Source organism: uncultured Desulfovibrio sp. (assembly GCF_910584445.1).
Taxonomy (GTDB): Bacteria; Desulfobacterota; Desulfovibrionia; order Desulfovibrionales; family Desulfovibrionaceae; genus Desulfovibrio.
In genome coordinates this window covers 1-89,736 of record NZ_CAJUBO010000012.1, presented here as the reverse complement: position 1 = coordinate 89,736, position 89,736 = coordinate 1, and the positions used below count along the sequence as shown (strand labels likewise).

80 protein-coding genes, 1 tRNA gene and 2 pseudogenes are annotated in these 89,736 nt (G+C 61.6%); 42 read left to right on the top strand and 41 right to left on the bottom strand.

Annotated elements, in window-relative coordinates; genetic code table 11:
• The 28 genes and pseudogenes from QZ294_RS07335 to QZ294_RS07205 form a co-directional block, all read left to right on the top strand.
• Positions 1-240: ATP-binding protein (locus QZ294_RS07335; protein WP_297048462.1), on the top strand; the 240-nt coding region annotated here is incomplete at its 5' end.
• Positions 237-674 carry a RusA family crossover junction endodeoxyribonuclease gene (locus QZ294_RS07330; RefSeq protein ID WP_297048460.1) on the top strand — a complete coding sequence of 146 codons (438 nt, stop codon included), beginning with the start codon at positions 237-239 and terminating at the stop codon, positions 672-674. The genes QZ294_RS07335 and QZ294_RS07330, both read left to right, overlap by 4 nt.
• Positions 671-910, top strand: a complete 240-nt coding sequence (locus QZ294_RS07325) for a hypothetical protein (protein WP_297048458.1) — start codon at positions 671-673, stop codon at positions 908-910. Before QZ294_RS07330 ends, QZ294_RS07325 begins: the two co-directional genes overlap by 4 nt.
• A gap of 435 nt (positions 911-1,345) precedes the next feature.
• Complete coding sequence (locus QZ294_RS07320) at positions 1,346-1,774, top strand: DUF5675 family protein (RefSeq protein ID WP_297048457.1); 429 nt, start codon at positions 1,346-1,348, stop codon at positions 1,772-1,774.
• The gene (locus tag QZ294_RS07315; RefSeq protein WP_297048466.1) at positions 1,774-2,133 is read left to right on the top strand and encodes a hypothetical protein; all 360 of its coding nucleotides are present in this window, start codon (positions 1,774-1,776) and stop codon (positions 2,131-2,133) included. Before QZ294_RS07320 ends, QZ294_RS07315 begins: the two co-directional genes overlap by 1 nt.
• On the top strand, positions 2,060-2,320 hold the full coding sequence (gene lysC / locus QZ294_RS07310; RefSeq protein ID WP_297048456.1) for an Rz1-like lysis system protein LysC: 261 nt from the start codon (positions 2,060-2,062) through the stop codon (positions 2,318-2,320). Before QZ294_RS07315 ends, lysC begins: the two co-directional genes overlap by 74 nt.
• Before the next feature lie 11 nt (positions 2,321-2,331).
• Positions 2,332-2,793: a phage holin family protein gene (locus tag QZ294_RS07305; RefSeq protein WP_297048454.1), complete on the top strand. Its 462-nt coding sequence runs from the start codon at positions 2,332-2,334 to the stop codon at positions 2,791-2,793.
• Positions 2,793-3,110: a hypothetical protein gene (locus QZ294_RS07300; protein WP_297048452.1), complete on the top strand. Its 318-nt coding sequence runs from the start codon at positions 2,793-2,795 to the stop codon at positions 3,108-3,110. The genes QZ294_RS07305 and QZ294_RS07300 overlap by 1 nt, the downstream gene beginning before the upstream one ends.
• A gap of 62 nt (positions 3,111-3,172) precedes the next feature.
• Complete coding sequence (locus QZ294_RS07295) at positions 3,173-4,603, top strand: hypothetical protein (RefSeq protein WP_297048464.1); 1,431 nt, start codon at positions 3,173-3,175, stop codon at positions 4,601-4,603.
• A gap of 10 nt (positions 4,604-4,613) precedes the next feature.
• The gene (locus QZ294_RS07290) at positions 4,614-4,853 is read left to right on the top strand and encodes a hypothetical protein (RefSeq protein ID WP_297048450.1); all 240 of its coding nucleotides are present in this window, start codon (positions 4,614-4,616) and stop codon (positions 4,851-4,853) included.
• 42 nt (positions 4,854-4,895) lie between these two features.
• The gene (locus tag QZ294_RS07285; RefSeq protein ID WP_297048448.1) at positions 4,896-6,623 is read left to right on the top strand and encodes a portal protein; all 1,728 of its coding nucleotides are present in this window, start codon (positions 4,896-4,898) and stop codon (positions 6,621-6,623) included.
• Positions 6,620-6,931 carry a hypothetical protein gene (locus QZ294_RS07280; protein WP_297048446.1) on the top strand — a complete coding sequence of 104 codons (312 nt, stop codon included), beginning with the start codon at positions 6,620-6,622 and terminating at the stop codon, positions 6,929-6,931. Before QZ294_RS07285 ends, QZ294_RS07280 begins: the two co-directional genes overlap by 4 nt.
• A 2-nt stretch (positions 6,932-6,933) precedes the next feature.
• Positions 6,934-7,638: a hypothetical protein gene (locus tag QZ294_RS07275; RefSeq protein WP_297048444.1), complete on the top strand. Its 705-nt coding sequence runs from the start codon at positions 6,934-6,936 to the stop codon at positions 7,636-7,638.
• Between the two features lie 35 nt (positions 7,639-7,673).
• The gene (locus tag QZ294_RS07270) at positions 7,674-8,666 is read left to right on the top strand and encodes a major capsid protein (protein ID WP_297048442.1); all 993 of its coding nucleotides are present in this window, start codon (positions 7,674-7,676) and stop codon (positions 8,664-8,666) included.
• Between the two features lie 71 nt (positions 8,667-8,737).
• A complete protein-coding gene (locus QZ294_RS07265; protein ID WP_297048440.1) occupies positions 8,738-9,160 on the top strand; it encodes a Bbp16 family capsid cement protein in 423 nt (140 codons plus the stop codon).
• A gap of 47 nt (positions 9,161-9,207) precedes the next feature.
• A complete protein-coding gene (locus QZ294_RS07260) occupies positions 9,208-9,819 on the top strand; it encodes a hypothetical protein (RefSeq protein WP_297048437.1) in 612 nt (203 codons plus the stop codon).
• 2 nt (positions 9,820-9,821) lie between these two features.
• Positions 9,822-11,894, top strand: a complete 2,073-nt coding sequence (locus tag QZ294_RS07255) for a hypothetical protein (RefSeq protein ID WP_297048435.1) — start codon at positions 9,822-9,824, stop codon at positions 11,892-11,894.
• Complete coding sequence (locus tag QZ294_RS07250; protein WP_297048433.1) at positions 11,891-12,358, top strand: hypothetical protein; 468 nt, start codon at positions 11,891-11,893, stop codon at positions 12,356-12,358. Before QZ294_RS07255 ends, QZ294_RS07250 begins: the two co-directional genes overlap by 4 nt.
• On the top strand, positions 12,351-12,971 hold the full coding sequence (locus QZ294_RS07245) for a hypothetical protein (protein WP_297048432.1): 621 nt from the start codon (positions 12,351-12,353) through the stop codon (positions 12,969-12,971). Before QZ294_RS07250 ends, QZ294_RS07245 begins: the two co-directional genes overlap by 8 nt.
• Before the next feature lies 1 nt (position 12,972).
• Positions 12,973-15,417: a hypothetical protein gene (locus QZ294_RS07240; protein WP_297048430.1), complete on the top strand. Its 2,445-nt coding sequence runs from the start codon at positions 12,973-12,975 to the stop codon at positions 15,415-15,417.
• A pseudogene (locus QZ294_RS11015) lies at positions 15,414-15,854 on the top strand (hypothetical protein); the annotation flags it as partial. The gene QZ294_RS07240 and the pseudogene QZ294_RS11015, both read left to right, overlap by 4 nt.
• Before the next feature lie 108 nt (positions 15,855-15,962).
• The gene (locus QZ294_RS07235) at positions 15,963-24,293 is read left to right on the top strand and encodes a hypothetical protein (RefSeq protein ID WP_297048428.1); all 8,331 of its coding nucleotides are present in this window, start codon (positions 15,963-15,965) and stop codon (positions 24,291-24,293) included.
• Between the two features lie 13 nt (positions 24,294-24,306).
• Positions 24,307-25,263 (top strand): hypothetical protein, encoded by a 957-nt coding sequence (locus QZ294_RS07230; RefSeq protein WP_297048426.1) that lies wholly within the window; start codon positions 24,307-24,309, stop codon positions 25,261-25,263.
• An 18-nt stretch (positions 25,264-25,281) separates the two neighbouring features.
• On the top strand, positions 25,282-25,605 hold the full coding sequence (locus QZ294_RS07225; RefSeq protein ID WP_297048425.1) for a hypothetical protein: 324 nt from the start codon (positions 25,282-25,284) through the stop codon (positions 25,603-25,605).
• Between the two features lie 2 nt (positions 25,606-25,607).
• Entirely contained in the window at positions 25,608-26,699 is a 1,092-nt protein-coding gene (locus tag QZ294_RS07220; RefSeq protein ID WP_297048423.1) for a hypothetical protein, read from the top strand.
• A gap of 480 nt (positions 26,700-27,179) precedes the next feature.
• Entirely contained in the window at positions 27,180-27,974 is a 795-nt protein-coding gene (locus tag QZ294_RS07215) for an RNA-directed DNA polymerase (protein ID WP_297048421.1), read from the top strand.
• A complete protein-coding gene (locus QZ294_RS07210; protein WP_297048418.1) occupies positions 27,925-28,260 on the top strand; it encodes a hypothetical protein in 336 nt (111 codons plus the stop codon). Before QZ294_RS07215 ends, QZ294_RS07210 begins: the two co-directional genes overlap by 50 nt.
• 402 nt (positions 28,261-28,662) lie before the next feature.
• Complete coding sequence (locus tag QZ294_RS07205) at positions 28,663-29,322, top strand: hypothetical protein (protein ID WP_297048416.1); 660 nt, start codon at positions 28,663-28,665, stop codon at positions 29,320-29,322.
• A gap of 80 nt (positions 29,323-29,402) precedes the next feature.
• Here the strand turns inward: QZ294_RS07205 and QZ294_RS07200 are convergent, their stop codons facing one another.
• The 8 genes from QZ294_RS07200 to QZ294_RS07165 form a co-directional block, all read right to left on the bottom strand.
• Positions 29,403-31,493: a 3'-5' exonuclease gene (locus QZ294_RS07200; protein ID WP_297048414.1), complete on the bottom strand. Its 2,091-nt coding sequence runs from the start codon at positions 31,491-31,493 to the stop codon at positions 29,403-29,405.
• A gap of 19 nt (positions 31,494-31,512) precedes the next feature.
• Positions 31,513-32,181: a hypothetical protein gene (locus QZ294_RS07195; RefSeq protein WP_297048412.1), complete on the bottom strand. Its 669-nt coding sequence runs from the start codon at positions 32,179-32,181 to the stop codon at positions 31,513-31,515.
• A gap of 19 nt (positions 32,182-32,200) precedes the next feature.
• Positions 32,201-35,014 carry a site-specific DNA-methyltransferase gene (locus QZ294_RS07190; protein WP_297048410.1) on the bottom strand — a complete coding sequence of 938 codons (2,814 nt, stop codon included), beginning with the start codon at positions 35,012-35,014 and terminating at the stop codon, positions 32,201-32,203.
• A gap of 150 nt (positions 35,015-35,164) precedes the next feature.
• A complete protein-coding gene (locus QZ294_RS07185) occupies positions 35,165-38,272 on the bottom strand; it encodes a BPTD_3080 family restriction endonuclease (protein WP_297048408.1) in 3,108 nt (1,035 codons plus the stop codon).
• A gap of 157 nt (positions 38,273-38,429) precedes the next feature.
• Positions 38,430-39,695, bottom strand: coding sequence for a hypothetical protein (locus tag QZ294_RS07180; RefSeq protein ID WP_297048406.1), 1,266 nt, complete (start codon positions 39,693-39,695; stop codon positions 38,430-38,432).
• Positions 39,692-40,264: a hypothetical protein gene (locus QZ294_RS07175; protein ID WP_297048404.1), complete on the bottom strand. Its 573-nt coding sequence runs from the start codon at positions 40,262-40,264 to the stop codon at positions 39,692-39,694. Before QZ294_RS07175 ends, QZ294_RS07180 begins: the two co-directional genes overlap by 4 nt.
• Positions 40,265-40,730: 466 nt before the next feature.
• Positions 40,731-40,979 carry a hypothetical protein gene (locus tag QZ294_RS07170; protein WP_297048403.1) on the bottom strand — a complete coding sequence of 83 codons (249 nt, stop codon included), beginning with the start codon at positions 40,977-40,979 and terminating at the stop codon, positions 40,731-40,733.
• Between the two features lie 108 nt (positions 40,980-41,087).
• Positions 41,088-41,630, bottom strand: a complete 543-nt coding sequence (locus tag QZ294_RS07165) for a hypothetical protein (protein WP_297048401.1) — start codon at positions 41,628-41,630, stop codon at positions 41,088-41,090.
• A gap of 8 nt (positions 41,631-41,638) precedes the next feature.
• On the opposite strand from QZ294_RS07165, the gene QZ294_RS07160 reads away from it, so the two are divergent.
• Positions 41,639-42,550: a hypothetical protein gene (locus tag QZ294_RS07160; RefSeq protein ID WP_297048399.1), complete on the top strand. Its 912-nt coding sequence runs from the start codon at positions 41,639-41,641 to the stop codon at positions 42,548-42,550.
• Positions 42,551-42,611: 61 nt separating this feature from the next.
• Here the strand turns inward: QZ294_RS07160 and QZ294_RS11010 are convergent, their stop codons facing one another.
• The 7 genes and pseudogenes from QZ294_RS11010 to tnpA form a co-directional block, all read right to left on the bottom strand.
• Positions 42,612-42,782: a Fic family protein gene (locus QZ294_RS11010; protein WP_366140549.1), complete on the bottom strand. Its 171-nt coding sequence runs from the start codon at positions 42,780-42,782 to the stop codon at positions 42,612-42,614.
• Entirely contained in the window at positions 42,766-43,365 is a 600-nt protein-coding gene (locus QZ294_RS07155) for a hypothetical protein (protein WP_297048397.1), read from the bottom strand. Before QZ294_RS07155 ends, QZ294_RS11010 begins: the two co-directional genes overlap by 17 nt.
• Positions 43,316-43,657: a hypothetical protein gene (locus QZ294_RS07150; protein WP_297048395.1), complete on the bottom strand. Its 342-nt coding sequence runs from the start codon at positions 43,655-43,657 to the stop codon at positions 43,316-43,318. Before QZ294_RS07150 ends, QZ294_RS07155 begins: the two co-directional genes overlap by 50 nt.
• The gene (locus QZ294_RS07145; RefSeq protein ID WP_297048394.1) at positions 43,635-44,102 is read right to left on the bottom strand and encodes an RNA-binding domain-containing protein; all 468 of its coding nucleotides are present in this window, start codon (positions 44,100-44,102) and stop codon (positions 43,635-43,637) included. The genes QZ294_RS07150 and QZ294_RS07145 overlap by 23 nt, the downstream gene beginning before the upstream one ends.
• 148 nt (positions 44,103-44,250) lie before the next feature.
• Positions 44,251-45,276: a virulence RhuM family protein gene (locus QZ294_RS07140; protein ID WP_297048392.1), complete on the bottom strand. Its 1,026-nt coding sequence runs from the start codon at positions 45,274-45,276 to the stop codon at positions 44,251-44,253.
• Positions 45,277-45,343: 67 nt separating this feature from the next.
• Positions 45,344-46,537 carry a site-specific integrase gene (locus tag QZ294_RS07135; protein ID WP_297048390.1) on the bottom strand — a complete coding sequence of 398 codons (1,194 nt, stop codon included), beginning with the start codon at positions 46,535-46,537 and terminating at the stop codon, positions 45,344-45,346.
• A gap of 326 nt (positions 46,538-46,863) precedes the next feature.
• Positions 46,864-47,321: pseudogene (tnpA, locus tag QZ294_RS07130) on the bottom strand (IS200/IS605 family transposase).
• A 371-nt stretch (positions 47,322-47,692) separates the two neighbouring features.
• Here tnpA and QZ294_RS07125 point away from each other — a divergent pair.
• Positions 47,693-48,544, top strand: a complete 852-nt coding sequence (locus QZ294_RS07125) for a DUF2971 domain-containing protein (RefSeq protein WP_297048388.1) — start codon at positions 47,693-47,695, stop codon at positions 48,542-48,544.
• A gap of 91 nt (positions 48,545-48,635) precedes the next feature.
• A complete protein-coding gene (locus tag QZ294_RS07120) occupies positions 48,636-48,932 on the top strand; it encodes a hypothetical protein (protein ID WP_297048386.1) in 297 nt (98 codons plus the stop codon).
• 48 nt (positions 48,933-48,980) lie between these two features.
• Here the strand turns inward: QZ294_RS07120 and QZ294_RS07115 are convergent, their stop codons facing one another.
• From QZ294_RS07115 to QZ294_RS07080, 8 genes are all read right to left on the bottom strand, one after another.
• Positions 48,981-50,195 (bottom strand): type II toxin-antitoxin system HipA family toxin, encoded by a 1,215-nt coding sequence (locus QZ294_RS07115; RefSeq protein WP_297048384.1) that lies wholly within the window; start codon positions 50,193-50,195, stop codon positions 48,981-48,983.
• Position 50,196: 1 nt separating this feature from the next.
• Entirely contained in the window at positions 50,197-50,502 is a 306-nt protein-coding gene (locus QZ294_RS07110; protein WP_297048382.1) for a helix-turn-helix domain-containing protein, read from the bottom strand.
• Between the two features lie 343 nt (positions 50,503-50,845).
• Positions 50,846-51,775, bottom strand: a complete 930-nt coding sequence (locus QZ294_RS07105) for a restriction endonuclease (RefSeq protein ID WP_297048380.1) — start codon at positions 51,773-51,775, stop codon at positions 50,846-50,848.
• 344 nt (positions 51,776-52,119) lie between these two features.
• Positions 52,120-52,485 carry a hypothetical protein gene (locus QZ294_RS07100; RefSeq protein ID WP_297048378.1) on the bottom strand — a complete coding sequence of 122 codons (366 nt, stop codon included), beginning with the start codon at positions 52,483-52,485 and terminating at the stop codon, positions 52,120-52,122.
• A gap of 339 nt (positions 52,486-52,824) precedes the next feature.
• On the bottom strand, positions 52,825-53,199 hold the full coding sequence (locus QZ294_RS07095; RefSeq protein WP_297048375.1) for a NifB/NifX family molybdenum-iron cluster-binding protein: 375 nt from the start codon (positions 53,197-53,199) through the stop codon (positions 52,825-52,827).
• An 18-nt stretch (positions 53,200-53,217) separates the two neighbouring features.
• The gene (locus QZ294_RS07090) at positions 53,218-54,138 is read right to left on the bottom strand and encodes an ATP-binding protein (protein ID WP_297048373.1); all 921 of its coding nucleotides are present in this window, start codon (positions 54,136-54,138) and stop codon (positions 53,218-53,220) included.
• Positions 54,131-55,027, bottom strand: a complete 897-nt coding sequence (locus QZ294_RS07085; RefSeq protein WP_297048371.1) for an ATP-binding protein — start codon at positions 55,025-55,027, stop codon at positions 54,131-54,133. The genes QZ294_RS07090 and QZ294_RS07085 overlap by 8 nt, the downstream gene beginning before the upstream one ends.
• A gap of 16 nt (positions 55,028-55,043) precedes the next feature.
• On the bottom strand, positions 55,044-55,739 hold the full coding sequence (locus QZ294_RS07080; protein ID WP_297048369.1) for a DUF134 domain-containing protein: 696 nt from the start codon (positions 55,737-55,739) through the stop codon (positions 55,044-55,046).
• 284 nt (positions 55,740-56,023) lie between these two features.
• On the opposite strand from QZ294_RS07080, the gene ggt reads away from it, so the two are divergent.
• Both ggt and QZ294_RS07070 read left to right on the top strand, forming a co-directional pair.
• The gene (ggt, locus tag QZ294_RS07075; protein ID WP_297048367.1) at positions 56,024-57,679 is read left to right on the top strand and encodes a gamma-glutamyltransferase; all 1,656 of its coding nucleotides are present in this window, start codon (positions 56,024-56,026) and stop codon (positions 57,677-57,679) included.
• A 26-nt stretch (positions 57,680-57,705) separates the two neighbouring features.
• Complete coding sequence (locus tag QZ294_RS07070) at positions 57,706-57,981, top strand: hypothetical protein (RefSeq protein ID WP_297048365.1); 276 nt, start codon at positions 57,706-57,708, stop codon at positions 57,979-57,981.
• Positions 57,982-58,046: 65 nt separating this feature from the next.
• On the opposite strand, the gene QZ294_RS07065 is transcribed toward QZ294_RS07070, so the two are convergent.
• The 14 genes from QZ294_RS07065 to QZ294_RS07000 all read right to left on the bottom strand — a co-directional run bounded on the left by QZ294_RS07065 (position 58,047) and on the right by QZ294_RS07000 (position 75,611).
• The gene (locus QZ294_RS07065; protein WP_297048363.1) at positions 58,047-59,192 is read right to left on the bottom strand and encodes a 4Fe-4S dicluster domain-containing protein; all 1,146 of its coding nucleotides are present in this window, start codon (positions 59,190-59,192) and stop codon (positions 58,047-58,049) included.
• Positions 59,193-59,212: 20 nt separating this feature from the next.
• Positions 59,213-60,868, bottom strand: a complete 1,656-nt coding sequence (locus QZ294_RS07060) for a glutamate synthase-related protein (RefSeq protein WP_297048362.1) — start codon at positions 60,866-60,868, stop codon at positions 59,213-59,215.
• Positions 60,856-61,962 carry a glutamate synthase gene (locus tag QZ294_RS07055; RefSeq protein WP_297048360.1) on the bottom strand — a complete coding sequence of 369 codons (1,107 nt, stop codon included), beginning with the start codon at positions 61,960-61,962 and terminating at the stop codon, positions 60,856-60,858. The genes QZ294_RS07060 and QZ294_RS07055 overlap by 13 nt, the downstream gene beginning before the upstream one ends.
• A 17-nt stretch (positions 61,963-61,979) precedes the next feature.
• Positions 61,980-64,187, bottom strand: a complete 2,208-nt coding sequence (locus tag QZ294_RS07050) for a glutamine synthetase III (protein WP_297048358.1) — start codon at positions 64,185-64,187, stop codon at positions 61,980-61,982.
• A 41-nt stretch (positions 64,188-64,228) separates the two neighbouring features.
• Positions 64,229-64,567 carry a P-II family nitrogen regulator gene (locus QZ294_RS07045; RefSeq protein WP_297048357.1) on the bottom strand — a complete coding sequence of 113 codons (339 nt, stop codon included), beginning with the start codon at positions 64,565-64,567 and terminating at the stop codon, positions 64,229-64,231.
• A gap of 85 nt (positions 64,568-64,652) precedes the next feature.
• Positions 64,653-65,861: an ammonium transporter gene (locus QZ294_RS07040; RefSeq protein ID WP_297048356.1), complete on the bottom strand. Its 1,209-nt coding sequence runs from the start codon at positions 65,859-65,861 to the stop codon at positions 64,653-64,655.
• Positions 65,862-66,305: 444 nt separating this feature from the next.
• Positions 66,306-67,901, bottom strand: a complete 1,596-nt coding sequence (locus QZ294_RS07035) for a sigma 54-interacting transcriptional regulator (protein ID WP_297048355.1) — start codon at positions 67,899-67,901, stop codon at positions 66,306-66,308.
• 279 nt (positions 67,902-68,180) lie between these two features.
• Positions 68,181-68,510, bottom strand: a complete 330-nt coding sequence (locus tag QZ294_RS07030) for a hypothetical protein (RefSeq protein WP_297048354.1) — start codon at positions 68,508-68,510, stop codon at positions 68,181-68,183.
• A gap of 27 nt (positions 68,511-68,537) precedes the next feature.
• Complete coding sequence (locus QZ294_RS11005) at positions 68,538-68,732, bottom strand: hypothetical protein (protein WP_366140547.1); 195 nt, start codon at positions 68,730-68,732, stop codon at positions 68,538-68,540.
• A 224-nt stretch (positions 68,733-68,956) separates the two neighbouring features.
• Positions 68,957-69,032, bottom strand: a tRNA-Lys gene (locus tag QZ294_RS07020).
• Complete coding sequence (phnX, locus tag QZ294_RS07015; RefSeq protein ID WP_297048352.1) at positions 69,023-69,910, bottom strand: phosphonoacetaldehyde hydrolase; 888 nt, start codon at positions 69,908-69,910, stop codon at positions 69,023-69,025. Before phnX ends, QZ294_RS07020 begins: the two co-directional genes overlap by 10 nt.
• A gap of 113 nt (positions 69,911-70,023) precedes the next feature.
• On the bottom strand, positions 70,024-71,775 hold the full coding sequence (xsc, locus tag QZ294_RS07010) for a sulfoacetaldehyde acetyltransferase (protein WP_297048350.1): 1,752 nt from the start codon (positions 71,773-71,775) through the stop codon (positions 70,024-70,026).
• A gap of 456 nt (positions 71,776-72,231) precedes the next feature.
• Entirely contained in the window at positions 72,232-73,626 is a 1,395-nt protein-coding gene (locus QZ294_RS07005) for a sodium:alanine symporter family protein (RefSeq protein WP_297048348.1), read from the bottom strand.
• A 506-nt stretch (positions 73,627-74,132) separates the two neighbouring features.
• The gene (locus QZ294_RS07000; protein WP_297048346.1) at positions 74,133-75,611 is read right to left on the bottom strand and encodes a sigma-54 dependent transcriptional regulator; all 1,479 of its coding nucleotides are present in this window, start codon (positions 75,609-75,611) and stop codon (positions 74,133-74,135) included.
• 217 nt (positions 75,612-75,828) lie between these two features.
• On the opposite strand from QZ294_RS07000, the gene QZ294_RS06995 reads away from it, so the two are divergent.
• The 9 genes from QZ294_RS06995 to QZ294_RS06955 all read left to right on the top strand — a co-directional run bounded on the left by QZ294_RS06995 (position 75,829) and on the right by QZ294_RS06955 (position 85,969).
• Positions 75,829-76,092, top strand: coding sequence for a PxxKW family cysteine-rich protein (locus QZ294_RS06995; protein ID WP_297048344.1), 264 nt, complete (start codon positions 75,829-75,831; stop codon positions 76,090-76,092).
• 145 nt (positions 76,093-76,237) lie between these two features.
• Positions 76,238-77,497, top strand: a complete 1,260-nt coding sequence (locus QZ294_RS06990) for a M20 family metallo-hydrolase (protein ID WP_297048342.1) — start codon at positions 76,238-76,240, stop codon at positions 77,495-77,497.
• Positions 77,490-79,451: a tRNA uridine-5-carboxymethylaminomethyl(34) synthesis enzyme MnmG gene (gene mnmG / locus QZ294_RS06985; RefSeq protein ID WP_297048340.1), complete on the top strand. Its 1,962-nt coding sequence runs from the start codon at positions 77,490-77,492 to the stop codon at positions 79,449-79,451. Before QZ294_RS06990 ends, mnmG begins: the two co-directional genes overlap by 8 nt.
• Positions 79,452-79,519: 68 nt before the next feature.
• Positions 79,520-80,449, top strand: a complete 930-nt coding sequence (locus QZ294_RS06980) for a PilZ domain-containing protein (RefSeq protein ID WP_297048338.1) — start codon at positions 79,520-79,522, stop codon at positions 80,447-80,449.
• A 77-nt stretch (positions 80,450-80,526) separates the two neighbouring features.
• A complete protein-coding gene (locus QZ294_RS06975) occupies positions 80,527-81,375 on the top strand; it encodes a hemolysin family protein (RefSeq protein WP_297048336.1) in 849 nt (282 codons plus the stop codon).
• A 43-nt stretch (positions 81,376-81,418) separates the two neighbouring features.
• The gene (gene lnt / locus QZ294_RS06970; protein WP_297048333.1) at positions 81,419-83,074 is read left to right on the top strand and encodes an apolipoprotein N-acyltransferase; all 1,656 of its coding nucleotides are present in this window, start codon (positions 81,419-81,421) and stop codon (positions 83,072-83,074) included.
• Positions 83,075-83,151: 77 nt separating this feature from the next.
• A protein-coding gene (gene prfB / locus QZ294_RS06965) for a peptide chain release factor 2 (RefSeq protein WP_297048331.1) occupies positions 83,152-84,286 on the top strand; the annotation gives its coding sequence in 2 pieces (ribosomal slippage) (positions 83,152-83,226 and positions 83,228-84,286; 1,134 coding nt in all).
• A complete protein-coding gene (locus QZ294_RS06960; RefSeq protein WP_297048329.1) occupies positions 84,267-85,172 on the top strand; it encodes a GGDEF domain-containing protein in 906 nt (301 codons plus the stop codon). Before prfB ends, QZ294_RS06960 begins: the two co-directional genes overlap by 20 nt.
• Positions 85,169-85,969, top strand: a complete 801-nt coding sequence (locus tag QZ294_RS06955; RefSeq protein ID WP_297048327.1) for a MinD/ParA family protein — start codon at positions 85,169-85,171, stop codon at positions 85,967-85,969. The genes QZ294_RS06960 and QZ294_RS06955 overlap by 4 nt, the downstream gene beginning before the upstream one ends.
• Here QZ294_RS06955 and truA read toward each other — a convergent pair.
• From truA to thiD, 4 genes are all read right to left on the bottom strand, one after another.
• On the bottom strand, positions 85,954-86,742 hold the full coding sequence (truA, locus tag QZ294_RS06950; RefSeq protein ID WP_297048325.1) for a tRNA pseudouridine(38-40) synthase TruA: 789 nt from the start codon (positions 86,740-86,742) through the stop codon (positions 85,954-85,956). The two genes, QZ294_RS06955 and truA, sit on opposite strands and share 16 nt — an antisense overlap.
• Complete coding sequence (locus QZ294_RS06945; RefSeq protein WP_297048323.1) at positions 86,742-88,097, bottom strand: hypothetical protein; 1,356 nt, start codon at positions 88,095-88,097, stop codon at positions 86,742-86,744. Before QZ294_RS06945 ends, truA begins: the two co-directional genes overlap by 1 nt.
• Positions 88,054-88,488 (bottom strand): flagellar export protein FliJ, encoded by a 435-nt coding sequence (gene fliJ, locus QZ294_RS06940; RefSeq protein ID WP_297048321.1) that lies wholly within the window; start codon positions 88,486-88,488, stop codon positions 88,054-88,056. The genes QZ294_RS06945 and fliJ overlap by 44 nt, the downstream gene beginning before the upstream one ends.
• A gap of 212 nt (positions 88,489-88,700) precedes the next feature.
• Entirely contained in the window at positions 88,701-89,507 is an 807-nt protein-coding gene (gene thiD, locus QZ294_RS06935; protein WP_297048319.1) for a bifunctional hydroxymethylpyrimidine kinase/phosphomethylpyrimidine kinase, read from the bottom strand.
• Positions 89,508-89,736: the final 229 nt, after the last annotated feature.

Sequence of the window (89,736 nt, the reverse complement as noted above, 5' to 3'; positions counted from 1 at the left end):
GAACCGGCCCTGCTGGTTGTGGATGAAGTCGGCGTCCAGTACGGCACGGACACGGAAAAACTGCTGCTTTTTGAAGTGCTGAACGGCCGCTATGAAAACATGAAGCCCACGATTGTCATATCCAATCTGGAACCGGCAGGCATAGGCGACTATCTGGGCGACAGGGTTATGGACAGGCTGATGGACAACGGCGGCGCGGTACTGGTGTTTGACTGGCAGAGCCACAGGGGGCGGAAATGATCCGGCCCACAGATTTGACGTTTGCCGTGTCGTTTCCTCCGTCGGTCAACCATTACTGGCGTCATGTGGCGTTGCCGCTGAAAAGGACAACGGCCAGGGGCAAACAGGCGTTCAGGGTGCAGGCGCTCATTTCGGCGGACGGTCGGAAGTACAAGCAGACCGTGTGCCGCGAAGTCATGGCCCAGAACGCGCAGTACCGGCTTTCCGCCCGTGTGAGAATGTTCGTTGCCCTTTATCCGCCGGACAGGCGGCGGCGCGACGTGGACAACTACGCCAAGGCTCTCCTAGACAGTCTGGTGGAAGCCGGAGTTCTGGCCGACGATTCGCAGGTGGATGATCTGCGGCTGGTATGGTGCGCGGCAACGCCGGGCGGCAGGGCGGTTGTGACCATCCGGCCCATACCGGCCGCGCCGGAACAGGGGGTGCTGGTGTGAGTGGTGATATTGTCCTGCCTATTCATCTGGGCCATTCGCCGGACAAGACCGAGTATCAGGGCGCCGAGGCCATAGCCAGGGCTATTGGCGTTTCCCGGCGAACCATTATGCGCTGGAAGCGGGCGGGAGCGCCCATTTGCCTTGTGGGCGGAAAGTATCAATGCCGCTATGACGAGCTTTGGGAGTGGATTGCCGCCCATGAACAGCGGCTTTACCCGCAGACGGAAAAGGATTAGAGCTTGAGGCGGGCAATCCTCCGAGTTCCAGGACAAGGAGGTGCCGCCTATGGAGCACTTCTTGCTTGACGTTGCCGCCGCTGTTGTGGCGGGCGTTATCGTGGCATGGATCGTGAAACGGTTTATTAACCGTTAATGTTTCAGGCCCCGGCAGGAGTGAGATTCCATACCGGGGCCTGAAACTTGTGTTACCAACACAGGGGGATTGCCCCACCGGGTCAGGGTGTCAGCAGCATCCTGACCCACCTTTTTTATAGGCACTCCGAAGCCGTCAGGCAAGCCCCCCAAGGGGGCTTTTTTCATTTTCGGGCGGTTTCGCCAAAACCTGTCAAGTATGCCCTGCTGTATCCCGGCTGTGTCCCTGCTGTATCCCAGATGTGACATCCCCCCAAACCCCCGTGTTAGCCTCGCGCGCAAATACATGGGGGTTTTTTGATGCGGTTTGTGCTTGTACGCAGGTCAACTTCGGACGCCGGGACGTTCGGGGTATTCACCGGGGAAGGTCTGGAGCTTCACACCGCCGAACTGCCCTGGCGGGACAACGCTGTCCGCGTCTCGTGCATCCCTGCCGGGCGCTACGTCTGCCGCCCGTATTCTTCGCGGAAGTTCCCCGATGTGTACGAGGTGAAGGACGTTCCGGGCCGAACGGCCATTCTGATTCATTCCGGCAACTTTGCCGGGGACACGACAAAGGGACTGCGCTCCGACGTGCAGGGCTGCATCCTGCTCGGTCTGGGCCGGGGTGAGATTGCGGGACAGCCCGCCGTCACGTCGAGCCGCGCGGCGCTGGACAAGCTGCGGGCCGTGGTTGGCAGGCAGTCTTTTGATCTGGTGATCACGGATGAAACAGGAGCGGCAGGCTGATGACGCTGTTCTCGTTTGCTGGCGGCAAGGCCGGATGGATAGCCGCGGGCATGGCGTCCGCCCTGCTTGGCTTCGGGTGCTGGTGGTTCCACGGCCAGGCCGTCACGGCAAGGGAGAGCGCGGCGGAATGGCAAAGAGCGGTACGGGAAGCTCAACTGGCCTTGAATGAGGCCATGACGGCCCGTGAGGCGCTGGAAAAGGCGTTGGCCGAACACCGGGCGCGGGTTCGGGAAGTGGAGAGCCGGAGCGCGAAATTACGGGCCAAAATTCAGGAGGCGGCAAGTCATGACCAGACTGTGCGCGATTGGAGCGACAAGCCTTTGCCTGACGCTGTGCGCGGGTTGCTCCAAAGTCGTTGAAGTGCCTGTGCCGCAGATCGTCCGGGTTATGCCCCCGGCCCATCTGCTGACCGCCACGCCGGAACCGGTTTTCACGGGTTCGGATAACGCGGCCCTGCTGGATTGGGCGCTGGATAACCGCGACGCGCTGCGGATGTGCAACGCGGACAAAGAGGCCGCGCTTCGGGCCGTGAGGGATGAACAATGAAGGAAACAGCCATGAACATCGTCAACGAGCTTGGAACCATGTACGGCCTGAAAAGCGCGTTGGCGGCTGTATGGGCGTTTATCGCCGGGGCCGTGGGACACCCGGATTCCGCGGCAAAGTGGCTGGTCATGCTGATGCTTGCGGATTTCGCTCTTGGCTTTTTCCGCGCCTGGAAGTGCCGCGACATCCGCGCCGGCAAGCTCAAGTCCGGGGCCTTCAAGTTCTTCTGGTACTGGCTGACCGTGGCTGTTTTCATGTGGGTTGATGAAGCGGTTCGCATTGCCGTTCCGCTTGTGCCTGTCAATCTGCGTGATGTGTTCATTGCCTACCTTGCGGTCAACGAGGCGTTTTCCTGCCTCGATCACCTGGCCTTTTTCCGTATGCCCGTGCCCAAGCCGTTTATCAGGCGGCTGCGCCGATACAGGCACGAGATTTTGACCTCGCCGTGGGACGGTGTGGAAAGGAAATCCTGATGGCCGCGCCGAAGAAATCCCGCAAGAAAAGGCTGGCGGCTTTGCCCCTGCACAAATTGCCGTCCCACGCGAGCATCGTGGAGCAGGCAAAGAGTTATGCGCCCGCCTGCATTCGCGCCCTGGCCGACGAAGTGGCGAACGCCGCGGGCGCGTCCCGCGTGAATGCCGCGCGTGAACTGCTGGATCGCGGATACGGCAAGGTGGGCCAGCCCATCGAAGTCACCGGACCGGACGGCGGGCCGGTATCGGTGGAAGTGGGCGTATCCCCGGCCATTGCCGCGGCCCTCAAGACATTGCAGGGAATGGCGGAAGAATGAACGGCATCATGTCCAGAAAAGAAGCCCTGGCTCTGTATCAGGAAGTAAAGACGCCGGAAGATATGCGCGCCATGCTGGCCGGCGATCTGTTCTTTCTGATGCTGGTCGGCCTTGGCCGTACAGACATGAACAACGATTTTCTTTTCTCGCGTTGCCGCGAGGTGCAGGCCAGCCCGGACGGGCATTTGGATCTGTGGGCGCGCGAACACTACAAGTCCACGATCATTACCGTGGGCAAGACCATTCAGGACGTGCTGCGCGATCCGGAAATCACGGTGGGGATTTTCAGCCATTCCCGGCCCATTGCCAAGGCGTTCCTGCGGCAGATCAAGCGCGAGTTCGAGGGCAATGCGCTGTTGCAGGAGCTTTTTCCGCATATCCGGCCCCCGGCCAAGGGTGAGAAACGCACCTGGAGCGAAGACGAAGGGATCATCGTCAAACGCCGAACCAACCCCAAGGAAGCCACCATAGAGGCATGGGGACTGGTGGACGGCCAGCCTATCGGCAAGCACTTTGCGCTGCTGATTTATGACGACGTGGTGACGCCCGAATCCGTGACCACGCCGGAGATGATCGGCAAAACCACGGATGCCTGGCGCGTGAGCCTCAACCTTGGCGCGCACGGTGGCCGCCGCCGCATGATCGGAACTCGCTACCACGCGGCGGACACCTACAGCGTGATCCTTGAACAGGGAAGCGTTCAGCCGCGCATTTACCCGGCCACAGCGGATGGAACCTATGACGGTGAGCCGGTGTTCCTTTCCCGCTCTGTACTGGCGGAAAAGCGGCGGGACATGGGGCCGTTCGTTTTTGCCTGCCAGATGTTGCAGAACCCGCTTGCCGACAAGGCGCAAGGCTTTGACAGCGATTGGTTCCGCAAGTTGCCCGGAGCCGCGCCCGATGCCGCGCGCATGAACCGCTATATCGTGGTTGACCCGGCCTCCGCCAAGAAAAAGGACAGCGACTACACGTCCATGTGGGTTGTGGGCCTGAACACGGACGGCAATTACTACGTTCTGGACGGTGTGCATGACCGCCTGAACCTGGCCGAGCGCGCCCGCTTTCTGTTTGACTTTCACCGCCGGTACAGCCCGCGCGCGGTTGGGTATGAGCGTTACGGGATGCAGGCGGATATTGAACACATGGCGCACCGCATGGAGCAGGAGAACTACCGCTTTTCCATTGTGGAGCTTGGCGGCCAGATGCCCAAACCTGACCGTATCCGACGGCTGGTTCCCGTGTTCGAGCAGGGCCGCGTTTTCTTCCCGGCGCGTCTGATGAAAATGCGCCTGGATTCCACAGCCTATGACCTGACTGACGAATTTTTCAGGCTGGAATACCAGACGTTTCCGGTTTCCAGCCATGACGATATGCTGGATTGTTTGAGCCGCATTCTTGACCCGGCTCTGGGCGCGGCTTTTCCCAAACAGCCCGGCAGTGTTTCTGCCGGCCTGCCGCGCCGGGCGGTGCAGGCGTCAAACCTTTATGCGTAGGAGTTTTGCCATGTGCGGCGGAGGAATTTTTGGCGGTGGAGGCGGCGGCAAAGCGCCGGAGGTGAAGGCCGCTCCGGTGGCTCCGGCCATTGTGGCGCCTATTGAAGCGGATTCCAGTTCGCAAGGCGCGTCGGATGCGGAAAGGAAACGCAGACAGGCGGCTTCCGGCCGTTCGGACACCATTCTGACGCGCGGCATGGGCGTAACGGATCAGGCCCAGACCGGCGGCAAGAAGCTGCTGGGCGAGTAAGGACGCGCCGCGTGCGCATGGTGACGAGCGAGAAGCGAAAGTATGACACAGGAAGAAATCCATCACTTCATCCGCAATCTGAAGCGACTGGAAAATGAACGCAAACGGGGCTGGGAAACACACTGGCGCGATCTGGCGCGGCATTTCCTGCCCCGGCGCGCTCGTTTTCTGGATGCCGGAGACGAAACCAACAACGGCGAAGCGAGAAATTTTCTGGAGGACAGCATAGGCATCATGGCCCTGCGCCTTTTGGCGAACGGAATGCAGTCCGGCCTGACTTCCCCTTCCCGTCCGTGGTTTTCCCTGACGCTGGAAGATGCGGCTCTGGCCGAACACGCCGATGCGAAACTATGGCTGCATGACACCTATGAAAAAATGGTGAGCCTGTTCGCCAGAAGCAATTTTTATGACCAGGTGCATATCCTCTACAGCGAACTGGCCTGTTTCGGCACAGGCGTTGTGATTATTGAGGAAGATCCGCGGATCACCATGCGATGCCGAACGCTGACCGTGGGGGAATATGTGCTGGATACCGGAGAGGATGGCCGTGTGGATACCCTGTACCGGCGTATCCGCATGACCCCGCGGCAAATTGTTCAGGCATGGCCGGAAACCTGCCCGGAGGCCATCCGAGCTTTGGCGGAACAGGACGCCGGCCGGTGGATCACCATTCTTCACGCGATTGAGCCGTTTCAATCCACGTCCGCGTATCGGACGACAGATAAAGGGTATCAAAGAACCGGGCGAGGCCTCAAGGGCAATGATCGCCCCTGGCGAAGCGTGTATCTGGTGCTTGATGGAAGCAACCGGGAAGTGCTGGAAGATTCCGGCTATTACGAGTTTCCGGCCTTGTGCCCGCGCTGGATTGTCACGGCCAGCGACGTGTACGGGGCAAGCCCGGCTATGGACGCCCTGCCCGACTGCCGCCAGTTGCAGAAGATGACAGAGGACGGCCGGCTTTCGCTGGAAGTGGAAGTAGGCCCGCCCATGATTGTTGCGGAAGGGACGGTCAACGGGCCGCTTGATCTTTCTCCGCGCGCCATAAACTACACCAGCACTCTGACACAGGGACAGGAAATCGCGCGTCCGTTGGTACAGAGACAGAGCCGGGCCAATCTGCAAGCTCTGGCTGTGGAGAAGGCCAACATCAAGGAGCAGATTCAGCGCCATTTTCACAATGACCTTTTCCTGATGATTTCCGAAGCGGGAAAGAACATGACGGCTACGGAAGTTGCCGAACGGAACGGGGAAAAACTGCTCATGCTTGGCCCGGTGCTGGATCGTTTGCGGGCCGAGCTTTTTCAACCGCTCATTGAACGGGTGTACGGCATCATGGATCGGGCCGGGATGATTGCCTTTCCGCCGCCCGCTCTGGCCGGGCAGCGGGTGAAGGTGGAGTTCATCAGCATTCTGGCCCAGGCCCAGAAGCAGGCGGGCCTTTCCGCCGTGGATCAGCTTGTGGCCCGTACCGGCCAGCTTGCGCAGGTGACCGGCGCGCCCGACGCCCTGGACAAGCTGAACGTGGACGGACTGGTTGACCTGTACGCCGAACTGCTGGGGACGCCCCCGAACCTTGTGCTTGCGCAGGATGAACTGACGGCCAAGAGGGAGGCCAGAGCCAGACAGATGCAGCAGATGCAGATGCTTTCCGCCCTGCAACAGGGAGCACAGGCGGCGGAAACAGGAACGCAGGCCATCAAAAACATCATGCCGCAGGGAGCAAGTCAGGCGGGTGAAACTGCCGCGCCGATGCAGGGGGTGACGCCGTGACGCAGCAAAGTAAGGCCGGATTCTTTTTTGTGCCGCCGTCGCCTGACATGGAAAGGGAAGACTTCAGGGCGGCGCTCCGCCACCCGCAGACGCGCCGCATTTTTCGGCGTCTTCTGGCGTCAAGCAACGTCATGGGGCCGTCTCTGGCTGTGGATGGGCAGAATACCGCGTACAACGAGGGCTTGCGGGCTGTCGGCCTTTGGCTGGCGCTCAAGATTGAAACATCAGCGCCGGGGGAAGTGGCCGCCCTGATGCGGGAAAGCGGCGATGACCTCATGGCGCACAACCTTTCACACAGGGAGAAATGAGCATGGCAGGCGAAGAAAGCCGGAACGTGGCCGACACCGGCAATGCCGAGGGCGAAGGCGGCCAGAATACGCCCGGCGCGGGCACGGCAGACAACGACAGTCTGATGGGCCGCCTGGCTGCGGGCGACGGCAAGGGAGGCGAAGGCGGCGAAAACGCCGGGGCAGACGGGGGAAAGAACAGCCCGGAAAACGAGCCTGACAAAGGCGATGGCAAGGGCGGAAAGCAGGACGATCCCGCCGCCCAGGTGCCGGACAAGGCGGAAGGCTATGACCTCAAATTCTCGGCAGAAACAAAGGTGGATGCCGAACTTCTGGGGAGTTTTCGCCAGACGGCGCTGGAATTGGGGTTGACGCGAGGACAGGCGCAAAAGCTGGGCAGTCTGTATGAAGGCCACATGGCGAAGGCCGCCGAACGGATGCAGGCCGAACAGACCAGGGCGCTGCTGGAAGCCCGCAAGGTCTGGGAAAACGAGATCACCGGATCGCCGACCTTTCAGGAAGATCAGGTTCGTATCCAGTCGGCCCTGCGCCAGTTTGGAGACGATGAACTGTATGAATTGCTGAACCAGACCAATCTGGGCAGTCACCCCAAAATGTGGGCTTTCATGGCGAAGGTGGGCAAGGCCCTGGCGGAGCCGGGCTTTCATGGAAGCGGGGCCGGGCAGACCAAAAGCGCGGCTGAAGTCCTGTACCCGAACATGAACTGACAACCCGGCCTGACCGGAGAAAAGGAGAAGCTGTCATGGCTGTTATTGGTAACAATGTGGCGACGCTGGGCGATGTCGCCAAGCGTCTGGACAAGGACGGGAAGATCGACAAGATCGTGGAAATGCTCAAGGATACCAATGAAATCCTTGACGATATGCTGTTCGTGGAAGGCAATCTTCCCACCGGGCACAAGACCACCATCCGCACCGGCCTGCCGGAAGCCGCCTGGCGGATGCTGAACTACGGCGTTCCGCAGAGCAAAAGCCAGACCCAGCAGATCATAGATTCCTGCGGGATGCTGGAAGCGTATGCCGAAGTGGACAAGGCTCTGGCCGATCTGAACAACAACACCGCAGCGTTCCGCCTCTCCGAAGATCAGGCGTTCTTGCAGGCCATGAACAAGGAAATGGCGCACACCCTGTTCTATGGGGACACCAGCGTCAACCCGGAACGCTTCCTCGGCATCGCTCCGCGTTTTGCCAGCCTTGACGCCGGCAAGGCGGCCACGGCGGAGAATATCGTCAACGCGGGCGGAAGCACGAATCTGACCAGCATTTACCTCATGGCCTGGGGGGCCAATACCGTCTTCGGCATTTACCCCAAGGGCAGCAAGGCGGGCTTTCAGCACACCGATCTTGGCGAAGTCACGCTTTCCATGACCCTGCCGGACGGGCGCACCGGGCAGTATCAGGGCTACCGCACCCACTACAAATGGGACATTGGCCTGGTTGTCCGGGACTGGCGCTACATCGTGCGCATTGCCAACATCGATCTGGCTTCCATCACGGACGCCAAGCTGATCGACTGCATGATCGAAGCGTCCGAAATGCTGCCGGATGAACGCCTTGGCCGTCCGGTCTGGTACATGAACCGTTCTGCGCGCACCAAACTGCGTCTGGCCCGCCTGAACAAGACCAACGTGCAGCTTACCTTTGACACCGTGGAAGGCAAAAAGGTGATGGCCTTTGACGGTATCCCTGTCAAACGCTGTGACGCCATTTCCAAAGCCGAAGCCAAGGTGGCGTAAAACTGCGGCCCGCGCTCTTATCCTGCCGACAGGGCCGGACAGGGCGCGGCCATGCAAAAGGAGCCGTAACCATGCTTTTTGATGCTGAAAACCTTTTTTCCAGGGATCAGGCCGTCACGGCCACGGCAAAATCCGCCAATACCCTTGATCTCGGTTCCGGCGATCACGGGCCGAGCGAGCGCCTTTCCCTTGTCGTTTGCGCTGTCGGCTTCACCGCCGGAAGCCTGACCGTGGAGGTGCATACCGCCGACGCCTGCTCTGACGCCGGCGTCCTCACGTCGCCGGTGACTGTCGCCAGTTACCCTGTGTCCGCCGACGCCCTCACGGCGGGCGGGAATGTCGTGGTCTCGCGTCTGCCGCATGGCCTCAAACGGTATGTCTGCCTGAACTATGCGGCGGCCACGGGTGAAGGCACTGTTGCTCCGGCCGGCGGCACGATCACCGCCGGGCTTGTCCTGGATGTGCCGGCCGAAAAGACGATGCCCAAAGCGTAGCGACAGGGGCCGGGCGTCTTGCGGCGTCCGGCCCTTCAGGAGAAGCCATGCAATCTACGGTTCATCTTTACAATGTCGCCCTGGCCCGTCTGGGAGGGGAACAACTGCCCCGGAATATTTCCTCACAGGAAAGTGATGCCGTGGGTGCGCTGTGCGACAACCTCTTTCCGCAGGTGCTTGATCTTACTCTGACCGCTCATGCCTGGTCTTTTGCCCTGAAGCGCGTATTCCTCGCCGCTGTGCCGGAAAACGGCCCCGGAAATGCCCTGTATCGTCTGGCCTATGCCGTGCCCTCCGATTGTGTGAAAGCCGTCCGTCTGGCGGGCGGCGGGGTGAACCGCTCCCCCGCCTACGTCATGGAAGGGGAAACCCTGCGTACCAACGAACGGCAGGCCGTGCTGGTGTATGTGGCGCGCGTGACCGACCCCCAAAAATGGCCGCCCGCTTTTGCCGACGCTCTGGCCTGGGCGATGGCCGCCGAACTGGCCTCGGCCAAGCTCAATGACAGCCGCAAACAGAACTGGTGCTATCAGAATTACAAGGTAGCCCTGGGCGATGCCATTGCCAGAGATCGGGCGACACAGAATCCTTATGCCCCCGTGTCCCCCTGGCAGGCCGCGCGGTTCGGTACGGCCATGCCGCAGCCGGAGAGGTTCTAGCCATGCCCGGTTCTGTTCTTCAAGGCGCGTTCATAGCCGGCGAGCTTGCGCCCAGCCTCACGGCCAGGGTTGACCTTGAGAAATACAACAAGGGCTGTCGGACGCTGAAAAATTTTCTGGTGCAGGCGCACGGCGGCGCGGTGAAGCGGCCGGGGTTCATGCTGCTGGACGCCCTGCCCGGCGAGGCCGCGCTTGTGCCGTTCGTGTTCAGCCAGTCGCAGACCTACTGTCTTGTCTTCGGTGAAAAATGGCTGCGCGTCGCCACGCGGGACGGCTTCGTTCTGGATGATGACGGCGAGGTGTACGAAATCACCAGCCCCTATACCCTGGCGCAAGCCAGGAACCTTTCCCACGCCCAGAGCGCGGATGTGCTGTTTCTGGCCGTGCATGGCGTTCGCCCCATGCGCCTCATGCGGTACGGCCATGCGAACTGGAAATTTGAAGCCATGACGTTCACCTCGCCCCTGCCCGCGCCCGCAGGCTTGAGCATCGCCTTCACCAATGGGGCGAAGAAAAGCGACGGATCGGCATCAGCGGCACAACTGACCACGCCTTACACCTATTTTGTGACGGCCGTGAACAGGGACGGCAAGGAAAGCGGGCTTTCGGCAGGCTGCCATTTCACCGGCCCGGCGGAAAACAACTGGCAGGCCGGCGATTATCTGACGCTTTCCTGGCAGCCCGTGGCCGGAGCCGTGGAATACCGCATCTACAAGGCCGCGCACAGCGGCAGGCCGGGATTCGTCAAGGAAGTTACCGGCACAAGCTGGGGCGACTACAACACCTCGCCTTCCGTGACCGAAGGCGCGCCGGAGTATTCAGACCCGTTCCCGGAGGGGGACTACCCCGGCGCGGTCTGCCTGTTCGAGCAGCGCCTTGTGTTCGCGTCCTCGCCCAACCGGCCGCAGACCATCTGGATGAGCAAGAGCGGCGACTACGGAAACTTTGCCGCCTACAAGCCGCAGTCCGACGATTCGCCCATTGAACTGACCATTGCCAGTCAGGAAGTTTCCGCCGTCAACTGGATGGTTCCGCTCCGTTCCCTGATCATGGGCATGGACGGCATGGAATGGGAAATCGCGGGCCGCAGCGAAAATGCCTTTTCCGCCAAGAACGCCAAGGCCACCCCGCAAAGCTATTGGGGCAGTTCCCTCAAGCGGGCCATGATTATCGGCAATGTGATTCTGCATGTATCCAGTTCCGGCCGCCAGGTGAGGACGCTGCAATACGAGTTCGCGGCGGATTCCTATGGTGGGATGGATCTGTCCATCATGGCCGCGCATTTGCTCGAACAGCACAGGATCATCGACTGGACGTACCAGAAAAGCCCGGATTCCGTGATCTGGGCCGTGCGCGAGGACGGCGTTCTTCTGGGCCTGACCTTCCAGGCGGAACATCAGGTTTCCGCATGGCACAGGCACGACACGCAGGGGAAGTTCAAGGCCGTCTGCGCCCTTCCGGGGCCGGGAGATCATGCGCTGTTCGCCGTGGTGGAGCGCGGCGGCAAGCTCTGGCTGGAACGAGCGGCGGATCGCTACCTGGACGGCGATCCGGCACGGGCCGTCTTTGTGGATGCGGCCCTGACCTATGAGGGGGAGCCGGTGCAAAGCCTGACCGGGCTTGACCACCTGGAAGGCATGGAGGTGCAGATTCTTGCCGATGGGGCCGTGCATCCTGCCCGCACCGTGGCCGGCGGCCGCGTGAACCTGGAGCGCAAGGCCGGCATTGTCACCGTAGGGCTTGGCTATGTGGCCGACCTGGAGACCATGCCCGTTGAGGTCATGGGCCAGAACGGCAGCAGCGTTGCCATGAAAAAGCAGATCAACGCCGTGGACGTGCTGTTCCGGAACAGCCTCGGCGTCAAGGTGGGCCTGTCCTTCGACGATGCCCGGATGCAGTCCGTAAAATGGCGCACCAACGAACCCTACGGCAAGCCGCCCGCGCCCTACTCCGGCATGAAAAGCGTTGTCATGCCGGCACTGGCGGACAACAGCGTCACCGTCTGCATCCGCTCCGACCTGCCCACGCCGGTTTCCGTGCTGGCCCTGGTCAGCCGCATACAGGTGAACCAATGAGCGTGTGGCGCATTATTCCAGCCGATGCCGCGCATATCGCGCCCATCGCCGCCGACATGCGCGAGGCCGACCGGCGCGAAGTGTGGGCCAGCCACAGGCACAACCCCGAAGAAGCCCTTGAACATGCCCTGCAAGGTTCGGAACTGGCCTGGACGTGTTTTGTGCATGGGCAACCCGCCTTCATGTGGGGAGTTGCCCGGCAAGGCAGTCTGATTTCGCGCACGGGCGCGCCGTGGCTGCTGGGCACGGAAGGACTGTACGCCGTGCGGCGCGAATTTTTGAAGCAGTCCCGCTTCTACGTCGGCATGATGCAATCCCGTTTTTCACGATTGGAAAATTATGTTCACGCGAAGAACGCCCTTTCCATGCGTTGGCTGAAATGGTGTGGCTTTACCGTGGAGAATGGCGCGACATTGATCAATGGAGAGCCTTTTTATCTGTTCTGGAGGAACGCCCATGTGTGAAGCCACAACCCTGACCGTGGCCGGCATGGCCCTGTCCGCCGTTACCACCGGCATCAGCATGGCCGCGCAGAGCCAGCAGGCGCAGCAGCAGGCCAATGCCCAGAAGCGGGCGGCGGAATACAACGCGCAGGTTGCGGCCAATGAGGCCGCCACGCAACAGCAGCTTGCCCGCAACGAAATCTCCAAGGGCATTGCCGACCGGGAACGCCAGCAGCGACAGGCGGCCCGCGCTATGGGCGAAATGCGCGCCAACATGGGCGCAAGCGGCTTTGAGATGGATTCCGGGAGCAACGAAAGCCTGCTGGCCGAATCCGCGCAGGAGCATCAGTACGATTCGCAGGTCATCATGTCCAACGCCAATCAGGCGGCGTGGCAGCATCTTGTGGCCGCCAATTCGGCCGGCAATCAACAAGGTTTCGCGCAATGGCAGGGCAGTCAGGCCGATTCGGGGCGGGGCGCAAACGGTCTGGCAATGGCCGGGACGCTGCTTGGCGGCATCGGTACGGGAATCGGGCAATACAACAGTTACCTTCAGAACAAATCCAGCGGCAGCAAGAACGGTTACTACGATCCCGCGCTGCAAAAGATGGTGTCACAGCCGGTGAGGCATTGATATGGCGATCATCACTCCCCACGAGAGTCAGGCCGGGATCGCAACGGGCAACGCCGGACAGGCGGCGCCCTACCGTTCCGCTTCGGCCTTCATGACGCCGGGGCAGGCGGCTTTGCCCAACGGCATCAACCAACTGGCGCACGGCATGGACAGGCTGGGCGACGCCGTGTTCCGCATGGGCATCGACCGCATGAAAATGCGGAACGCCACGGACTTGCTTGCCGACAAGGTGGCCTACGAGGATGCGCTGCGCCAGTTCGATTCCGACTACCGTCAGACGCATCGGGGAGTATCCGCCCGCGACGCGGAGGAAGCCTACGCGGCCTTTCATCAGGAGCAATACGACAAGCTGCAAAAGAAATGGGGCGGCAATCCCTACCTCATGGAAGGCGTGAATCGTATGGCTGAAGGCATCCGCCTGCCATCCATGCAACGCGCCGTCAATTATCGCGATGGCGAGGAGGAGGCATACAAAAAGTCTGTGCTGCAATCTTCACAGGCGCAGACATTCGCGGTGTTCAGCGATCCATCCGTGTCCTGGGAGGAAAAGCAACGCGCTCTGGAGCAGGAGGAAAACAACCTGCGCCTGTTCGCCGGGCAGCAACCCGTCATGGTGGACGGCAGGACGCAATGGCAGGGCGGTAGGGAAGTCACCGCCGAAGCTATGGCTCTGCGGCAAAAACTGCTGACGGAGTATTTCAACGCCATGCTCCAGTCGGGCAATCTGGATGGCGCGCAAGCCTTTCTTGATTTCCAGAGTGGTACGGCCAGCGCGCCCGGAAGCCTTTCTCAACGTAATCTGGCAGCGAACAACTTTGGCAATGTCAGGAATACCAAGGGCAATTTTGTTGCCTATGCCACGCCGATCGATGGCCTTATGGGCATTGGCGAGCGGATAGTGCGTTACACCAATGCCCCGGAAAGAGGCTGGCATGCTGAATCGCTGCTGGACATGGCGAAGATTTACGCGCCCAAAGGCGACGGCGCAAATGACCCAGAAAAGTATGCCGCGTTCCTCGGCAAGAAACTCGGTATTGATCCCACCGCAAAAACAAATCTCCGCGATCCGAAAATCCTTGCGGGCCTCATAAAATGGATGCCCGTTATGGAACATGGCGCACAGCGCGTGAGCATATCGGATGATGAGGCCATGCAGGCGACACAGGCCGTATTGGCCGGAAAAAAGCCGAAGGTCGTGGGGGAAGCGGGCACAACGAAACGTGGCCCTTTGTATGTTGCTGGGACAAAACCTGAAGGAATGGTGACACCGGGCAATATAGACATCGCCAACCGTCCACAGGTCAAAATGGACGATGGCGGCACGGCAACCGTGCGCAGCATGTCCGTCAACATGGATGGCAAGGAAGTCCTGATCCCCACTATTTCGCCTGATGGACGCCTGCTCTCCGATGATGAAGCCATCGCTGAATACCGAAAAACAGGCAAGCACTTGGGCATGTTCGATACGCCGGAGCATGCCACGGCATACGCTGAAAAACTGCATGAGCAACAGGAGCGGATGTATCTCTCGCACAATGCCGGTGCAGCTTCCCTTTTGCCCGCGTCCGCCCGCTTTCATTTTCAGGCGAGCCTTGATGCGGCCAGAAAACGGCAGGAAGCCGAGATGAGGCAGCACCAGGAAGAAGCGGACTTGGGCATGGCGCAGCGACTGATCCAGGAGACTAGGGACATCAGCGCCGCTGACAGGCAGCGCGTTCTTATGGATCGGCTTGCCGGGATTCCCGACCAGGGGCGGCGCGACAAGGTGGCGGCCTGGTGCAAGCGTGAATTGGCCTTTGAGGAAGAGCGGCGCAAGGCGCAGGATATGGATATTGCCATGACCCTCTATGAAATGGGCCGGAAAAGCCAGGAATCACCCACGCAATTTCTCCTGCGCGTCACTGCCAGCAATGCCCCGGAACAGGCAAAAAAGCAGGCCATAGCCATGTTCAATGGAAAAATCGAAGAGAATGAGTTGAATATGCGCGCGCTGGATGAGTTGCGCCTGAAAATCGACGAGGCCGAACGTAACAGCCAGCCCATGAGCAAGGATGCTGTGTACAGGTTCGCCTATGACCGCCGGATGACACCCGCGCAACTGAAGGCCGCGCTTTCCTACCTTGAGGACGGCGGCAATCTTGGCAGGCTCAAACAGTCGGATGTCAATTCGATATACAAGGAACTCCATGCCTCCGAAGATGTGAAAGACAAGGATATTCCGACATGGCTCTATGATGCGGTGCAAAGGGAGCTTGCTGCCGGGAAGGAACTCACACGCGGGGAACTCAAGAAGATAGTCGCCCATGTGTGCATTGCCGGAACCGTGCCTGGCAAATTCTACGGCCGCAATGCAATCACTCGCGGCGAAGCGATTGTGCAGGGCAAAGAGAATGTTTTTGAGGCAGGCCCGGATACCGAAGCCCTTGAAAATGAGGATGCACAATGAGCCTTTTGCTTGATTCCTCCGAAAATATTCAGAACCAGCCCGAAGCGCGCTCCTATGCCCGGCCGCTCCCTGAAGGCGGGAATCCGTTCACTACTCCCGCGCCTGCGGCGGAATCGCGGAATGTGCCCACGCCAGCGCCGGCTCCGGCGGATGAAACCGCCCAGTTTGCGCCGAGCGTGCGGGCCGCCCTTGAAGTGGCGCGATCCGACAACCTTGACGCCGCCCGTGTGGCGCGTGGTCTCAATATCGCCCGCAATCTCGGACTTCCGCAAAGCGTGGTCATGGCAGACCTTGACTATGCGCGCCAGGAAGAAGTGGCCCGCAAGATAGAGGCCAACCCTCTGCTTGCCGGCTGGGCGGCAAAAAACGAGTTTAACGCCGCTGTGGTCTCCGGCGACGTTGATCGGATGAAGGAGCTTTGCACGGCGCTCCAGAAGCAGCATGAGACGTGGGAAGCCACGCGGCCGGACATGGGCATCGGAGAGCGCGTCCTGACCCTGCTGGGTGAAGGGACGCGCAATGTTGGCCTTGACCTGGATTCCTTTTTGAGCGCTTCGGCCCGCTGGTTCTCGCACGGAACCCTCCGGGACGCGGACGGCAACGAACTGGGAGACTATGAGCATGCCGGCATGCGGGAGTGGGCCGACAGGAGGGATCAGGAAATCGCCCGCATCAAACAGGCTGCGGGGCCGGAACTTCAGGCGCAAACCACGCTTGGCGGATACTTGCAGGATGTGGTGCGGCAGATTCCGCAGCTTGCGGCACAGATCGGCGCGACACTGGCAGGTGGCCCGGCGGCGGGCATGGCGCTCATGGGCGGCCAGATTGCAGGAGATCAGTACAGCAAGCTGATGGAACATGGAGTTGATCCCGACCGCGCCCTTGCCGCAGGCGTTGCCAATGCGGTCATGCAGGCGCCTCTTGAACAGCTTGGCCTTGGCAGGCTTGCCGGAATTTTCAAGACAAGCGGCCTGAAGAATATTGCCAAGCGCACTGCGGAAGGGGTGCTTACCGAAGGCGGCACGGAATTTTTGCAGGCGTTCCCCGAATCCGCCACCGAACTCTGGGCAAAACTCGCACAGGATGAAGGCGCATCCGACTGGTATGCCCGTTTTGTGGAGGCATTGCCCGAAACGGCGCGGCAAGGTCTGTACGAGGCGGCGGTGGCCGCGCCCTTCGGCGTTCTGGGCGGCATGGGCAAGGCTGCCTATGACCGGGCGCAACAGAAGCGGGCCGAGGCGTTCAGCGCCGCGCAAATCGCCCTGCATGAAAAGGTGGAAGCCACCCAGGCCAAGAAACTTGAGCCGGAGATCATTGAAAGCGTCCTCGCCGCCGGCGGGATGGATCAGGTTGTGGGCGTGGATGCTGAAGCTCTGCGCACTCTGCATCAGGAAGGCAGGGACTTCCTGACGCCTCTTGGCCTCGACCTGGAGGACGTGGAAACAGCGGCGGCAGCGGGGCAGGATGTCCACCTGCCGCTTGTCCGGCTCCACAGTCGTCTCAATCAGGAGGAAATCACGGCAATCATGCCGCATGTCCGCCAGACGCCGGAGGCCATGAACGGGGCCGAGGCCGCGCGCGTCAATGAAAAAATCGCGGCTGACGCGCTGAAGGTGGCGGAGTTGTTTCAGGGTGACACCCGGCTTTTTGAGGAGATGAAGGAGGAGCGGCAACGGCTGCATGCGGAAGCGGTGGAGGCGATTCGCCGCCAGCCGGGCCTTCTGGCGCAGGCGGAGGCAAGCTCCGGCAGCGTGGATGCCTATGTCAACGACTGGCTCAACATGGTGCAGGGTTTTGCCTACCGTATGGGCGCGAGTGGGCAGAATCCCGTGGAACTCATGCGCAGGATAACCCTGGACAGCCTGCGCGCCAAACGCCGCGCGCACATGAGCCAGGAAGAAGTCATTGGCGAGGACTTGGCGGAGCTTGCCGCAAAAGAGACGGCAGAGGCAGGGAGCGCCCCGGCTCCGGCGGGCGGATTGCGGCATCTGAACGCCGTGACGATGGATGACGTGTACGCTCTGGCGGAACAGACGCAGGATCAGTTTTACGCCGACGTGGAATCATGGGCCGGGGAACTTGGGGGCGCGGCGCTGTTCCGAACTGACAGGGAAACCGGACAAAGAACGCTCAAAAACAGGGCGCGGGCCGAAAGGAAACTGCCGGAATACGACGGCGACGCCGCGCGCGTGGTGGACATTCTGGGCGGAACCATTCTGTTTGACACGCGCGATCAGGTGGAAGCCGCGGCCGAGCAGATACGCCGGCGCATTCAAGCGTCCGGCGGAACCGTGGTGCGGGACAAAAATCGCTTTGCCAATCCTGCGGGAGGCTACAAGGATTACCAGTTCAACTACCGCTACCCCAACGGCTTTGCCGTGGAATTGCAGTTGAACACCAAGGCCATGAGCGAAGCCAAGGAGAAAATCGGGCACAAGCTGTACGAACTGCAAGATTTGGTAAAGAATATTATTGATGATCCAAGCTGCACTGAAGAAGAAAAAGCCGTTGCGACTATTCTAAGGGCTAAAGCCAGTAAAGCCAGCAAAACACTATATGGTTCAACGGGCGATCAAAGTAACGAGACTGCTTCTTTTTCATCAATAATTGAACCATACGTCAGTATGGAAGCCTGGACATCGGAACTTGCTGGCACAAGTGTATATGGCAAGTTGTCTGAATTATTTGATTTCATGCGGAACAGCTTGAAATCATTGGTACGCACATACGGCAACCCATCCCAGTCGATAAACTCACTGACGAATACGGGCGAGCCGTCCGGGAGAGACAGCACACGGATAACAGGCTCAGAGGATGTTAATTTATCCAATTCCTTGCGAACGTCCATGACCGAACCTCCTCTTGGTGAAGGAAGTATAGCGCAGAATGGGGGTCAAAACAACCGGCCCGGCAAAATCATCGGTTCTGAAACAACCATTCTGGGCAAGGGCACGTCCGAACAGGCCCGCTATGAAGTTTGGGAACTGGACGATGTGATCCCTTCCCATGACCCGGAAAACGGCTTTGCGCGGCGTGAAGACTATCCCGCCGCGGCCCAGGAACGGCCCTATCATTCCGACGCCGGAGAGCAGGAAAAGGTGCGCGGCAACGCCCTGTCCTACCAGCCCGCCTTTGTTGTCAATTCTGACCCCACAGCCGGGAACGGGCCGCCGATTGTCACGCGGGAAGGCATTGTGCTGGGCGGGAACAGCCGCACCATGACCTTGCAGCTTGTCTATGCCGACAGGCCGGACAGCGCGGCGGCCTATCGGCAGACCCTGACAGACCAGGCCGCCGGATTCGGCCTTGACCCTGCCGCACTTGAAGGGATGCGCCGCCCCATACTGGTGCGGGTGGTTGACGAACGCATGACGCCGGAAGAAATGGCGGTGAAGTCGCGTCTCTACAACCAGACCACCACGCAGAAATTGCAGGCCAAGGCCGAAGGCGTATCCAGGGCGCGCATGATCAGCCCGGCCACGCTGGCCGCCCTTTCCGCTGACATGGCCGATTTCGACACGCTACGGCAGTTTTTGGATTCCCCCCGGTCAAAGGGCTTTGTGGGACTTCTGCTGCAAGACGGCGTGATCGAGCAGACGGAGATTTCCAGCCTGACCGAAAAGGGCGGCCGCCTGAACGACAGCGGCAAAAAGCTGGTGGAAGACGCCCTGCGGGGTATGGTTGTGGCGGATTATGATGTTCTGGAAGCGTTGCCTGCCTCTGTTCTGAACAAACTGGACAGGACGATTCCCGCCCTGGCCCGGCTGAAAGCCCGCGGCGAGGGATGGGATATGGGGCATGTCCTGACCGCGGCTTTGCGGATTGTGGGCAAGGCCGCGGCGGAAGGGCGAAAGGTGGAAGGCTGGCTGGGGCAGGTTGACCTTCTGGATACCGATCCGGACAAGAAGCGCCCGGCCGTGCAAGCTTTGGCCCTGACTTTCGCCAATGCCACGCAGAAGGAAGCGGCCGCCCGCTTTGAGGTTATGGCCGGAGAGGCGGAGCGGCAGACCAAAGGACAGGGAGCCTTGATTGCCCGGCCGGAGAACAGGCCCGGCCCCGCGTTTGTGAAAGCCTTTTTGCAGCCCCTTGCCTCTGTGGACGGCCGGACGATCACCGGTTTTGATCCGCGCGGCGACGAACGCCATGCGGCCCTGCAATGGGCCTATGAACATGGCGGCAAAGGCAAAACCGTATCCGCCGCGCTGGATCGTCTGCAAAAAATCATAGGCGCAAAGAAATCCACACCGGAACAGAAGGCAGAGGCGCGGGAAATGATCCGCCTGCTTTCCGAATTTTCCGGCGCGATCAGCATGTACCCGCCGAAGCTGGGGCCGTATTTCCGCTACCAGGAAGGGCAGGAGCTTTTTCAGGCAGCTTTTCATGGCACACCACACCGTTTTGATCGTTTCAGCCTGGACGCTATCGGCACGGGTGAAGGGAATCAATCACACGGCTGGGGACTGTATTTCGCGAAAGACAAAAACGTGAGCGAGGACTATCGAAAGGCTCTTGCAAACTCAAAAGAAAAATATGTTCTTGGAGGAAAAGCGTACACAGTTGATGAATCAAACCTGTATGATATTTGGCGCGACGACAGCGGCAATGAAATAAGCGGATACGAACCTGTTTCGTATGCCTTGAGGACGTATTCCGACAACAATAAAGATATTGCTGCGGCGATAGAGGAAATAAAGGAAGCCATTGAAATTTTGAAAAAAGATGCTTCCGCTTCCACTTCCACAGAAGTTGAAGAAAAAGCTCTCAAACTCCTTGAAGGGGGTATCCAGAAGAAGGAACCGGGGCAGCTTTTTGAGGTGGATATCCCGGAAAACGACATGTTGCTGGATGAGCAGAAAACGCTTGGCGAACAGCCTGAAAAAGTGCAATCCGCCCTGCGCGCTCTTGCACAGGAACACGGTTTGACCTTGGAAAGTCAATATCCATCTATTGAGGCGACAGAGAGCGGCAAGACTTTCTGGATAAAGCACCCCGGCGGATGGGAACCTGCGGGCGCTCCCCGGTTCAGAAGCAGAGCGAAGGCGGAACAGTGGTTGAAAGATAATCCTGATGAGTTCGTTATTATCCAGGACGGCAAACGAATTTACAACGAACTGGCGGACAGGCTTGGCTCTCCCCGTGCGGCTTCGCTGGCGTTGAACGATTTGGGCGTCAAGGGCGTCACCTACGACGGGGCACAGGACGGCCGCTGCTTTGTGGTGTTCGACGACAAGGCGATCAACATTCTGCAAACCTACTACCAGGAGCGGGACGATCCCCGCGGCTCTGTGCAGATTTACCCGGAAGGGTATCTGATCAACCTGTTCCAGGGGGCCGATCTTTCCACCCTGCTGCATGAAACCGGCCATATTTTCTTTGAGGAAATGGAGCGCATGGTACGGGCAGGCGCGGCGGATGAAACCATGCGCCGGGATTATGAAACCATGCGGGTCTGGCTTGGAGCGGAGCCGGGCCAGACCTTGACCGAAGAAATGCGGGAGAAGGCGGCGCGCGGCTTTGAAGCCTATCTGATGGAAGGCAAAGCGCCGAGTGTGGAACTGGAAAGCGCCTTTGCCCGGTTCAGGAAATGGCTGCTTGCCATTTACCGATCCGCGACGCGCCTGAATGCTCCGTTGACGGATGAAGTGCGTGGCGTTTTTGACCGACTGCTTTCCAGTGAGCGGGAAATCGCGGCCACGGCGGCGCGCAATGAACTGCTTGATCTGACGGCCCGCGAACTGGACGCCCTGGGCCTGACCGGCACGGCCAGAACCACGGCGGCCGGACTGATGGGCAAGGGGCGGGAAGCCGCGGCGCAAAGCCTGCAAAAATCCCGTGACGCCAATCGCAAGGCGCGGATGGAAAAGTACACGCGGGAAGCGCGGGACGAAGTGCGGGCAATGCCGGTGTACCGGGCCAGAGGCGATTTGCGCAGAACGCCGCTTGATCTGGAAGCGGTGCGGGAAGGTTTTGGCGAGGACACGGCGCGCTCGCTGCTCAAAAGCCTGCCCGGTTCCGCCAGAAAAGACGGCGGCGTTGACCCGGAAATATTCGCCGCCGAACACGGCTATGAGAACGCGGCAGCCATGTTTGCGGACGTGCTGAACGCCAAGCGTCAGGGCGACGCCATTGCCGAGGTGGCGCGGCAGAAGGAAGCCCGGCACGATGCCGAGTATGACGCCTTTGAACACCTGATGGAAACCAGAGAAGTCTCTATCCAGATGGAACTGGTAGGCCGGAAGCTGGCCGAACTGTTGGGAGCGGCCGACATAGAGCGCGAGGCATACATGCGGGCAGCGGAGCGTGAACTTGCCGCCATGCCCCTTGGCCGCGCCGTGCAGACCGGGAACTTTCTGGCCGCCATGCGCCGGGCGCTGCGGCAGTCCCGCACGGCTCTGGCCGCCGGAGACAGGAAAACGGCCCTGGACGCGCACCGGAAAGCCATGCTGAATATGGAATTTGTGCGCCTTTCGCGTGATCTTGCCCGGCGCCGGGACAGCGCCGAAGGGCAGATCAAGCGGTTCATCGGCATGAAGAAGGGCGATCCCGATGCGCGGTACATGGTCATGGACATCGGGATGCGCCACGGCCTGGTCAAGTTTTCCGCGCCGCTTGCGGAAGGCCGGGACGTGCGCACGGTGCAGGCATGGATGCAGGGAGTGAAAGAGGACGGCTACGAAATCTTTTCCGATGACCGCATCCTTTATGGCCCCGGCCAGCCCTGGCGGGAAATGAGCGTGGCGGACTTTGAAAGCCTGGTGGAAACCGTTGCCCAGATTGTGACTGTGGAGCGGAACCGGCGCAGGCTGCTGACGGCCAAGAACAAGGCTGATCTGGATGAGGCGGCGGAAGAAATCGCCAAAAGTATTCTTACTCACCGCAAGGGCAAGGCCATAAAGACGGTGGAAAAACAGCCCGCGGCAATCAAAGCCCTGTCCGGCCTTCATGCCATTCACACCAAGATCGAGGCGTTGTGTCTTGCTCTGGACGGCGACGCGATGGGCGCGGCATGGGAGTACATTTACCGGCCCATTACCGAGGCTGACGACAGGCAGAGTGAACGATTCCGGGAAGTGCGGGATGCCCTGAAAGGGGCGGCGCTGTTCGGCGCGTACACGCGCAAGGAACTGGCCCTGATGGGTTCGCGCAAGGAACTTGTGCCGGAGACAGGCGAACGGCTGACCTGGGAGAATCGGATCGCCGTGGCCCTGAATATGGGCAACGAAACCAACATGGGCCGTCTGCGGGACGGGCATCACTGGACGGACGCGCAGATTGCCGCCGTTGTGCGGCCCCTGACGGCGCGTGATTGGCAGTTTGTGCAGTCCGTGTGGGATTACATTGCCGGCTTCAAGGACGAGGCTTTTGCGCTGCAAGAGGAAGTCACCGGCCTGCGGCCCGCGGCGGTTGAAGCAAAGCCCCTCACCGTGCAGACGGCGGACGGCCGGACTTTGGAACTCGCGGGCGGTTACTATCCTATCAAATACAACGCGGACAAGGGCTTTATGGCTTTCGCGCACGAACAGCGGGAAATGGACAGGGAACTGTTCGGCGGGCGCAACTACGGGGCGGCCATGACCAGAAACGGCCACCTGAAAGAGCGCGCGGCCGGGGGCATGGGCAGCCCGCTCCTGCTGGAACTTTCCGTGATAACCGACCACCTGTTCAATGTGGTGCATGACCTCACCTACCGCAAGGCCGTGTTGGATGTGGCGAAGATTATCCGCCACAGCACCGTGCGCGAAGCCATTGAAAGCACTGTGGGGGCAGAGATGTACCGGCAGTTGCAACCCTGGTTGCAGGATGTTGCCAACGAGCGGCAGGAACCCATGCACGCCGTACACCGCTGGGCGCGGTGGGCGCGGGCCTCAACCAGCATCATGCAGATGGGGTATAAGGCGACAACCATACTGGCGCAACCGCTGGGCATCACGCAGACAGCGGAACTGCTGGGGTACAAGTGGACAGGCGTTGGCCTGAAGCATGTTTACCGCAACCCCATGCGTCTGCCGGAACTTCTGGAAGAAACCTTTTCCCGCTCCCCCATGATGGCGAACCGGATCAGGAGTTTTGACCGGGAAGTGCGGGACATTGCCAAGCAACTGACGCCCGGCATGGATCGCTTCGCCTGGGTGCAGACGGTGAGAGACAAAGCCTTTGTGCCTATGGGGATGGTGCAGATGGGCGTTGACCTGCCGACATGGTGGGGAGCCTATGCCAAGGGCTTGCAGGATTTTGCCGGAGATGAAGGCCGGGCCGCGCGCTATGCGGACAGCATCGTGCGCATGAGCCAGGGCAGCGGTTCCACAAAGGACCTGGCGCGGGTGCAGCGCGGCGGCGATTTATTGCGCCTGACCACCATGTTCTACAGCTACTTCAACACGCTCTACAACCTTGGGGCGCGCCGGATCGCCGCGCTCAAGCAGCACCATGCCCCTGCCGACATTTTTAAGGCGGCCAACACCGCGCTGCTGCTGTGGTTTGTGCCCGCCGTTTTCGGGGAACTGCTGGCGGCGAGGGGGCCTGACGACGATGAAGAGCCGGGAGAATGGGCGGCCATGCACATCCTGCAATACCCCTTCCAGGCAGTGGTGGGGATACGGGACATAGCCAACTATGTGTTCGGAGAATACGGCTACCAGATCACTCCGGCCCAGGCCGCGCCGAAGGCTCTGGGGCAATGGTTCAAGAGCGTGAACAGGGCGCTGGAAAAAGGGGATGCCGGGGAAGTGGCGAAGCCTACCGCCGAAGCTCTGGGCTACCTTTTCGGCCTGCCCATGAAACAGCCCATTATCACCTGCGGCAACCTCTGGGACTTTGTGACCGGGGAAGATCCGGACTTTGCCGTGAGAGATTTGTTTTTTGTGAAGCCCAAATGAGCGAGAGGGGATCATGAGCGTTGAAAATACCACAACCAAAGTGATTTACAACGGAAACGGCATGACGACGGAATGGCCTGTTCCGTTTTCGTACAGCAAGCCGGACCACATTTTTCTGCTGCTGACCGATGCCAAGGGGGTGAGCCACGATGTTCCGAGCAATTATCGGGTGAACGTCACGGAAGCGGGCGACACGTCCGTAACCTACCCTGTTACGGGCGAACCGTTGCCCGGCGGAGCAAAACTCACCATCTACAGGCAAACGCCGCAGACGCAGATTCTTGACCTGATTTACGGCGGGGCGTTTGCCCCCGAAGTCCTGGAACGGGACGGCTTTGATCGTCTGGTAATGATGATTCAGGAAATGAACGAGGAGATCGAGCGGGCAATCAAAATCGCCATTGATGCCGGGAGCGTGGCTCCGTCCATAGAAGAAGTTTACGCGGTGATTGGCGAACAGCTTGCCCGTGTGGAAGCGGCCGCCGCGGCAACCGAGGCGGCGCTTCTTCAGGCCAAAACCCTGTTGAGCCTGATTCCTGTTCCCCAAGACCGTGACGTGGGGAGCACTCTGTACGTCATGCGGATTGAAGGAAAAGCGCAATATGTGCTGATGCGGGGCGGAAGCGGCGGCGGTTCCGGCGCGGGCTTTGCGGAATACTCCATTCCCGCGCGGGAGGCGTCCGGGCTTGTTTCTGTCGTGCTGGCCGACATCGGGCATCCCGCCATGCTGGGGCCGTTCAATCCCGTTATCAATATCATTTCGCTGAAGCCGTACACCTTTGTCATTCGTTCGCGGAGCGCCGAAGGCTTCACGGTGCAGCTTTACAAGGCGGACGGGACGCCGGGCGTGGAATTTGCCGAGTTCATAGAGTTTGGAAGGGCGGAGTTCGGGGACGGAACGGAATTTGGGGCCGCCGGCTCCGGCTCTGATGTGGAACTTGCGGTGAGCATCCCCCTGCCGCCGCAATAACCGGAGAGGAGAACTTTCATGCGTGGTGCAGCAAAACATTTCAATACCCTGGCTGATGTGGAAAACAGCATGGCTGTGGACAAGGAAGGCACAAAACCCCTGTTGCGCAGGCTGAAAGAAGGCCGCTTCATCTGGGTTGACCTTGGGCCGCTGGCGGCGGGAGCGTCCGGTCTGACGGACGACACGCACAAGGTCATGGATGTGGGCGGCATGGATGCAGGCGGGGCCGCGCAGGAGCGCACAACCAAACCTCACCAGTTTGAGTTGCGGGAAGATCCGAACGCCTGGCTGTTCCGGCTTGGCCTGACAGTGGAAAAAATAGACGCATATCTGGAGGCGTAGTCATGGCTCTGAACCTTTTGATCTGGGACAAGAACGCGGATGCCGGGATTGTGGGACAATCCGTCAATCAGAAAATCATGGGCGAACTGATGCCTTCTTACCTCACACGCGAGGAACAGTTCATCCGTCCGGCAAACAATAATCCCCGCGGCTTTATCCTGTTGGGGGGAACGTACATAAGCATGACTGTGAAGGATGCGGATGAAACGCCGCGCAATCTTGTATTCGGTTCTCCTGTGGATACGGAATACAAATTTGTGGAACAGTTGCTTGACGACGGCGTGGCATTTCAGCCCGGCAAGGATTATTATGTCTATCTTGTGCTTCAGGAGCCTGCGGAAGCACAGCCGCTTTACACGGCGGACATAAAGGTGAGCCTCAATTCCACCTATCCGCAGGGCTATACAGCGGACACCAGCCGCAAGATCGGCGGTTTCCATACGCTGTGCGCCAATGTGGGAACGATTGACGGCCACCCTCTTTCCGGGCTGCTGGCCGGCGACATTCTGCCCGCGTCGTTCTGGGACTTGTCGCACCGGCCGACCTGCCAGCCGGAAGGCATGGTGTACGTCAAGGAGCTTGATTTCTGGTGCGATATTTATTTGCAGTCCGGTTCCGGCGTGAATACCAAGAGCGTGTTCGGCGGCACGACAACGGACAGCCAGACCCAGAGCCAGCATGTTGAAGATTTGTTCCGTGTGGGGAAAATGCCGCTTCAGGATGAAGAATTTCAGTGCGCGGCGGAAGGAAGCAACCAGGGCACCAATATTCAGAACAGTGCGGACCCCGTGACGACGGGCGGCCATGTGGATACGGCCGGGAGGCGCATGGTAAGCAATTACGGGCTGGAAGACTGTTGCGGCGCCCTTTGGCAATGGCTTGCCGGATGGAGCTATGGCTCCAATCAGACAGCAGCGTATGTTTCTGATGGCGGAAAAGGTCAAATATATCAGGTAAATGCGTTGCTGGCGGGCGGCCATTGGGCGCATAGCGCGATTTGCGGTTCCCGTGCGCGGGCTGCGACGAATTCCCGTTTGTACGTGTACGCGGATTGCGGGTGCCGGGGCCGGGCGCGGAGCCGCGTGGAACGGTAGAACGGGAACACGGAACACGGCGCGAAAAATTCGCGCCGTGCCGTTACCGCGTAGCGGTCGAAATTTTTTGAGTTTTTGGGCAGGAATGGACTTCTTGACAAAACCGCCCTGGGAATACATTCTTTTGCCCAGGAGAAGGGCGGCAAGTGCTGGTAACACTCACCGCCCCGCGCGAACCCCGCACCTCCCCAAACATCGGGTTGATATTTGGTTCAGCGGCCCCGGTTGTGTGTCAGCACTTCCGGGGCCGAGCCTTTTCCATGTACCGCTAGCTGCAAGAACGCAGCAGGATAATCAGGAGAAGGGCCACCGCTCCGGCAGTAGCCTTGACGGTGATGCTGATTCGCAGCATCGGCCATCACCTCCTCACGGGGCAGGATTTCGCGCTGTTCGGGGAGGCGGTGTTCGTGTATCCAGCTTGCCTTTGGCCTTCAATCGAAATCCACCATTTACGTCTTGCCGTTTTCCCCGGACAGAATAGTGCAGCACGCCCTTATGAATGTTGTTATTCCTATTTGGAGCAAATTTTTTATTCATGATTCCTATGCGTGTATAGAAGGCAAGGGTATTCATTCTGGAAGCAGAAGAACAATGGAATTTGTACGGCGGAATGCTTATTGCCTGAAATGTGATATTTCAAAATTCTATCCGAGCATAGATCATGATATATTGATGAATATAATTCGTAGAAAAATAAAATGTAAAGATACGCTATGGCTTATTGAGAATATTGTATATTCTTATCCTGGCGGAAAGAATGTCCCGATAGGAAACTTTACCTCACAATGGATGGGGAATTTATATTTGAATGAGTTGGATCATTATGTAAAAAATGTTCTCAAAATAAAAGATTATATCCGCTATTGCGACGATTTTCTGTTTTTTCATAATAATAAAGCTGTTCTCCGGGACGTGGCGGCGAGGGTTGAAGAATTTGTCGGGAGTGTGCTAAAACTGCGCCTGTCAAAGTGTGACCTGTTTCCGGTTGGTCGGGGAGTGGATTTTTTGGGCTATAGGCATTTCCGGGGGTATGTGCTTCTGCGGAAACGCACGGCCAAACGTGTTGCAAAGCGCCTCAAAGCCTTGCCGGGCCTGCTGGCGCATGGAGAAATTACGCCGGAGCATTGCCGAGCCGTTTTGGCGAGCGCAACCGGCTGGTTGAAATGGGCTAATACATATAACTTCCAAAGGGCGGTACACCTGTCTGAACTGGTGGAGTTGGCGAATGGAGCTTGCAGACAACAACGCGAAGCCAAAGCCGTTGCGCTTCAGTGACTTCGCTGGCAATGACGGGCCTCTGGAAGGGAAAAAGGTCAAGATAGAAGCTGTCCTGAACCTGGAAATCCTTTTGACGGCATTTCGGATCAAGGAAAGCAAATACCAACAGGCCAATTCCGCCGACTGCCTGACGATTCAGTTCGAGTACCCGGACAGGCCGGATGAAAAACATGTTGTCTTCACCGGCTCCGCCGTCCTGTGCGATCAGTTGAAAAAATACAAGGACAAGCTGCCGTTCTACGCCACCATCAAGAAAATTGACAGATATTTTACCCTGACGTAATAAGAGGCCGGTGCTAACGGGGTGCTAACCTGCCGCGTCAACGAAAGTTTTTTTCGGCAGTTTCGGCAAGCAAGGTTTTCTGCGTAAGCGCGTGAAAGTGCAGGATTTCTTGTCGCGGAAGGTTATCGTTGTAGCCCTCATAACCCGAAGGTCGTAGGTTCAAATCCTACCCCCGCAACCAAGAAAATCAAGGGCTTACGATGAAAACCGTAAGCCCTTTTGCATAGGCGGGATTTGGTCCCACCACTATTCCCACCAGATTAAAATTTTTCGCGCCTTGGACGGGACCACTCAGGGATATGGATTTTGAGCGATTTTCAGGCTAATTATCAAACCCACAGTTGAGAACCGGGTGAATGGGATATGGTGATTACAATAATTAAAAAACGCTGAGATAAGAATATGCTTAGCTCAATTGAAAATCAGGATCAGAGTGAATTGCTTTTTGATATATTGGTGAAAGCGAAAAGTTCTTGTCGTGCAGATAAGATTAATGCTATAAATTCGAGTTTGCATTTCCCTACGATACGAAGACGTGCACTTAATATTTTTTCATCCTGGATACGTCCAAGAAGTGTATTCCAAGTAAATCCAGAATTACTTAATGCAAATGATTTAAAAATGAATGTAGATGCATTAAGTATTGCAATCACAGAATATATGCAAGAACAAAATACGCAATCATTTTGTTCTGATGCAATCCAAAAAATATATGCGAGGCAAACATGCCTTACATTAAATACACAGGTGTATAAAAAATATTATGATAAGCTTAAAGTTTCAAATCTTCTCGAAATTATAGGATACGTTCTTGAAGCCGCAAAACAGTTTTGCAATTTTGACGCAGAAGAATTGGAACGTGGCTTGTTAGTGCTAAAAAGTGTAGACCTTGCCTTGAATAATAAACCATACGATCGTCCAGAATTAAAAGCAACCCATCTTGCAGTAGATATTCTCTCATCATTATTGCAAAGTATGGAATCTAATCCTGAAGCGAAAAGACGAATTTCAGGCGGAGCTAAAATGGTGCAACTGGCAATCAGTTTTTTCACTGGAAGATGATGACGATAAATATAGTTCCAGTGTGGGGATTTTTCCACCACTCTTTCCGCAAATTGAATCGGAGTCTCAAAAATATTTTCTCACATCAGTAAATCATCCAGAAATTCCGATGTCTGCTCCACACCACAGATCAGCAAATGATCCCGCGCCCGCGTACAGGCCACATACAAAAGCTGACGTTCGGTGTTGTACACGTCTTCCAAATCCGTATCATCGCCCATATCTTCTATTCTTTGCTGAGATGGAATAACGTCGGCGTCACATGCCATGACCGCTACGGCTTGGAACTCCAACCCCTTGGCAAGGTGCATGACAGCAATAGTGGCACTGTCCTTGGGAATATCCATCTCTCTGTCAAGAATGACATAGGGAATTTCTGCCTGACGCAACGCGGCCTCGGCGCGGGGGATTTCCGCCTCAGAGCGGACAAAGACCGCCATTTCCCGCGCAGCCACACCGTTGCCTCGACGTGTGGCAAGCCATCGTGCCACAGCTTGGCTTTCCTCTTCTTCTGACGCAAAAGAAAGGATGTCGGGTTGCGGGCCATTGAAAGCGGAAATGGGATCGCTCCGCTTTTCCACGTTGCCGTCGGCGTCGGCGAGTTCGGCATCCAGCAGCTTGTCGGCCTGACTGCGTATCTGGTGTGACGTGCGGTAGTTGACGCGCAGGGTAAAGGAACGCCCCCGAATGTCCACACCCAACGATTTCCAGGAGAAAGGCAACTGAAAAATGCGTTGCCCAAGATCACCACAGAAGCAGAGGGCATCCGGCCTGTGTACGCCGAGCGCGGCTACAAAACGCATTTGCGCATAGCTCAAATCCTGCGCTTCATCCACGACAACAAAATCAAAAGGCGGATTTGCCGTTTCGGCCATCAGGAATGACAATCGGGTATAGAGAGATGCTTCCGTGTAAAGATGTTGCTCCGCTAACGCGTTGTTCACACGTTCAAATACGGCCCAAACGGCTTGGCGCCGCTGTTCGGAAAGGCGAGTTTTCCTGCCGAGGCGCGGGGTAACACGGTATTCTTCCCAGGATGTTAGTTGACGGGCATCCACCAGTTCCTGCCATTCGGCGTACAGGAAACGTTCCGTGTATCCTTTAAGGTGCAAAGCCGCTACTTTCTGCCGCAGAATGTCCAAAATGTGTGCTTTGGTGGCAAGTGTGATGCCTTTGGCAATATCCGGTTCTCGCAGGCGGAACAGGCGTTGTGCTTGCGCTGACAGAGCCCGTACATCGATACGTTCGGCCAACTTTGGCTCATGGGCCAGCAGGCAGTTGAGTTTGTTGCGCAAGGCATGGGCAAGTGGGTCGCTTAAAGTAGTGAGCAAAATTCGGGCATCCGGGTTGGTGCGTGCCAGATGTGCCGCACGATGCAAGGCAACAACGGTTTTTCCCGTTCCGGCGGAGCCGCATACCTTGATCGGTCCGTTGAAGCGCCCTTCCACCAAGGCGCGTTGATCGGGATGAAGGAAAACCAGCCACTTGTCCCACGGGTATTCCAAGGCGCGCTGCAATTCTTCCGCGCTGCCCATGAGACGGAAACGGCGTTGAGCATCCGGATGCTGAAACGCGACAGAAAAATCCTGAGTTACCGGTGCAAGGGCGGCGTAGCTCACAAGAGTAGGCATCCGTCCCAAAGCCATATCCAACAGAGCTTCACCGGCTTCGGTCGGAAGATGCGATGCCAGTTCCAGCAAGGCATCTTGATCGGCGAGAGCCCGTACTGCGGGAAGCCATTCAGCAGGAATACCACAACGCAAGAGCTGTTCATCAGAAACAGACACGAACAGGGCACGCCCTGTTGTACGCTCAGTCGCAGGCCGCGTAACGGTCTGCACCACTTCACGAACTTCCACAATCTGGGCTGCGCCGGTTTGCGGATGCACTTCCAGTTTGCGCTTTTCCGCCCACGCGTAAACCTTGTCGTGATGATCCACATAGCAGAACAGCAAACTTTGCGCCGTGCGATGGACGATAATGCGGATGTCCATGCCCACAGACAGGGACCAGAAATTTTTGTCCCTGCCGCGATCCAGCTTGTGAAAACGAAGCCCAGGACTGGCCGGATTGACCTGCGCATCAAAAGCTGTCTGCTTGACCAGCTTTTGCTCGTCGGCGGTCAGTCTGCATAAACTGGCGGTGAAGGTGTCAGAGATACGAAATTCCATCACATAGTCCCAAAACAGATTAGCTAGCCTGAACAGGTTCTTTATATATTGAAGACTGTGAACAGGGTATGCCCAATTTTTTTAGATAGTCACGAACTGCATTGACAAGGTGCGGAGAGGCAAAAGGATCAATGAAAACCTTATGGATTATATCGGATAATTTCCTATTAAGTTTAATATTGACTCCATTTTCATACCATTTAAAGTTTTTATTTGAGATACTTGAATTAATTAAAAATCTGTATTCAAGTTCATGGCGAAATGCATAGCGTTTTATAAAAGCCATTTTGATTCTGCTCTCTGTTTTAATTATTTCACGATATTTTCTTAAAGATATATAATTAACGCTACTGCTATATAACTTAAAATTATATTCATCTTTTACATCATTAATAATATTTTTTAATTCAGAAACATGGGTTCGAATTTGTATTCCTGGTCCATAGTTTTTTAGGCATTTCCTTTGAGAAAAAATTCTCCACATGGCATCTGAATATCCTGTTTTACACCAGCATTGTGCTAAAATTACTCGAGTATGCTTTTCATTTGAATAATCATTTAACTTTTCATAGGGATCATCCCACGATGAAGGTTTGGAAAAGAAAAGTTCATTATTCTGAAATAAATTAACGGCGTATTCAAAGGGTAAAATTCGTGAAATCTCAAAATCTTTGTCTTTTGGGTCCATCACAATACCTCGTATACCTTTACACCCTGTACACCTTCATCACTTCGTCGCCCAGGTGGTTGATGACCTTGACCGCGATTCTGCCGGATTTGGGACGGTCAAAGAGGCGGGAAGTGGCTCTGTGCAGGCTTTCCCACGCTTCGCGGTCGATTTCGGCCTTGAGGGTGGTCTTGAGAGATTTGTACGGATCACCCGCTCCCAAAAAGTAGGCATGGCGCACAAAGAACGATTCTTCGTTATAGTCGGTGTCGATAAACCAACAGGCAATGGTGTCCGGATCATCGCTGCGCACTTCGCCCGTGGCCGGATCAAAGACATCCACGCCCTTGACCGTGACCTGAATCTGGTTATTGGGGGCATCTTCAATGACAATATCCGGTTCGCCAAAAATAACGAAGAGATTGCCCTTGCCCGTATTCTTGAGGTCCGCGGACATGTGCAGATCGGCGTTCATGCGCGCCTTGAGAATCCGCACCGTGCCGAGGCTGGACAGATCGCTGGAAGCTGCGTCGTAGTTGAAGGCGCAGGAAATAAGCAGTTCAAAACCCGCCTCGCCCGCTTCCCGCGCCGCCGCGGCCAGATCCTGGCGGGTGACGCTGCCGAATTCCGGCCCGATGAAGATGGCCGCCCGGCGCTCGGTTTCGCCTTCCATGTATCTGCCTTCGGCGTTGATGTAGCGCACGCCCGGCCAGCCCTTGAGCGCGGTGAACACGATCTTGTCTTCCTTGTGCGCCTGCTGGACCCCGGAGCGTTTCAGCTCTTCCAGTATCATGGACGCAAAGTCCTGCGCGCCGTCCCGCACTGCCCGTTCCAGCGGATCGACAATATCATCGTTTTCGTCCACGGTCAGTATCCGGTGCGGGGAAAGGCTCTCCACGGTAAAGGGGCCAGCCACGCGCACTTTTTTGTTGTCCACATAGGGCTTGTCGTACAAGAACTCAAAGTCCGCCTTGGCGGCGATGGACGCGTCAATTTCCTTTTGCCGGGCGACGCGGGCCGCCCACCAGTCGGCATGAATTTTGGCAGTTGCCTGCGGCCAGGCCTCATCTGCTTCGCGGGGAATTTTCCATTCTTCCCACGTCGTGCCCAGAGCGGCGTTGAGCTTCTCGCGCAACGGTTCCAGCTTTTGCTGCCATTTTTCCCAGATAACGTCTATTTCCGCATTGTTGGCAATGGATTTGAGGGTGATGTGCGGCACACGCTCGTAGACAAACCCATGTCTGATGTTGCCGTATGTGGGCCGATCCGGCACAGGTTTCTGTGCCAGTTCCGCTTCTTTCTTTTGCCCTTCGGGAGAGTCGGCCAGCAGATAATAGGGGTAACGCGCGCCCATGATGCGGGAACGGGCCAGGGCGAGGGCCACGCGCGAGGTGTCGATGGTGACCCAGCGGCGCCCCCACTGCTCGGCCACATAGGCCGTAGTACCGGAACCGCAGGTAGGGTCAAGGACGAGATCGCCGGGGTCTGTGGCCATGAGGATGCAGCGTTCAATGATTTTAATATTTGTTTGAACTACATATAATTTTTCATCAGTAAAGTTGCCTGTTCCAGTGTCATTCCAAATATTACCATATACAGATACATTAAAATCATCATGATAGCGTACATATTGAATTGAATTATCAGCAATATGTATGCGTCCTGCCTTTCCAAGTCTATTCATTCCTGTAGGATAGTTGGCTTTCCAATGTGAATTTTTACCCCATGTATCATAAATTTTTCCATGAAATAGAAATGGCTGCTTTTCTGTAGCGCTACCCTGAGAAATAATATTATCAGGCTTATATAGTTTTGTATTTTCAGGAATAGGGATTATTCCTTGTTTTTCTTGTGCTGATACTCCACGATATGAAAAATCATCAAACATAAGCCATTTAGCATTACCATCGCCTAATTTAAACGTTTTTCTATAATATGGAGCATGGTATTGAGTAAAATCTTTATTTTTAGCATACCATAATACAAAATCTGACATATTACTAATATAGCTTGATAAAAAACCAGTAGTCGTTTGAATTGTTATCTGGCTGACAAAATTCTCCTCCCCAAACACCTCATCCAGCACTGCCCGCACCCGATGCACGTTCTCATCGCCAATCTGCACAAAGATACTGCCGCTTTCCGTGAGCAAATCCCGCGCCACAATAAACCTGTCCCGCAGGTAGCTCAGGTAGCTGTGGATGCCGTCTCTCCAGGTATCACGGAAAGCCTTGACCTGTTCCGGTTCGCGGGTGATGTGGTCGGCCTTGTTGTCCTTCACGTCGCGGCTGGTGGTAGACCACTGGAAATTGCTGTTGAATTTGATGCCGTAGGGCGGGTCAAAATAGATGCACTGCACCTGCCCGCGCAGTCCCTCGCGTTCGGCCAGCCCGGCCATGACCTGCAAGCTGTCGCCCAGGATCAGCCGGTTGGCCCAATTCTGCTCGTGCCGGTAGAATTCCGTCTTGTCCGCGCCTTCGGGCAGGCCGTTGAAGTCGGCGAACAGGCTGAACTGTTCCTGCTCGGACGCGGCGCTCTTTTGGGCCCGCGCCTCGCTCTCCCGCCGCAAATCATCAATGAGCGCCTTGGGGTGGACTTTTTCCTGAATATACAGGGGCGCGGCCTTGACCAGCAACTCGCCGTTTTCACCCGCAATGCCGTCCGGACCGTATTTGCCGCGCCAGATGAGCTGCGGGTCCAAATCCGCATCACGTCGTTCAAAAGCCACGGTCACAGGTGCGATATCCCTGGTGCGGGCCACGGAAGAAAGTTCGGCTGTGGGGATGTTCACCCGCCTGGCTTCGTCATGGGTCAGCGTTTCTATACTTTTCCGGCCGGACTTTTTGGGGGGCATGATGGCCTGCCTTTTGCTTGGTTGCTTTTCTCGGATCAAGGCGACTTCTTATTCCGAGAAAATGACTTTTCTCGGAATAAGGCAGCAGCTTATTCCGAGAATCGGGAATTAAACTGCATGCGTTGCTGCCAATGACCGGCCTTGAAGCGTTCAAATTCCACTCTGGCCCTCCAGAGGTATGGAAGCCGCAGAGTCCAGCATGAGGTTAAAGGCTTCCCTGATTTTGGCTTCCATGTCACCTTCCAGCGCATAGACACGTTTCAGCTCGGCAAAGGCCCAGCGGCCACGGCTTTTGAGGTTGTTGACGCCGGGGATCCAGAATACGTCCATGGCCTCTTTTTTGGCCTTGTCCTGTTCGTCGCGCCAGCCCTTGATTTCCACCACCAGATGCAGCAGGTCATCCGGGCCGTGGCCGTCATCCACCAGCAACAGGAAGTCCGGACGATACATGTGTTCCTGTCCCTGCCAGGAATACGGCACTTCAAAACCAAGGTTGTGGTTTTTGACGTAGGCATACACGCGCGGGTTCTGCTCCGCCGCGTAGCAGAAGGCCCCTTCCCAGTCGCTGTCCAGAACGCACCAGTTCACATGACACTTGTCGGCGGCGGTCTGCCAACGGTCGGTTTTGGAGGTAGTGAAGTTCACATAACGTGTAGAGCCGGTGGGATTGTACGGGTCAAGCAGGGCAAGCACAGGCGGCTTTTCACCGGCATCCTGCACTCCCGCGCGGTTGACGGCGGCATGGATCTTTTCGCAGGCCATATCCGCCAGACGGCGGTCAAGAAGCATGGCAGGGTAGGTGCCACCCAGGCATTCCAGATAGTTCTCGCGCAGCCATTGCTGGATGATTTTCTTGATTTGTCCGAAGAGGTACAGTCTTGGATTGCCGTCATCATCCATCTGCTTGGTACGCAGGTAATGACTGGTCAAATGGGCAATGATGGTGGAGGGGCGCATATCCTTGCGATCCTCTACCCGGACAGTGGCGGTTTCGCCCACAATGCCCGCCATGAGGGCTTCGGTGGGACCCACCAGATCGGGGTCGAGCGTGAGGCGGGAATCCTCCGTGAATTGGGCGCGGATATGTTCCCTGGGCAATTCGACCCGGTAGCCGACCACTCTGGGAAAGGTTATTTCCAGCCTGTCCCGTTCCGGCCGCACGGCTTTGACGTGGACTGTCGGGCGTGTCTTGACCGGCGGAACTTTGACCGCCTGGGCCGTGAAGTCAAAAGGGATGCCCATGACATCGGCGTATTCGGTGTTGAACAGCTTTTCTTCATTGAGATCATAGCTCTGACGGCGCAAGGCCCGGCCGATGACCTGTTCGCACAAAAGCTGGGTACCGAAGGCACGCACCCCCAGAACATGGGTGACAGTGTTGGCGTCCCACCCTTCCGTGAGCATGGAAACGGAAACCACGCAACGGATGTCGCCGCCGAGGGTATTGGGTTTGCCCACCGTGTTCATGACTTCGCGCAGGAGAACGCTGTCGTCTATTTCTTTGCCTCGCCGCAACTCTTCGGCCAAAGCTCCGCCACGTTCCAAAGCTTCGCGTCGGAAACGTTCTATGGCTTCAGCGTAGGTTTTGCGGAAATCATCGGGCAGTTTTTCGCCCGATTCGAGCTGTTCGCTGTCAATGAGCAAGGTGCGGCTATGGGAAAGCGCGTTGCCGTTCTCGTCAAAGTTGCGGAAGAGTTCAAAACGCCCATTATGGAATTGCCCGGCAGTATCCACATAGCCGGATACATAATCATAAATCAGCTTTGAGGTCGCCGTGTTGTTGCACACGATGATGAAGCAGGGGGCAACATTCATATGTTCCGCCTGCCATGCCGCATAGGTATCCTTGTAGTGTCCGTACAGGGCATCCAACGCATTCTGCAACAGTGTGGGCAGCTTTTGCGGGTCAAGCGTCTGATTTTTGCCGCGCCCCGCCCTGGGCATATCCTTGCGGATATTTTTCCACAGGTCACGGAACTTCGGCATCTCGCCGCTGGGAATATTATCCGCCACCGGCACGCGCGGCAGCTTGACCACGCCGCATTCAATGGCGTCCATGAGCGAAAAGTCGCACACGGTCCACGGGAAAAGCGTTCCTTCGGCATAGCCGGAACCACGCAAAAAGAACGGTGTGGCCGAGAGATCAAAAATACGACTGATCTCCAGCTTTTTCTGCACAGTTTTGAGGCCGTTGATCCACAGTCGCGCCGCCTCATTGTTGGCCTTGGCTTCGCTGCTGGCCTCCTTCTTTTCTTCATCTTCCAGAACCGTGATCTCTTCTTTGGCGCTTTCAGGCCGTTCCTGATAACAGTGGTGAGCTTCATCATTGAACACAATGATGTTTTTCATGCCCATCAGTTCACCCATGACCCGTTGCAGCATCTGCCCTTCCGGTTCCAGGGTATTGAGTGCGTCACCGTGCCTGCCGGTCAGAAGTGCCCTGCCCGCGCCGGAAAGCTCGGTTTTTTCGCGCAATCTGAAGGCGTGATAATTGGTGATGACCACTCTGGCCCGCTGGATGTCGCGCAGCATATCAGGAGGCACCAGTTCGCGCGACTGGTAGTAGCTTTCCGCATCGGCGGGCAGAAGAACGCGGAGCCGATCCCGGATGGTAATGCCGGGCGTGACCACCAGAAAACCGTGGGAAAAACGTTTGCTGTTCGGGTAGCGCACAGCATTGATGGTCTGCCAGGCGATCAGCATGGCCATGACCGTGGTTTTACCCGCACCGGTGGCGAGCTTCAGGGCCAGACGCGGCAGGCCGGGATTGGCATCGTTATTGGCGTTTTGCAGATATTCAAGAAATTTTTCTCCGCGCTTGCCGTCCCTGGGAGCGACCTCCGTCAGCCAGATGGCTGTTTCTACTGCTTCCAGCTGGCAGAAGAAGGGGCGAATGCCGCTGAAATCGTGATGCCTCCAGTGCTGCAACAGACGAGTCGTTTCCGGCGTGACCTTCCAATTTTTTGGGTCTGGCAGGTTGCGCCATGCTGTGATTGTGCTGCGCAATTCGTTGATGCGCGTGGCCAGCTCGTATTCCTGCTCCTTGGTGGAGAGCTCCATGGCGGTGGCGTTCCCAAGGAGGGTTCCCTGCTGCGCTGTGCGTTTTTTTGGCTTGGGGATGGGAGTGATGAAGCTGGCCGGGCGGCGAAAATCCAGAATTTTTTGCGTGGGCTGCCCGCTCTCGTCAAGTTCCCAGTGCTTCACGGGCAAGGTATAGGGAGAATTCAGAATCGGGTGATCGAAAAAGGGGTTACTCATTGTTGATTCCGTAGAGGATAGGGCACAAAGGATGGAAGGAGACGGCATCTTGATTATAGCGCCAAAAAGTTTGGAAATCCAGCCTCAAGCAATGTGGATCGCAGTGTATGGAGAATGGCGCGAGGATGTCGGCTGACTGCCTGTTCTGTCCGAAATTTCACCGCATCCTTATCCGTTGCACCGGGCGCTGAACATCTTTCTCTTCCTGTATGGCGGTCGTCTGCCTTTCTTCCTGCGGCCGGGGCTGTGTCTCTGCCTTTTCCTGTTTCTGCCGTTTGGCCCTGGCCGCCAGTCCCCGCGCCAGGCGCGTATCGCCCTCCATGCCAAAGGCGCAGGCCGTCATGTGTTGCGCATAACGTCGCCAGTCCCGGTCTATCGGTTCGGGCCACGCCTGCGGGGCGCACTGGAAAAGCGTATCTTCGACAACCTCTCGCGGAAAACCGGCCTTCCGCAGTTGCAGGGCGATAGAGGCGTTGAGGCGATCCGGCGTGCTGTCCGGCACATCCTTGAGTATCTGGCGCATGTATGCGGCGTAGGCGGCATGCGGCTCCCGCGTCGGCGTTGCCAGCACGGTGGGCGCGCCGCGAAACTCCTTCGGCAGGGCTTCCAGTGTTCCGTGATAGCGCCAGCGCTCCGCCTGATAGTCCAGCCCTCGCTTTCGCAGCCAGTCTTCAAAACGTGGGCGGCGGCCTGATTTCTTCTTTGGCGTCCGCTGCCGCAACTGGCGCAGTTCCTCCCGCTGTTGCAGCTTGAGAAAATGTCGGGCGATGTTCAGGATGCAGCGAGGATGTCCACAAAGGCGTTCATGTAGCGAGGCTTGCGTTTCGTGATGGCGTTCCTTCATCCGGCTGAAAGCCGAAGCCGTCTCGTCAGGCTCCGTTGTGGCCTCTGCTGTTTCCATTGCCTCGCATTCGGCGCGATATTCCCGCCACAGCTTTTGATTGATGGGACTGACCGGCTCCGGCTTGATTGAGGGAATCACATCCGCAGAGTCGTCTGCCTTGAAATCCCCCAGCTGTTTCTGCAAGTTGCCGAGGCTGAAAGCCCTGTCCACTGAAGACGCCTTGACAGCCACATCGCCAACGAAAATGACCGCGCCGGAACCTTTGCGCTCGAACCGCAGCCCAACAGCGGCCAGATTCGTGTGCAGTGCCTCCCAACTTTTTGCCGTGGCAATGATTTCATGACCACGTTCCTGTGCCACGCGCTGAGCGGATTTTTCACCAGTGGCGCATTCAACGTCCAAGGCCGCCTGCTTCGGTTTGAGAACATTTTTGCGCGGGCGCGCCACCACCTGCCCCGTCTCATCCACCCGATAACGGGCGTTGGCCTCCGGCACCCAGCCCTGCCGGTGCTCCACCAGCGCCACGACCTTGTGCGCGGCCTCGATGTCAAAACCGTTATTGGGGTCGATGACCTTCATGGTGACCGGGTGCATCCGGTTTCCGGCGCGACGATGGCATTTTTCTCCTGTGGAGAAAGACCGGCGCACCATGCCTCGAACGCGGAGTTTTTACGTACATCCCGCGCCTTTTTCAGCCGTTCATCTTCTTCGGCGGCGTCGATTTCCGCCTGTTCCAGCGGCGAGATATAACCCTGCGGCCTGCGGTAATATCCCGTTCGCGCCAGAGAGCTGAAGACCCAGTTGAGCGGATGGGAAACCGGCTCGCCATTTTTGTCGCGCATGGTTCCGTGCTCCAGTTCCCACTCGGCATAGGTCAGCCCCTGCGCCAGATTTCCCGCTCCGATGCCGACCTGAAAAAGGCGGGCGAGAATCTGCCGAATCTGGCAGGTTCCGAACCCGGCTTTCGCCAGATTGGGCCAGTGAAAAGCCACATCTTCTTCACTCAGGGATTCTAGGCGGTGAGAGGCCGTTGGCGCATCCCGCGTTCCGGAAAAGACAGAAAGATTTCTTCTGTCTCTCTTTTCTTCACGAAGAGATGGCGCGGGTTTTATGCCGGAAGCCGCGCCCGGTTCCGTGGACGCCTCCATGCCCGGTTCCATAAAGCATGGCGGCGTGATGTGCGGGCACGGATCCGCCGAAAACGCATAGCGATTGCCTTGCGCCCTGCCTGCGGCGCCCCGGCTGCGGACAAGAAAGCCGCGCCTGCCCAGCCGCTCCAGCGCGCCCCGCACCGCGCCTTCCGTTGCCCCGATGCCGTAGACGCGGGCGATGGCCTCGGCAATTTGCCAATAGGCAATCAACGCCGGCTGCGCCTTGAGCAGGCTCAGGATGGCAATCTGCATTTCGGAAAAACCCAGCGGACAGCGGATATTCCGCAAGACCGTCTTCGCGGGCGGCTCCATGCCTGCGTGGCTGGCCGCATCCGCGCCGGTCTGCATACACGCCCGGCTGCATGGGCGATTCCGCGCCGGGCCTCGTGCCTGGCTCCACAGCGCCATGCCGGGATACGCGGGGGAGTTCGTGCCTGTGTGCATGGCTGGCTCCGCATCACCCCTACGGCAGGGGAACTTCACCGGCAGCCACAAAGGCCATGAGGTCAGAAAGGCGATAACGAACGGCATTGCTGCCCGGCAGCTTGATATAGACGGGCGGCTGCGAATAATAGCGACGCTGCTGCAAGGTGCGGTCGATGAGGCCGAGATAGGCGGCGGCCTGTTTTTCGTTGAGCAGAATGTGGAAGGGATCGTCGGGGAGCTGCGCCAGAGAAACCGATTTCGCAGGGCAAGAGTGTTGACGTTTCATGGTGTGAACCTCCTTTGCGGTTCACACCGTGCGGTTTCTCCCCATTTTTTCCTATCTCAGATACGAAAAGGAACGAAATACGGCGAAAAAAGGCGCGATTCTTATCTGCTACTTTTTGCTTTCCGCTTTTGATTTCGCGCTGTTACGAGTTTTCTTCACACCGCGCAGCCGTGGCAGAAATTTTTCGGCCTCAATGCAGCGGCTGGCGTCCTGATAGTCGGCATACAGGGTGGGCCGGGTCATCGTGACCTCCCGAAAATCATACCAGTCGAGATTCTTGCCCGCGCCGCCCTCCGGAGGCAGCCAGTGGGGATTGTCTTGCGGAAAATGGCGTTCCTCCAGGGCGCGCATGGCTTCGGCCGGTGGGGCGGCGTGTTCCCGGCAATAATCCCAGAGCCAGAGGCCAAGCATCCTGTGCAAAGGCTCGGCCCGTATCCTGCCGCGCTCCTCGTTGAGAGTGGCGCGGTACAGGCGCTGCTCCTCCCGCTGGACAGCGGCAAGACAGTCAGGGGAGCAGAGAGGAAACCAGCGTTTGCCATCGCTGGCCGTCTGCGTCTTGCGCCCTTCCAGCGCGCACCGCGCGGCATCACGCGGGCAGAGCTGAAATCGGCCTTCGTGGTTGACCAGTGGGGCGGGCTTTCCCGCTCCCAATAGTGGAATTGGCCGGAAAGCATGCGCTCCAGAATGAACTCCGAGGTATAGTCCACAATGGGCCACGCCGGAAAATAGCCGAATTTTTCCACTATGGCGTCGATGGCCTGATTGCAGACGGCAAACAGCTCCTGCCCCAAACCATCCCCTGTTTCCAGGCATCCGGTGATGGTCTGGTATTCCTTGAGGTTGGAAACAGGCAGGCACGGCACAATGGAGACGGAACCGGCCCCCTGCAGAAACGGCTCAAGCGCGGCGCGGAGTTTCTGGTACTCCTGATTTCTGTATGTGTATTGCCAGCTCCAGAAGTTGTAGATTTCGCCGGAGAGATGGCGCGAATCCGCCAGAAGGCGTTTTTCGGGAAAAAGCTGGACCGGCTCCGGCTCAGCATCAAAAAGCGCCTGCCAGCAAATCAGGGCGATACTATTGCGGAGCGCCTGATTCTCCCCCGCAAGCAGAGGTTCAAGGCGCTCCAGAGCCGCATGCAGGACGCGGAAATGGAAAAGGCAGGCATAATAGGCGCTTTCCCGCTGGCGGAGGCAGCTCCGATACCTGGCGGAGAGGCGTTCCAGCAGGGATTCAAGAACGGCATTGCTGAAAAAGGACTGCCGGGGTGTGACGGCCTGGATTTGCCGGACAAGATGCGCCGCCGTCTCCCCTTCGCAGAACTGTTCCATGCGCTGAACAAGGCGTTGCTTATCCGCCTCCGTGGGCGGCGAGAGAAAATCCGCCTGTGCGGTCGCCAACGCAGCATTGATGGCCGCGTAGAGGCGCGGGGCATCGTTGGGGAGCGCCTCATGCAGCAGGCGGAGAACGGCCGCCTGAAACGGCAGACGCCACGCGCCCCAGGGGATGACGCCCAGACTCCACAGCAGCTGATCGTTCCAGTACAAGGCTCCGGAAATGCGCCGCACCGCTGAGACGTCCGTCTGCGGCGAAAGAAAGAAGCGCCGCCAGTGCTCCTGAAACACGGCTTCGGACTTATTGCTCATGGCGCAGTTTTCGTTTGCCCTGTTCCGTGGTCCTGTACTTCTGGTTTTTACTGGTGGGACGGTCGGGAATGGTGCGTTCCAGCAAGCCCTGTTCAAGCAGGGGGGTAAGAATTTGCCTGCGGAATTTCGTTCTGTTCGTCCTTTCAGCGCACTCCAGCAATGCATTGATGCCCTGTTCCTGAAGACAGGAACGCAAAATATGAAGCTGTGTATCGTTCAGATATTGTCCGGCTGTCGGTGCTGCGTTCGGACTCTGGCATGCTCCTGACATGCCTCCTTCCGGGTCCCTTCTGGATCCCGTCTGGGTCCCGTCCTGGTCCCATCCTGGTCCCATCCTGCTCAAACTCCGGCACGCTGATGACCATGCGGAACACGTCACCCTCGATAAGCTGAGGGTCGGCCCCACCGTACTTTTTGCCGTACAGCATCATTTTGCGCATTCCGGAACCAAGTTCATCCGCCCGGTCGATTTCTCGAAAAAACGCGCCCAGTACGGGATTTTTGGGATAGGGAACAAAATGGGCCGGGTCGATCGGGCCGAAGCCGTGCGGGCGGCTGGCGTTGTATGTGGTCACTTTGCCGCGCTCGATGATCAGCCGGGCCGGGACGCCGCTGCTGTATTCTCGATGGATGAGGATATTGGATGTCACCTCGCGAAAAATGGCGTCCCGCAGGCTGCGGCGCTCCATGCCTTTAAAAGGGGTCGGGCAGATGTTTCTGGATAAACGCCAGAATACGGTCATAGCTGTCCAGCAGATTGGTACGGATCAGGTCACGGTCGTCATAGCGATCCACATCCACCTTGCGCAGCAGGCAATCCGTGCGGTGTGGCGGACAAACCGTCAGAATCTGGCTGTCCGTGCCGAACAGCATCACCCCGGCAAGGGTGACGCCGCGTTCCCGGCTCTCCGGATCAACCTGCACCAGTTGCGCGCTGTTCAGCAGCTGCCCATCGTCCATATCCACCCAGGGATGATTTTTGCGGTTGATGCGGACATAGCGGCGGCAGCGTTCACGGATAGACCTTATTTTCACTGAAACTGCCCTGCTTGCGCAGATAGAGGTGCGCAACCTGGGTGGTACTGTCGGTAATGTCAAAATCGCCGTCTTCGTTGCGGTCATAAATACGCCCGTTGCAACGGTGCACCTGGGAACTTTCCGGCACATGGACGATCAGCAGGGTTTTGCCGTCCACAGTTGCCGCGTCTATGGACAGATACGCCGGAGGCGTCAGTTTTTGCGGATTGTTGACGGTCGTCACGAAGTCCTTGCGGATCTGATCCAGTGCATGTGAAGCAATACCGCTGATGACGCCGTTATCCTGAACACCCAGGAGCAGAATGCCTCCATGCCGGTTGAGAAACGCGCAGACGCTTTGGTACACGTCACGGTTCAGCTGCTGGCCGCAAGTCTTGAACTCCAGGGAGATTCCTTCTCCCTGAGCAATGAGATCGTGTATCTGCTGTTCGCTCAACATCATGGAGCAAGTCCTTGTTGTGTGGTCTATTGTATCCCCGTACGATGCTGTTTTACCAGACAAAACTCATATCGGGAACACTCGTTTCATCAATGATGATTGGTGCAACTGTATGTGCGGTCGTTCCGCTGGACTTTACCTATGACCAGCATTAAAGGGCAGAGCCTCCATCCTGTCCAGATGTCGCCAGTATCCGGCGCACGCTGCGGTCAAAGTCGGAGGTGATGCGCTGCGTTTTGTTGAAGGCATCGTATTCCGCTTCCGCCTTGTCGATGGCGCGCTGACGTGAAACCTTTCCTTTGTCCGGCAGGATGTCATAGCGGCGGAAGGCGAGAAACTCGTTCACACTGGCGGAAAATTCCTGCATGGTAAAAGTATTTTCCCGCTCAATGAGGTCTTCAATATAGTCAAAATAGCCGGTGACCGCGCGCTCCAGCTGGCGGATCTGCTGTTCGGTCAGGTAATTCTTGGCTACAACCACGTCAGATTTGAGGATGCGACCGTCCGGCGCGTTTTTCCAGGTGGTCAGGCCCATGTGTTCCTTGTGGCGATCCGCACTGGTATAGATGATTTCCGCCGCAGTCTGTCCGGTTATGGCATAGTGAAAGCGGTTTTGCACCATGGCATAAAATTCGTGCGTGAGCGGTGCATCGCGGTCATAGTCCAGACTGCACTCGGCAAAAATGTCGGTTATCTGCTGCCAGATGCGGCGCTCGCTGGCGCGGATGGAGCGGACACGCTCCAGCAGTTCGCGAAAGTAATCCTTGCCAAAGGCCGTGCGCCCCTGCTTGAGGCGCTCGTCATCCAGGGCAAAGCCCTTGACCATGTACTCCTTGAGGACGCCGGTGGCCCAGATGCGAAAGTGGGTCGCCCGGCGAGAATTGACGCGATAGCCTACGGAAATGATGGCGTCGAGGTTGTAGAACAACAATTCCCGTTCTACGCTTCTATTTCCTTCTTTTTGAACTGCTCGAAATTTTCGAGCAGTTGAATCTTCAATTAACTCACCTGTTCTGAAAATTTCCTTCAGATGATAGGTGATGGTATTGCTTTCCACACCAAACAGCTCCGCCATAGCCTTCTGGGTCAGCCAGACGGTTTCATCGCGGATGACGGCGTTGACGGAAATATCCTGCTCGGCGGATCGGTATATCAGAAACGGAAAGGTATCGCTCATGGGGGCTCCTGACAGGGCTTGAGAGAATCATGACGGCTGAACCGAGACTTGGCAAGTAATGCCGTTTCTATCGGCTGTTGTCGGCGTCTCCGTCTGGTTGTACGGAATCCGCCAGAAAGTCCCCTACCAGACTGGCCGAGTTTTTCAGCGCGCTATCCTCCAGATGGGCATAACGTTGCGTCAGGGAGGGGTCTTTGTGCGTCAGCAGCTTCTGTACATGGGAAAGCGGCACGCCATTGGAAACGGCCACACTGGCGAAAGTGTGCCTGAGGCCGTGCAGGGGCCGGAAGTCCGCCGGGAGGTCGGCGGCGCGCTTGATGGCGTTGACCTGTTTGTTGATGTCGGTCATGCGGCTCACGCCGTCCCTGCCGGGGAAGACATAGGCGCTGTCGTTGCCGCCGATTTCGGCCAGCAGTTCGCGTACCGGCTGGGTGAGCGGGATGCGCTCGTCCCGACTGCTCTTGGCTCCTTCCTGCTCCTCGCCCCTGATGGTGATGAAGCCGCGCTCAAAGTCGATGTGCGTCCACTTGAGGCGGAAGAGCTCGCCGCGCCGCATGCCCGTATAATAGGCCATAAGCATGAATTGCCCGGCCTTGCGGTTTCGCGCGTTGCGCGCTGCCTCGATGAAGCGGGCGCGCTGTTCGGCGGTGAGCATTTCTGTCTTGACATTGTTGAGGCGCGGCATCTCGAAATGGAGCTGTGCGGGCGACTGCCAGGGGCATAGCCCTTTTTTGACGCCAAAATTGATGATGCGCCGCAGCAGCTCCAGCACATTCTTGACGGTTCCGGCTTTCTTCCCGGCCTTGGCGAGCCTGAGGCGCAAGGCATCCACGTCATGCGTGCTGATTTCTTCCGGTGTGCGGCCGGCAAAGTCCTGCAGGTAGTTCTTGTAGCGGTTCTCGTCCGTGACAATGCCCTTGAGGTCAGGCTTGTTGGCTTTGTATGCCTCCCAGAGGCGAGCGATGGTCCAGCGCCCGGCAAGAGCGGCTTCCTGCTCGCGGCGGATGCGGCGGCGCTCGGTATTGGGCAGGCTGACGCCGTTGACGCGCTGCTCACGGATTTTGGCGGCCTTGGCGGCGGTCATGCGCTCGGATTCGCGCCCCACCTTTTCCTCAATCTTTTTTCCGTCCAGCCGGTACATGATATAGAAGATCTTGTCAGGCCTGCCGGTGGGAGCCTCATCCCGTCCCTTGGCACGAGGCTTTCCGAGGACAAAAAAGACGCCGATTTTTTCGGTCTGGTGACGCTCAAGTTTAGACATGGCAAGCTCTCCAGGGCGATTTTTCCCCTCTCTATTCCCACCATATTCCCACCACGTCAAGCCGAAAAAGGCCGAAAAACACCGAAAATGACCGTAAGCCCCATCCCAACTTAAATCAATTATTAGTAGTAGTTAGTAGAAAAAAGAAGGGAACCGATAACGGCTCCCTCTGTGCTCATAACCCGAAGGTCGTAGGTTCAAATCCTGCCCCCGCAACCAAAAAAGCCCCCCCCGGCATAGCCGGGGGTTCTTTATATGCGCCTGTAAGGCTCTCTTGCCAGCAGCGCCCTAGCAGGCGCGTGTGCGATCTGACATTTGCATTTCTGTTACCTGCGGCCCGTAAACGGGCTGCCGGGATAAGGTAAACTCAACTGATCCCCTAACTTATCCTGGGCAATTTGCCCCCGGATATACTCCTGAATCTTCTTTTTATTCTTGCCTACTGTATCCACATAATAGCCACAACACCAAAATTCACGATTGCGATATTTGAACTTGAGGTCGCCAAATTGCTCATAAATCATCAAACTACTCTTTCTTTCAGATAGCCCATAAAGCTTGATACGCTCATTTTCGGAGGAATCTCAAGCAACATATGAATATGGTCTGGACAACATTCCGCTTCAACAATGTGTACTGCTTTCCACTCACAAAGTTTTCGCAAAATCTCTCCTATTGCCCGCTTCTTTTCTCCATAAAATACCTGACGGCAATATTTGGGGGCAAAAACGACATGATATTTACAATTCCATTTCGTATGCGCTAAACTTTTTACGTCACTCATTGTGACCTCCTTTTGATTTGTCTTTGGGAAGCAGTTGCCAGACCGCGTTCCCATTATGACAAATCAAAAGGAGTTTTCATAATATATGTATAGCTCTAAGCTTTTTTGAACCTCCCGCCTAGCCGGAGGTTTTCTTTCATACAAAAAGGGCTTACGATAAAAATCGTAAGCCCTTTTGCATAGGCGGGATTTGTTCCCACCACTATTCCCACCAGTTTTTTATTTTTTCTGAAATTGTAACAAGATGCAAGGCAAAAAAATTAGATAAACTATATTCGACAGAAAAAAGCCATGTCTTGATGCGTTCACGGATGCAAATCTCCTTTCCGTAAATGCATTACTGCGGTTTTCTAAAACTAAAGGTGTAAAAAATGATTATTCAAGACCAAAGGAATAGCCCAAGTTTTATTTATCACTATTGTTCTATGGAATCATTTTCTAAAATTATAGAAAATAGAGAGATTTGGGTTACTCCAGCTGTTAAAATGAACGATATCACGGAAGGAAGCTGGATTACCGCACTGCTAAGAAGATATGCACAAGAAAATTTATCGTCTACACAGAAAGACTTAGATTTTGCTAATGCCATACTAGAATTCATTGCAATTAATTCTTATCCTTTATATATGACGTGCTTTTCTCAAAATAAAGATTTATTAAGCCAATGGAGAGGGTATGCAGATGCTGGAAAAGGAATATCAATAGGATTTAAACTAAATTCATTTTCTATTCCAATTATTGATAATAATTGGATTTCAAAATTTCGGCATGGAAAATATTATCTATGTAAAGTTCAATATGTTGACTACAATTATATATATCCATCTATAGATGATATATTTAAAAGATACAAACATACCATAGACAATCTTCATAATATCGCAATACAATTTATTAATATGAGATCTATCCTAAAAAATGATTCTTTCTCTGAAGAACAAGAATGGAGACTTGCAATAGAGCCTCAGTTTTTTAGAAAAAACGATGCTCATGTGTGGGTATCTCAAATAATACCTCTAGAAAATATTAAAACTCGTGTAACTACTAAGGGGTTATCAAAATATCTTTCTTATCCAATTTTAGGAGAAAATCAACCACAAATTGAGGAAGTTGTTTTAGGACCACTCAATCAAACAACAGATGAAGATCTTAGTTTTTTTCTTTATAAGAATAAATTGCCATTTGTAAAAATCAAACGTTCTCGTTCTACTTTTTGTGGATAAGAATATAGTATATTATTTATTAGGATATGCTATTGAACTATTATCTATGACCTGCTGAATATTTTGCATATTTGGTGAGGAATAGAAAAACATGGCAACGTTCAATCAGGGCAAGATCGTCAAGGTTCTGGAAAGCGCCCTCAAGAGGCCGCAGCAGGATTTCATCTGGGAGTTCCTGAAAGCCTACGGCACCTCCGCCGCCACGCTCAAGCGGCTGCGCCTCGGTGACGGGCAGCGCAATGTGGCCTGGCAGGAAGGCGACCTCGGCGTCGCGCAAAAACTCTATTTCCGTGCCGTGCCCATAGGCCACATCAGGAAGCGGAAGTTCTCATTCATGGACGCTCCTCGTGGGGCATACGGAAATCATGGCAAAGGGGGCGCGCCCTGACAAGATGCGCTACCGCTCTTCCCAGGATGCGTCCCACAGAGGAATATCCTACAAATACTCGAACGCATCGCGCATACGCCGCATTTCGGAGAAAGCCGCTTTGACGAGGGATGCTTCGTACCTCCAATGCGAGACGGCTTCGCGTATCTCGGCAAGGCGTTTCTGCGCTTCGCTCTTGCGGAATCGGAAAAACTCGGCAGCCTCCAGCGCATCGCTCACGCTGAAAGCGCTCCTCTCTTCCATGATCGCCGTATGCAGAAACGCCGCCTTTTCCGTGGGATGAGAAGTTTCGAGGTCATACACGGGAGAGAGCCGCCAGCCCAGCGGCTCCCTCAGGAAGCCGTGATTCCGCAAGTGGTCGTCCACATTGTACACACACATATTGAAAACCATGCGCGACCACAACTCATGCAGGTCTTCGGCGGGAGCCGAGCCTTCCGCCTGAAGGACGGAGGCCATATCAACATAACTCATATGCTCGCCGTCCCTGGCCTGGAGCAGGCTCATGGCCGAGATGAACGGAATACGCTCCACGCCCCGGCGGTCGAAGCGCTGCACAAGCAGAACATTCTTCCCCGCCACATTGTGGAGCTGAACTTCTGGAGTCCGGATGCCCGCGCGGCGCGCCAGCTGAAAGGTCACATATTCCCAGAGCGGGATGTCGCGGTCGTCGTTGCGGCTGGGGAACTTGGCAATGAGCAGCTCCCCATTCTTCCCGAGCACAGAAGCCTTGGGGCGCGCGCCGCCAAGCGAGGAGCCGGGGGCGACCAGCACGCGAAGATCGGCATCCGTTTCCGTTCGGGCATCGATATTCCGCGCGGCGTTCAGCAGCCTGGGCAGAGAGACGAGGGGCGGCACGGAATCGGCCCCGGATTCTGCAAGAAAACTCTTGCCGCTATCGGCGGAAAGACGAATGGCCCCTTGCCGGGTAGCATCGTTGACCCCGAGCAAAAAATCGGAGTCCAGCAAGGTGCGCGGCTTGCGGTTTTCCGCTTCGGCCCGCGCGCTTTCCTGTCGGCGCAGCAGCGCCTTGCCCCAGCGGTCGGGCGAACAATCCTGAAAACAGAGGAAAAGTCCTTCGCAGGTTTTGGGGTACGGGTCGAGCGGCAGATCCGGACTCAGGGCAAACGCCTGCGGAGCCTGAAGCCACTCGGGCGCATAGGAAAAGACGGAAGCCAGCTTGCCCCTGATATGGTTCAGCCTGAGTGTGCCCACACGTTGAGGCGTCGTGCGCTGGAGATACACGTTGCAGATGCCGCCCATGTCAGCTCTCCACTTTCGGCAGGCGGGCACGCTTGGGCAGGCGCTCCTCGTCCAGCATCAGGCCAAAAGCATCGTTTTTCTGGTCGAGCAGCTCCGAAAACGGCGTTCCCATGCCCAGAGCATAAATAACGGCTGCAACGTTCCCCACGCTCACTCCGGTTTCGCCTTTCTCGATACTGGCTAGCGTTTTGGTGGATATTCCGGCGCGCTCGGCAACGAGAGCCATGGGGAGCCTGCGCCGCAGCCGCGCGGATCGGATGTCGCTGCCAAATTTTTTAAGGGAACGGGAAACATGGAGATTCGCCATGATGAACTCGAAATATTTTACCTGTTATCCCCAATTAACAAGAAGTTTATTTCGAGTTTTTCTCGGCGTCAAGAGGAGGCGCCGACAACGGGGAAGATTCCTCCGGGCCTTGGGAAATCAGGGCAAAGGGCACACAGGCGGAGACGCGCCGCAGCAGGGCTTCAAGAAAGGCGTTCCTTAAAACGGGTTGCCGGGGCCTGACAGCCTGAATTTGGCAAAAGAAAGAAACGCCGCACTGTTCCTGAAAGACTGTTTTGTGCTTGGTACTCATGGCGCGGTCAGGTGAATGCGGATATCACGCTGCGGACGTATCTGTGCCCCAACCATAGCAGACCTTACTCTTTTATTCCGCCATCTCATCAAAAAAATCAGAGTCCATATGTTTCAGTTCAAGTTTCCTATACCTTCTGACACCGATACCATGCTGTACCATAATCTTAGCCAGTTCATCGCCATCTATCAGCCGCAAGTGCTTATGGCTGCGTTCCGCATATTCACGGGCAGCCTTGGTATATCGGCTTGTGGTCACAAATACCCCTTTAACTATGCCATGCGCGTCCATGGCGCCAGCGAACTCGCGGATTTTATCGGGGCCTATGCCCGAATCCGGGCTATATCTTTTTGCCTGAAGGTAGATTTTGTCCAGGCCAAGCACGTCTTCGGTGATGACGCCGTCTATGGCGCCATCACCTGACCCACCTGTCCTTTTTCCGGAACCACTCGCGCCATAACCAAGTCCGAGCATCAGCTTGACAATCAGCTGTTCAAATTGAGCATCACTCAGAGCCTGGACTCGTTCTTTAATGTCAGATTGCAAGGCATCATTATGATCCTTAAACGCCGCTTCTATACGTTCTTCAGGGGTGCCCTCCTCCACATCGGAAAAATGGGGAGCCCCCTCGGCGTTTTCAGCTTCAGCATGAGAGGTGCTTCCACCACTGAACTGACGAAAGCTTTCTGAGCGAGCTTTTAAAAAATTTTTGTCTATACGTTTCGGATTCTCGGCAAGTACCTTTCGCCCGGCTTCCGTAATGGTGTATACGCCCCGGGATTCCCGCTGCAGAAGCCCTGCTTTGGCAAGATAGGTAAAGGACCATACGACTCTGTTGGCAAGCCGCGTCTGCCTCCCGCTCGGCAACATTTCACGCCTGTCTTCATCGGAAAGACCAAATTCAGCAGTAATGTGTGCAACCGCTTCTGCTGTATTCACAGGCGTAGTTGCCGCCAAACGGAGAACCGGCAGCATGAAGCTTTGAAAGTCAGGGATAGCCATAAGTGACGCACCTCCTCATGATTCATGTTTGGACTTGCCTATGAGGGGAGAAAAAAGGCCCACGCCACACGGACGCCAATATATCTCATGCGGACAGCATGGCAAACAGCGTGAACCCTGACAAGATGGGGCGCCCCTGAAAAACACGACTCAGATACGCGACTTTTGCGACGTGGGGCCGCTGCTCAAATACGCTGCCTCTCCTTTCCTCGAGCTTTTGCCGGGTAACGGAAAAGAGCCGCCAGCCCGGCGATCGAAGCGTTGCACAAAAGGTACCATATTCCCCGAGCAGAAGGAAACGGGCGCGTTCCCCGGCGGGATGCGCTGTCCCGGCTCCGGGATGGCTACAGGTTTTCCAGCAGACGCAGCAGATGCCGGATGTCATCCTCCCCGGGAACAGGGGGCAGGCCCGTCAGGATGCCGAGACCCTCCATGGCGTCGTGAAAGGCTTCCTTTTCCATGTCGGTGGTGACCGCGCTGTGCGCCGTGGCATCGATCATGAGCAGTTGCATCAGCGCGGCGCGCAGTTCCCTGCCCTCCAGGCCGAGGTCCAGGATATACAGGCGGGGGGGATCGGCGCGCAGGGCCTCCTTGCAGGCATCCAGAGAACCGGCGAACGTGACGTCCGCGCCGTGCTCCCTGAAAACGGGGAGGAAAGGTTGCCACTTTGCGCTGTCGGTGGTGACGATGAGGATGGCGCTCCTGGTCATGGCGGCTCCTTGCGGCCCTGGGCGGCGAGGTGTTTTGGGGAAGGGAAAGGGTGGGACGGCGCGAAGGCTTGAGCCGGAACTTCACGGCCCAAGTCTTCGCACTCCCCGCCCCGCGCAGTGTCTGCGCGGCGCCTGGCGTCTGCGTTTGCAAGCTGGCACGGGAGCATCCTGCTGAGGAAAATATCTGTACGCCAGATAGCTTCCTCAGGTCCCGCTGCCGTCATTTCCCCGCAGAGCGGGACAAGCGGCGGGAAAAGCGTGATCTTCCGCCGTATTCCGGCGCGGGCGTCCGCTCCCGCAGCCGCCGGAGCGTTTCCGCGCTTTGATCGCGAAAACGCTCTAGTGCCCGCCGCAGGAGTGTTCGGGCGTGAACGCGGGCAGCCTGCCCTCGATGAAGGCCTGCACCGCCTGCCCCACGGTGGGGAAGTTCCCGGCGAAGTACACTTCCACGCCCGCCTGGTTGAAGCCCATGAGGGGGCGCATGCCCATGCCGCCCGCCAGCAGGACGTTGACGCCCTCTCCGGCCAGATAGTTCACCGGGGCGAGGCAGCCGCCCTGCTGGTGGGCAATGGGGGGCAGGGTACGCACGGCCGTGATCTTGCCGTCTTCCACGTCCGCGATGGTGTAGATCTCGCAATGGCCGAAATGCATGCCCATGCCCGCGTCAAGACCGCCGGGCAGGGCGGAGGGGATGGCGATGATTTTTTTGTCCATGTGGTGATCCTCGAAGGGTTAAAGGTTGGGGGTCTTGCGGGAGTCCGCCCGGGCGGCGAGTCCGTCGATGGTTTTCCAGGCCCCGGCAAGAAGTCCGGCCAGGGGGGAATCCGTTTCCGTCAGGGCCTTGCCCGCAATCATGGCCCGCATCACATCCGGGCTGAACGGCAGTTCCGCGGCGACCGTCCTACCCTTTTCCTCCGCCAGGGCGCGGATGCGCGCCGTTTCGGCGGGATTGAGATCGGCCTTGTTGATGATCAGGGCCACGGGAATGCGAAAATGGTCGCACAATGCGGCCACCCGCTCGAAGTCGTGGACGCCCGATGGCGTCGGCTCCACCACCGCCACGGCCAGCGTCGCGCCGGAGAGGGAGCTGATGACGGGGCAGCCGACCCCGGGCGAACCGTCGCACAGAATGGTCTGTGCCCCGTTTTCGCGCGCGAGTTCCCGCGCCTGCTGCTTGAGCAGGCTGACCAGACGGCCGGAATTTTCCTGCCCCGGATTCAGCAGCGCGTGCGCCATCAGCCCGAAGCGGGTGTCGCTGATGTACCATTCCCCGCATTCGCGCTCGGGGAAGGCGATGGACCCGGCGGGGCAGAGACGGAAGCAGACGCCGCAGCCTTCGCAGCGCAGGGGGTCGATCTCGAAGGCATCGCCTTCCTGCCGCACGGCGCCGAATCTGCACAGCCCGGCGCAGGTGCCGCAGCGGGTGCAGCGTTCGCGGTCGATCACGGCCTCGTTGCCGGAAATGAAGGCCTCCCGGCGACGGGGGACGGGAGCGAGCAGGAGGTGCAGGTCCGGCGCGTCCACATCAAGGTCGCAGATGACCACGCCCTGCCCCGCCCCCCTGGACCCGGCGGACGCCAGATGCGCGAGGGCCGCGCACACGGAGGTTTTTCCCGTGCCGCCCTTGCCGCTGATGACGACGATCTCACGCATGGCGTCCTCCGTGTTCCGCACGGTGCAGCAGGGCCTCGGCCAGCGCGCGGAAGCGCTCCTCCCAGAGGGGGGAGGTCCCGGCAATCAGGCCGCCCGCGGCATACCGTTCCGCCGCCGCGCGGTCAAAGGGCAGTTCGGCCAGCAACGGCAGGCGCCGCTCCGCGCACCAGGCCCGCAGGGCCGCGTCCCCGGACTCGTTGCCCTCCATGCCGGAACGGTTCATGACCACGGCCAGGCGTGCGCCGGTCCGCGCGAATGCCGCGTGGGCCAGCGTGAAATCGTGAATGCCGAACGGCGTGGGTTCCGCCACCAGCACCACCGTGTCCGCCCGTCCGGCCACGGTCATGGCCGGGCAGCTCACGCCGGGAGGGGCGTCGATCAGGGCGTCCTCCCCGGCTTCGGCAGTCATGGTCTCCAGCCGGGCCAGCAGCGCCCGCAGGAGGGGCGGCGTCATGGCCTCGCCGATGCGCGTCCGGCCCATGAGGAAGCGGCCCCGCGCCCCGACGGCGGAGAACGCGCCTTCCTCCAGCACGCCCAGCTCGCGTTTGCCCGTGTCGAGCGCCCCTTCGGGGCAGACCGCGAAGCAGCCGCCGCAGCCGTGGCACATATCGGGGAAAATCAGCACCTTCCTGCCGAAGCGGGCAATGGCCCGGTATTGGCAGATATCCTTGCAGGACCCGCAGCCCGTGCATTTTTCCGCATCCAGCACCGGCACGTCCAGCGTGACGGCGGTTTGCTCCGCAAGGTCGGGCGCAAGAAAAAGGTGCAGGTTGGGTGCTTCCACATCGCAGTCGGCGGCGATGACCGGGCGGGGCCACAGCGCGGCCAGCGAGGCCGTCACCGAGGTCTTGCCCGCTCCGCCCTTGCCGCTGGCGAAGACGATACGCATGGCGTTTCCTTCGGGCTTAATGGTGGCGTCCTTCCTCGTTGGGGGCGTCGGCGGCGGCAACGCGGCCGCTGCGGAACAGCTCCACGGCCTCGCGCACGGTGCGGCCGTCGAGGTTCTGGCAGATCCGGATATCCGCCGCCTTCAGCGCCTCGAAGGCCTTGGGGCCGACATAGCCGCTGAGGACCACCTCCGCCCCGGCATCGGCAACGCGCTGTGCCGTTTCGATGCCCGCGCCCTGCGCCAGCACCTGGGAGGAACCGTTGTCCAGATAGGTGGCGTCCAGCGTTGCGGGATCCACGAGAACGAAACCCGCGGCCCGGCCGAAACGCGGGTCGACCATGGCGTCGAGTCCGGGGCCTTCGCTGGAGACTGCGATCTTCATGTTCCTATGCTCCTTGGGAAAAATGGTGTCACGCGGACGAAAGCGCACGTTCGCGCTTTCCGCGATACGCAGGGCGTGCCCATGCACCAGGGCTTCGGCCACGGCCCGCCGGGCTTCGGTCAGGACACGGCCGAAAGTGTGCCGGGAAACGCCCATGACTTCCGCCCCCCGTTCCGCGGTCATGCCTTCAAGATCGGCAAGGCGCATGGCCTCCAGACCGTCCACGGGCAGATCGACCGCGGGCAGGTCGCGCATGATCTCGCCGCAGGGCTTGAACAGGCGCACGCGGGGGTCGCGTTCGATGAAGCGGCAGCATCTCGGTCTGGGCATGGGTCTCCCGGGCGCGGGGCGGACGGATGAAAAGGAATATCCGTCCGGCCTGTTTCGCTCATTTGAGCATAATACCTCTGCCGCAAAAAGCAAGCCCTCGGTCAAAATTTGCCCCCCGGCCACCCCGGGCACCAGGAGCGGGCCGCCCGGCGCGCGCCCGGCAGGCCGTTTCAAGGAATTTCTCGACAGCGGCGGCATCCTTCCGTAGCCTGCCCGCAAGCCAACAGAAAAACGCCGGGCGCCCGCAGCGCGCGGCGTCCGCACCCCTGCCCCGGAGGCCCGCAATGCCCGAAGCCCGCACCAGCTCGCAACGCCTCGATCCCGTCACTCCTCATGCCATGCTGACCGCGCCGCATTATCTTGCCACGCAGGCGGGCATCGCGCTCCTCAGGCGGGGCGGCACGGCCATCGATGCGGCCATCGGCGCGGCGGCCGTGCTGTCGGTGGTCTATCCGCACATGTGCTCCATCGGCGGCGACAATTTCTGGCTCATCTACGGGGCGCGGGCGGGGGGCGAACTGAAGGGACTGAACGCCTGCGGCAGGGCCGGGTCCAGGGCGGACAGGGATTTTTATGCGTCGGCCGGCATGCCGGCTGTCCCCGCGCGGGGCTATGGCGCGGCGGTCACGGTGCCGGGCGCCGTCTCCGGCTGGGACGCGGCCTTCCGCTACAGTCGGGAGCGGCTGCGCTCGCCGCTTGCCTGGGCGGAGCTTTTTGAGGATGCCATCGACTATGCGGAACACGGCTTTCCCGTGAGCGCGAACCTTGAGGCATGCCTGACGGCGGCACTGGACGCCACGGATGCCGAATATCAGAATCTGCAGCGCTTTTCCGGCTTTCGGGAGGTTTTCGCCGCTGACGGCGCGCCCCGGCGGGCCGGGACCCTCCTGCGCCAGCCGGACCTGGCCGCCACCCTGCGCGCCATCGCCGCCCACGGCGCGGAAGCCTTCTACACGGGCGCCATCGGCGCGGCCATGGCCGAAGAGCTGGCGGCCAACGGTTCGCCGCTCACGCGGGAGGATCTCCTGCGCCACCGCCCCGTCTGGGTGGAACCGCTGACGACCCGCTACCGCGACTGTACGGCCTGCAACCTGCCGCCCAATACCCAGGGGCTGACGTCGCTCCAGATCCTCAATATCCTTGACAGGTTCGACCCCGGAAGCATCGAGGAAGGCTCCGCCGACTACTACCATCTGCTGCTGGAGGCGGCCAAGCGCGCCATCCGCGACCGCGACCGCCACATCACGGACCCGGACTTCGTGCCGGTGCCCGTGGAGCGCCTGCTCTCGGCCGCCTATGCGGACGCCATGCGCGCCGACATCAGGATGGACGCGGCCGCGCCCCCGCCGGACGGACGGAGCCACGGCGGCGACACGGTCTGGCTGGGCGTCGTGGACCGGCACGGCAATGCCGTCTCCCTGATCCAGAGCATCTACCATCCCTTCGGGTCGGGCATCATCCCCCGGGGCACGGGCGTCATCCTCCAGAACCGGGGCTGCGCGTTCAGCCTCGACCCCGGCCATGTGAACCGTCTGGAGCCGGGCAAGCGCACTTTCCACACGCTCAACCCGGCCATGCTCCTCAAGGGGGGCAGGCCCTTCCTCGTTTATGGCACCATGGGCGGCGAAGGCCAGCCGCAGACCCAATCCGCCCTGGTGACGCGCATCGTGGACTACGGCATGCCGCCGCAGGACGCCGTGGCCGCGCCCCGCTGGCTCTTCGGCAGGACCTGGGGCAGCGTCAGCGGCAAGGTGCGGCTGGAAGACAGGATCCCCGCCGCCGTCATCGCCGACCTGCGCGCCCGGGGGCATGACATCGAAGTGGTGGGACCCTGGTCGGAGACCATGGGCCATGCGGGCGCCATCCTGGTGGATGCCGAAAACGGCACCCTGCGGGGCGCGGCAGACCCGCGCGGGGACGGTCTGGCCGCGGGGTATTAGCGGTAGCGGGAGTTGGGCCATGGAGGGTGGAGTATGCCGCGATTCTCCGTCAAAAACAGCCTTTTTCGCGCTGGCGGCGTTACTGTGCGATTTTTGTCGGTCATGTACCTGAGTACACTCCCTCCAAAAATCGCCCATTTCCTTGCCAGCGCAAAAAAATCTTATTTTTTAGGATTCTTGCGGCGACAGCCCCCGCCCTGCGCTCCGCTCCGGGCGGCGAGCGGAAAAGTGTCTCTTCTCCACCGACACATGAAAATGAAAAGAACATGGTGCTCTTTTTATTTTTAATGGGCTGTTTTTGACGGAGAGTTGCGTCAGTACACAACCGGCACATCCCAAACCCGCAGCATTAATGACCCTCCCCCCCTCAGGGCAGCTCCACCGGCGCCAGCCGCCAGATGCCCTCCGGGCAGACCGCCGCGCACAGCCCGCAGCCGATGCAGCGGCGTTCCGCCACCGACAGCGGAAACCCGGCGACATCGCCAGCGCCCGAGGCTTCCGGGGCGCCCGTTCCCGCGGCCTCGCGCCGCCGAAGGGCCGCGCGCGGGCAGGCGCGCACGCACTGCCAGCAGCGGCGGCATTTCCCGGCCGCAGGGTCCGGCCACGGCGCGCGCAGGCGCCCGGGCCCGGTTGCCACCACTTCCGCCACGCCGCCGTCATCGGGCAGCACGTCACCGAAAAGGCCCCCTTCCGGCCATGCGCGGGCGTGAAATTCCCGCACTCCCGGGCGTTGGGCGCGCGCGCCCCGCGCCGCCTCCGCGTGTCCCGCGCGGGCGGCGGGCACGATTTTCCGCCATTCCTCCCAGCGGCCGAGCGGTTCCAGAAGCTCGGGCCGCCCGATGGCGCCGAGAAATCCCGCCATGCCGCCGCCCAGCCATTCCCTGTCCCCGGCGTCCAGGGGCAGCAGGCGCACCTCGGGCGGCAATTGCGGACAGGCGCCGCGCACATAGACGACGCCGCCCACCATGCCCACGCACGGGCGTTCGCCCAGGGTCGCCGCGCCGCCGGGTCCCGACGCGCGATCATGGCCGCAGACCACGGCCTTTCCGCCGCCCATGAACTCGAAGGCGAAGCTGCCCACGCTGCCGAGCACCCAGAGTTCCGGCGGCTCATGGAGCGGATCGTGCTTCATGAGCGAACCGGTGCGCGCCCCGGCGCGGCCCCCCACATGGATCCTGCCGGCGGCGGCGCAATGGCCGGTGGTGTCCCCGGCGTCGCCAAGCACGGTGATATGCCCGCCCGCGTTGAGCCAGCCCACATCGGCGGGCGCGGGTCCGCGCACCAGGATCTCGGTGCCGGGCAGGGCCATGGAGCCGACGCGCTGACCCGGATTTGCGATCTCGAAGCGAAGCGTCCTGCCCTGGGCGTTCCAGAGCGGGCCGCCGATGTCGTGCTGGCCGGAAGCCGCGATGCTGAACTCCGTTTCGCCCGCTTCCACCGCGCTTCTGATACGCAGCAAAAGCTCGCGGGTGGACATGCGCTCGTGGCCGTGGACCGTTGAAAGACGAAGCATGGTGCCCTCGGTGTTTGGTGTCAGCAGGCGTAGGCAATGCCGAGCCGTTCGGCCACGTCCCTGCGTGTGGCTACCAGGGCGTCGGCCCTGCCCACGGGCAGGGAGCTGTTGCCCACCGGCGCCAGGAGTTTCCGCAATTCCGCGTCAAAGGCGAGCATGTAGTCCACAATGGCCTGCGCGCCCCTGTCCACGTCCAGGCGGCGCACCAGGCGCTCGTCCTGGGTGCAGATGCCCATGGGGCAGCGCCCGGTATTGCAGGCATTGCAGCGGCCGTGCTCGTTGCCCACGCAGCCGAGGAGCTGCAGCAACAGCCGCCCCAGCACCACGCCGTCGGCGCCCAGACAGACGAGCTTGAAGGCGTCCGCCGCCGCGTCGCCGTTCATGCCCACGCCGCCGCCCGCCCAGAGCGGGATGCGGCCCTGAAGCCCCTGGGCCGCGGCCGCGCGGTAACAGTCGCGCACCACGGAAACGACGGGGTGCCCGGTATGCTCCAGTGACACGGCATAGGCCGCGCCAGTGCCGCCGAGCATGCCGTCCAGAAAGAACCCGCCGCAGATGTGGTACGGGTCGCGGAGCAGGTTGTTGTAAACGGCCACGGAAGTTGCCGAGGCCGCGCACTTGACCGCCACGGGCACGCGGAAGCCGAAGGCCGCGTTCATGGAAAGGTGCATCTTCTGCACCGCTTCCTCGATGGAATACAGGCCCTGATGGTTGGGCGGCGAGTGCAGGGTGGCGCGGGGCACGCCCCGGATGGCCTGGATATGCGGCGCCACCTTGGCCGCCGGCAAAAGGCCCCCGTCGCCGGGCTTGGCGCCCTGCCCCACCTTGATGAGCACGGCCGCCGGATCGGCCCTCATGCGCGGCAGGCACCCGATGATGCGGTTCCAGCCGAAGTGGCCGGAGGCGATCTGGAGGATCATGTAGCGCAGGCGTTCGGATTCGAGCAGCCGCGTGGGCACGCCGCCCTCGCCCGACGACATGCGGACGGGCAGGCCGCACTCCTCGTTGAGCCAGGCAACGGCCAGAACCAGCGCCTCCCACGCCCGGGTGGAGAGCGCGCCGATGCTCATGTCGCTGAAAATGACGGGATAGATCCAGCGCACGGGCGGCGTTTCCCCGGCCAGGACAAGGCGCCCCCCCTGCGCGCGCAACGGCAGCTCCCCGGGCCGGAGCAGCCGCCCCAGCGGGGAGCGCAGCTCAAACGTGTGCCGTTCCGAATCCAGGGCCGGGTCCGTCATCTGGCTGATGCGGCCGATGACGATGGCATCCAGCGTGCGCTCGCGCGCGGGGGCCTCCACCACGCTGCGGCCGCCCCGGCCGCCCCGGCGCGCGGGCAGCCCGGCAGTCCTGCCGAGGAGCGGCCAGCGGTTGTCCGCAGAGCGCTCGGGCCGGATGGCCTGCGCCGGGCAGACTTTTTCGCACATGCCGCAGCCCGTGCAGGCATGGACCGCGTCCGCCTTCTGGACGATGACCGGTCTCGGCGGCTGCGGGCGCCGGGCGCGCTCGTCGGCGCCGGCGCCGCGCGGCGGCAGGGCCGCCTCGAGGGCCCCGAAGGTGCAGGCGGCCACGCAGGACCCGCACAGGACGCAACGGCCGGGATCATGCCGGACCATCCACGGCAGGTCGCCCACGGAGGGCGCCTGCGCCAGGACCGGGGGGCGGTTCACTGAAGCCATCGCTGCATCTCCAGTCCGTTGTCCACCACCAGCAGCTCCCGCTCGCCGGGATAGACGTCGCGCGCCTTGTCGCGCTGCGGCAGGATGGCGTTGAGTCCGCAGACCTCCGAAGCCATGGCGACCATGTCCGCATCGCCGCCCACCACCAGCGGGCGCAGCTTCTTGGCGTCGCAACAGGCGAGCATGCGGCCGTCGGGCAAAAGGCCGATGACGGCGTTGGGACCGTTGATCTCCAGCTGGGCCAGGGATTCGCGGATCAGGCCCAGCACATCGCCGTCCTCCCTGCCCGCGGCTTCGGCGGCGGGCAGGGGCGTGAGCACATGCTTGTAGTAGATGAGCGGCCAGCCCAGTTCCCGCAGCACATAGTGCAGGGTGTAGAGCAGGCACTGGGAGTCGGACTCGAAGCCCGCGTAGCCCCGGTGCAGGGATCGCAGAAACTCGCGGTTGCGGGTGAACATGGTGTTCTCGCCGTTGGCGCAGAGTGTGTGCCCCTGCAGGAAGAAGGGATGCGCCGCGTAGCGCACGATGCCGTAATTGGTGTTCTGGCGGCACTGGGCCACGATATTGCGGGCCACGAGGCGGCCGTCGTCCTCCCAGAGGCGGAAATAGGCGGCAATGTCCGCCGGATCGCCGATCTCCTTGAGCGTGAGCACATCGGGCCAGAACGAATAGACATAGCCCGCGTCGTGCGCCTCCAGCAGACGGCGCAGGGCCAGGCGCGTGTCGAGCAGCAGCTCTTCCCGCTCGCGCCGGCCGCGCCGGCGGAAGGCTTCGGGATAGTCGTAGTTGCTGAACACATAACGCGGCATGGCCGCCATGTTCAATCCGGGGCGGGCGTCCACCTCCGGCACCCACTGGGCCACCTGCACGAAGCCCAGGGAAGCCATGTGGTCGCTCACCAGTTGCAGCCCCTGCGCCGTGCAGGCGAGCGAGAGCAGGGGCATCTCCTTGTAATGGCCGAACACGCCTTCCAGATCCTGCATGACCAAGGCAAAGCCGGAGTTGTCATGCCCTTCCTGCTGCGGCAGCATGAGCCGGAGCGCCAGCGACGGGGGCGCCGCCTCCCGGCACTTGATGGAGCCTATCCTGCACATTTTCGTTCTCCACGCTTTCAATGCGCCCAGAGCAGTTCCGCGTACTTGGGCAAAGGCCACTCGCCGTCGTCCACCAGCCGTTCCAGCGCGTCCGCATGCGCGCGGCACACGGCCATGGCGGGCAGGACGACATCGCGCGCGGCCCTGGCCTGCGCCAGCGCGTCGGGCGCCTGCGCCGCCGCCGCAAGCGCGGACTCAAGCTCCGTCACGCCCGTCTGGAGCGCGTCCGCATGCGCGCGGATGGCGTTGAACTGCGCTTCCTCCTGCGGGCAGGCCGCCTCCCCGGTCACCGCGCGCGTCTTGAGCAGCACGTCCGCGGCCCGCGCCTGGGCCGCGCGCGCCGGCGGCAGGATCTGGCCGCGCGCCATGTCGGCCAGGATCTGCCCTTCGATACGCACGGTCTTGGCGTAGCTTTCGAGCAGGATCTCCTGCCGGGCCGTCATCTCGCGCTCGGTGAGCACCCCGTGGCGCAGGAAGACATCCATCACGTCCGGGTCGGTATAGCGCTCCAGCGCGTCCACGGTGGTGCGATGGTTGGGCAGCCCGCGCCGGGCCGCCTCTTCCGGCCAGGCGGCCGCATAGCCGTTGCCGTTGAACACCACGGGCATATGCTCCCGGAACAGGCGCGGCAGCAGCTCCTGAAGAGCGGCCGTGAGGTCCGCGCCGTTGGCGAGGGCCGCCTCCAGTTCCGTGGCGATGTCGTCCAGGGCGCAGGCCACGGCCGCGTTGAGGGCAATGTTCACCGGCGCCACGGACTGCGAGGAGCCTACGGCGCGGAATTCGAACTTGTTGCCCGTGAACGCGAAGGGGCTGGTGCGGTTGCGGTCGGAAAGGTCGCAGGGCAGCGGCGGCAGGGTGGACACGCCCACTTCCATCACCGGCGCGCGCTCCGTGGCGGCGTGCGCGCCGCTGATGATGTTCTCCAGCACCGCCGTGAGCTGTTCGCCCAGATAGACCGAGAGGATGGCCGGAGGCGCCTCGTTGGCGCCCAGGCGGTGGTCGTTGCCCGCGCCGATGGCGCCCAGGCGCAGGGCCGTGGCGTGCCTGTGCACGGCGCGCAGCACCGCGGCGAGAAAGACGAGGAACTGGGCGTTGTCCTGCGGGGTGGAACCGGGGTTGAGCAGGTTCTGGCCGTCGGAATCGCAGAGCGACCAGTTATTGTGCTTGCCGCTGCCGTTGACCCCGGCAAAGGGCTTTTCGTGGAGCAGGCAGACAAAGCCGTGCCGCCCCGCCAGGTGGCGCATCATGTTCATGGTGAGCATGTTGTGGTCGCAGGCGAGATTGGCGTCCTCATAGACCGGGGCGATCTCGAACTGGCCGGGGGCCACCTCGTTGTGCCGGGTCTTGGCCGGGATGCCCAGGGCCAGCAGCCCGTTTTCCAGATCCTGCATGAAGCTCATGACCCGGGCCGGGATGGCGCCGAAATAGTGGTCCTCCATCTCCTGTCCCTTGGGCGACGGCGCGCCCACCAGGGTGCGCCCGGCGAGCATGAGGTCGGGCCGGAGCGCGGCAAGATTTTTATCCACGAGGAAGTATTCCTGCTCCGGCCCCACCATGGGCCGCACGCCCGTGGCCGAACTGTTGCCGAAGAGCCGGAGCACGCGCAGCGCCTGGCGCGAGAGCGCCTCGATGGAGCGCACGAGCGGGATCTTGCGGTCCAGTGCCTCGCCCGAATAGGAATAGAAAAAGGTCGGGATATGCAGCGTTGCGCCGTAGGGACCGTCGATGATGAAGGCCGGGGACATGGGGTCCCACGCCGTATAGCCCCGCGCCTCGAAGGTGGAGCGGATGCCGCCCGAGGGGAAGGAGGAGGCGTCCGGCTCGCCGCTGATGAGCATCTTGCCGGAAAATTCGCTGATGCCGTGCCCGTTGGCCGCCGGAGAAAGAAAGGCGTCGTGCTTTTCCGCCGTAAGCCCGGTCATGGGCTGGAACCAGTGGGTATAATGCGTGGCGCCGCGCTCCATGGCCCAGTCCTTCATGGCATTGGCGACCACGTCCGCGATCTTCGGGTCAAGACGCGTGCCTTCGCGCACGGTCTTTTCCAGTGTGCGGTACACGTCCCTGGGCAGGCGGCGGCGCATGGCGTCAAGGCCGAACACGTCGCGGCCGAAGAGCGCATCGGCGTCGCCGGAACGGGCGGCATCCGCGCGCGCGGAGGTGTCGGAGGAAGAACGCGGGGCCGTGGCATGGGCGCGGGCAAGGGCCTGACTGCGGGGAGAAGACATGGGAGACTCCTTTGCAAAAACATGAAGGGTTGGCCGCGAAATCACAGGGCATCCACGCCGCGTTCGCCGGTGCGGATACGCACGGCATCCAGCACCTCGCTGACAAAGATCTTGCCGTCCCCCACCTGGCCGGTGCGCGCCGTGGCGACGACCGCGGCGATGACGCTCTCCAGCGCCTCGTCGTGGACGACCACCTCGATCTTGACCTTGGGCAGGCAGTCCACCTGCACCGTGGCGCCGCGATAGACCTCCGTGTGCCCGCGCTGGCGGCCGAAGCCGCGGATCTCCGCATAGTTCAGGCCATGGATGCCCAGACGGGACACGGCATCCCTCACGGACTCGAACATGCCCGGCCGGATGATGATCTCAAGCTTTTTCATTCTCTCGTTCTCCTGCGGGCGGCGCCGGAGCCGGTGCCATGCATCCGGACCCGGCATTGCCGCGCCGCGGTTGGGCAAAAACGGTTCAGAGCGAATATCCGCGTTCGTTGTGCTCGCTCAGGTCAAGACCGAGGAACTCGGCCTCGGGCATGACGCGCAGCCCCACAAGGGCGTCCACCACGCGCAGGATGCCACGGCTCACCACATAGACGTAGGCCCAGGTGGCGACGACGGAAACGGCCTGCACCCAGAGCTGGCGCGGGTTTCCGTACAGCAGGCCATCCACGCCGTTGACGGCGGCGGTGGCGAACAGCCCGGTGGCGAGCGCGCCCCAGGTGCCCCCCAGCCCGTGGATGCCCACCACGTCCAGCGCGTCGTCATACCCCAGGCGGTTCTTGAGCAGCACGCCGCCGTAGCAGACCATGCCGCCGATGAATCCGATGAGCATGGAAGGCAGCAGCCCCACAAAGCCCGCGCCGGGCGTGATCGCCACCAGGCCCGCCAGCGCGCCGGAAACCGCGCCCAGGCTGGTGGGCTTGCCCGTGCGCTTCCACTCCACGAGCATCCAGCCGAGGATGCCGCACGCCGAGGCGAGGTGCGTGGTCAGAAGCGCCTGCCCGGCAAGCATGCCCGCGGCAAGGGCGCTCCCGGCATTGAAGCCGAACCAGCCGAACCAGAGCAGGCCGCCGCCCAGAAGGGTCATGGGCAGGTTGTGGGGCAGACCGCCCTGCCGTCCGCTGGCGAGCCGGGGACCAAGCGCCTGGGCGCAGGCGAGCGCGCCCGCGCCGGAGGCCATGTGGACCACCGCGCCCCCGGCAAAGTCCACGGCGCCCATGCGCGCCATCCAGCCGCCGCCCCAGACCCAGTGCGCCATGGGCGCATAGGCGAAAATGAGCCAGAGTCCGGAAAACAGGAGCACCGCGGGGAAGCGGATGCGCTCGGCATACGCGCCGGAAACGAGCGCCACGGTGAGCACGGCGAACATGCACTGGAAGGCCACAAAAACCGTGTGCGGCAACGCGGAAGCCGCGGGCGCGGCCGTGCCCTGCACCCCGTCAAGCGCGAAAAAGGCGAGGTTGCCGATGACGCCGCCCACATCCTCCCCGAAGGCGAGCGTATAGCCGATGATTGCCCAGAGCGCCGTTGTGAGGCCAAGGCTCGCATAACTGTGCATGTTGGTGGACAGGACGTTGCGGACCCTCACCAGGCCGCCGTAGAACAAGGCCAGCGCCGGCGTCATCAGCATGACCATGGTGGCGCAGATGATGACAAATCCCGTATCGGACGCATTCATGCCCCAAAACCCCTCGAAGTTTCGCCTTCTCGTTCGCTGGCGCGGACAGCGGCAGGACGATCCGGCAGACCCGTCCCTCTGGGCATAAACCATGCCAGGGTCCGAAGCGGCGGGGCTTTTTAGGGCAATACTGTGTTTTTGTTTGAGAATTTTCCGCAAATATCCCGTGTGGCCGTCGCGGCACGGCCAGGAGGGCGCAGGGGGAGAGAAAAAAACGACAAAAAGGTACTTAATGTCCCCTTACCGGGGGAGATCCGGGGCGCGCGCCGCCGATGATCTTGAAAAAAACCTGTATTTACAAGGAAATATATTTCTCCATGCAAAATCTGCATTTTTGTCGTTTTCTTTCAGGGCATGCGCGCGCGGCAGCCTCGCGGGCCAGCGAACAGCCACGGGATAAGGCGTCGGCAAGGAGCCATCAAACAAATCGACAAAAATGTAGATTCAATGCCCCGTCCTGCACGCGGAATACCGCCGCCCCCGAAAGCTCTTGTAGCTGATGCCGTATTTTTTCAGGCGCAGGGCCATGACGCGCTCCGTAAGCCCCAGGGCGGCCGCCGCCTTGCCCATATGGCCGCCGCAGGACTCCAGGGCCTCCTCGATGCTGGCGCGTTCCACCTCGTCCAGGCGCGCGGCCAGGCTGCCCCCGGGCAGGGAGGCGCCCCCACCGCCCCGGCCGCCCGCGGGCGGCTCGCCGGAGACGCGCGGCCCATGGAGCGCCGGGGGAAGATGCTGGGGCAGCACCACGCGCCCGGAACCGAGCAGCAGGGCGGCCCGCTCCATCACGTTCTGGAGTTCCCGGACATTGCCGGGCCAGGCATAGCGCTGGAGCATGTCCATGACGGCCAGCGAGAGATGCGCCCGGCCGTGGCCGCCCCCCGCCGAGAACTGGCCGAGAAAGTGCGCCGCCAGCGGCAGGATGTCTTCCTGACGCTCGCGCAACGGCGGCAGGAAGATGGGAAAGACATTGAGGCGGTAAAAGAGGTCGCGGCGAAAGCCGCCCTCCGCCACCATCCGCTCGAGGTCGCGGTTGGTGGCGGTGATGATGCGCACGTCCGCCCGCAGCGTCTCCATGCCGCCCAGACGCTCGAAGACCCGTTCCTGGAGCACGCGGAGCAGCTTGGCCTGCGTCAGGAGCGAAAGCTCGCCCACCTCGTCCAGAAAAAGGGTGCCCCCGCGCGCCAGCTCGAAGCGTCCCTTGCGCGTCTGGGCCGCGCCGGTGAACGCGCCGCGCTCGTGGCCGAAAAGCTCGCTTTCGATCAGGGTCTCCGGAAGGGCCGCGCAATTGAGGGAAACGAAAGGCCCCCCGGCGCGCGGGCTGGCCGCGTGGATGGCCCGGGCGGCCAGTTCCTTGCCCGTGCCCGATTCTCCCTGCAGGAAGACCGTGGCCGGTGAAGGGGCCACCTGGGCGATCTGGGCATAGACCTGGTGCATGGCCTCGGAATTGCCCACAAAGCCGCGCGGACGCTCCCGCGCCGGGGCGGACTCGGCCATGCGGTCAAGGCTTTCCAGCGCCGTGTGCGCCAGCAGCGCGGCGATGATCTGCAAAAGTCGCAGCTCGTCTTCCAGCGTGGCCGCGTCCACGGGTTGGTGATCCACCGAGAGCGCGCCCACCACCTGGTCATGCAGCCGGATGGGGACGCAGAGGAACGAGACCCGCTCGCGCTTCAGGTCGCGCGAACGGGTCCTGTTGAGAAAGAGCGGTTCCGAACCCGCATCGCAGAGGCACATGGCGCGGCCGCCGGCAATGACGCGGCCGGTGACGCCCTCCCCCTGAAGATAGCGCCCGCGCCGCCGCTCCGCCGGATTCAGCCCGTACGCGGCATTGATGCGGATCTCGCCGCTGCGCGGGTCCACAAGCGTCACCGTGCCGTGGATGAGGGGCAGATGCGCGGCCATGAGCGCGAGCGCCTGCTCAAGGCTTTCCGCCACGTCACCGTCACTGTTCACCAGTTCGACAAGCTCACGCAAAAGCGCCAGCTGGGAGGCGGGCGCAAATGCCGCCGCGGCGGCGCACGGAACAGGCTGAAGATCGGACATGCGGCAGGCTACCGCAGGCGCGGGCGACAGACAAGGGCCGCCGGTGCGAACCCGGCGCCGGGGGAAACGACGGCAGGTCCCGGCACGACGTTGCCCGCACCAGCGCTCACGGACGAAAAAGCCCTTGCGGCCGGTAGCGCAGGAAGTGTCGTCAAAAACTGACAACCTATTGAAATTATTGTGGATAACAAAATGTATAAAAGTAAAATTCTCTAATAAAATCAATAGGTTGTTATCAATAATAACGACACGTTCTCGTGCCCATGGCTGTGGTGTGCGTTATAAAATTTCATCAAGCGCATCGCTCACTTCGCAAAGCAATGAATCAACTTCCACAGGGTCATACGTTTTCATAGGGAATGAATGCTGCGGAAGTGTGAAATTTTTCCCCGTTTTTTCATTGAAAATAACCGTTATTGGCGTCCCCTCCGTTGTAAAAAATTGCCCTTCCGGCGTAGTTTTCTCTTCGTAACTGAACGCAAACACAGCTTTGACATTTTCAAACTGAGTAGCACGGGGAAACATGGCGAAGGCGCAACTCCGCTTCCCATGCCCAGAAATACCGCCGTACACTTCAAACAATTTGTCCAGAACCTCTTTCACGTTCATTTGCTTTGCTCCTTTTCAACTTACCGTCTAAGCCACTTTTCTATCATTTCCAAGATTGCTTTTTCCGTGGCGTGAGCCATCCGGCAGGTACTCGGCAAAGTTGTAGCTCGCCCTGACGCGGTTGCGTTCCCCGTGGGCAAGTTGTCGCTCAATCCAGTCCCGATTGTAGCCCTGTTCATTGAGCAGCGTTGAAGCCAGAGAACGGAAGCCGTGGACGGTCATCTCCTCCTTGCCGTAGTCAAGCCGCCGCAACCCGGCAAGAAGGGCATGCCTGAAATGGGTCGGGATTCAGCGCGCATGCTGGGGATGAGGTAACGTCCGCCGCCGGTGTACTGCGCGAGGTCGCGCACGATTTCCACCGCCTGCCCGGCTAATGCCCTTCCAGAGTTGCGCTATGTGCCCAAAAGCAAAGCCCTCACGGGCGTTGCCGTAAGGGCTTGAAATATTGGTGGGTCGTGCGGGGATCGAACCTGCGACTCTCTGCTTAAAAGGCAGATACTCTACCTACTGAGTTAACGACCCATTCGATAATCGTAAAATTCTTCGATTCCCCTGTCAAGCACATGGCGACGCGGGCGGAGGCGGGCGGCGATGGTCTCCACCAGTTCCGGCAGGTCCGCCACCGAAGAAATCACATAGTGCGCCCCGGCCTCGCGGAAACTGCGGGCCAGGGCCTCTTCCCGCCGGGCGAGTTCCTGGGCGGGCATGGCCGCGGCCTCCTCCGCGGTAAGGCCGAGCGCATTGCTCGTGCGCGTGACCGCCACGCTCCAGTGTCCCGCGTTGAGTCCCTCCTCGATGTCGGCCACGGTATCGCCCACCTTGAGGACGGCTTCCTGCGGGTGGACGCCCAGGCGCATGCAATTGGTCTGGCACATCCACGGCCAGGGACGCCCCGCGGGCACCTCGTCGGCCGGGACCACGCAATCGGGCGCATACCCGGCGGCGGCGGCGCGCGGCAGCAGGTTCTCCATCATGGAGCGGCTGTAGCCCGTGCAGGAGCCGATCTTCACCCCCATTTCGCGCAGGCGGGCCATGGCTTCCACGCAGCCGGGCACCGGCTCGGCATAATCGGCCAGGGTGCCGGGCATAAGCTCGGTCACGGCGGCGAAGACCGCATCCACATCGGCATCATCGGGCGCATGGCCGCTACGTTCCCGCCAGAGGGCCGCAAGGCGCGGCATGTTCAGCATGGCCGCCACATGCTCGCGCTTTTCGCGCCCCATGGGCGCGCGCACCTCGGCGGTCTCCGGCTCCAGGCCGAAGCGCCCGAAGGCGCGGGTGAACACCGCCACCGGCCCGCGGCAGCCATGATCCACCGCCGTTCCGGCCCAGTCGAGAATGACGGCCTGCACAGGCCCGACATACGGGCGGCCACGGCGCACAAAGGGTTTGCTTTCCATCTGCGGCTCCTCGCGCTGAAAAAAGGAAAGAGGCGCGCCACCCGCAGGCGGCCCGCCCCTTCTTGCGGCGGGCCGCCGCCGAAGCGGCGGCCCCCATGTCCGAATCCTGTCCCTTATTTGGGGAAGTACTTCTTGTCCAGCTTTTCGTACTTGGGCAGATAGCGGGTGGGCAGCGCCAGGGCGTCGCGACGGAAGGGCGGCGCAAGGCGGGTGCCGTCGGTCATGACTTCGATGACGGCCGGACGACGGTTCTTGCGGGCCGTGTTCAGGGCGTCGGCGAGGTCGGCCTGGGTGTTGACGGTGTAGCCGTCGGCGCCCATGGCGCGGGCGATGTCCGCATAGGACTTGGACCAGATGTCCGCGCCCACGAAGCGGTTGTTGTAGAAGTCCACCTGGTTCTTCTTCTCGGCGCACCAGGCGCCGTTGTTGTACACGGTGGCGATGACCGGCAGGTCGAACTGGCAGGCGGTGGGCACTTCAAAGAGGCTCATGCCCCACGCGCCGTCGCCGGCGATGGACAGCACGGGGTTGTCCATCTTGGCTTCCTTGCAGTAGAGCTGGGCGCCGAGGGCGGCCTGATAGGCGAAACCGGTGTTGCCGAAGGTCAGCGTGGCGATGTCGCGCTTGGGATTGCGGAAACGCAGGTAGCTGTTGGCCGTGGAGGAGGTGTTGCCGATGTCGGTGGTGACGATGGCATCGTTGTCATAGACGAACTTGCCGACCACTTCCAGGGCCTTGCGGGGATGCATGCGGCCCTCGAGGGTGGGTTCGGCGGCGATGGCGTCGATCTCCTTCTGCCAGGCCTCAAGCTCGGCCTTGACCTTGGCGATCACGGGCGCGTTGTCGCGCTCGGGCATGGCTTCCTTGAGCTGCTTGAGCAGTTCCACGGAAGCGTCCCTGGCGTCGGCGCACAGGCCCACGGTGATGGGGTGGGTCTTGGCGATGTGCATGGGGTTGATGTCGATCTGGACGATCTTGGCCGTCTTGGGGAAGTAGTTGATGCCGTCCTGGGGCAGGGTGCCGAAGTAGGACAGACGGCTGCCGATAGCCAGGATGACGTCGGCCTTCTCCATGAGGCGCATGGCCGCATGGGAACCCATGTAGCCGATGGGTCCGGCCCAGAGCGGATTGTCCGCCGGGAAGGCATCGTTGTGCAGGTAGCTGCACGCCACGGGCGCGGCGAGATGCTTGGCGAGCTGGGCCACCACGTCCACGCAGTCGGCATCGACGACGCCGCGGCCGGAGACGATGACCGGGTTCTTGGCGCTCTTCAGCACTTCGACGGCGTGCTTGAACATTTCAGGATTGCCGATGCCGCCGGGGGCCACGCGATACTGCGAGGGCTTGAGGATCTCCTCGTTGATCTCGCCGTAGAAGTAGTCACGCGGGATGTCCACGAGCACCGGGCCGCGCATGGCGTAGGCGGCGCGGAAGGCCGTGCGGAGCACGTCGCCGGCGCGGCTGGGATGCGGCACGCGCAGGGAGAGCTTGGTGATGGGCTTGAAGATGTCCCAGGTGTCGCATTCCTGGAAGCCGTCCCAGCCCACGGAGGCGGAGCCAGCGCTCGGGGAGATGACGATCATGGGGGTGTGGGCCATGTTGGCGGTCGCCACGGCGGTCACATAGTTGGTGATGCCGGGTCCGTTCTGGCCGATGACCACACCCGCCTTGCCCTTCATGCGGGTGTAGGCGTCTTCCATGTGGCCGGCGGTCTGCTCGTGGCGCACGGAGATAAAGTCGATACCGGCAGCCGGGAAGAGGTCGAGCAGATCCATGTAGGCGGAACCAAGGATACCGCTCACATGGGTGACGCCTTCCTCCACAAGGACTTCGGCCATGGCCTCGCTGGGAGTCATTTTGGGCATGATCACTCCTCGCTTTCGCGTTGGGTAAGAAAGTGACTGGACACCCCGGAGTGCCGGCGGCAACGCCGCGAGATCACATTCCGCCGGGGAACCACATGCAATTGTGCCGGAAGGAGCAAAGAGCGTGCCGGAAGCGCCTTGCCACCGGCGCGCAGGCAGCCCCGCAACTTTGCAGGAGAATTTTCCCGAACCCGGCACGGCGGCGTCCGTGCGGGGGTGGTGTCATGTCCGAAATCATGGACACTTCTGTCCATATATGTCCAGAGAACAAGACATGCCTGCCCATGCGCGCCACGACGCGGGAAACGCCGGACGCCGCCCCTCGGGGAATGGGGAGAAACGGCTCCAACGAACCGGACGCCGGTCAGCGGCCGGGGCGGGACCCCGCATGGCGCCGACCGCGAAGACCCGGCGTTGCGACAGACGGGACGGGAAGGACCGCCCCGGGGTGTGAGGCTATCCCTCGCCTCCGGGCAGGTCCTTGACCGCGCCGTCCATCAGGCGCTCGAACTCGTCCAGATGGCGCACCACGACCTTGTGCAGCGCCCAGAGCGCAATGAGATTGGGGATGACCATAAGCCCGTTGAAAAGGTCGGCCAGCTGCCAGACCAGGTCCACCTGAAGGCAGGAGCCGGCGGCCACGAACAGCACGGCCAGGATGCGGTAGACGCCCACGCCGCGGCCGTTGCAGAGGAAGCGCACGTTCTGCGCGCCGAAGAAGTACCAGCCCACGATGGTGGAAAAGGCGAAAAAGAAGAGGCAGACGGCCACGAAGATGCCGCCGAAGCTCCCCATGTCCACGGCATAGGCGGCCTGCGTCAGGCGGATGCCCGTGGCCTGCCCGGCGCCGGGCACGAAGATGCCCGAAACCAGGATGACCATGGCCGTGAAGGTGATGATCACAAACGTGGTGAAGACGCCGAAAATGGCGACCAGGCCCTGCTGGCAGGGGTGCTCCACCCTGGCTACGGCATGGGCATGGGGGGTGGAACCCATTCCGGCCTCGTTGGCAAAGAGGCCGCGCGCCACGCCGTAGCGCATGGCCTCGCGGATGCTGATGCCCGCCGCGCCGCCGAAGACGGCCTGCGGGTCAAAGGCCGCAGCGAAAATGAGGCCGAAGGAAGGCAGGATGGCGTCGGCATGGCTGGCGAGCACATAGATGCCGCCGGCAAGATAGAGGACGGCCATGGTGGGCACGAGCTTTTCCGTCACGCTGGCGATGCGCCCCACGCCGCCGAAGAAGACCAGGGCCGCCAGGGTCGCCACGACGCCGCCGATGAGGAGCTTGTCCACCCCCAGGGCGCTGTTGAACGCCTCGGCGATGGTGTTGGACTGCACCATGTTGCCGATGAAGCCCAGGGCCACGATGATGGCAATGGAGAAAAAGACGGCGAGCGGGCGGTATCGGGCGCCCATGCCGCGCGTGATGTACCAGGCGGGTCCGCCCACCACATGGCCGGCGCTGTCGGTGGTCTTGTATGCCTGGGCCAGGACGGCCTCGGCAAAGATGGTCGCCATGCCGAAAAAGGCCGCCAGCCAGAGCCAGAAGAGCGCGCCCGGACCCCCGAGCACCATGGCGGTGGCCGTGCCCGCCACGTTGCCCGTGCCCACCTGGGCGGCGATGGCCGTTGCCAGGGCCTGGAAGGAACTCATGCCGCTCTTGTCCGCCCGGCGCCCGAAGAGGCTGGCGCCGCCCATGAGATAGCGCAGGGCCAGGCCGAACTTGCGTACCTGCACGAAACGCAGGCGCAGGGTATAGAACAGGCCCGTGCCGCACAAAAGCGGGATGAGGAAGAGCGTGCCCCAGAGAAAGCTGTTGAAGTCGGTGACCCAGTGCGTGAGGGCTGTCATGGCGTTCTCGTTGCTAGGGAAGGGGGAAGCGCGGCAGGTCCGCGCGGAGCCAGGCCCTAGGGTTTGCATCTATCAATGTGGCTGCTGGCTTGGGATGTGGCAGTTTGTGCAATGCCACAATCATCCGTCAAAAACAGCCTTGCGTTGCTGTCCATTTGCGTAAGCCGCGCTTCGCGCGGCAACGCAAACGCGCCGCGGCGTGCCCTCCGGGTGGCTTTCGCGCCGGCCTGACGCGTTGCGGACGATGCCCGTACCTCGCTTCGCTCGAACGGGCACGGCGCTTCGCGCCGCCTTCGGTCGCGTCACTGTGCGATTTTTGTCGGTCATGTACTTGAGTACACTCCCTCCAAAAATCTCCCATTTCCTTGTCGGCGCAAAAAATTCTTATTTTTTAGGATCCTTGCGGCGACAGCCCCCGCCCGAAGCGGAGCCGAGGGCGGTCTAGCGGAAAAACCTCTTTTCCTCGCTGAAAAAACAATAACAGAGTTTTTTCAATAAGGTCCGCGCTAGTCGATGGCGTGCCCCTGGGCGCGGTATTCATTGAGCTTGTTCCGCAGGGTACGCACGGAAATGCCCAGCAGCTCCGCCGCCTGGGTGCGGTTGCCCGACGTGGCTTCCAGTCCCTTGGCGATCATGATCCGTTCCATCTCGTGGAGCGGGATGACAGGCCCGGCAAGGTGCGCGGGGCCGCCGGACTGTGGCGCCCGGGGGGCGGCGTCCGCCGTGCCCGGAGTCCCCGGCGCTCCCGGCGCGGCCGCCGGGACCGCATCGTCCGCGGGCGCGGCCTCGCCGTCCTCTTCCGCAAAGAGCGGCCAGTCGTCATTTTCCAGCAGAAAATGCGCGGGCTGGATGGGACGCCCGTTGGCGAGCAGGACGGCGCGCTCCATGAGGTTCTGCAGTTCGCGCACATTGCCGGGGAACGCGTAGCCGCGCAGCCACTCCACGGCGGCGTCCGAAAGCGGCGAGGCCGCAAGCCCGTACTCGCGGACATACATATCCACAAAAAAGCGCGCGAGGTCCAGCACGTCATCGCCGCGCTCGCGCAGCGCGGGCAGGCGCAGGGGGATGACGTTGAGGCGGAAATAGAGGTCCTGGCGGAACTTGCCCTGCCTGACCCAGTCGTCCAGGTCGCGGTTGGTGGTGGCGAGCACGCGCACGTCCACGCGCACGGTCTCCGAGCCGCCCACGCGGTCGATTTCGCCCTCCTGGAGCACACGGAGAAGCTTGGCCTGAAGGGCAAGGTCCATTTCCGAAATCTCATCCAGCAGGATGGTGCCGCCGCCGGCCAGTTCAAAACGGCCGAGCTTGCGCGCGATGGCCCCGGTGAAGGCCCCCTTTTCGTGCCCGAACAGCTCGCTCTCCAGCAGATGCTCCGGCAGGGCCGCGCAATTCACGGCCACAAAAGGCCCGCGCGCGCGCTTGCTCATGGCGTGGAGATAGCGGGCGAACATTTCCTTGCCTGTGCCCGACTCGCCGGTGATGAGCACCGTGGCCCGCGATGGCGCCACCTGCCGCGCCAGCCTGAGCACCCGCTCGATGGCCGGATGCGTGCCCACGATCTTCGGAGCGCCCTCGCCCGGCGCGGGCCGGTGCCCGCCAAGGGTGGTGGCGTCCGGCACAGGCGCGGGCCTGCGCGGCTCGCGCGCCACGGCCATGACGCGCTCCACATCCAGCGGCTCCAGCCAGTAATCGCGCGCGCCAAGGCCCATGAGGCGCTCGGCCTCGGCCGGGCTGCCCCTGTCCGTGATGACGATGACCGCCGGGAAATTGGGGTCCTCCGCGCCCACGGCGAGCAGATCCTCCACCCGGAAGCCCGGCAGGGCGGGACGGGCGAAGATGACCCCCGGACCGGACTTGCGAATGAAGACCGAAGCGCCCTTGAGCGTTTCGGCAATGCCGACTTCAAACCCCGCGTCCCGCAGTTGCGGAAAAACAGCGGTCACGGCCTGTGCGGGCGCGAGAAAGAGCAGGCGTCGGTTGGACATGGGCCTCTTTGTATCGTTTCATGCCGCGCAATGCAACACGGGGGAAGGCCCGGCGCCCGCTCCCCGCCCGACGCTTTTTCCTTGACAGGAGACCGCAGGAGGCTATATTACCCCTTCCGCATTCCGGGTCCTTGCGCGCGGCCCTTTCCCCGCCGCATGGCGCGGTCCCGGCGCGCAACTGGCGAAAAACCCGCGCTCCGGCGCATGGAGGTTGGCTATGAGTCCCTTGCAGAATGCCGTCAGGACCGCCGAAGGCGTCGTCCTCAACGGCTTTGTCCTCTCCCCCTGCGTGGAGCAGTGCAACGGCTGTGACCGCGTGCGCGAATTTGAAAGCGAACAGTTCTGCTCCAGCTATCCCGATCCGGCCAGCAAATGGGCGGGCGGCCGCTGCAACTTTGCCACCCATGTGAAGGTGCAGACCTCCGCCGCCGCCAAGGTGAACCCGCTCAAGGCGTCCAAGCGCGCCGCCAAGGGCCGCTAGGCTATCCTGCCCGGCGCTTTTGTCCGGCAACGACGCACCGGCGTTTCGGGGCTGCTGACAACGTCAGCAGCCTTTTTTCCGTTTTCCGGCGGCGCGTGCCGCGCCCGATGCGCCGGAATGGCCGCCGCAACCTCCGGGAGGACCCATGCGCCAGTGTGACACGCTCATCCGCCATCTTCGCGCCCAGAGCGAACGGGCGGCGACCCTTCAGGCCGAGCTGACGGCCCTGCCCTCCCTGGGTCCGGAAAACGGCGGCCGCGGCGAGACGGAAAAGGCCGCCTTCATCGAGGGCCTGCTCGCCGCCTGCGGCATCACGGACGTGCGCCGCGTGGATTCGCCGGACGACCGCGTGCCCTCCGGCAGCCGGCCCAATCTTGTGGCGCGCGTTCCCGGCGAGCTTTCCCGCACGCTCTGGATCTTCGGCCATATGGATGTCGTTCCGGCGGGCGACCCCGCCGCCTGGACGTCAGACCCCTGGCGCGTGCGCCGCGAGGGCGACCTTATCTACGGGCGCGGCGTGGAGGACAACCAGCAGGCGGTCACGGGCATGCTTCTCCTCGCCGAGGCGCTGGCCGCCACCGGCGTGAAGCCTCGCCTGAGCCTCGGACTCGTCTTCATGGCCGACGAGGAATGCGGCAGCCGCCACGGTCTCGGCCATGTGCTGGAAACGGCGCCGGAATGCTTCGGCGCCGGCGACTGGTACCTGGTCCCCGACGCAGGCTCCCCGGAGGGCGACGTTGCGGAGGTGGCCGAAAAGGCCCAGCTCTGGCTCAGGATCACCACCACCGGGCGCCAGTGTCATGCCTCCGCGCCGGAGCGCGGGCGCAACGCCTTCCTTGCCGGGGCCGAGGCCGTCGTGGCCTGCCATGAGGGCCTGCGCGGCGCCTTTTCCCGGCGCGACCCCCTGTTCGTGCCGCCGGTCTCCACCTTCGAGCCGACCCGCCACGAGCCTGCTGTGGACGCCATCAACATCCTGCCCGGGCGGGACGTTTTTTTCATGGACTGCCGCCTGCTCCCCGACGTTTCCCCCGAGTCCGTCCTGGAGCGCGCCCGCGCGGCCGTGGCGGAAGTGGCGGAACGGCGCGGCGTGCGCATCGATGTGGATGTGGAGCACAGCCGGGCCGCCTCGGTCACGCCGACGGACCTGCCCGCGGACGCGCCCCTGTTCCCCGCGCTGGCGGCCGCCGTGGAACAGGTGTACGGGGTCCGTCCCCGCCCCGTGGGCATCGGGGGCGCCACCGTGGCCGCGCTGCTGCGCGCCCGCGGCCTTCCGGCCGTGGTCTGGTCGCGCATCTTCAATACCTGCCACCAGCCGGACGAGCGGGCCTCCCTCACCCATATCTGCGGGGATGCGGCCGTCTTCGGCCGTCTGCTCATGACAGATCCCGGGGCGTCCCATGCCTGATGCCGCCTTCGACTGCGTGGTGACCGGCGGCGGCCACGCCGGGTCCGAGGCCGCCATGGCGCTGGCCCGGCTGGGCTTTTCCGTCCTGCTGGTGAGCGGCAACCTCGACCGCCTGGGGCATCTTTCCTGCAATCCGGCCATCGGCGGCCTCGCCAAGGGGCATATGGTGCGCGAAATCGACGCCCTGGGCGGCATGATGGGGCTTTGGGCCGATGCCGCGGGCATCCAGTTCCGCACGCTGAACATGAGCAAGGGTCCGGCGGTGCGCGCCACGCGCGCCCAGATGGACCGCCAGGCGTATCAGGACGCGGTCAAACGCAGCCTCTACGGCCAGCCGGGCCTGACGCTCTGGCAGGATGAAGTCACGGACATCCTCACGGACCACGGCCGCGTCTCGGGCGCGCGCACGGCCCTGGGGCGGGAATTCCGCTGCCGCCACATCCTGCTCGCCACGGGCACCTTTCTGGACGGGCGCATCCATGTGGGGCTGACGCACCGCCCGGCGGGCCGCATGGGCGACGCGCCGGCCCTTGGCCTTTCCGCCAGCCTGCGCGGCCTCGGCATCACGCTCGGCCGCCTCAAGACCGGCACCACGCCGCGCCTCCTGCGCCGGTCCATCGATTTTTCGCGCCTGGAGGAACAGCCCGGCGACATGCCGCCGCAGGGCTTCAGCTTTCACGGGCCAAGACCGCCGCTGCCCCAGACCAGTTGCCACATCACCTGGACCAATGCGCGCACCCACGACATCATCCGCCAGGGCTTCGACCGTTCGCCGCTGTTCACCGGCGTCATCCAGGGCACGGGCGCGCGCTACTGTCCCTCCATCGAGGACAAGGTGGCCCGCTTTCCCGACCGGGAGCGGCACCATGTCTTCCTTGAGCCTGAGGGGCTGGAAAGCCCGGAGGTCTATGCCAACGGCATTTCCACGAGCCTGCCCCTGGACGTGCAGGAGTCCATGATCCGCAGCATCGCCGGGCTGGAGAACGCGGTCATGGTACGGCCGGGCTATGCCATCGAGTACGACTATGCCGACCCCGTCCAGCTCTGGCCCACGCTGGAGAGCAAGGCCGTGCCCGGCCTCTGGCTCGCCGGGCAGATCAACGGCACCTCGGGCTATGAGGAGGCCGCTGCCCAGGGCCTGTGGGCCGCGCTCAACCTGGCCTGCGCCGAACGCGGGAGGCCGCCGTTCGCGCCGGGGCGCGACGCCGCGTATATGGCCGTGCTGGTGGACGACCTCGTGACCCTGGGCACCGAGGAGCCGTACCGCATGTTCACCTCCCGCGCCGAGCACCGGCTGCTCCTGCGCGAGGACAATGCGGACCTGCGGCTCACGCCGCTGGGGCGCGAACTCGGCCTGGTGGGCGACGCGCAGTGGCGCGCCTTCACCGAGGCGCGGGAAAGCCGCCAACGCCTGACCGCCCGGCTCAGGGAGGCGCGCGTGCCCGCGGGGGAAGCCGCCGCGCCGGCCGGCGGCGGGCCGGGCCTGGAAGCGGGCCGGAGCCTTGCCGAGCTGCTGCGCCGTCCGGAGCTGGACCTCGGGCGCCTTCCTGACCTGCTGGCGGCGCGGGGCGGAGCCTGCGGCGAGCTGGCCCGGGAGCTTTCGCTCGCGCTGGAAGCCATGGACGCCAATGCCCGCTTCGGCGTGGAGGCGGACCTCAAATACGCGGGCTATCTGGCGCGGCAGGAAGCCCTGGCCGAGCGCTCCCGCGGGCTGGAAGGCACCCGCTTGCCCTTGGATTTGGATTATGCCAAAGTAAGCGGACTTTCCCGTGAGGTGGAAGAAAAACTTGCCCGCGTCCGGCCCGGCAGCCTGGGGCAGGCGGGCCGCATCTCGGGGGTGACGCCCGCGGCCGTGGCCTGTCTGGAGATCCATCTCCGCAAGCTCGGCCTCCTGCGGCGCCCCGACCGGGAAAAGGAATGCGAGGCGCGGTCCGTGCCCCCGCATACGGCATAGGCAGGACACGTCTCACCGTGCCCGCCGCCGCATGCGCGCAGGGCGGAGCGTACGCGGATCATACGTCCATGACGAATACCGGCGAACTGCTTCTTTCCGTCTTCTTCTTTCTGGCCCTGTGCGGCGCCTGGCTGCTCGTGCGTCTGCGGCGCGAGCGGCGCCGGGCCGACGACCGGCGCGCCCAGCTGCTCGACACGCTGGAGACCGCGCGCGAGCAGTTCGCCACCTTCGACCTCCGCCTCATTTCCGATTCCCCGGGCACAAACGGCCTTTCCGCCATCCTCCTCGACGTGGACGACCGGACCCTGCACCTGGAAGTGGCGGACTATGTGGACGAAGCCTGGAAGGGCCTGCCCGTGGACGCCTTTTTCCGCGTGGACGGGGAGGACGGGCCGGTCTTTTACGTCTTCCGCTCGGTCTTTCTCGACATCAGCCCCGATTTCGGCAAGGCGCGCGTCGCCGTCGCCCTGCCCGAGACCCTGCGCGTGGAAAAGAAGCGCCATTTCATCCGCGTCCGGCCCCAGGAGGACGCGGTGCGCGTCATCGGCGTCTGGGCGCTTCCCGAGGGGCTGCCGCTGCCGCGCTCCACGGAAGAGATCGGGCCGCCGCTCACCCATGCCATGCCGGGCATGGCGGAAAAGCCCGTCCAGGTGGAGGACATCTCCGCCTCCGGTCTGGCCCTGCGCTTTCCCGGCCGCGAGGCGGGACCGCTGCGCGAAATCGACAAGGGTTCGCACCTGCTCTGCCTGGTCGTCTATGTGCTGGATTGCTCGCAGGACAAGACCACGGCCTTCTGGTGCACGGGCGATGTGGTCAATGTCCGGTACAGCAGCGGCCCGCCGCCGGCCCGCATCCTGGGCGTGGAATTCACCAACTGGGCCGTCCTCGAGCAGGGCGGCAGCGAGATCCACTGGTCGCACAGCTCGCGCACCCGCGGGGTCAGGCCGATCCTCCAGTGGGTGGAGCGCATGGACAAAAAGCGCGCCCGCAGGGCATAAGGCCGTGCGCGGCCCGGACCAGCGCCTGGGGCGCCCGGCACGCCGCGCGTTTTTTCATCGTTACCCTGGAGGCAGTTTTGGACGGAGGCTCCGAAGGTCATAGTACCATCTGGTCGCGCCTGGGGCGCCTGTTCGGGCACGACAGCGAGGAATCGCTGGAAAAGGCCATCCTTGAAGCGCGCGCCGAAGGCGAGGTGGAACCCGAAGAGGAGTCCATGCTCCTCGGCATCCTGCGCTTCAACGATCTTCAGGTCCAGGACACCATGATCCCCCGCACGGACATCGACTGCGTGCCGGAAGACATGCCCCTGCCGGAGGTGGCCCGCGTCATCGTGGATTCCGGCCATTCGCGCATCCCGGTCTTCCGCGACACCCGCGACAACATGGTGGGCATCCTCCACGCCAAGGACGTGCTCCGCTGCCTGGTGGACACGGACGCCGCGCCGCCCGTCAGCGAGGTCATGCGCGAGCCTTTCTTCGTGCCCGAGACCAAATCCATCCGCACCCTGCTTCAGGAATTCCGGGCGCGCAAGCTCCACATCGCCATCGCCCTTGACGAATACGGCGGCACCTCGGGACTCATCACCATCGAGGACGTGCTGGAGGAGATCGTGGGCGACATCGAGGACGAGCACGACGCCCCGCGCCAGCAGGACATCCGCGCCGTGGGCGACCGCGTTTACGAACTCACGGGCCGCGCCCTGCTGGAAGACCTGGAGGAGCTTGGCGTCAACATCTCCTCGGACGAGGTGGACACCATCGGCGGCTACCTGAGCATGGAGGCGGGCCATGTGCCCGGCGCGGGCGAATCCTTCACCCTGCACGGCTGGACGTTCACCATCATTGACGCGGACATGAAGCTCATCCGCCTCCTGCGTATGGAACCCGCCGAAGATGCCGCCGCCATCCCGGAGGAAGCGCTGTGACAGGCTGGCGGACCCGCGGGGGCGCGGCGGGCCGCGCGCGGCCGTGACCCGCTCCCTGTCCCTGTCCTGGGCGGCCGCCGGGGTCCTCGGCCTCTGGCTCGGCTTTCCCAACGACCTCCTCGACGCGCCGCCGCTCGTCCTGCTCTGGCCGCTCTCGCTGGCGGCGCTCGGCCTGGGGGCGCCCGACGCCGGGGCGGCCTTTCGCCGGGGCTGGCTCGTCAGCCTCGCCGGCGGCACGGCCGCGCTGTACTGGCTCAGCCTCCCCGTCCATGACGTGGGCGGCCTCCCCTGGGCGCTGGCCCTGCCCTGCGCGGTCTTCATCGCGGCCTGCATCACCGGCGCGGGCGGCGTCTTCTGCGCCGCCGCCCGGCTCTGGCGCGGACGGCCGCCGTGGCGTCTGGCCGCGGCCCTTGCGCTGCTCTGGTATCTGCTCGAATACGCCTGCGCCCGCCTGCTGGGCTTTCCCTGGCTGCCGCTGGCCGGCGCCCTGGCGCCCTGGCCCCTCCTCGTGCAGACGGCGGACACGCTCGGCGCCTACGGCACGGGCGCGCTCTGGCTCTGGGCCGCCCTGCTCGCGCTCTTCTGCCTGCCATATCCGGCGGGCATGGACACCGGCCCGCCGCGCGCGGCCCGCTTCTTCCCCGGCAGGCTGGCGGCCGGCGCCGCGCTGGCCGCGCTGACGCTCGGCTACGGCCTGTGGCGCCTTGACGCGACGCCCCTGGAAACGGCGCCCCAAGGGCCTGGCAGCATGGCCGTCCTCTTTGTGGAAGGCAATGTGGACCAGGGCCAAAAGTGGCTGCCGGCCATGCAGCGCGAGACCGTGGATCTGTACTGCGCCCTCACCGAGCGCGGGCTGGCGGCCCTGGCCGGTCCCCCTGCCCCGGGCGCCCCGGCCGCGCCTGATGCCGCGGCGCAACGGCCGCTCGTCATCTGGCCCGAGACCGCCCTCCCCTTCTTTTTCCAGACGCACCTGCTGGCGGCCCGGGTGCGCGGGCTGGTCCAGCAGGAGCAGGCGCCCCTGCTCTTCGGCGCGCCCGGCGTGGAGCGCCGCCCGGCAGCCGCGTCCTCCGCGCCGGGGACGCCCCCCCCGGGACCGGACATCTTCAACCGCGCCTTCCTGCTCGCGCCGGACGGCCGCCTCATCGGCTGGTATGACAAGGAGCACCTCGTGCCCTTCGGGGAATACCTGCCCTCCTGGCTCGACTGGCCGTTTCTCGAGGCCCTGCTCCAGGGCGTGGGCGTCTATGCCGAGGGCACGTCCGCCAGCCCCCTGCGCTACGGCGACCTTGCCCTTGGCATGCTCATCTGCTATGAGGGAATATTCCCGTGGCTCGCCCGGGAGCGGGTGGCGGCCGGCGCCAACATCCTTGTGGACATCAGCAATGACGGCTGGTTCCGGGGCACGCCCGCCTCACGCCAGCATCTGTATCTCACCGTCCTGCGCGCCCTTGAGCAGAACCGCTGGCTCCTGCGCGGAACCAACACCGGCATTTCGGCGGTGGTGGACACGCGTGGCCGCGTGACCGTCAGGGGTCCCCAGTTCCGCGCGGGCACGCTGGCGGCCCGCGCCCGGCTCAACGAAACGCCGAGCCGCTACAACGCGCTTGCGCCCTGGCTGCCGCTTGCGGCCGTTCCGGGCCTGGGAGCGCTGACACTGCTCCGCACAGGCCGGCGACGGAACGACGCCACACGCGCCTGAGAAAAGCCCGGCGCCTGGCGTCCGCCCGCCAACGCGGACACCGCGCGAATTTTTGCACTCAGCCATGAGGAGAAGCCATGCTCCAGCTTAGCGATCTGCGTGCGGCCTGCGGGCCGCTGACCCAGCGATTCACCAGCCTCTGGGGGCGGCTTTGACGCCGCTGCCGACCAGAAGCGCCTTGCGGACATCGAGTCCGAACTTGCGCGGCCCGGCGCATGGGACAAGCCCGAGGCGCTGACGCCGCTGCTGCAGGAAAAACGCCGCCTCGAAGACGAGATCGCCCGGCTTTCCGCCCTGAAAAAGGCCCACGACGACATGGAGGAATGGCTCCTGCTCGCCACGGAAAGCGGCGACGCCGGAGAAGCCGAGGCCCAGGAGGCGCTCGAATCCCTGTCCGCGGCGCAGGGCGACCTTGCCGCGCGCCTGGACGAGACGGAACTGGTCATGCTGCTCTCCGCCGAGGAGGACGGCCAGGACGCCATCCTGGAGATCCATCCCGGCGCGGGCGGCACCGAATCCCAGGACTGGGCGGAAATGCTCCTGCGCCAGTACACCCGCTGGGCCGCCCGGCGCGGCTTCGCCGTGGAGGAACTCGACTACCTCCCCGGTGACGAGGCGGGCATCAAGAGCGTGACGCTGCGGCTCTCCGGGCCGCATGCCTATGGCTTTCTCAAGAGCGAGCGCGGCATCCACCGCCTGATCCGCATCTCGCCCTTTGACGCTTCCGGGCGCCGCCACACCTCCTTCGCCTCGGTGGATGTCATGCCCGACGCGGGCGACGACATCCAGCTCGACATCAAGGAATCCGACCTGCGCTTCGACATTTTCCGTTCCAGCGGTCCGGGCGGCCAGAGCGTCAACACCACAAGCTCGGCCGTGCGCGTCACCCATCTGCCCACCGGCATTTCCGCCCAGTGCCAGAACGAAAAGTCGCAGCACCACAACAAGGAATCCGCCCTGCGCGTGCTCAAGGCCCGGCTCTACAACATGGAACTGCAAAAACGCGATGCCGAGCGTCAGGCCCAGTACGCGGGCAAGGACGCCATCGCCTTCGGCAGCCAGATCCGCACCTACACGCTCCAGCCGTACCGCCTCGTCAAGGACCATCGCACCGGCACCGAAGCCGGAGATGTGGACGCGGTACTCGACGGGCGCATCGACCAATTCCAGCACGACTACCTTCTGTACCGCCATGAACAAGAACACCACTGATCCGCAGGCGCTCGCCCGCGAACTCGGCGACCTGCCGCGCAGTCTCTCCGGCAAGGGCGCGCCCCCGGCCGCGCCGCAGGCCCTCGCGCCGTCCCGGGACACGGCGAGCGCCCCCGACGCGGCCCACAAGGCCCTGCTGGTGGCGCGCGTGGTGCGCGGCTTTTCCCATGAAGGCTGGCAGGAGTTCTGCCGCGCCTATCCCCTGAGCCAATGGTACGCCCTGCCCGTGCCCGACGAGGTCGTCACCGGCGTCCGCCTGGCCGACCTGCGCGCGGACCCGGCCTGCGCCGAGCCGCCCGTGCCCGGCGATGTTCTTCTGGGCGCGCTGGGCAGCTCCATGTTCGCCGCCCAGCTGGAGCGCGAGCTGCTGCGCCTTGCGCGCGCCGGCGGCGGCCTGAGCCTTGTGGCTACGGCCGTGGCCGAACGGCGGCGGCTGGCTACCGCCCTCGGGGACGGCACCGTCGCCCGGCTGGAACGCCTCCTGGGCGAGACGCTCCAGGGCCTGCTCGAAGCCTGCGACAGCCTCGGCGCCGGGGCGCCGGGGCGCTATGTCATCCTCTTGCCCGGCATGGGCCAGCTCAGGACGCGCCGCTTCATCGAGGCGGCCCAGGCGGCCTTTGCCGAGGCCGCCCGCCCCTTTTTCCCCACCGGGGGCATCACCGCCGGCAACGGCGCCGCCTGCGCCCTGGGCGTGGTCCATGTCAGCCGGGAACGGACGCCCCACGCGCAGGAACTTCTCCGGCGCGCCGAGGCCGCGCTGGAAGCGGCGCTGGCCCAGGACGAGGGCTACATCCATCAGGAAACTTTCGGAACAGCGCGCCAGGGGGAGACCCTGGTCCATTCCGGGGAAAAACGCTTTCTCTTTTTCGGCGGAGACTCCAAATGAACACGACCTTGAGCGTTGCCGTGCTCAGCGGCAAGGGCGGCGTCGGCAAGACCAACCTCACCCTCAACCTGGCCTGGGCGCTCCATGGGCAGGGCTTCAAGGCGCTGCTCATGGATTGCGACATGGGGCTTGCCAATCTTGACGTCCTGCTCGGCATCACGCCGGAAGGCAATCTTCAGGATGCCCTGCTCGGCGGGCGCGGCCTGGCCGAAGTGCTCCACCCGGTGGCGCCGGCGGGCTTCGACGTGCTGCCCGCGGCCTCGGGCGTGCCCGAACTCAACGACCTCAGCCCGGACCTGCGCGCCGCCCTGCTCGAACGCCTGGAGCCGCTGCTCGGCAACTACGACTATGTCTTCATGGATCTGGGCGCGGGCATTTCCGAGACGGTGCAGGCCTTTGCCGCCCTGGCCGCCGTGCGCGTGGTGGTCATCACGCCGGAACCCACGTCGCTCACGGACAGCTATGCCCTCATCAAGGTGCTCAATGCCCGCTTCGGCCTGCGCGACTACATGGTGGTGGTCAACCAGGCGACATCCGCCCGGGAGGCGCAGTCCGCCTTCGACAAGCTGAAGGGCGCGTGCGCCCACTTTCTCCAGTTCGAGCCGGTCCTGCTCGGCCATGTGCGCATGGACAAAAAGCTGCCCGAGGCCGTGTGCCGCCAGCAGCCCCTGCTGGCCTATGCGCCCGGTTCCCCGGCGGCGCAGGACATCCAGGCGCTTGCCGGCCGGCTCCAGCGGGTGCGCCTCTCCATGCTCGACTGGCTCGGCAAGCGCGGCGTGCTTCAGGGGCAGGAGTAGGCCGGCCCGTATTCCACACAGGCCAGAGCCAGACCGCGCGGCGGCGCCGTGGGCGCGGCCACGGCCGCGCGGTCAGCCGCGGCCAGAAGCGCCGGGACGTCCCCGGGCGCCAGCTTCCCCCGGCCGCAGGCGGCCAGCAGCCCGGCCATGTTCCGCACCATCTGCTTGAGAAATCCGTTTGCCGTGACCCTGAGCCGCAGCAGGGGCGCATGCGGCGGGTAAAACTCCTGCGGCGGCAGCGTCTCCAGACTGGCGGCAAAAATGCAGCGCACGCTGCCGCGCGTTTCCGAGCCGGCATTCCGTAGCGAGGCGAAATCCCGCTCGCCCAGAAAATGGGGCAGCGCCGCCCGCATGGCCGCCGCATCCAGCGGCCCGCACGCCCAGACAAAAGGCGCGAGCAGGGGCGGCACGAAACGGGTTTCGCGCCAGAACTGGTAGATATAGGTCTTGGAGACCGCATCACGGCGCGCATCAAAGCCGGGCGCCGCCGCATCGGCCGAAAGGATACGCACCGCGGGCGGCAGCACGGCATTGAGGGCGTGGCGCCAGTCAAAGCCCGGACGGTCGGGGACATCGCAATGCGCCACCTGCCCGTGGGCATGGACGCCCGCATCCGTGCGCCCCGAACCGAAAACGCGCACGGACCCGCCCGTCAGCCGGGCCAGCGCCGCTTCCAGCGTACCCTGGACGGTTGGGGGCGGCTGGGGCTTTTCCTGGATCTGCCAGCCGCTGAACCCCGTCCCGTCATAGGCCACCAGAAGTTTGAGGCGCATTATTCCGGCATCCGCATACGGGTGATCATTTCCGTGAACTTGGCCGTCTTGGCGGGATTGGTATAGGTAAGGATCTCGCCGGACTGCTTGGGCGCCATGCCCGAAAGGATCCGCACGGCCACGCGCTCGTCCATGTTTTCCATGGCCTGGGCCGCCATGCGCGGCTTCATGTTGGCGTACATCATGATGAGGTTGCGGATCTTCTTGTCTTCCAGTTCGCGCGCCTCGCGGATCATGTCCTTCATCTTGTCTTCGGCGTTCTGGAGGTCCTTGAGGCGCTGGTCCATCTGCTGGCGCAGCATGAGGATGTCCTGCTGCTGACGGGCCAGCTCCTGCGCCTTGCCATTGGGATCGGCCGCCGGCGCCTGGGGCGTCACCGTGGGCGCGGGCGCGGGCCAGGTGGCCGAGGGGTCCGTCCGGGGCAGGGCCGGCAGGGGCGATGCGTCCCGCGCGGCGGAGGGCGCGAGGTTCGGCGTGCCCTGAGCCGCCTGACCGGGAACTTCAGCGGCGCGGGGCGGCAGGGGCGAGCCGTCCGCCGACTGGCCGCGGGGGATGCCCGCGGGGATGGGCGCGGCCCCGGGCAGCGCCGTGGGACCGCCCATGGCGGCGGGTCGTCCGTCCAGCGGAGCCAGCTGCTCGGCCGGCGCGAACGGCGATGTTCCCCGGGAGGACGGCGGCGTGGTCGGCACCGGCATGTCCAGCGCCGCGGCATGAGCCGCCTGGGCGCTCCCGAGGCCGGGAATGGGCAGGGAGGTGAGGTCGAGCAGATCCCAGAGGCTCACGCCCTCGCCATCATCCGCGCGCGACGCTGACGTCTGCGGCGCGGGAATGCCCGCCGCCACCAGCGGCGAACCCAGGGGGGGCGGTGTGGGCAGCGCAGGGCCGTTCAGCGCCCCCGCGGCGCCTGGCGCGGCAAAACCCGCGGACACCATGCCATCGGCGATCACCGGCGCGGGCAGGCCGGACGGGCTTGCGCCCGCGCGGGGCCTGGGCCTGGCCGCGGCGGCAAGCTCGGCGGCTTCCGCGCCCTGCGGCTGGGCATCCGTGGCGCTCGCGGCGGAAACGGACGGCGCGCCCGTGGACGGATCCTCCGGCGCGGCGCTCCCCTCAGGAGCCACGGCCGCGCCCACGCCGCCGTTCTGCGCCAGCAACGCCGCCTCCAGCCGTCGGCTGCTTTCCCCGGCATCCGGAACGACGGACGACTGCCCGGCGCTTCCCCAGCCGAGCCAGCGCGGCAGCGGCACGTCAAAAAACGCCAGCCCCAGGGCGGCCACCTTGAGGCAGCACAGGGCGACCAGACAACGGACCAGCCTAGAAAGCCGAAGCCTTGTAGCGGAGTGTCGAGATTTCGTCATTGAAATGCTGCTCCTGAAGCCGTTCCGCGTGCAGGTACTGGGATTTTTGCCGCTCTTTCAGCTTTTCAAGCAATTTGCGTTCCATGGCGCGGGCCGCGAGCAGGGCGCGCGCCTCTTCGGCCAGTTGCTCCTGCATGCGGCACTGGAGTTCCGCCATGGCGCGATCGCTGCGCAGTCCCTTGAGATACTGCTCGTGCAGCCAGCGCTCACCGTTCTGGAGCAGGCCCATACGCGATTTTTCCTCGGCGCGGGCCAGCTCGTCGAGCACGGCATCAAGGCGTTCCCGGCTCTCCCGCAGCCTGCGCTCGGCATCGGCAAGGCGAACCTTGGACTCTTCCTCGAGCTGGGCGCGGTAGTCCAGCACTTTCTGCATCTTGAAGCGAAACGGCATGTCTGCCCCACCCTTGCCGACCATGCGCCACGCGGGCCGCGCCCCGTGCATGGGCGACCCACGGGCAGTTCCGCAGCCCCGGAACCACAGATCGACTCGCGCCAGAATATTGCAAGGACCGCGCCACTTCACCGCATATGCCGCGTCCGAAGGTTTCGCGGGCATCCACGGGACGCGTTCCCCACGGCGCCGGCGCGGGTGTCAAGCCTCCGTCACGCAGGCAAAAGCCCGGCCGCGTGATCGACGGGTCCGCAGCCCTTGCCGGGCGCATACGCCGCCCGCAGGGCGCGGTTGAGGAAACGCTGCGCCCCGGCAACGGCGGCCTCCAGCGGCAGGCCCTTGCCCAGTTCCGCGGCGATGGCCGCCGACAGCGTGCAGCCGGTGCCGTGGTTGTTGGTCGTCTCCACCCGGGCCTGGGGCAGGAACTTCGGCTCCATGCCGGGGCGGCAGAGCACATCCGTGACCACCACCGCGCTTTCCATGTGGCCGCCCTTGATGAGCACCGCCTTCGGCCCCATGCCGAGGAGCTTTTCCCCGGCGGCGGCGGCGTCTTCCAGCGATGCGATGCCAAGACCCGTGAGCATCTCCGCCTCGGGCCGGTTGGGCGTGAGCAGGTCGCAGCCCGGCAGCATCTCTTCCCGCAGGGCGGTGACGGCGTCTTCCTCCAGCAGGCGGCTGCCGCTCTGGCTCACCGAGACCGGGTCCACCACCAGCGGAAAGCGTCGCCCGCGCAGGATGGGCGCCACGGCCCGGATGATGCCCGCGGAAAAGAGCATCCCCGTCTTGGCCGCGGCCACGGGAAAGCCCTCGAGCACGGTGTTCAGCTCCAGGGCCACGAATTCCGGTTCCGGCGCGTGGATGCCGGTCACGCCCAGGCCGTTCTGGGCCGTGAGCGCGGTGATGACGCTCATGCCGTAGCAGCCGAGGGCCATGATGGTCTTGAGGTCGGCCTGGATGCCGGCGCCCCCGCCGGAATCGGACCCGGCGACGGTGAGGATATTGGGAGGCGAAAGGGGCATGGCGACTCCGTAGAGCGGTTTGGTAATGAAATCATCCAAGCCGCTCTGGTGACTGCGTTAGCTGTCACCCGCGCCGAATAAGCGTCCAGACCGCGTTCTGGACGCGAAATGGCAGGCGGCGTCGCGATTGAAAATGGCTATTTTCAATCGCAATATACTCTAGGGTCTGGACCTATTAATGTGACCGCTGGCTTGGGATGTGGCAGCTTGTGCAATGCCACAATCATCC

What these genes read in the sequence shown, in the direction of transcription:
- QZ294_RS06990 (WP_297048342.1), top strand. Translation starts at nt 76,238, where the DNA reads ATGCGCCAGTGTGACACGCTCATCCGCCATCTTCGCGCCCAGAGCGAA.
- mnmG (WP_297048340.1), top strand. Translation starts at nt 77,490, where the DNA reads ATGCCTGATGCCGCCTTCGACTGCGTGGTGACCGGCGGCGGCCACGCC.
- QZ294_RS07065 (WP_297048363.1), bottom strand. Translation starts at nt 59,192, where the DNA reads ATGCTTCGTCTTTCAACGGTCCACGGCCACGAGCGCATGTCCACCCGC.
- QZ294_RS07265 (WP_297048440.1), top strand. Translation starts at nt 8,738, where the DNA reads ATGCTTTTTGATGCTGAAAACCTTTTTTCCAGGGATCAGGCCGTCACG.
- QZ294_RS07320 (WP_297048457.1), top strand. Translation starts at nt 1,346, where the DNA reads ATGCGGTTTGTGCTTGTACGCAGGTCAACTTCGGACGCCGGGACGTTC.
- QZ294_RS07175 (WP_297048404.1), bottom strand. Translation starts at nt 40,264, where the DNA reads ATGGAGGCGTCCACGGAACCGGGCGCGGCTTCCGGCATAAAACCCGCG.
- QZ294_RS11005 (WP_366140547.1), bottom strand. Translation starts at nt 68,732, where the DNA reads ATGACCGTCCACGGCTTCCGTTCTCTGGCTTCAACGCTGCTCAATGAA.
- QZ294_RS07220 (WP_297048423.1), top strand. Translation starts at nt 25,608, where the DNA reads ATGGCTCTGAACCTTTTGATCTGGGACAAGAACGCGGATGCCGGGATT.
- QZ294_RS07110 (WP_297048382.1), bottom strand. Translation starts at nt 50,502, where the DNA reads ATGGCGAATCTCCATGTTTCCCGTTCCCTTAAAAAATTTGGCAGCGAC.
- QZ294_RS07305 (WP_297048454.1), top strand. Translation starts at nt 2,332, where the DNA reads ATGAACATCGTCAACGAGCTTGGAACCATGTACGGCCTGAAAAGCGCG.
- QZ294_RS07185 (WP_297048408.1), bottom strand. Translation starts at nt 38,272, where the DNA reads ATGAGTAACCCCTTTTTCGATCACCCGATTCTGAATTCTCCCTATACC.
- QZ294_RS07060 (WP_297048362.1), bottom strand. Translation starts at nt 60,868, where the DNA reads ATGGCTTCAGTGAACCGCCCCCCGGTCCTGGCGCAGGCGCCCTCCGTG.
- QZ294_RS07030 (WP_297048354.1), bottom strand. Translation starts at nt 68,510, where the DNA reads ATGAACGTGAAAGAGGTTCTGGACAAATTGTTTGAAGTGTACGGCGGT.
- QZ294_RS07205 (WP_297048416.1), top strand. Translation starts at nt 28,663, where the DNA reads ATGCTTAGCTCAATTGAAAATCAGGATCAGAGTGAATTGCTTTTTGAT.
- QZ294_RS07270 (WP_297048442.1), top strand. Translation starts at nt 7,674, where the DNA reads ATGGCTGTTATTGGTAACAATGTGGCGACGCTGGGCGATGTCGCCAAG.
- QZ294_RS07105 (WP_297048380.1), bottom strand. Translation starts at nt 51,775, where the DNA reads ATGGCTATCCCTGACTTTCAAAGCTTCATGCTGCCGGTTCTCCGTTTG.
- QZ294_RS07225 (WP_297048425.1), top strand. Translation starts at nt 25,282, where the DNA reads ATGCGTGGTGCAGCAAAACATTTCAATACCCTGGCTGATGTGGAAAAC.
- QZ294_RS07115 (WP_297048384.1), bottom strand. Translation starts at nt 50,195, where the DNA reads ATGGGCGGCATCTGCAACGTGTATCTCCAGCGCACGACGCCTCAACGT.
- QZ294_RS07210 (WP_297048418.1), top strand. Translation starts at nt 27,925, where the DNA reads ATGGAGCTTGCAGACAACAACGCGAAGCCAAAGCCGTTGCGCTTCAGT.
- QZ294_RS06995 (WP_297048344.1), top strand. Translation starts at nt 75,829, where the DNA reads ATGAGTCCCTTGCAGAATGCCGTCAGGACCGCCGAAGGCGTCGTCCTC.
- QZ294_RS07290 (WP_297048450.1), top strand. Translation starts at nt 4,614, where the DNA reads ATGTGCGGCGGAGGAATTTTTGGCGGTGGAGGCGGCGGCAAAGCGCCG.
- QZ294_RS07145 (WP_297048394.1), bottom strand. Translation starts at nt 44,102, where the DNA reads ATGATGTTGAGCGAACAGCAGATACACGATCTCATTGCTCAGGGAGAA.
- QZ294_RS07085 (WP_297048371.1), bottom strand. Translation starts at nt 55,027, where the DNA reads ATGCGTATCGTCTTCGCCAGCGGCAAGGGCGGAGCGGGCAAGACCTCG.
- QZ294_RS07255 (WP_297048435.1), top strand. Translation starts at nt 9,822, where the DNA reads ATGCCCGGTTCTGTTCTTCAAGGCGCGTTCATAGCCGGCGAGCTTGCG.
- QZ294_RS06955 (WP_297048327.1), top strand. Translation starts at nt 85,169, where the DNA reads ATGAACACGACCTTGAGCGTTGCCGTGCTCAGCGGCAAGGGCGGCGTC.
- phnX (WP_297048352.1), bottom strand. Translation starts at nt 69,910, where the DNA reads ATGGAAAGCAAACCCTTTGTGCGCCGTGGCCGCCCGTATGTCGGGCCT.
- QZ294_RS07040 (WP_297048356.1), bottom strand. Translation starts at nt 65,861, where the DNA reads ATGAATGCGTCCGATACGGGATTTGTCATCATCTGCGCCACCATGGTC.
- QZ294_RS07285 (WP_297048448.1), top strand. Translation starts at nt 4,896, where the DNA reads ATGACACAGGAAGAAATCCATCACTTCATCCGCAATCTGAAGCGACTG.
- QZ294_RS07295 (WP_297048464.1), top strand. Translation starts at nt 3,173, where the DNA reads ATGCGCGCCATGCTGGCCGGCGATCTGTTCTTTCTGATGCTGGTCGGC.
- QZ294_RS07170 (WP_297048403.1), bottom strand. Translation starts at nt 40,979, where the DNA reads ATGAAACGTCAACACTCTTGCCCTGCGAAATCGGTTTCTCTGGCGCAG.
- QZ294_RS07035 (WP_297048355.1), bottom strand. Translation starts at nt 67,901, where the DNA reads ATGTCCGATCTTCAGCCTGTTCCGTGCGCCGCCGCGGCGGCATTTGCG.
- QZ294_RS06960 (WP_297048329.1), top strand. Translation starts at nt 84,267, where the DNA reads ATGAACAAGAACACCACTGATCCGCAGGCGCTCGCCCGCGAACTCGGC.
- QZ294_RS07180 (WP_297048406.1), bottom strand. Translation starts at nt 39,695, where the DNA reads ATGAAGGTCATCGACCCCAATAACGGTTTTGACATCGAGGCCGCGCAC.
- QZ294_RS07330 (WP_297048460.1), top strand. Translation starts at nt 237, where the DNA reads ATGATCCGGCCCACAGATTTGACGTTTGCCGTGTCGTTTCCTCCGTCG.
- QZ294_RS07195 (WP_297048412.1), bottom strand. Translation starts at nt 32,181, where the DNA reads ATGGACCCAAAAGACAAAGATTTTGAGATTTCACGAATTTTACCCTTT.
- fliJ (WP_297048321.1), bottom strand. Translation starts at nt 88,488, where the DNA reads ATGCCGTTTCGCTTCAAGATGCAGAAAGTGCTGGACTACCGCGCCCAG.
- QZ294_RS06980 (WP_297048338.1), top strand. Translation starts at nt 79,520, where the DNA reads ATGACGAATACCGGCGAACTGCTTCTTTCCGTCTTCTTCTTTCTGGCC.
- QZ294_RS07200 (WP_297048414.1), bottom strand. Translation starts at nt 31,493, where the DNA reads ATGGAATTTCGTATCTCTGACACCTTCACCGCCAGTTTATGCAGACTG.
- QZ294_RS07045 (WP_297048357.1), bottom strand. Translation starts at nt 64,567, where the DNA reads ATGAAAAAGCTTGAGATCATCATCCGGCCGGGCATGTTCGAGTCCGTG.
- QZ294_RS07055 (WP_297048360.1), bottom strand. Translation starts at nt 61,962, where the DNA reads ATGTGCAGGATAGGCTCCATCAAGTGCCGGGAGGCGGCGCCCCCGTCG.
- QZ294_RS07240 (WP_297048430.1), top strand. Translation starts at nt 12,973, where the DNA reads ATGGCGATCATCACTCCCCACGAGAGTCAGGCCGGGATCGCAACGGGC.
- thiD (WP_297048319.1), bottom strand. Translation starts at nt 89,507, where the DNA reads ATGCCCCTTTCGCCTCCCAATATCCTCACCGTCGCCGGGTCCGATTCC.
- QZ294_RS07140 (WP_297048392.1), bottom strand. Translation starts at nt 45,276, where the DNA reads ATGAGCGATACCTTTCCGTTTCTGATATACCGATCCGCCGAGCAGGAT.
- QZ294_RS07260 (WP_297048437.1), top strand. Translation starts at nt 9,208, where the DNA reads ATGCAATCTACGGTTCATCTTTACAATGTCGCCCTGGCCCGTCTGGGA.
- QZ294_RS07005 (WP_297048348.1), bottom strand. Translation starts at nt 73,626, where the DNA reads ATGACAGCCCTCACGCACTGGGTCACCGACTTCAACAGCTTTCTCTGG.
- QZ294_RS07135 (WP_297048390.1), bottom strand. Translation starts at nt 46,537, where the DNA reads ATGTCTAAACTTGAGCGTCACCAGACCGAAAAAATCGGCGTCTTTTTT.
- QZ294_RS07155 (WP_297048397.1), bottom strand. Translation starts at nt 43,365, where the DNA reads ATGACCGTATTCTGGCGTTTATCCAGAAACATCTGCCCGACCCCTTTT.
- QZ294_RS07300 (WP_297048452.1), top strand. Translation starts at nt 2,793, where the DNA reads ATGGCCGCGCCGAAGAAATCCCGCAAGAAAAGGCTGGCGGCTTTGCCC.
- QZ294_RS07090 (WP_297048373.1), bottom strand. Translation starts at nt 54,138, where the DNA reads ATGCGTGAGATCGTCGTCATCAGCGGCAAGGGCGGCACGGGAAAAACC.
- truA (WP_297048325.1), bottom strand. Translation starts at nt 86,742, where the DNA reads ATGCGCCTCAAACTTCTGGTGGCCTATGACGGGACGGGGTTCAGCGGC.
- QZ294_RS07275 (WP_297048444.1), top strand. Translation starts at nt 6,934, where the DNA reads ATGGCAGGCGAAGAAAGCCGGAACGTGGCCGACACCGGCAATGCCGAG.
- QZ294_RS07190 (WP_297048410.1), bottom strand. Translation starts at nt 35,014, where the DNA reads ATGCCCCCCAAAAAGTCCGGCCGGAAAAGTATAGAAACGCTGACCCAT.
- QZ294_RS07095 (WP_297048375.1), bottom strand. Translation starts at nt 53,199, where the DNA reads ATGGACAAAAAAATCATCGCCATCCCCTCCGCCCTGCCCGGCGGTCTT.
- QZ294_RS07000 (WP_297048346.1), bottom strand. Translation starts at nt 75,611, where the DNA reads ATGTCCAACCGACGCCTGCTCTTTCTCGCGCCCGCACAGGCCGTGACC.
- QZ294_RS07080 (WP_297048369.1), bottom strand. Translation starts at nt 55,739, where the DNA reads ATGCCCAGACCGAGATGCTGCCGCTTCATCGAACGCGACCCCCGCGTG.
- QZ294_RS07125 (WP_297048388.1), top strand. Translation starts at nt 47,693, where the DNA reads ATGATTATTCAAGACCAAAGGAATAGCCCAAGTTTTATTTATCACTAT.
- QZ294_RS07120 (WP_297048386.1), top strand. Translation starts at nt 48,636, where the DNA reads ATGGCAACGTTCAATCAGGGCAAGATCGTCAAGGTTCTGGAAAGCGCC.
- QZ294_RS07100 (WP_297048378.1), bottom strand. Translation starts at nt 52,485, where the DNA reads ATGACCAGGAGCGCCATCCTCATCGTCACCACCGACAGCGCAAAGTGG.
- QZ294_RS07050 (WP_297048358.1), bottom strand. Translation starts at nt 64,187, where the DNA reads ATGTCTTCTCCCCGCAGTCAGGCCCTTGCCCGCGCCCATGCCACGGCC.
- lysC (WP_297048456.1), top strand. Translation starts at nt 2,060, where the DNA reads ATGACCAGACTGTGCGCGATTGGAGCGACAAGCCTTTGCCTGACGCTG.
- QZ294_RS07245 (WP_297048432.1), top strand. Translation starts at nt 12,351, where the DNA reads ATGTGTGAAGCCACAACCCTGACCGTGGCCGGCATGGCCCTGTCCGCC.
- ggt (WP_297048367.1), top strand. Translation starts at nt 56,024, where the DNA reads ATGCCCGAAGCCCGCACCAGCTCGCAACGCCTCGATCCCGTCACTCCT.
- QZ294_RS07250 (WP_297048433.1), top strand. Translation starts at nt 11,891, where the DNA reads ATGAGCGTGTGGCGCATTATTCCAGCCGATGCCGCGCATATCGCGCCC.
- QZ294_RS06945 (WP_297048323.1), bottom strand. Translation starts at nt 88,097, where the DNA reads ATGACGAAATCTCGACACTCCGCTACAAGGCTTCGGCTTTCTAGGCTG.
- QZ294_RS07230 (WP_297048426.1), top strand. Translation starts at nt 24,307, where the DNA reads ATGAGCGTTGAAAATACCACAACCAAAGTGATTTACAACGGAAACGGC.
- QZ294_RS07315 (WP_297048466.1), top strand. Translation starts at nt 1,774, where the DNA reads ATGACGCTGTTCTCGTTTGCTGGCGGCAAGGCCGGATGGATAGCCGCG.
- xsc (WP_297048350.1), bottom strand. Translation starts at nt 71,775, where the DNA reads ATGCCCAAAATGACTCCCAGCGAGGCCATGGCCGAAGTCCTTGTGGAG.